At 68.3% G+C, this 108,777-nt stretch carries 110 protein-coding genes and 1 tRNA gene (1 of these 111 only partly in view); 54 read left to right on the forward strand and 57 right to left on the reverse strand.

What is annotated here, in order from left to right:
* Both H531_RS0105220 and H531_RS0105225 read right to left on the reverse strand, forming a co-directional pair.
* Positions 1–427: heat shock protein transcriptional repressor HspR (locus H531_RS0105220; RefSeq protein ID WP_022798306.1), on the reverse strand; the 427-nt coding region annotated here is incomplete at its 3' end.
* A gap of 42 nt (positions 428–469) precedes the next feature.
* A complete protein-coding gene (locus H531_RS0105225) occupies positions 470–1,228 on the reverse strand; it encodes an IclR family transcriptional regulator (RefSeq protein WP_022798307.1) in 759 nt (252 codons plus the stop codon).
* 98 nt (positions 1,229–1,326) lie between these two features.
* Between H531_RS0105225 and aceB the strand changes: the two genes are divergently transcribed.
* The 3 genes from aceB (at position 1,327) to H531_RS0105240 (ending at position 5,388) form a co-directional block, all read left to right on the forward strand.
* Positions 1,327–2,889, forward strand: a complete 1,563-nt coding sequence (aceB, locus tag H531_RS0105230) for a malate synthase A (RefSeq protein WP_022798308.1) — start codon at positions 1,327–1,329, stop codon at positions 2,887–2,889.
* Positions 2,890–2,953: 64 nt separating this feature from the next.
* Positions 2,954–4,336 carry an FAD-linked oxidase C-terminal domain-containing protein gene (locus H531_RS0105235; RefSeq protein ID WP_022798309.1) on the forward strand — a complete coding sequence of 461 codons (1,383 nt, stop codon included), beginning with the start codon at positions 2,954–2,956 and terminating at the stop codon, positions 4,334–4,336.
* Positions 4,333–5,388, forward strand: a complete 1,056-nt coding sequence (locus H531_RS0105240) for an FAD-binding protein (RefSeq protein WP_022798310.1) — start codon at positions 4,333–4,335, stop codon at positions 5,386–5,388. The genes H531_RS0105235 and H531_RS0105240 overlap by 4 nt, the downstream gene beginning before the upstream one ends.
* On the opposite strand, the gene H531_RS0105245 is transcribed toward H531_RS0105240, so the two are convergent.
* From H531_RS0105245 to H531_RS0105255, 3 genes are read right to left on the reverse strand one after another with little or no spacing between them, the layout of a single operon-like run.
* Positions 5,333–6,040 carry a hypothetical protein gene (locus H531_RS0105245; RefSeq protein WP_022798311.1) on the reverse strand — a complete coding sequence of 236 codons (708 nt, stop codon included), beginning with the start codon at positions 6,038–6,040 and terminating at the stop codon, positions 5,333–5,335. The genes H531_RS0105240 and H531_RS0105245 overlap by 56 nt on opposite strands.
* Before the next feature lie 9 nt (positions 6,041–6,049).
* Complete coding sequence (locus tag H531_RS0105250) at positions 6,050–8,029, reverse strand: DUF505 domain-containing protein (protein ID WP_022798312.1); 1,980 nt, start codon at positions 8,027–8,029, stop codon at positions 6,050–6,052.
* A gap of 8 nt (positions 8,030–8,037) precedes the next feature.
* Positions 8,038–8,766, reverse strand: a complete 729-nt coding sequence (locus tag H531_RS0105255; protein ID WP_022798313.1) for a TIGR00703 family protein — start codon at positions 8,764–8,766, stop codon at positions 8,038–8,040.
* Positions 8,767–8,914: 148 nt separating this feature from the next.
* On the opposite strand from H531_RS0105255, the gene H531_RS0105260 reads away from it, so the two are divergent.
* Both H531_RS0105260 and H531_RS0105265 read left to right on the forward strand, forming a co-directional pair.
* Positions 8,915–10,183, forward strand: a complete 1,269-nt coding sequence (locus tag H531_RS0105260; protein WP_022798314.1) for a (Fe-S)-binding protein — start codon at positions 8,915–8,917, stop codon at positions 10,181–10,183.
* 2 nt (positions 10,184–10,185) lie between these two features.
* Entirely contained in the window at positions 10,186–11,394 is a 1,209-nt protein-coding gene (locus H531_RS0105265; RefSeq protein ID WP_022798315.1) for a glycerate kinase type-2 family protein, read from the forward strand.
* Positions 11,395–11,574: 180 nt separating this feature from the next.
* Here the strand turns inward: H531_RS0105265 and H531_RS0105270 are convergent.
* From H531_RS0105270 to truB, 8 genes are all read right to left on the reverse strand, one after another.
* Positions 11,575–11,649 (reverse strand) — tRNA-Thr (locus tag H531_RS0105270).
* Positions 11,650–11,690: 41 nt separating this feature from the next.
* A complete protein-coding gene (locus H531_RS0105275) occupies positions 11,691–12,806 on the reverse strand; it encodes an FtsX-like permease family protein (RefSeq protein ID WP_022798316.1) in 1,116 nt (371 codons plus the stop codon).
* Between the two features lie 13 nt (positions 12,807–12,819).
* Positions 12,820–13,245 carry a 3D domain-containing protein gene (locus H531_RS0105280; protein WP_022798317.1) on the reverse strand — a complete coding sequence of 142 codons (426 nt, stop codon included), beginning with the start codon at positions 13,243–13,245 and terminating at the stop codon, positions 12,820–12,822.
* A 199-nt stretch (positions 13,246–13,444) separates the two neighbouring features.
* Positions 13,445–14,239 carry a hypothetical protein gene (locus H531_RS0105285; protein WP_022798318.1) on the reverse strand — a complete coding sequence of 265 codons (795 nt, stop codon included), beginning with the start codon at positions 14,237–14,239 and terminating at the stop codon, positions 13,445–13,447.
* Between the two features lie 50 nt (positions 14,240–14,289).
* A complete protein-coding gene (locus H531_RS0105290; RefSeq protein ID WP_022798319.1) occupies positions 14,290–15,855 on the reverse strand; it encodes a DAK2 domain-containing protein in 1,566 nt (521 codons plus the stop codon).
* Positions 15,848–16,189: an Asp23/Gls24 family envelope stress response protein gene (locus H531_RS0105295; protein WP_022798320.1), complete on the reverse strand. Its 342-nt coding sequence runs from the start codon at positions 16,187–16,189 to the stop codon at positions 15,848–15,850. Before H531_RS0105295 ends, H531_RS0105290 begins: the two co-directional genes overlap by 8 nt.
* A 1-nt stretch (position 16,190) precedes the next feature.
* Positions 16,191–17,300: an alanine dehydrogenase gene (ald, locus tag H531_RS0105300; RefSeq protein WP_022798321.1), complete on the reverse strand. Its 1,110-nt coding sequence runs from the start codon at positions 17,298–17,300 to the stop codon at positions 16,191–16,193.
* 1 nt (position 17,301) lies between these two features.
* Positions 17,302–18,240: a tRNA pseudouridine(55) synthase TruB gene (gene truB / locus H531_RS0105305; protein WP_022798322.1), complete on the reverse strand. Its 939-nt coding sequence runs from the start codon at positions 18,238–18,240 to the stop codon at positions 17,302–17,304.
* Positions 18,241–18,278: 38 nt separating this feature from the next.
* Here truB and H531_RS12825 point away from each other — a divergent pair, with 38 nt between their 5' ends.
* The 3 genes from H531_RS12825 to H531_RS0105320 are packed head-to-tail and all read left to right on the forward strand — an operon-like array spanning position 18,279 to position 20,340.
* Positions 18,279–18,713, forward strand: a complete 435-nt coding sequence (locus H531_RS12825; RefSeq protein WP_022798323.1) for an SDR family NAD(P)-dependent oxidoreductase — start codon at positions 18,279–18,281, stop codon at positions 18,711–18,713.
* 8 nt (positions 18,714–18,721) lie between these two features.
* Positions 18,722–19,519, forward strand: a complete 798-nt coding sequence (locus H531_RS0105315) for an enoyl-CoA hydratase/isomerase family protein (RefSeq protein ID WP_022798324.1) — start codon at positions 18,722–18,724, stop codon at positions 19,517–19,519.
* A complete protein-coding gene (locus tag H531_RS0105320) occupies positions 19,516–20,340 on the forward strand; it encodes a pseudouridine synthase (protein ID WP_022798325.1) in 825 nt (274 codons plus the stop codon). Before H531_RS0105315 ends, H531_RS0105320 begins: the two co-directional genes overlap by 4 nt.
* 1,117 nt (positions 20,341–21,457) lie before the next feature.
* Here the strand turns inward: H531_RS0105320 and H531_RS0105330 are convergent.
* From H531_RS0105330 to H531_RS0105345, 4 genes are all read right to left on the reverse strand, one after another.
* Positions 21,458–21,700: a hypothetical protein gene (locus H531_RS0105330; RefSeq protein WP_022798327.1), complete on the reverse strand. Its 243-nt coding sequence runs from the start codon at positions 21,698–21,700 to the stop codon at positions 21,458–21,460.
* Positions 21,701–21,708: 8 nt separating this feature from the next.
* Entirely contained in the window at positions 21,709–22,521 is an 813-nt protein-coding gene (locus H531_RS0105335) for a hypothetical protein (RefSeq protein WP_211210531.1), read from the reverse strand.
* Between the two features lie 439 nt (positions 22,522–22,960).
* Positions 22,961–24,283: a S8 family serine peptidase gene (locus H531_RS0105340; protein WP_022798329.1), complete on the reverse strand. Its 1,323-nt coding sequence runs from the start codon at positions 24,281–24,283 to the stop codon at positions 22,961–22,963.
* A 105-nt stretch (positions 24,284–24,388) separates the two neighbouring features.
* Positions 24,389–26,074 carry a tetratricopeptide repeat protein gene (locus tag H531_RS0105345; protein WP_022798330.1) on the reverse strand — a complete coding sequence of 562 codons (1,686 nt, stop codon included), beginning with the start codon at positions 26,072–26,074 and terminating at the stop codon, positions 24,389–24,391.
* Positions 26,075–26,126: 52 nt separating this feature from the next.
* Here H531_RS0105345 and hpt point away from each other — a divergent pair, with 52 nt between their 5' ends.
* The 5 genes from hpt (at position 26,127) to H531_RS15310 (ending at position 29,704) form a co-directional block, all read left to right on the forward strand.
* Positions 26,127–26,672 carry a hypoxanthine phosphoribosyltransferase gene (gene hpt, locus H531_RS0105350; protein WP_022798331.1) on the forward strand — a complete coding sequence of 182 codons (546 nt, stop codon included), beginning with the start codon at positions 26,127–26,129 and terminating at the stop codon, positions 26,670–26,672.
* Entirely contained in the window at positions 26,673–27,338 is a 666-nt protein-coding gene (locus tag H531_RS0105355; RefSeq protein WP_022798332.1) for a queuosine precursor transporter, read from the forward strand.
* Entirely contained in the window at positions 27,335–28,222 is an 888-nt protein-coding gene (locus H531_RS0105360; protein ID WP_022798333.1) for an aldo/keto reductase, read from the forward strand. The genes H531_RS0105355 and H531_RS0105360 overlap by 4 nt, the downstream gene beginning before the upstream one ends.
* A 12-nt stretch (positions 28,223–28,234) precedes the next feature.
* Positions 28,235–29,461: an adenylosuccinate synthase gene (locus tag H531_RS0105365; protein WP_022798334.1), complete on the forward strand. Its 1,227-nt coding sequence runs from the start codon at positions 28,235–28,237 to the stop codon at positions 29,459–29,461.
* A gap of 120 nt (positions 29,462–29,581) precedes the next feature.
* Positions 29,582–29,704 carry a hypothetical protein gene (locus H531_RS15310; RefSeq protein ID WP_022798335.1) on the forward strand — a complete coding sequence of 41 codons (123 nt, stop codon included), beginning with the start codon at positions 29,582–29,584 and terminating at the stop codon, positions 29,702–29,704.
* Between the two features lie 333 nt (positions 29,705–30,037).
* On the opposite strand, the gene trpD is transcribed toward H531_RS15310, so the two are convergent.
* The 7 genes from trpD to H531_RS0105405 all read right to left on the reverse strand — a co-directional run bounded on the left by trpD (position 30,038) and on the right by H531_RS0105405 (position 37,228).
* The gene (gene trpD, locus H531_RS0105375; RefSeq protein ID WP_022798336.1) at positions 30,038–31,027 is read right to left on the reverse strand and encodes an anthranilate phosphoribosyltransferase; all 990 of its coding nucleotides are present in this window, start codon (positions 31,025–31,027) and stop codon (positions 30,038–30,040) included.
* Entirely contained in the window at positions 31,015–31,596 is a 582-nt protein-coding gene (locus tag H531_RS0105380) for an anthranilate synthase component II (protein ID WP_022798337.1), read from the reverse strand. Before H531_RS0105380 ends, trpD begins: the two co-directional genes overlap by 13 nt.
* 16 nt (positions 31,597–31,612) lie before the next feature.
* Positions 31,613–33,001, reverse strand: a complete 1,389-nt coding sequence (trpE, locus tag H531_RS0105385) for an anthranilate synthase component I (protein WP_028490664.1) — start codon at positions 32,999–33,001, stop codon at positions 31,613–31,615.
* Between the two features lie 149 nt (positions 33,002–33,150).
* Complete coding sequence (gene pruA, locus H531_RS0105390) at positions 33,151–34,701, reverse strand: L-glutamate gamma-semialdehyde dehydrogenase (protein WP_022798339.1); 1,551 nt, start codon at positions 34,699–34,701, stop codon at positions 33,151–33,153.
* A 12-nt stretch (positions 34,702–34,713) separates the two neighbouring features.
* Positions 34,714–35,637, reverse strand: a complete 924-nt coding sequence (locus H531_RS0105395; protein ID WP_022798340.1) for a proline dehydrogenase — start codon at positions 35,635–35,637, stop codon at positions 34,714–34,716.
* Positions 35,638–35,645: 8 nt separating this feature from the next.
* Positions 35,646–36,293 (reverse strand): GntR family transcriptional regulator, encoded by a 648-nt coding sequence (locus H531_RS0105400; RefSeq protein WP_022798341.1) that lies wholly within the window; start codon positions 36,291–36,293, stop codon positions 35,646–35,648.
* A 44-nt stretch (positions 36,294–36,337) separates the two neighbouring features.
* On the reverse strand, positions 36,338–37,228 hold the full coding sequence (locus tag H531_RS0105405; RefSeq protein ID WP_022798342.1) for a DUF4032 domain-containing protein: 891 nt from the start codon (positions 37,226–37,228) through the stop codon (positions 36,338–36,340).
* Between the two features lie 108 nt (positions 37,229–37,336).
* On the opposite strand from H531_RS0105405, the gene H531_RS0105410 reads away from it, so the two are divergent.
* Genes H531_RS0105410 through H531_RS12830 form a run of 3 tightly spaced genes read left to right on the forward strand, consistent with a single transcriptional unit; the run spans position 37,337 to position 40,532 of the window.
* A complete protein-coding gene (locus H531_RS0105410) occupies positions 37,337–38,524 on the forward strand; it encodes a glycine C-acetyltransferase (protein ID WP_022798343.1) in 1,188 nt (395 codons plus the stop codon).
* Positions 38,525–39,775 carry an N-6 DNA methylase family protein gene (locus H531_RS0105415; RefSeq protein ID WP_022798344.1) on the forward strand — a complete coding sequence of 417 codons (1,251 nt, stop codon included), beginning with the start codon at positions 38,525–38,527 and terminating at the stop codon, positions 39,773–39,775.
* Positions 39,744–40,532 (forward strand): TaqI family restriction endonuclease, encoded by a 789-nt coding sequence (locus tag H531_RS12830; RefSeq protein ID WP_033399274.1) that lies wholly within the window; start codon positions 39,744–39,746, stop codon positions 40,530–40,532. The genes H531_RS0105415 and H531_RS12830 overlap by 32 nt, the downstream gene beginning before the upstream one ends.
* Here H531_RS12830 and H531_RS0105425 read toward each other — a convergent pair.
* The gene (locus tag H531_RS0105425; protein WP_022798346.1) at positions 40,519–40,905 is read right to left on the reverse strand and encodes a hypothetical protein; all 387 of its coding nucleotides are present in this window, start codon (positions 40,903–40,905) and stop codon (positions 40,519–40,521) included. The genes H531_RS12830 and H531_RS0105425 overlap by 14 nt on opposite strands.
* A 140-nt stretch (positions 40,906–41,045) precedes the next feature.
* Between H531_RS0105425 and H531_RS0105430 the strand changes: the two genes are divergently transcribed.
* From H531_RS0105430 to H531_RS0105460, 7 genes are all read left to right on the forward strand, one after another.
* Positions 41,046–42,950 (forward strand): DNA topoisomerase subunit B, encoded by a 1,905-nt coding sequence (locus tag H531_RS0105430; RefSeq protein WP_028490665.1) that lies wholly within the window; start codon positions 41,046–41,048, stop codon positions 42,948–42,950.
* 220 nt (positions 42,951–43,170) lie between these two features.
* Positions 43,171–43,584: a hypothetical protein gene (locus tag H531_RS0105435; protein WP_022798348.1), complete on the forward strand. Its 414-nt coding sequence runs from the start codon at positions 43,171–43,173 to the stop codon at positions 43,582–43,584.
* Positions 43,585–43,623: 39 nt separating this feature from the next.
* Positions 43,624–44,634, forward strand: a complete 1,011-nt coding sequence (locus tag H531_RS0105440; protein ID WP_022798349.1) for an LptF/LptG family permease — start codon at positions 43,624–43,626, stop codon at positions 44,632–44,634.
* Complete coding sequence (locus H531_RS0105445; RefSeq protein WP_022798350.1) at positions 44,631–45,674, forward strand: LptF/LptG family permease; 1,044 nt, start codon at positions 44,631–44,633, stop codon at positions 45,672–45,674. The genes H531_RS0105440 and H531_RS0105445 overlap by 4 nt, the downstream gene beginning before the upstream one ends.
* On the forward strand, positions 45,671–48,148 hold the full coding sequence (locus H531_RS0105450; protein WP_022798351.1) for a hypothetical protein: 2,478 nt from the start codon (positions 45,671–45,673) through the stop codon (positions 48,146–48,148). The genes H531_RS0105445 and H531_RS0105450 overlap by 4 nt, the downstream gene beginning before the upstream one ends.
* Complete coding sequence (locus H531_RS0105455; protein ID WP_022798352.1) at positions 48,145–49,122, forward strand: hypothetical protein; 978 nt, start codon at positions 48,145–48,147, stop codon at positions 49,120–49,122. Before H531_RS0105450 ends, H531_RS0105455 begins: the two co-directional genes overlap by 4 nt.
* A 4-nt stretch (positions 49,123–49,126) precedes the next feature.
* Positions 49,127–49,810, forward strand: coding sequence for an SDR family NAD(P)-dependent oxidoreductase (locus H531_RS0105460; RefSeq protein ID WP_022798353.1), 684 nt, complete (start codon positions 49,127–49,129; stop codon positions 49,808–49,810).
* Here the strand turns inward: H531_RS0105460 and H531_RS0105465 are convergent.
* The 10 genes from H531_RS0105465 to trmB form a co-directional block, all read right to left on the reverse strand.
* A complete protein-coding gene (locus tag H531_RS0105465; protein ID WP_028490666.1) occupies positions 49,764–50,102 on the reverse strand; it encodes a VanZ family protein in 339 nt (112 codons plus the stop codon). The two genes, H531_RS0105460 and H531_RS0105465, sit on opposite strands and share 47 nt — an antisense overlap.
* A complete protein-coding gene (gene mce, locus H531_RS0105470) occupies positions 50,102–50,494 on the reverse strand; it encodes a methylmalonyl-CoA epimerase (RefSeq protein ID WP_022798355.1) in 393 nt (130 codons plus the stop codon). The genes H531_RS0105465 and mce overlap by 1 nt, the downstream gene beginning before the upstream one ends.
* A gap of 9 nt (positions 50,495–50,503) precedes the next feature.
* Positions 50,504–50,950, reverse strand: a complete 447-nt coding sequence (locus H531_RS14750; RefSeq protein WP_022798356.1) for an FAD-binding protein — start codon at positions 50,948–50,950, stop codon at positions 50,504–50,506.
* Between the two features lie 214 nt (positions 50,951–51,164).
* On the reverse strand, positions 51,165–51,377 hold the full coding sequence (locus H531_RS14755) for an FAD-dependent oxidoreductase (protein WP_022798357.1): 213 nt from the start codon (positions 51,375–51,377) through the stop codon (positions 51,165–51,167).
* A gap of 24 nt (positions 51,378–51,401) precedes the next feature.
* Positions 51,402–52,349 (reverse strand): 4Fe-4S dicluster domain-containing protein, encoded by a 948-nt coding sequence (locus H531_RS0105485; protein ID WP_022798358.1) that lies wholly within the window; start codon positions 52,347–52,349, stop codon positions 51,402–51,404.
* Positions 52,350–52,355: 6 nt separating this feature from the next.
* Entirely contained in the window at positions 52,356–53,429 is a 1,074-nt protein-coding gene (locus H531_RS0105490; protein ID WP_022798359.1) for a bifunctional 3-deoxy-7-phosphoheptulonate synthase/chorismate mutase, read from the reverse strand.
* A 33-nt stretch (positions 53,430–53,462) separates the two neighbouring features.
* Positions 53,463–54,206: a twin-arginine translocase subunit TatC gene (gene tatC, locus H531_RS0105495; RefSeq protein ID WP_022798360.1), complete on the reverse strand. Its 744-nt coding sequence runs from the start codon at positions 54,204–54,206 to the stop codon at positions 53,463–53,465.
* Positions 54,203–54,421, reverse strand: a complete 219-nt coding sequence (locus H531_RS0105500) for a Sec-independent protein translocase subunit TatA/TatB (RefSeq protein WP_022798361.1) — start codon at positions 54,419–54,421, stop codon at positions 54,203–54,205. Before H531_RS0105500 ends, tatC begins: the two co-directional genes overlap by 4 nt.
* A gap of 44 nt (positions 54,422–54,465) precedes the next feature.
* Positions 54,466–55,827 carry a bifunctional UDP-N-acetylglucosamine diphosphorylase/glucosamine-1-phosphate N-acetyltransferase GlmU gene (glmU, locus tag H531_RS0105505; RefSeq protein ID WP_022798362.1) on the reverse strand — a complete coding sequence of 454 codons (1,362 nt, stop codon included), beginning with the start codon at positions 55,825–55,827 and terminating at the stop codon, positions 54,466–54,468.
* Between the two features lie 4 nt (positions 55,828–55,831).
* Complete coding sequence (gene trmB / locus H531_RS0105510; RefSeq protein ID WP_022798363.1) at positions 55,832–56,782, reverse strand: tRNA (guanosine(46)-N7)-methyltransferase TrmB; 951 nt, start codon at positions 56,780–56,782, stop codon at positions 55,832–55,834.
* Between the two features lie 73 nt (positions 56,783–56,855).
* On the opposite strand from trmB, the gene H531_RS12840 reads away from it, so the two are divergent.
* Positions 56,856–57,212, forward strand: coding sequence for a DUF4388 domain-containing protein (locus H531_RS12840; RefSeq protein WP_022798364.1), 357 nt, complete (start codon positions 56,856–56,858; stop codon positions 57,210–57,212).
* Between the two features lie 3 nt (positions 57,213–57,215).
* Positions 57,216–58,154 carry an HD-GYP domain-containing protein gene (locus tag H531_RS0105520; RefSeq protein ID WP_022798365.1) on the forward strand — a complete coding sequence of 313 codons (939 nt, stop codon included), beginning with the start codon at positions 57,216–57,218 and terminating at the stop codon, positions 58,152–58,154.
* Here the strand turns inward: H531_RS0105520 and H531_RS0105525 are convergent.
* Together H531_RS0105525 and H531_RS0105530 are read right to left on the reverse strand one after the other, a co-directional pair.
* Positions 58,151–59,938 carry a menaquinone biosynthesis decarboxylase gene (locus H531_RS0105525; RefSeq protein ID WP_022798366.1) on the reverse strand — a complete coding sequence of 596 codons (1,788 nt, stop codon included), beginning with the start codon at positions 59,936–59,938 and terminating at the stop codon, positions 58,151–58,153. The two genes, H531_RS0105520 and H531_RS0105525, sit on opposite strands and share 4 nt — an antisense overlap.
* Positions 59,939–59,953: 15 nt before the next feature.
* Positions 59,954–60,286: a YraN family protein gene (locus tag H531_RS0105530; RefSeq protein WP_022798367.1), complete on the reverse strand. Its 333-nt coding sequence runs from the start codon at positions 60,284–60,286 to the stop codon at positions 59,954–59,956.
* 366 nt (positions 60,287–60,652) lie between these two features.
* Between H531_RS0105530 and H531_RS12845 the strand changes: the two genes are divergently transcribed.
* Entirely contained in the window at positions 60,653–61,129 is a 477-nt protein-coding gene (locus H531_RS12845) for a copper chaperone PCu(A)C (protein WP_022798368.1), read from the forward strand.
* 187 nt (positions 61,130–61,316) lie between these two features.
* Here H531_RS12845 and H531_RS0105540 read toward each other — a convergent pair whose 3' ends face one another.
* Complete coding sequence (locus H531_RS0105540; protein WP_022798369.1) at positions 61,317–62,642, reverse strand: PASTA domain-containing protein; 1,326 nt, start codon at positions 62,640–62,642, stop codon at positions 61,317–61,319.
* 49 nt (positions 62,643–62,691) lie between these two features.
* Between H531_RS0105540 and H531_RS0105545 the strand changes: the two genes are divergently transcribed.
* On the forward strand, positions 62,692–63,234 hold the full coding sequence (locus tag H531_RS0105545; protein ID WP_022798370.1) for an FAD-dependent oxidoreductase: 543 nt from the start codon (positions 62,692–62,694) through the stop codon (positions 63,232–63,234).
* A gap of 58 nt (positions 63,235–63,292) precedes the next feature.
* On the opposite strand, the gene H531_RS0105550 is transcribed toward H531_RS0105545, so the two are convergent.
* Together H531_RS0105550 and H531_RS0105555 are read right to left on the reverse strand one after the other, a co-directional pair.
* Positions 63,293–64,063, reverse strand: a complete 771-nt coding sequence (locus tag H531_RS0105550) for an SDR family NAD(P)-dependent oxidoreductase (protein WP_022798371.1) — start codon at positions 64,061–64,063, stop codon at positions 63,293–63,295.
* Between the two features lie 4 nt (positions 64,064–64,067).
* Entirely contained in the window at positions 64,068–65,195 is a 1,128-nt protein-coding gene (locus H531_RS0105555; RefSeq protein WP_022798372.1) for a serine-tRNA(Ala) deacylase AlaX, read from the reverse strand.
* A 19-nt stretch (positions 65,196–65,214) separates the two neighbouring features.
* Here H531_RS0105555 and H531_RS12850 point away from each other — a divergent pair, with 19 nt between their 5' ends.
* Genes H531_RS12850 through H531_RS12855 form a run of 3 tightly spaced genes read left to right on the forward strand, consistent with a single transcriptional unit; the run spans position 65,215 to position 67,625 of the window.
* Positions 65,215–65,664, forward strand: coding sequence for a HEPN domain-containing protein (locus H531_RS12850; protein ID WP_245540665.1), 450 nt, complete (start codon positions 65,215–65,217; stop codon positions 65,662–65,664).
* Entirely contained in the window at positions 65,661–66,395 is a 735-nt protein-coding gene (locus H531_RS0105565; RefSeq protein ID WP_022798374.1) for a pseudouridine synthase, read from the forward strand. The genes H531_RS12850 and H531_RS0105565 overlap by 4 nt, the downstream gene beginning before the upstream one ends.
* A 48-nt stretch (positions 66,396–66,443) precedes the next feature.
* Positions 66,444–67,625, forward strand: a complete 1,182-nt coding sequence (locus tag H531_RS12855; RefSeq protein WP_022798375.1) for a VanW family protein — start codon at positions 66,444–66,446, stop codon at positions 67,623–67,625.
* Here H531_RS12855 and H531_RS13870 read toward each other — a convergent pair.
* Complete coding sequence (locus tag H531_RS13870) at positions 67,507–67,770, reverse strand: hypothetical protein (protein WP_022798376.1); 264 nt, start codon at positions 67,768–67,770, stop codon at positions 67,507–67,509. The genes H531_RS12855 and H531_RS13870 overlap by 119 nt on opposite strands.
* Positions 67,770–70,214, reverse strand: a complete 2,445-nt coding sequence (topA, locus tag H531_RS0105580) for a type I DNA topoisomerase (RefSeq protein WP_022798377.1) — start codon at positions 70,212–70,214, stop codon at positions 67,770–67,772. Before topA ends, H531_RS13870 begins: the two co-directional genes overlap by 1 nt.
* A 128-nt stretch (positions 70,215–70,342) precedes the next feature.
* Between topA and H531_RS0105585 the strand changes: the two genes are divergently transcribed.
* The 3 genes from H531_RS0105585 to H531_RS0105595 all read left to right on the forward strand — a co-directional run bounded on the left by H531_RS0105585 (position 70,343) and on the right by H531_RS0105595 (position 72,806).
* Positions 70,343–70,819, forward strand: coding sequence for a DUF456 family protein (locus H531_RS0105585; RefSeq protein ID WP_022798378.1), 477 nt, complete (start codon positions 70,343–70,345; stop codon positions 70,817–70,819).
* A gap of 76 nt (positions 70,820–70,895) precedes the next feature.
* A complete protein-coding gene (gene lgt / locus H531_RS0105590) occupies positions 70,896–71,726 on the forward strand; it encodes a prolipoprotein diacylglyceryl transferase (RefSeq protein ID WP_022798379.1) in 831 nt (276 codons plus the stop codon).
* A 9-nt stretch (positions 71,727–71,735) separates the two neighbouring features.
* A complete protein-coding gene (locus H531_RS0105595; protein WP_022798380.1) occupies positions 71,736–72,806 on the forward strand; it encodes a cystathionine beta-lyase in 1,071 nt (356 codons plus the stop codon).
* Between the two features lie 47 nt (positions 72,807–72,853).
* Here H531_RS0105595 and H531_RS0105600 read toward each other — a convergent pair whose 3' ends face one another.
* Positions 72,854–73,321: an Hsp20/alpha crystallin family protein gene (locus H531_RS0105600; protein WP_028490669.1), complete on the reverse strand. Its 468-nt coding sequence runs from the start codon at positions 73,319–73,321 to the stop codon at positions 72,854–72,856.
* A gap of 98 nt (positions 73,322–73,419) precedes the next feature.
* On the opposite strand from H531_RS0105600, the gene H531_RS0105605 reads away from it, so the two are divergent.
* From H531_RS0105605 to H531_RS0105615, 3 genes are read left to right on the forward strand one after another with little or no spacing between them, the layout of a single operon-like run.
* Positions 73,420–74,112, forward strand: a complete 693-nt coding sequence (locus tag H531_RS0105605) for a sulfurtransferase (RefSeq protein ID WP_022798382.1) — start codon at positions 73,420–73,422, stop codon at positions 74,110–74,112.
* Positions 74,109–74,726, forward strand: coding sequence for an MBL fold metallo-hydrolase (locus H531_RS0105610; RefSeq protein WP_022798383.1), 618 nt, complete (start codon positions 74,109–74,111; stop codon positions 74,724–74,726). The genes H531_RS0105605 and H531_RS0105610 overlap by 4 nt, the downstream gene beginning before the upstream one ends.
* Entirely contained in the window at positions 74,714–75,442 is a 729-nt protein-coding gene (locus H531_RS0105615; protein ID WP_028490670.1) for a zinc ribbon domain-containing protein, read from the forward strand. The genes H531_RS0105610 and H531_RS0105615 overlap by 13 nt, the downstream gene beginning before the upstream one ends.
* Here H531_RS0105615 and H531_RS0105620 read toward each other — a convergent pair.
* The gene (locus H531_RS0105620) at positions 75,439–75,870 is read right to left on the reverse strand and encodes an OsmC family protein (RefSeq protein ID WP_022798385.1); all 432 of its coding nucleotides are present in this window, start codon (positions 75,868–75,870) and stop codon (positions 75,439–75,441) included. The two genes, H531_RS0105615 and H531_RS0105620, sit on opposite strands and share 4 nt — an antisense overlap.
* A 204-nt stretch (positions 75,871–76,074) precedes the next feature.
* Between H531_RS0105620 and H531_RS12860 the strand changes: the two genes are divergently transcribed.
* Positions 76,075–77,205: an MFS transporter gene (locus H531_RS12860; protein WP_022798386.1), complete on the forward strand. Its 1,131-nt coding sequence runs from the start codon at positions 76,075–76,077 to the stop codon at positions 77,203–77,205.
* On the opposite strand, the gene H531_RS0105630 is transcribed toward H531_RS12860, so the two are convergent.
* Complete coding sequence (locus H531_RS0105630; RefSeq protein ID WP_022798387.1) at positions 77,202–78,023, reverse strand: pyruvate, water dikinase regulatory protein; 822 nt, start codon at positions 78,021–78,023, stop codon at positions 77,202–77,204. The two genes, H531_RS12860 and H531_RS0105630, sit on opposite strands and share 4 nt — an antisense overlap.
* A 136-nt stretch (positions 78,024–78,159) precedes the next feature.
* Between H531_RS0105630 and ppsA the strand changes: the two genes are divergently transcribed.
* Positions 78,160–80,523: a phosphoenolpyruvate synthase gene (ppsA, locus tag H531_RS0105635; protein WP_022798388.1), complete on the forward strand. Its 2,364-nt coding sequence runs from the start codon at positions 78,160–78,162 to the stop codon at positions 80,521–80,523.
* Between the two features lie 176 nt (positions 80,524–80,699).
* Here the strand turns inward: ppsA and H531_RS0105640 are convergent, their stop codons facing one another.
* Positions 80,700–82,022: an acetyl-CoA hydrolase/transferase family protein gene (locus H531_RS0105640; protein ID WP_022798389.1), complete on the reverse strand. Its 1,323-nt coding sequence runs from the start codon at positions 82,020–82,022 to the stop codon at positions 80,700–80,702.
* Positions 82,023–82,116: 94 nt separating this feature from the next.
* Here H531_RS0105640 and H531_RS0105645 point away from each other — a divergent pair, with 94 nt between their 5' ends.
* Positions 82,117–83,124, forward strand: coding sequence for a S1C family serine protease (locus tag H531_RS0105645; RefSeq protein WP_022798390.1), 1,008 nt, complete (start codon positions 82,117–82,119; stop codon positions 83,122–83,124).
* Here the strand turns inward: H531_RS0105645 and H531_RS0105650 are convergent.
* On the reverse strand, positions 83,101–84,084 hold the full coding sequence (locus H531_RS0105650; RefSeq protein WP_022798391.1) for a P1 family peptidase: 984 nt from the start codon (positions 84,082–84,084) through the stop codon (positions 83,101–83,103). The genes H531_RS0105645 and H531_RS0105650 overlap by 24 nt on opposite strands.
* A gap of 44 nt (positions 84,085–84,128) precedes the next feature.
* Between H531_RS0105650 and H531_RS0105655 the strand changes: the two genes are divergently transcribed.
* Genes H531_RS0105655 through H531_RS0105680 form a run of 6 tightly spaced genes read left to right on the forward strand, consistent with a single transcriptional unit; the run spans position 84,129 to position 90,032 of the window.
* Entirely contained in the window at positions 84,129–85,190 is a 1,062-nt protein-coding gene (locus H531_RS0105655) for a class II aldolase/adducin family protein (protein WP_022798392.1), read from the forward strand.
* Positions 85,187–86,284 carry a zinc-dependent alcohol dehydrogenase gene (locus H531_RS0105660; protein ID WP_022798393.1) on the forward strand — a complete coding sequence of 366 codons (1,098 nt, stop codon included), beginning with the start codon at positions 85,187–85,189 and terminating at the stop codon, positions 86,282–86,284. The genes H531_RS0105655 and H531_RS0105660 overlap by 4 nt, the downstream gene beginning before the upstream one ends.
* Positions 86,285–86,343: 59 nt before the next feature.
* A complete protein-coding gene (locus H531_RS0105665; RefSeq protein ID WP_022798394.1) occupies positions 86,344–87,378 on the forward strand; it encodes an AAA family ATPase in 1,035 nt (344 codons plus the stop codon).
* On the forward strand, positions 87,344–88,216 hold the full coding sequence (locus tag H531_RS0105670) for a DUF58 domain-containing protein (protein WP_022798395.1): 873 nt from the start codon (positions 87,344–87,346) through the stop codon (positions 88,214–88,216). Before H531_RS0105665 ends, H531_RS0105670 begins: the two co-directional genes overlap by 35 nt.
* A complete protein-coding gene (locus H531_RS0105675) occupies positions 88,183–89,103 on the forward strand; it encodes a vWA domain-containing protein (RefSeq protein WP_022798396.1) in 921 nt (306 codons plus the stop codon). The genes H531_RS0105670 and H531_RS0105675 overlap by 34 nt, the downstream gene beginning before the upstream one ends.
* Positions 89,100–90,032, forward strand: a complete 933-nt coding sequence (locus tag H531_RS0105680; RefSeq protein ID WP_033399285.1) for a vWA domain-containing protein — start codon at positions 89,100–89,102, stop codon at positions 90,030–90,032. The genes H531_RS0105675 and H531_RS0105680 overlap by 4 nt, the downstream gene beginning before the upstream one ends.
* 16 nt (positions 90,033–90,048) lie before the next feature.
* Here H531_RS0105680 and H531_RS0105685 read toward each other — a convergent pair whose 3' ends face one another.
* Complete coding sequence (locus tag H531_RS0105685; RefSeq protein WP_022798398.1) at positions 90,049–90,294, reverse strand: hypothetical protein; 246 nt, start codon at positions 90,292–90,294, stop codon at positions 90,049–90,051.
* A gap of 102 nt (positions 90,295–90,396) precedes the next feature.
* Between H531_RS0105685 and H531_RS0105690 the strand changes: the two genes are divergently transcribed.
* From H531_RS0105690 to H531_RS0105700, 3 genes are read left to right on the forward strand one after another with little or no spacing between them, the layout of a single operon-like run.
* On the forward strand, positions 90,397–90,882 hold the full coding sequence (locus H531_RS0105690) for a peroxiredoxin (RefSeq protein ID WP_022798399.1): 486 nt from the start codon (positions 90,397–90,399) through the stop codon (positions 90,880–90,882).
* A gap of 36 nt (positions 90,883–90,918) precedes the next feature.
* Positions 90,919–91,773, forward strand: a complete 855-nt coding sequence (locus H531_RS0105695; RefSeq protein ID WP_022798400.1) for a cell division protein FtsX — start codon at positions 90,919–90,921, stop codon at positions 91,771–91,773.
* Position 91,774: 1 nt separating this feature from the next.
* The gene (locus H531_RS0105700) at positions 91,775–93,007 is read left to right on the forward strand and encodes a murein hydrolase activator EnvC family protein (RefSeq protein WP_022798401.1); all 1,233 of its coding nucleotides are present in this window, start codon (positions 91,775–91,777) and stop codon (positions 93,005–93,007) included.
* A 97-nt stretch (positions 93,008–93,104) separates the two neighbouring features.
* On the opposite strand, the gene hpf is transcribed toward H531_RS0105700, so the two are convergent.
* Together hpf and H531_RS0105710 are read right to left on the reverse strand one after the other, a co-directional pair.
* Positions 93,105–93,665 (reverse strand): ribosome hibernation-promoting factor, HPF/YfiA family, encoded by a 561-nt coding sequence (gene hpf / locus H531_RS0105705; protein WP_022798402.1) that lies wholly within the window; start codon positions 93,663–93,665, stop codon positions 93,105–93,107.
* Positions 93,662–94,390 carry a cell division ATP-binding protein FtsE gene (locus H531_RS0105710; RefSeq protein WP_022798403.1) on the reverse strand — a complete coding sequence of 243 codons (729 nt, stop codon included), beginning with the start codon at positions 94,388–94,390 and terminating at the stop codon, positions 93,662–93,664. Before H531_RS0105710 ends, hpf begins: the two co-directional genes overlap by 4 nt.
* A 69-nt stretch (positions 94,391–94,459) precedes the next feature.
* Between H531_RS0105710 and H531_RS0105715 the strand changes: the two genes are divergently transcribed.
* Positions 94,460–95,779 (forward strand): S41 family peptidase, encoded by a 1,320-nt coding sequence (locus tag H531_RS0105715; protein WP_028490673.1) that lies wholly within the window; start codon positions 94,460–94,462, stop codon positions 95,777–95,779.
* Between the two features lie 54 nt (positions 95,780–95,833).
* On the opposite strand, the gene metG is transcribed toward H531_RS0105715, so the two are convergent.
* The 4 genes from metG to H531_RS0105735 form a co-directional block, all read right to left on the reverse strand.
* Positions 95,834–97,690, reverse strand: a complete 1,857-nt coding sequence (gene metG, locus H531_RS0105720; RefSeq protein WP_028490674.1) for a methionine--tRNA ligase — start codon at positions 97,688–97,690, stop codon at positions 95,834–95,836.
* 96 nt (positions 97,691–97,786) lie between these two features.
* Positions 97,787–98,470 carry a ribose-5-phosphate isomerase RpiA gene (gene rpiA / locus H531_RS0105725; RefSeq protein WP_022798406.1) on the reverse strand — a complete coding sequence of 228 codons (684 nt, stop codon included), beginning with the start codon at positions 98,468–98,470 and terminating at the stop codon, positions 97,787–97,789.
* On the reverse strand, positions 98,470–98,934 hold the full coding sequence (gene bcp / locus H531_RS0105730; RefSeq protein WP_022798407.1) for a thioredoxin-dependent thiol peroxidase: 465 nt from the start codon (positions 98,932–98,934) through the stop codon (positions 98,470–98,472). Before bcp ends, rpiA begins: the two co-directional genes overlap by 1 nt.
* A 35-nt stretch (positions 98,935–98,969) precedes the next feature.
* Positions 98,970–99,455: an adenosine diphosphatase gene (locus tag H531_RS0105735; RefSeq protein ID WP_022798408.1), complete on the reverse strand. Its 486-nt coding sequence runs from the start codon at positions 99,453–99,455 to the stop codon at positions 98,970–98,972.
* Between the two features lie 22 nt (positions 99,456–99,477).
* On the opposite strand from H531_RS0105735, the gene chrA reads away from it, so the two are divergent.
* Positions 99,478–100,617: a chromate efflux transporter gene (gene chrA, locus H531_RS0105740; protein WP_022798409.1), complete on the forward strand. Its 1,140-nt coding sequence runs from the start codon at positions 99,478–99,480 to the stop codon at positions 100,615–100,617.
* A 4-nt stretch (positions 100,618–100,621) separates the two neighbouring features.
* Positions 100,622–101,764 carry a cyclic dehypoxanthinyl futalosine synthase gene (gene mqnC / locus H531_RS0105745; RefSeq protein ID WP_028490676.1) on the forward strand — a complete coding sequence of 381 codons (1,143 nt, stop codon included), beginning with the start codon at positions 100,622–100,624 and terminating at the stop codon, positions 101,762–101,764.
* An 11-nt stretch (positions 101,765–101,775) separates the two neighbouring features.
* Here the strand turns inward: mqnC and trpA are convergent, their stop codons facing one another.
* Positions 101,776–102,558, reverse strand: coding sequence for a tryptophan synthase subunit alpha (gene trpA / locus H531_RS0105750; RefSeq protein WP_022798411.1), 783 nt, complete (start codon positions 102,556–102,558; stop codon positions 101,776–101,778).
* The gene (gene trpB, locus H531_RS0105755; RefSeq protein ID WP_028490677.1) at positions 102,555–103,772 is read right to left on the reverse strand and encodes a tryptophan synthase subunit beta; all 1,218 of its coding nucleotides are present in this window, start codon (positions 103,770–103,772) and stop codon (positions 102,555–102,557) included. Before trpB ends, trpA begins: the two co-directional genes overlap by 4 nt.
* A 182-nt stretch (positions 103,773–103,954) precedes the next feature.
* Between trpB and thyX the strand changes: the two genes are divergently transcribed.
* A complete protein-coding gene (thyX, locus tag H531_RS0105760; RefSeq protein WP_022798413.1) occupies positions 103,955–104,755 on the forward strand; it encodes an FAD-dependent thymidylate synthase in 801 nt (266 codons plus the stop codon).
* A gap of 45 nt (positions 104,756–104,800) precedes the next feature.
* Here thyX and ligA read toward each other — a convergent pair whose 3' ends face one another.
* Positions 104,801–106,810 carry an NAD-dependent DNA ligase LigA gene (gene ligA, locus H531_RS0105765; protein ID WP_022798414.1) on the reverse strand — a complete coding sequence of 670 codons (2,010 nt, stop codon included), beginning with the start codon at positions 106,808–106,810 and terminating at the stop codon, positions 104,801–104,803.
* 60 nt (positions 106,811–106,870) lie between these two features.
* Here ligA and H531_RS0105770 point away from each other — a divergent pair, with 60 nt between their 5' ends.
* Both H531_RS0105770 and H531_RS0105775 read left to right on the forward strand, forming a co-directional pair.
* The gene (locus tag H531_RS0105770) at positions 106,871–107,995 is read left to right on the forward strand and encodes a BMP family lipoprotein (protein ID WP_028490678.1); all 1,125 of its coding nucleotides are present in this window, start codon (positions 106,871–106,873) and stop codon (positions 107,993–107,995) included.
* A gap of 56 nt (positions 107,996–108,051) precedes the next feature.
* Positions 108,052–108,777, forward strand: the 5' portion of a protein-coding gene (locus tag H531_RS0105775; protein WP_028490679.1) for an ABC transporter ATP-binding protein. 765 nt of this gene lie beyond the right edge of the window; the window shows 726 of its 1,491 coding nt (coding positions 1–726); it begins with the start codon at positions 108,052–108,054; its stop codon lies off the right edge, out of view.

The following is a 108,777-nucleotide window of genomic DNA, read 5'->3' on the forward strand; positions in this document are numbered from 1 at the left end:
TCTGCGGGTGCATCTCCACCAGCTCCGCCGCCACGCTGATCACGTAGACGGGGCGGTCCTTGGGGGAAGGTTTGGCGGTCCCTCCGGGGGGAGGCAGGGCCTTGCGCTCCTCCAGCTCCTGCAGGCGGTCCCCGATCTCGGCCTTGAGGCGTTGCACCTCGGCCTCAAAGCGGGCCTGGAGGGCCTCGAGCTCGGTCCTCAACCGCATGATCTCCTCCACCCCCGCCAGGTTCACCCCCAGCTCCTGCGTCAACCGCCGAATCTCCCGCAACCTTTCAATGTCCCGCTCGGAGTAAAGCCGCGTCTTCCCCGAAGACCGCTTCGGCTTGATCAGCCCCTTCCGCTCGTACAACCGAAGCGTCTGCGGGTGCATCTCCACCAGCTCCGCCGCCACGCTGATCACGTACACCGGACGGTCCTTGTCCATGGCCCCTTAGCCCCTCCTGCTAAGCCCTTCTAACCCTCTTCATTATAAGGGCCCCCTGAAACCCAGGCGCAAGGAAGCTCTTTTGGCCGCTTCCACCACCTCTTTGGCCAGGCGGTGGGCCTCTTCTTGGGAAAGGCGGCGGCTGGGGGCGGAGAGGGAGAGGGCCGCCACTACCCGCCCTTCTGGGCCGAACACGGGAGCGGCCACGCACCGCACCCCCAGTTCCCGCTCCTCGTTGTCCAGGGCATAGCCCTGCACCCGCACCTCCTCTAGGGCCTCTAGGAGGCGGTCCCACTGGGTGAGGGTGTAGGGGGTATAAGGCTCCAGGACCAGTCCCTCCGGGATCCCGCCAAAGGCCAGGAGGACCTTCCCCACGCCGGTGGCGTGGAGAGGGGCCCGGGTCCCGGGGGCGGTAAAGAGGCGCACCAGCTGCCTCCCCTCCACCTGGTCCAGGTAGAGGGCCTCAAGACCCGAGCGCACCGCCAGGTTCACGCTCTCCCCGAAACGCTCCACCAAGGCCTCCATCTCCGGCCTGGCGGCCTGAAGCAGGTTCTTGCGAGGATACGCCTGGCCCACCGCAAAGCCCCGGGGGCCCACCCGATAGACCCCCCCCTCCTCTTCGGCGAAGCCTAGGCGAACCAGGGTTTGGAGGAGGCGGTAAAGGGTGCTCTTGGCCAAGCCCGTCCGCTCGGCCAGCTGGGAAAGCCCCCCCTCCCCCAGCTCCGCCAAGGCCTCGAGGACCCCAAGGCCCCGCTCCAGGGTTCGTACCTCCGAAGCCCCCTTCGCCCTAGGCCGCGGCATGGGCCCCAGGATACCGGGGGAGCCCGAGTTTTTCAATCCACGAAAAAACATTCCGTCCATTGACAAACCCGCGCCCCCTCCCTTAGGCTCAGGCCACCATGAAGGGCGTGGAAATCCTCAAGGACCATCCCCTCCTGAAGGAGGTGCTCACGGAAGAGGCCCTTAGGTTTGTGGTTGCCCTGCACCGGGAGTTCAACCCAGTGCGCAAGGCCCTCCTGGCCCGCCGCCAGGAGCTTTGGGCCCGGTACCAGGCCGGGGAGCGCCCAGGCTTCCTGGAGGAAACCACCTTCGTGCGCGGCGGGAACTGGAAGGTGGCCGAGGCGCCCGAGGACCTCCAGGACCGCCGCGTGGAGATCACCGGCCCCGTGGACCGGAAGATGATCGTAAACGCCCTGAACTCCGGGGCCAAGGTCTTCATGGCGGACTTTGAGGACGCCCTCTCCCCCACCTGGGATAACGTCATCCGGGGGCAGAAGAACCTCATGGACGCCGTGCGCCGCCAGATTGACTTTGTCTCCCCCGAGGGCAAGGCGTACCGGCTCAAGGAGAAGACCGCCACCCTGGTGGTGCGCCCGCGGGGCTGGCACCTCCCGGAAAAACATGTCCGGGTGGACGGGGAACCCATCTCCGCAAGCCTCTTTGACTTCGGCCTCTACTTCTTCCACAACGCCCACGAGCTCTTAAGGCGGGGAAGCGGTCCCTACTTCTACCTGCCCAAGCTGGAAAGCCACCTCGAGGCCCGCTTGTGGAACGAGGTCTTCCGCTTCGCCCAAGACGCCCTAGGCCTTCCCCGGGGAACGATCCGGGCCACGGTGCTCATTGAGACCATCCTGGCGGCCTTTGAGATGGAGGAGATCCTCTTTGAGCTCAAAGAGCACGCCGCCGGCCTCAACGCCGGGCGCTGGGACTACATCTTCAGCTGCATCAAGAAGTTCGCCACCCAGGCCCCCATCTTTCCCGACCGGGCCCAGGTGACCATGACCGTGCCCTTCATGAAGGCTTACACCGAGCTCCTGGTGAAAAGCTGCCACCTCCACGAGGCCCACGCCATCGGGGGCATGGCCGCCTTCATCCCGAGCCGCAAGGACCCTGAAGTGAACGAGCGGGCCTTCCAGCAGGTCCGGGCCGACAAGGAACGGGAGGCCTCCCAAGGGTTTGACGGCACCTGGGTGGCCCACCCCGACCTGGTGCCGGTGGCCATGGAGGTCTTTGACCGCCACCTGGGGGATAGGCCCCACCAAAAGCACATCAAGCGGGAGGACGTCCAGGTAAGGGCGGAGGACCTCCTGAACTTTGCGGTGCCCGGGGGGAAGGTAACGGAGGCCGGGCTTAGGAACAACGTCTCCGTGGCCCTCCAGTACCTGAACCAGTGGCTTTTGGGGAACGGGGCTGCGGCCATCTTCAACCTCATGGAGGACGCCGCCACCGCCGAGATCAGCCGGGCCCAGCTCTGGCAGTGGGTCCACCGTGAGGCCAGGCTGGAGGACGGCCGCACCGTCACCCCCGAGCTCTACCAAAAGATCAAGGAGGAGGAGCTCGCCAAGCTGGGGGGGCGGGGCAAGGAGCGCTACCGGGAGGCGGAGGAGATCCTGGACAAGCTGGTCCTCTCCCAGGAGTTCATTGAGTTTTTGACCCTGGTGGCCTACGAGTACATTGACTAGGCCCAAAGCGCGGCGGGGGCCTCTTCCGCCTTTTGCCCTAAAGTGGAAGGAAAGGAGGCCGAGCGTGGGGTTTCTGGAGGAACTCAAGGCCCTGCTACCCGGGAGGGTCCTCACCGGGGAAGCGGAGCTTGCCCCTTACGAGTCCGATGCCCTCACCGCCTACCGCAAGCGCCCTCTTGCCGTCGTATTGCCCGAGACCAAGGAGGAGGTGGTGGGGGTGGTCCGCCTATGCCACCGCTACGGGGTCCCCTTCGTGGCCCGGGGAAGCGGCACCAGCCTCTCGGGGGGCTCCCTTCCGGTGGAGGACGGCATCGTCATCGCCCTCAACCGGCTCAACCGCATCCTGCGCCTGGACCCCAGGGCCCGCATCGCCGTGGTGGAGCCGGGGGTGGTAAACCTCGAGGTTTCCCGCCAGGCCGCTCCCCACGGCCTTTACTACGCCCCGGACCCCTCCAGCCAGCCCGTGTCCACCATCGGGGGGAACGTGGCCTTCAACTCCGGCGGGGCCCATTGCCTCAAGTACGGGATGACGGCCAACCACGTGCTGGGCCTCGAGGTGGTCACCCCCGCGGGGGAGGTGGTGCGCCTGGGCGGGGAAAGCCTAGAAGGGGTGGGGCCGGACCTCTTCGGATTCTTTGTGGGCACCGAGGGGCTTTTGGGCATCGCCCTAGAGATCACCCTAAGGCTCCTTCCCCGACCCGAGGCGTACCACACGGTCCTCGCCGCCTACGAGAGCTTGGAGAAGGCGGGGGAGGCGGTGAGCCGGGTGATCCGCACAGGCCTCCTCCCTGGGGCCATGGAGATCATGGACCGCTTGGCCATAGAAGCGGCCGAGGCGGCGGTGAAGGCAGGCTACCCCAAGGCGGAAGGCCTCCTCATCGTGGAGCTGGAGGGCGAACGGGAGGAGGTGGAGGAGGAGGCCCATCACCTCCACCGCGTGATCCGGGAAAGCGGGGCCCTCGAGGTCCGGGTGGCCGCCAGCGAGGCCGAGCGCCAGGCCATCTGGAAGGGGAGGAAGGCCGCCTTTAGCGCCGTGGGCAGGTTATCCCCGGACTACATCGTCCAAGACGGGGTGGTGCCCCGAAGCCGGCTGGGGGAGGCCCTCAAGGAGATCCAAAGGCTCTCCCAGGCCTACGGCCTCCGGGTGGCCAACGTCTTCCACGCCGGAGACGGAAACCTCCACCCCTTGGTCCTCTACGACGGGAAGAAACCGGGGGAGCTTTCCCGGGCAGAGGCCCTGGCCGGAGAAATCCTCAGGCTCTGTATCCGCCTTGGGGGCTCCATCACCGGGGAGCACGGGGTAGGGGTGGAGAAGAAGGCCTACCTCCGGGAGATGTTTTCGGAGGCGGATGTGGAGGCCATGGAGCGGGTGAAGGCCTCCCTAGACCCCAAGGGCCTCGCCAACAGGGGAAAGGTCTTTGACCCCCAGATGGAGGCGGCCCCATGACCCTGAGGCCGGAAAACCTGGAGGAGGTACGGGAGGCGGTGCTCACCCACCCCTACCTTAGGGTGCGGGGCGGGGGGACCAAACCCGCCCTCTCGGCGCCGAGGGAGGGAGAGGTCCTCCTGGACCTTTCGGGGCTCAAGGGCCTCTTGGCCTACGAGCCCGAGGAGTTCGTCTTCACCGCGTTAGCCGGCACGCCCGTCTCCGAGATAGAGGAAACCCTCCGGGCCCACGGCCAGTACCTGCCCTTTGACCCGCCCCTGGCGAAGGCTGGGGCCACCTTGGGGGGCACGGTGGCCGCTGGCCTTTCCGGGCCCATGCGCTGGCGATACGGGGGCCTAAGGGACTTCCTCCTGGGGGTGCGTTTCGTGGACGGGGAGGGCAACCTCCTACGGGGCGGGGGTAAGGTGGTCAAGAACGCTGCCGGTTTCCCCTTTCACCGGCTTATGGTGGGCGCCCTGGGGGCCTTCGGGGTCATGGTGGAGGTCTCCTTCAAGGTGTTCCCCCTGCCCCCGGCCACCCGGACGCTACGGGTGGGGTTCTCCCGCCTCGAGGAGGCCCTAAGCGCCCTAGAACGCCTGCGCCTTCTCCCCCTGGACCTTCTGGCCCTGGACCTCATCCCCCCCAATACCTTGGAGCTTCGCCTCGGAGGCTTTCCCGAAAGCCTTAGGCGGCGGACGGAGAAACTAGCGCGCCTCCTGGAAGGGTCGGAAACGGTGCTGGAGGAGGACGAAGCCCACTGGGAAGGGGTAGGGGAACTCGCCTTTTTAGGGGAAAGTCCCATCTGGGTCAAAATCCCCTCCCAACCCGGCCTCATTCCCCGGCTGGAAGGCCTTCCCCTGGGGCCAAGGCGCTACATGGCCGGAGGAGAGCTTCTGTACGCGGGTCTGGAGGAAGGGGGCCTAAAGGCGCTCAGGGAGCTCGGGCTTCCCCACCTGGTCCTGAAAGGGGCGGGAACCCCTCTTTACCCAGAGCCGCCGGCGGCCTTCTACGGGCCCCTCAAGAAGGCGCTGGACCCTCGGGGTCGGTTTCCAGGAAGACCCAGCCCAGCGTAACCCCCTTCCAGGCGTAGACCCGCCTGGGCCAAGGGGTCAGGTGAAAGCGCCGCCAGAGGAAGGCGGCCACCTCCCTGACCCGGTAAAAGGGTAGGAGCCAGGTGCGGAAAAGGTCGTCAGCGTAGTCTCCGAGGCGCAAAGGGAACGCGCTTCCCTTAATGCGTGCGCGGAGCCTCTGGTAAAAAGGCCCCAAGGGGGTCCCGGCAAGGGACCGGCCCTCATGGGCGGCCAAGGACTCAGCGAAGCTCCGGGCGGCGGGGGCCAGGGCCTTGAGGACAGGAGGAAGGTCCAGGGTCAAGTCCAAGTCAAAGAGGTGGCCCTCGCGATCGCCCACCACCTCTTTGCGTTCCAGGTCAAAGACCAAAAGGCGGCGGCGCTCTACCCCCTCCAAGGGAAGGTCGGAAAGGGCGAGGCCCGAAAGCTCAGGCCTGGCCTGGAAGAGGTACTCCCTGAGCCCCGAAACCAGCTCCCCTGAGCCTGCGTAGGCTCCCTCCAGTACAAACCGCCTCACCCTTTCAGCGAAGGCTTTGTCCTTGCGCACCAGGTGGGCGAAGGCCGCCAGCACCAGGGCCTCGAGAACCCACTCCCCAGGAAGCCTTCCTCCCGGGAAGCCCTCCAAGGAGGCCACGGGAGAGTAAGGGACGAGCCGCACCCAAGCCCCCTAATACGCTGCTTCCATGTACCGGGCTGCCAAGGGCGTGTTCATCTTCTCCACGGCCTCCAGAAGGAGAAGCCCCGCCGCGTTCAAGCTGTTCTGCCCCACATAGCCCAAGGCCCGGGCCAGCTCCATCGCGTTCGCAAACGTCTCCTCAGGAAGACCGGAAAGCCTCCGGGCCTCGGCCAGGTTCCGGGGCGGGATGCGCACGCGCTGCTCCTTCACGTAAAGGGTGCCCACCCGGCGCAAGGCCCTGAGCACCCGGACGAGCTGGGGCGTGACCGGGAAGCCCACCCCCTCGTGCACGGCGGAAAGGGCCTTGTCCAGGAGCACCCCAGCCTCGGTTTCCACGAGGTTGCCGTCGGGAAGGACCTCCACCAGGCGCCTGGCCTCCAGCTTGCCCAGGGCAAAGTCCACCTCTTCTTTCTCCAGCCTCCCCTCCAAGGCCCCGTAAAGCTCCGGCAAGGTCATGCCCCGCTCGGGGATGGACCGGAACACCAGATGCTCGTAGGCGGTGAGGAAGGGAAGGCGCTCCACCCTCTCCGCCAGGTCGGCGTACAGGTAGCCCCGGCGGCTGGGCTCGGCGCTCCCCAAGAGCCCCTCCTCTTGGGCAGCCCGGAACCAGGCGAGGTTTGGGGCGGCGAAGCGCTTCCTGGTCGTGGTGATGGCCTTAACCGCCTGGGCGCTTACCCGGGCTGCCCCGTCCTCCAGGACCTTCACCCCGTAGGGGGTGAGCTCAAAAACCTCTCTGCCCTCCTCGTCTTCCCGGCTACGGATAAGCTGAAATCCTTCTAGACTATGAAGGCGTGCCCGCAAGTCAAAGTTGTCGTCAAACCAGCGGACCAGGTCCTTAGCCTCCTGGAAGCGGCGGGCCACCTCCTGGTACTTTTTGGGCATCTCGTCCAGCCTACGTCCGTACCGCTCCAAAAGAGCCCTGTACTCCTTCACCTTCCGATCCACCATCTCCCGGCGGAGGTTTTCAAAGGTGGGCTGCTCCTCGGGATTGGCCCGGGCCTTCTCCCAAAGGGCCTGGATCGCCCCCAAAACGGCGGTCTCCTCCTCGTCCACGTCTAAGGCCAAGGCCGGTCCCTCCGGGCGGTCCCGGAAGAGCCGGAGCGCTTCCAAAGCCCACTCCCCGGCCGGAAGGAGCTCTCCCTCCGGGCCCAAATACCCCAGAACCTGGAGAGTAGCGAGGGCGGCCTCGGTGGTCCGGCCGCTGTCCACATGCTCGGCCAGGGCCAGAAGAAGGTCTGCCGTGAGCACATCCCCTTCCCCGAACCCTCCCAGGGCCAGGGCCCGCTTCACCGCCTGGCCCAAGGCGGTGAAGGTGAAGACCTCCGTCTGGGGCACGGAGTAGGCGATGAGGCGCATGGCCTCAAGGAGGTTTTTCTCGTGCTCTTTAGCGGAAAGCCGTGCAGCCTCTGCAGGGCCCAGGGGAAGCTTGCGGATCAGCTCGGCTAGGGCGGCGTCCACCTCGAGGCCGGGTTCCAAAGCCCGGTAGATCGCCAGAGCCCGCCTCCCCTGCTCCGTAAGGGCCACGTACTCCTTCTTCCGCTCCCGGTCCCACACCCGGGCGGCCAGGCCCCGGGCCATGAGGGGCTCCACCCCCTCGGGTCCCACCTGTCCCGCCCGGTCGGCGGCCTCCAGCATGGCCACGATCTCCGAGCCCAGAAAGCGAAACTCCTCGGCCCAGGCCTCGGGGGGCCGGAGGCCCCAGGCTTCCCGCACCACCCAAGTCCCCGCCCCTTCCTCCTCAGCGTAGGGCCTGGGGCCCATGGCGTAAAGCTCCCGCAGGAGGTAGGCCAGCTCCCGGCCCCAGTAGGTGGGTACCAGGCGCACCGGAGAGGCAAAGCGCAAAAGCCCCATAAGCTCCAGCTCTCTGGCGGTGGGCTCGTCCACTTCCTCCAGGGGGGTAAAGGGCAGCGCCTGTTCCTCGTCCTTGAGGAGCCGTTCTAAGGCCTCAGCATGCTTCTTCTTGATGACCATAGGTCCTCCTAACCCAAAGCAGCCAACAGCTTGTCCACGTTCTCGGCAAGCTCCACATCCAAGAGGCGAAGGGTGGGTAGAAGCCAGGCAGCGATATAGCGATCCTCGCCGTCCTTATTGACCCCAAAGTAGGCCAGGGTGAAGCGGCCCACGCCGCCATGCTTTTTGATGAGGTCGCTGGCCTCCCGCAGGGCCCGCCGCATCTTGGGGGGGAGGGCCTCAAAGGGGTAGGCCTTCCCCCCTTCCCCGCTCTTTTGCAGGAGCTCGGTGGTGATCCCAGAGGAGACGAAGGCCTCCAGAAGCTTCCCGTAACCCCGCTTCTTGAAAAACGCCAGCAGGAGCTCGGCAGCGGGAAGGGTGAAGAGGACTGTCTCCTGCCCCACCCCTGTGCGGTGAAGAGCCCGGATCACGCCCCGGCGGTCCTCGAGGGTCACCTCAATGAAGAGCTTTTCCTGAGGGCCCAGTTCTTTTACCAGCTCACGCACCTCAAAAAGCTCACCCCGCTCCTCAAAGGTATCTCCAGGCTCGTAGCCCTTTTCTGTAGGCGTGGTGAAAAGGGTTTCCCTCCCGCCCCTTAGGCCCCGCACGAGATCAAATCCCCACGAACGCAAAGCCCGCAGGGGTACCTCCATCTCCTGAGGGATCTCCCCCCACCGCTCGCGCACAAAGGTGTTCAGGGCCACCTGGTGCTTGGCCAAGAGCTCCTCTGCGGTCAACTTACTGGCTCGCTTTTTCATCCTCGCCTCCTGAAGCCTTTAAGCCCCATACGCTTTTACTATACGTTCATTATAGCCTATTTGTCAATATTACACGCAGATAAACTGAGCATAACTTTTAAGGATTGGGGGCCTAGACCTGAGACCCCCCTACCCCTAAACTGCGGGCATGCAACACCGCATCCCGGTGGATCGGCTGGGCCCCGAAGGCCAGGTCATGGCCCACGCAGTGGAAGCCTGCGTCCACTGCGGCTTCTGCCTTCCCACCTGCCCCACTTACGTCGTCCTACAGGAGGAAATGGACTCCCCACGGGGTCGGATCTTTCTCATGAAGGAGGTCCTGGAGGGAAATCTGCCCCTGGAGGAAGCCCTCCCCTATCTGGACCGGTGCCTGGCCTGCCAGGCCTGCGTTACCGCCTGCCCAAGCGGGGTCCCCTACGGCGAGCTCATCGCCGCCTTCCGGCTCTGGAGCGAACCCCAAAGGCACCGCTTTCCCTTGGAGGCCACCTACCGCTTGGCCCTCCTCCGCACCCTCCCCTACCCGGAGCGCTTCCGGCCCCTGGCAAAGCTCGGCGTGCGCCTGAAACCCCTCCTGAAGCCCCTCCCTTTGCCCAAACCCCTCAAGGCCCCCCTCGCCCTCCTCCCGGACCGCCTCCCCGAGGAAGCCCCCTACGGGGAGGTCTACCCCGCCAAGGGAGAGAGGCGGGCGCGGGTGGGGCTCCTTTTAGGGTGCGCCCAGAGGGTCTTGAGACCCTCCATCAATCAGACTACCCTAAAAGTTCTACAGGAAAACGGGATAGAGGTCCTGGTCCTCAAGGAGCAGTCCTGTTGTGGGGCCTTAAACCTCCACGCTGGGGATAAGGAGGGGGCAAGGGCCCTCGCCCGGAGAAATCTAAAGGCTTTCCGGGAAGTAGACTTCGTGGTCACCAACGCCGCCGGGTGCGGCTCGGGGATGAAGGAGTACCCCCTCCTCTTCCTGGGGGAGACCGAGGAGGCGGAGGCCAAGGCCCTTGCGGCTAAGGTACGGGACCTTACCGTCCTCCTGGACGAGCTGGGCTTCCTCCCGCCCCCACCCCCTCCCCGGCCCCTCAAGGTGGCCTACCACGACGCCTGCCACCTGGCCCACGCCCAAGGGGTGCGGGAGGCCCCGAGGAAGCTTTTAAGAGCGGCGGGCCTCGAGGTCCTGGAGCCTAAGGAGTGGGAGCTCTGCTGTGGGAGCGCGGGCACCTACAACCTCTTCCAGTCGGGAATCGCCGAGGCCTTAGGCCGGAGGAAGGCGGAGAACCTGAAGGCCACGGGGGCAGACCTGGTGGCCACGGGCAACATCGGCTGCCTCACCCAGATCCAGGCCTACCTGGACCTCCCCGTCCTGCACACCGCCGAGCTCCTGGCCCTCCTCTACGAGGGAAAGAACCCCCTGGATTGGGGTACGCGCTGAGCATGGAAGCCCTCCTCAAGGAAGCCTTCCTCGAGGCCCTGAGGGCTACGGATCCCTACCGCCTCACCGCAAAGGCCCTTCCCCCCTGGCGGCCAGACCTGGTCCTGGCGGTGGGTAAGGCCGCCTCGGCCATGCTCCAGGCCGCATTGGACCGCTACGGGGAGGTGGCCTACCACCTCACCCTGCCCAAGGGCCAAAAGGCCCAGGGCCTGAGGGCCCGCTTCGCCAGCCATCCCGTCCCCGACGAGGAAAGCGTGCGGGCCGCCGAGGAGGTGCTTGCCCTCTTGCAAGGGCTTTCCCCCAAGGCCCGGGTGCTCGCCCTCCTCTCGGGCGGAGGAAGCGCCCTCTGGTGCGCCCCCCTGGGGATCTCCCTGGAGGAAAAGCGAGCCCTCACCGAGGCTCTCTTAAGGAGCGGGGCCAGCATCCACGAGGTCAACGCGGTGCGCAAGCACCTCTCCCGCATCAAGGGGGGAAGGGCCCTCCTGGCCACCGCCGCCCGGGTCCGGGTCCTGCTCCTTTCGGACGTTCCCGGGGACGACCCTTCGGTCATCGCCTCCGGGCCCTTCCACCCCGACCCCACCCCCTCCGCCGAGGCCCTGGCCGTCTTGGACCGGTACGGGCTTGACTTCCCGGGAGTCCGGAAGGTGTTGGAGGCAGGAATCCCCGAGACGCTCAAGCCCCAGGACCCCGCCCTAAGGCGCCTTTCCTGGCGGCTCATAGGGGCCAACCTGCACCTTCTCAAGGCAGCCCAGGGCTTCCTCAGGCGGGAAGGCCACCGGGCCGTGGTCCTTTCCGACCGCCTTGGGGGCGAAGCCCAGGCGCTGGCCCGCTTTCACGCCGAGCTTGTGGAAACCATCCGCACCCGAAACCTCCCTTTTGCCAGGCCCCTTTTCCTCCTATCGGGCGGGGAGGCCCAGGTGCGGGTGCGTGGACGGGGGCAAGGCGGGCGCAACCTAGAGTTCCTCCTGGCCCTCTACGCCCACCTGAAGGCCCCCCTCTACGCCCTCGCTGCCGACTCCGATGGGCTAGACGGGACGAGCGGGGTCGCAGGCGCCCTCCTCACCCCGGAGGTCTGGGAAAGGGGGCTTGACCCCAGGCCCTACTTGGAGGAAAACGATAGCCTCGCCTTCTTCCAAGAGGTGGGAACCCTCCTCGTGACAGGCCCCACGGGGACCAACCTCAATGACTTCCGCCTCCTTTTCGTAGGCTAACGCCGGGAGCTGGCGCCGGTCCTCGAGGCCCTCCCCCAAGCCTCCATGCCCTCAGCGAATTCCAGGAGCGGCCTGGGCGGGGTCAGGCCCGAGCTTTGGTGAGCCACCGCGTTCAGGCTCAAGCTGTCAAAAGCAACCCCCCGCCTCACTTCCAAGGCGGGGAGTTTTGCGTCCTGGAGCTGGAGCCGGTGGCCGGATTTGAACCGGCGGCCTACCGCTTACGAGGCGGTTGCTCTACCGCTGAGCTACACCGGCCCGCCCTCCAAAAGTCTAGGGCAGGACGCCCCGGTGCGCAACTACCGGAGGACCACCCCTGGGCGCACCCCCAAGGCCCGGGAAAGGGGCAGGAGGGCCGAGGCCAGGGTGGCCAAAAGGCTGGCCGCGCTCACCTGCAGAAAGTCGGCCAGGCGCATCTCCACCGGAAGGCGGGTGAGGAAGTAAAGCTCCCCCGGCAGGCTCACGGGCCTCAGGGCCAGGTAGAGGCAGAGGAGGTAGCCCAGGAGGTTCCCCAAAACCACCCCGCCCAGGCCCAGGATGGCCCCTTCCAGGGCGAAGACCAAGCCCACGGTGAGCCTCGAGGCCCCCATGGCCCTAAGGAGGGCGATCTCGGGAGTCTTCTCCACCACCTTCAGGACGAGGAGGTTCGCCACCCCCAAGGCGGCCACGACCACGATCAAGAAGATGAGCACGCCCAACACCCGCTTCTGGAGGGCCAGCTGCTCCAGGAGGGTGCGCTGGGTGTCCTGCCACGCCTGGGGGAAAAAGCGCCTATCTGCGAGGGCCTGGCCCACCTCCTTGGCCCGCCAGGGGTCCTTTAGGCGCACCTGGTATCCCTGGACCTGGGTGCCGGAAAGGGCCTCCACCGTCTGGAGGTCCACAAAGGCATAGCCCGAGTCCAGGAGGAAATTCCCCGTGCGAAACGACCCCAAAACCCTGAGCCTTACCCGCTTCTGGGTGGCGGACAGGGCGAACAGGGCCTCGCCGGGATAGACCCCCAGGGTCTGCACCAGGGCCGAGCCCAGGTAGATGCCCCCGGGCTCCAGCTTCAGGCTCAGTTCGGGGTACAAGGCCTCTCCTCCCTCCCCGAGGCCCACCAGGGTGGCGAAGTCCACCCCAGGCCCCCGCGACCCCTCCGCGGGACGCACCAGAAGAGCCTTGGTGGCGGCAAAGGGGGCGCTGGCCTCCACCTCGGGGTGGGGGGGCAAGGGAGGAAGCTCCTCGCCGAGGCGAAAGAGGACCAGGTGGGGGTAGGCCTTGAGGGTGGCCTTGACCAGGCCGCTGGTAAAGCCGTTGGTGAGGGAAAGGGCGGCCAGGAGCACCGCCACCCCCACCCCGATCCCCAGAAGGGCCAAGGCGGTCTGCAGGGGCCGCCGCTTAAGGTGGGCAAGGGCGAGGAAGAGGGCAAAGCGCACGCCCTAAAGATACTCAGCGCCTCGGGTACTCCACCACTTCCAGCTCCACGTACCGGCGGCCAAAGCGTAAGGCGGTGGCCCGGTCGGGAAGCCAGATGTCCACCTTCTCCCGCATCCTGGGGTGCATGAGGTCGGCCACCACGAAGACCCTCCCCTCAAACAGGTAGTTGAACTGCCCCCTGCCCCGGCCCTGAACAGAACCCAGGTCCCGCAGGCGTACCTTGGTGCCGTAAGGGAGGAGCGGAAGGAGGTCGGGGCTCACCGCCACAACCCCCAGGCGGGTGCGCGCCCCCGTGGCGGTGACAAAGGGCGTCCGGTCCGTCTCCCCCACGCTGGAGGTGTAGGCCGTGGCCTGGAGGACCATCTTCTTTGGGTTGACCTGCGCAAAGGCCCCGGCAACGGCCAGGGCGAGGAGAAGCAAAGGGAGAAAACCCCGCATAGCGTTCCTGAGTATGGCGAGGAACCCAGGAAGAACCTGAGAACCATGAGGCTCCCTCCTCATCCGGGGAGGCGCCTAAAAAACTGTATTAATTCCAAGAACTTAATAGTCCCCGTGGATAGGGAGCTTTCCCAGGGGGTTTGGATGAGAAAAATGCCAACAGCCTTTAGCTAGCTCTAATCTGGCTCAAACCAGAGGTCTAGGGGCAGGGGGTTCCGGAGATCTCCAGGGTGTAGCGGCCGCTATTCTCCTCGTCAAACCCGGCCCGGGCGAGACCCCGGTCGCGCACCACAAGGAGGGTGGCCGGGCTGACCTTGGCGCAGTTCACCACGGGGTCCAAGGTGAGGGGATTGGGGTCTTCGGGGGAAAGGTAGAGGAGGGCCACTAGGTCCAAGGGGCCCGAGTAGGTGAGGCGCAGGTACCCCGCGGCCGAGGCCACGTCGTAGCGGTCAAACTCCCCCACGAACTCTATGGCTCCCTGCTTGCTGCCCGAGGTGAAGGCTTCCCCAAGCCCTGAGGGGTTAGGGACGAAGGGGTCCGCGTAGAGGGTTACCTGGTCCTCGCCCAAGGCGTAGTTCTCCACCCGCAGGTAGAAGACCTGCCCCGCCTGCCCCCGGAAGTTGAGGCGGACCCCAGGGTCGGTGGTGACCTGGGGCCTAAGGGCCAGGGGGGTAAGCTCCGGGCGGGCCCCGAACCAGCGGCGCGCCACGCTCACCCCCTGCACCACGCCCCGGTCGTCCAGGAGGACCAGGCGGAGCCGGGCCCTGAGGCCGAGCCCTGCGGAAACGGCCGAGACCCGCACGGCCCCGTCCGCGGGAAGGGCGATCCGGTACAGGGCCACGCCGGGGCGGAGCTCGCCCCCAGGCCCTTCCTGGGCCGGGGGCAGGGCGGCCACCTGGGACCTACCCAGTTGCAGGTTCCCGCTCACCGGAGGGGTTCCCTGGAGGTTGCAGGCTGCCAGGAGGAGGGCAAGGAGCCAGCCTTTGCGCCACATGTTCCCATCTTACCCCCGGCAGGAAGGCGCGGGCTTAGCCTTTCCTTTACCTATTCCAGCACGCCCAGATAGGCCGAGAGCTCGGGGCCTCCCGGCAGGATCTCCGCCGCAAGCTCGGGGAACTGGGCCACCACGGCCTCGGCCTTCTCCCGGGAGGTGGTGGGGCCCAGGAAGAGGGTGAGGACCTCCTTGCCCTCCCGGGCCAGGCGGATCAGGCCCTTAAGCACCTCCTCCGGGGTCTCCCCCACCAGGAAAAGCCTCCCGTCCAAAAGGCCGATGGGCTTGTCCTTGAGCACCTTGAGGCCATCCACCTCGGCGTCGCGGCTTGCCCACGTGACCTCCAGGGTCGCCGCCCCCCCAAGGGCCTCCTCCATCTCGGGAAGGAGGGCCTCGAGGTCGGCCTCGGGGCTATACCGCACCGCCGCCGCCAGCCCCTGGCCCAGGGTCCGGGTCTTGAGGACGTGCACCTCCTTCCCCAACTCCCGGGCCAGGCTTGCCGCCTCCTCTGCGGCCAGGAAGACGTTGGGGTTGTTGGGCAGGAGGATCACCTGGGGGTGGGGAAGGCTTCGGATGGCCGCGAGGAGCTCCTCCACGCTAGGGTTCTGCGTCTGCCCTCCAGCCACCACCCGGGCGCCTAGGCTCCGGAAGATCCGGGCCACCCCGGACCCTGAGGCCACGGCCACGAGGCCCAAGGGGGGCGGGGCTTCCTCCAGGAGTCCCGATCTGGCCAGGATCTCCGTGTGCTGCGCCGCCATGTCCTCCACCTTGGTCCGCACCATCCGGCCAAAACGGGCCACGGCGGCAAGGAGGCCGTCGGGGTCAGCGGTGTGGATGTGCCCCTTCACGTAGCCTTCCGCGCCCACCAGAAGGAGGGAATCCCCAAAGGAGGCGACCACCTCCCGGATCCGCTCCACCGGCACCTCCACCCCCTCCATGAGGAACTCGGTGCAGTAGCCGAACTCCTCGGTAGCGAAGGCGGTCTGGGCGTACCGCTCCACCCGGGGAGGCTCGGGGAGGGGAAGCCCCAGGGCATACCCCCGAAGGCCTTCCAGGAAGCGCACGTACCCCGCCCCTCCCGCGTCCACCACTCCGGCCTGTCGGAGCACGGGGAGCAGGTCCGGGGTCTTCTCCAAGGCCTCCTGCGCCGCCCGGAGGGCGTTTTCCAAGACGGCCTCGAGGGCCTCCCCCTGAGCCCCCTCCCCCGCCGCCTTGGCCACGGTGAGGATCGTCCCTTCCACCGGGCGCATGACCGCCCGGTACCCGGTCTCGGCACCCCGGCGGAGGGCCTCGGCCAGGGCCTGGGCGTCCAGGCTGGACCGCCTACGGATCGCCTCGGCGAAGCCCTTGAGGATCTGGGAGAGGATGACCCCGCTGTTCCCCCGGGCCCCGAGGAGGCTCCCGTAGGCGATGGCCCGGGCCACCTCCGCCATCTGGGCGGTGTCGGTGAGGTCCAGCTCCCGCCTGGCGGACTGGAGGGTGAGGTGCATGTTGGTGCCCGTGTCCCCGTCGGGCACAGGGTAGACGTTGAGGGCGTTCAGCTCCTCCACGTAGACCGCAAACCAGTCTGTGGCGTAGCGAAACGCCTCCGCCAAGGCCTCGGGCCCCCAGCTAGCCACGCCCCACCCCCACCACGTGGACCCGAACCTGGGAAAGCTCCGTGCCCGCAAGCCTCCGGGCGGCGAAGGCCACCCGCTCCGCCAGGGACTCCACCACCGTGGGAATGCGGACACCCACGGCCACCACCACATAGAAGTCCGCCTGGTACTTCCCCGGCGCCTGGGGGTCGGGGCGGACCAGGACCCCTTCCCCCGCCTCCTGCCGTCCCAGGATGCGCACCACCTGGTCCTTGAGCCCGGCGGGGGCCATGCCCACCACCCCCGGCACCTCGTGGGCGGCCAGGGCAAGAAGGGCCGCCAGGGCGTTTTCGGTCACCGTCACGCGGCCTTGCACCCTACCTCCTTAGGGCCTCCTCGGGAGGCGTGTAGGAAAGGCCGAAGGCCTCGGCTACCCCGGGGTGGGTGAGGTGGCCCCGGTGGGTGTTGAGCCCCTTCAGGAGGGCCTCGTCCTCCAGGAGGGCGTCCAGCCCCTTCTCCGCAAGCTTCAGCACGTAAGGCAGGGTCTGGTTGGTGAGGGCAAAGGTGGAGGTGCGGGGCACGGCTCCCGGCATGTTGGCCACCCCGTAGTGGACCACCCCGTCCACCACATAGGTGGGCTCGGCGTGGGTGGTAGGCCGGATGGTCTCCACGCACCCCCCCTGGTCCACGGCCACGTCCACGATCACCGCCCCCTCCTTCATGAGGGGCAGCATGTCCCGCGTCACCAGCTTGGGGGCCTTGGCCCCGGGCACGAGAACCGCCCCGATGAGGAGGTCCGCGTGCTGGATGCTCTTCTTGATGTTGGCCTCGGTGGCGGTGAGGGTCACCACCCGCCCGCCGAAGATGTCGTCCAGGTACTGGAGGCGCCTGTGGTTCACGTCCAGGATGGTGACCTGGGCGCCCATCCCCAGGGCGATCTTGGCGGCGTTGGTGCCCACGGTGCCGCCTCCCAGGATGACCACGCTGGCCGGGGCCACCCCGGGCACCCCCCCGAGGAGCACCCCCCGGCCTCCTTTGGGCTTCTCCAGGAACTGAGCCCCCACCTGGGGCGCCATGCGTCCCGCCACCTCGCTCATGGGGATGAGGAGGGGCAGGGAGCCGTCTGGAAGCTGGACCGTCTCGTAGGCGATCCCCGTGGCGCCGCTATGGAGCAGGGCCTCGGTGAGGGTCCGGTCCGCGGCCAGGTGCAGGTAGGTGAAGAGGATGAGGCCTTCCCGCAGGAAGCCGTACTCCGCGGGCAGGGGCTCCTTCACCTTCACCACCATCTCGGCCCCCCAGGCCTCCTCCCGGGAAACGAGCCGGGCCCCCGCCCGCTCGTACTCCGCGTCGGTCAGGCCCGAACCTAGCCCGGCTCCCCGCTCCACCAAGACGGTGTGGCCCCTCCGGACCAGGCTTTCTGCGCCCCCAGGGGTGAGGGCCACGCGGTTCTCCAGGGTCTTGATCTCCTTGGGCACGCCGATCACCATGCTAGGCCTCCTTCACCAACACCCTCTTGATCTTGAGCTTGAACCCATCGCCCTCGGCGATGGCCAGAAGCCGCCTGCGGGAGTCTACCAGGGTCACGTACCCCAGGGCGGGGATGGGGAGGGGAATCCCCTCCAGAACCCGCCTGGCCTCGGTGTGGGAAAGCTCCACCACGGGGAAGGGCAGGGCGTCCAGCTCGGGGATGGCCTTGTCCGGCGCGAGCTCGCTAAGGCGCACCGCCCGCTCCAGACCCACCTTGCCGATGCGGGTGCGCACCAGCCCGGAGAGGAAGGCCTTGGTCCCGAGGGCCTTGCCCAGGTCCCGGGCAAAGGCCCGGACGTAGGTACCAGGGCCCACCACCAGGCGGATTACCGCGGTAGGATAGGCCCCCAGAGGGCGGGGAAGCTCCACCCTCCTCCCCCCCTTTTCCACGAGCCGCCAGCCCTTGGGGGAGGGAGCGATGGAGTAGGGGACGGGCTCGGGGTCCCAGGCGAGGAGCTCCACCTCGAGGTACCGCACCGGCCTCGGCCCGAGCTCCAGGGGCTTTCCCTCCCGGGCGGCCTCGTAGGCCCGCTTCCCGCCCACCTTGATGGCGGAGTAGAGGGGAGGGACCTGCTCTTTGAGCTCCAGGAAGCTGGGGAGAAGGCTTTCCAGGTCCTTGCGGTCAAAGCGCACCGGGGCCTCCTCGCTGATGGGGCCCTCGGCGTCCAACGTGGGCGTGGTGGCCCCAAAGGAGACCCAGGCGAGGTACTCCTTGTCCTCCCCGGAAAGGAAGGGGACGAGCTTGGTGGACTCGTCGGCCACGAGAAGGAGAAGCCCCGTGGCCAGGGGGTCCAGCGTTCCCGTGTGCCCTACCCGGCGGGTGTTAAGGCGCCTCCGGGCCTCCTCCACCGCATCGTGGGAGGTGAGGTGGAGGGGCTTGTCCACCGCGTAGAGGGCCATGCCTAGGGGATTGTACCACCCGGTGTAGCATGGGGCCTATGGGAGCCCGGAAGGACCGAACAGCCCTAGTCACCGGCGGCGGCTCGGGAATCGGCAAGGCCGTGGTCCTGGCCCTGGCCCGGGAAGGAGCCCGGGTGGCCGTGGCCGACCTCGAGGTGGGCAGTTCCGGCGAGGCCGTGTACTCGGGCACCAAGGGGGCGGTCATCGCCTTCACCAAGGCCCTGGCCCGGGAGGTGGCCCGCCACGGGATCCGGGTGAACGCCGTGGCCCCGGGCCCCACGGACACCCCCCTCCTTCACCGGCTCCGCCAAGGCCACGAGGGGCTTTTTGAGGCCATGGTGCGGGCCACCCCCATGCGGCGCCTGGCCCAGCCCGAGGAGGTGGCGGAGGCCGTGGTCTTCCTGGCCTCGCCCCGGGCGGGCTTCATCACGGGGCAGGTTCTGAGCGTGAGCGGCGGGCTGACCATGTGCTAGGAGGTGCCGTGAACCTGACCACCCTTAGCGAACGCTACCCCGTCCTGGGCTTTTCCTGGCCCCGGCCCGGGGTGTTGCAGATCACCTTGAGGGGCGAGAAGCGGAACGCCATGGGCCCCGAGCTCCACCGGGCCCTCGCCCGGGTGTGGCGGGACCTCGAGGGGGTGGAGGGAACCCGGGCGGTGCTCCTTTGGGGGGAGGGCGGGGATTTCTCCGCCGGGGGTTCCTTCGCCCTCATAGAGGAGATGCGCGCCTCCCCCGAGGCCCTCATGCGGGTCTACCAGGAGGCCCGGGAGCTGGTCCTGGGGCCCTTGGACTTCCCCAGGCCCGTGGTGGCGGCGGTGGAGGGCGTGGCGGTGGGGGCAGGGCTTGCCCTGGCCCTCGCCGCCGACATCGCGGTGGTGGGCAAGGGGGCCAGGCTTCTTGACGGGCACCTGCGCCTGGGCGTGGCCGCAGGGGACCACGCCGTCCTCCTCTGGCCGCTTTTGGTGGGGATGGCCAAGGCCAAGTACCACCTCTTCCTGAACGAACCCCTAACGGGGGAGGAGGCGGAAAGGCTTGGCCTCGTGGCCTTGGCCGTGGAGGACGGAAAGGTTTACGAGAAAGCCCTCGAGGTGGCGGAAAGGCTCGCCCTGGGCCCCAAGGAGGCCCTCGCCCACACCAAACGGGCCCTCCACCACTGGTACCGCGCCTTCCTGCCCCACTTTGAGCTCTCCCTGGCCCTGGAGTTCTTGGGGTTTTCGGGCAGGGAGCTGGAGGAGGGCCTCAGGGCGCTCAAGGAGAAGCGCCCCCCCAATTTCCCATGAGGGAGCGCCTTCGCCTCCAGGCCTTCCTGGCCCGGGCAGGGGTGGCCAGCCGGCGCAAGGCCGAGGACCTGATCCGGAAGGGCCGGGTGCGGGTTAACGGCGCCTTGGCGGTCTTGGGCCAGCGGGTGGGCCTCGAGGATGTGGTGGAGGTGGATGGGCGGCGGGTGGTCCTGCCCGAGCCGGTGGTTTTGGCCCTTTATAAGCCCCGGGGCTACACCACCACCCGCAGGGACCCCCACGCCGAGCGCACGGTCTTTGCGCTCCTTCCCCCCATTCCCGGCCTCCACCCGGTGGGCCGCCTGGACCGGGACTCGGAGGGGCTTCTCCTCTTCACCAACGACGGCGACCTGACCCTCCGCCTCACCCACCCCCGCTACGGGGTGAGGAAGGTCTACCGGGTCTGGACAAAGGAAGGGACCCTAGCCGAGGCGGTGTGCCGGAGGCTGGAAAGGGGGGTGGTCCTGGAGGACGGCCCAGCCCGGGCCCTCTCCTGCAAGCCCGCCCCCGGGGGCGCTCTCCTCACCCTACGGGAGGGCCGCAAGCGCGAGGTGCGGCGGATGCTCCAGGCGGTGGGGTTTTCCGTGGTCCGCCTCCTTCGCCTCCGGGTGGGGCCCATCGGCCTCCGGGGCCTTCGTCCTGGGCAGTACCGCAGGCTTTCCCCCGAGGAGGTGAGGGCCCTCTGGGCCGCAGCGGGCCTACCAAGGGAAACTGGCCTGGAGGAGGGCGGCCTCGAGGTGCACGGGCCACATCCGGTCCAGGAAGAGGGTGTGCCCGGGGAAGGTCTCCTGGGGGATGGGCTGGGCGGCGAGGAGGGCGCTTAGGGGCTGGTCCCCGGCGAAGGCGGTGGCCCGAAGCTGGACGCTGCTTCCCGCCGTGGGCACCACCCCGGCGAAGCCCGAAGCCTGCTGCACGTCCACGTAGTAGCTCGTGGCGCTGCCCAGAGCCCCTGCGCTCAGGAAGTGCCGCCAGTAGCGCACCCCCGGCTCGGCCAGGAAGAGGGCGTAGCCCAGGAAGCTGAGGCTGGGGCTAAACCCTCCCGAGGCGATGTTGCTGAAGGTGGGCAGGGTGCTTGGGGTGTGGCTCTGGGTGAGGGAGAGGGTTAAGGAAGGCACGGAAAGGCTGAGGGAAGACCCAGAGGCTACCCCGGGGTCGGTGGCGTCCTTGCGCAGGATGCTGCAACCGGAGCCGTTGCAGGCCGAGAACTGGAAGAGGTCTCCACCGAAGAGGGAACCTGGCCGGGCCACGGTTTTAGGGCCTCCAGCCCAGGTCGCCAGGCCCACCGGGACGAAGGTGGAGAGGACAAGGCCGGCGTAGGAGGAGAAGCCCGCCGGGGTGGTGAGGTTGAGAATATCCGTGGAGTTCAGGGGGCTTACGGAAACGGAAACCGCGGTGGGGAGGTTGACGAGGCCCGTGCGGCCGAAGTAGGGCGTGCTCCCGCTAACCCCGAAGACCGCCACCTCCCGCCCGTTCCCCGTGGGCGCGGTGAGCCCGGCAAAGCTCCCTCCTGTGAAGCTCACCGTCCCCCGGGCTGAGAAAGCGGTCCCTGAACTGAGAGCCGAGGAAACGGTCCCACCTACCGCTGCCGTGGGGCTAGCGTAGGCCACAGGGCAGCGCACCAGCAGGTTGGTTCCCACTTCGCTTCGCATCAGGTCCAGGCTCACGTAGAAATCGGTACCGCTTACGCTGGGGCAGCGGAAGGCCACCTGGAAGCGGGCCCCAGAGGGGATGGGGAGGCTCCAGCTGGACTGGCCTGTGGGTAGGGACAGCCAGGGAAGGCCTCCGCTGGAGGGCGGGGGACCCAGCCGCCAGGCCGCGGCCAGGGGCTGGAGCGGCTCACCAATGCCGTCCACCAGGGTCACGTTCAGGGTCTGGATGCCGCCGCCCCCGCACGCCGCGAGGAGGGCGAGAAGGGGCAAAAAAAGCCAAAGGCGCTTCACGTTATCCTCTGACCGAGGTGGGCCCGGAGAAGCCGGGCCAGGCCACCAAAGGCCCGGGCTTGGGGGTGCCGGTGTTGAAGAGGGGGTTCGTCACCAGGTCCTGCACCGCCGTGGCCCCGGGGGCCTCGTTCAGGGGCCAGTGGGCCACGGGGCAGATGGGCGAGGTGCAGACCAGATTGGGGCCGCTGCAGGAAGCCAGGAAAAGGGCCCGTGCCGAAATGAGCCAAAGGGGGTAGCGGACCATAGGGCACCTCACTTCTTCTCAATACCCTGCAGGAGCAGGGGGCCTACCTGAAGGTGGAGCACCGGGGGGCCACTCAGCCGGTCTTCAATGCCCAGATAAATCCCGGAGGGCATGCCAGGGAACCAGCAACCATCGCACCAACTGACCTCAGCGATGCGGAAGCGGATTTCCTCCCGCGTATTGAGGTCCCTGGCCACCAGCGTGTATTTCGGATCCTCCCAGATCAGCTTCAAGGAGAGGGCTCTGCCTTTTTCCCTTTCGGTGAGCCGCTCGCCATCCGTACTACGCAGGTAAGCCAGAGCCAGCTCCTCTCCGAGGATCTCCTCAATAGAACGGGCGTTTTGCAGTTTGGGGTTACGGTATGGGGCAATGGCCAGAACCACATGCTCCCGCATGAGCAAAGCCGGGGGCCACTCCACATCAAAGGGCTTGGTCAAGCCGTTGTAAAGGGTGCGAAAGGGGTCCTCGATGGGGGAGGCGTTGAGGGTTCTCTCCAGGGGGTGCCCGGGAAGGTCTATGGGGAAGGTACCGCTAACGTGAATGCGGTCTATGGGCATGCAACCGTCAAAGACATAGTAGTTCCCCCACTTTTTCCAGCTCACCAGGGGCCTTACCAAACAGGGATCTGCTATCGTCGGGGTGCCACCGGTTAGCCGCTCCACCTCTAGGGGGCTTCGGCTGGAAAGCCGCCGACCGTTTTCCATTTGCCCGTACCACTCGATCTCGTAGCCATTGGTCCCCTGGCGCAAGATCCCCAGGTAGGCCTGGGGGCGTGGTGGGTACGACTTGTGCTTGATGGTCAAGAAGACCGGGCGGTTCACCATGCCCTCCAGGGAGGCGTCCGCCGGCCAGGGGAGACGGCTCAGGATGGTGAACCCTTCCCGGTCCCGGATGATGGTGAGGGGTCGGGGCGAAACCGCTTGCGGACGAAGCCCTTGGGTCGACGCAGGCATCAAGTCTTCAAAGGAGGAAAGGGCTTCGTCCACCAGTGCCCCGCCCTCGGCCTGCAAGGCCGCCTCGCCCTGCTGTACACCCTCCATTGAGCCCATTTGCAGGGAGTTGCTCCCGCACCCTGCAAAGAGGGCGGCCAGTAGACCTAAAAGCCACGCGTATTTTTTCATTGGTGTGCCTCCTTTCGGTTTCCCTTGGGAAACCTGCCGCCAGGGTAGCCGGGAGGGCCTGAACCGGCCCTGAACCAAGGCTGAACCGCACCCGGCAAGAAAAGGGGGCCCTGGAAGGGCCCCCGGGCCGGCTTGGCCCCTAGGGCTTAACGGAAAGGTCCACCCTTCCCTTGCCCACCTCCTGGGGCGCGAAGGGAAGGGGCTTGGCGTATTGCTCCAGGCTCTGTTGCACCTGGGTGGGGGTGAGGTTCGGCTGGGCCGAAAGCCAAAGGGCCATGGCCCCGGCCACCAGAGGGGTCGCGAAGGAGGTGCCGGTGCAGCTTCCCGTGCCCCCTCCGGGGGCGGTGCAGGGCAGGTTGGTCCCGGGGGCCGAGAGGTCCACGTAGGCCCCCCGAGTGCTGTAGGGAGCAGGGGCGAAGGTATGGCCCTGGGGATCGTAATCCAAAGCCCCCACCGCCACCAGCCCCGGCAGGTCCAAGGCGGCGAGGTAGTGGGCTGGGCTCCCTTGGGTCCCCTGGTTCCCCGCGGCGGCGGCCACCGGGATGCCCTGGGCCAGCGCGGCCTGAAGGGCGATCTTGAGGGCTTCCACCGGGGTGTCGCCCCCCAGGCTCAGGTTGAGCACGGTGGGGCCCTGGCGGGTTTGCAGGACCCAGCACACCCCCCGCACCACCCGGCTGGCCCGGCAAACGCCGTTTTGGTCACAGACCCGCACCGGGACGATCTGGGCCTGGGGGGCCACCTCCTTCACCAGGCCCGCCGCTCCGGTGCCGTGCCCGCCCGGGAAGGCGTCCTGGGGCGTGGTGTCCTCCTCCACGAAGTCGTAGCCGGGAAGCTGGGGAACGGCCCCATCCACCCCGGTGTCCAGGACGGCCACCCGCACCCCCCGCCCCTCTACCCCTCGGGCGTGGGCCAGGGGAGCACCCACCGCCTCCCCCACCCAGCCCCCCAGGCTCCAGAGGCTTTCGGGGTCCGCCTTGTAGCTGGGGTCCTGGGCCTCCAGCTCCTCCAGGGCCTGGCCCAAGGCCTCACCCCCATACCCCAGCTCGGCCAGGGTAAAGCCACAGGCCGCAAGGTCGCTTTGGCGTTCCAGGGTGAAGCCGGCAGGAAGCCTTGGAGTCTGGCCCAGGGGGAGGCGGAGGAGGATGCGCCGGGGGTCCACCTGGCCCAGGACCCCTAGGACCGCCCGGATCTCCCCCCTCGAGGTCCGAACCCTCACCTCCTGGGGCCCTCCCGGGACCGAGGGCACCAGGAAGCGAAGGCGGGGGCCTCCGGCCTCCAGGACCTGGGCCTCCACCCCGGCCACCCAAACGGCGGCCCCCTCGGCCGAGGCCCCCCGAAGCCCCAGGGTCACCGCCTCCCCGGGACGGGCGCGGGCGGGGGAAAGGGAGGCCGTGGGCGGGGCAGGAAGACAACCCCAGGCCATAAGGACCAGAAGGAGCCCGAAGCGCCAGAGCCGTTTCATCCCCCTACCCCCTCCACCCAGAGGCTCAACCCCTCCACATCCCAAAGGCTCAGCGGCATGGGGCAAGCCTAGCCCCTCCCCCCTGAACCAACCCTGAACCCGCCCCTAAAGCCTCTCCAACCGGTCCCGGTAGCGGCGGGCCAAGCTTTCCTGGCCGCTTTCCTCCAGCACCCGCACCGCTTCCTCCAAAAAGGCCCGCTCCCCGGTGAGCTCCGCCCGGTTGGCCAGCACCGCCGCCAGGAGGACCAGGTCCCGCGCCTCCCGGGCCAGTTTGAGGGCCTCCTCATAGGCCTTCTGGGCCTCCTGGGGACGGCCCGTCCGGTGGTAGAGGGCCCCCAGGTTGTTCCAAGCCCGCCCCATGGCCTCCAGGTTCCCCGCCAAACGGGCCAGTTCCAAGGAGTCCCGGTAAAGGCCCTCGGCCTCCTCTACCCGTCCGGCCCGCTCCCGCACCACCCCCAGGTTGAGCCGCACCCGGGCCTCGAGGAGGGGCCGTCCCTCCACCAGGGCGAGGAGCTCAAAGAAGGCCTCCTCCCCCTTCCCCAGCTCGGCCAAGGCCACCGCCCGGTTGTTCAGGGCGCTCAGGTGGCGGGCCTCCTCCCCCGCCAGGAGGAAGCGAACCGCCGCCCGGCTAAAGGCCTCGGCCGCCTCCCGGAAGGCCCCCTCTCCCAGGAGGAGAAGACCCTCCAGGTTATAGGCCTCCCCCTGGGCGTGGGGTCCCCCCGCCTCTGCCTTGGGGAGCTCGTTTTTCGCCTCCCCTACCCGGCCCATGCGGTAGAGGGCTATCCCGCGTAGGGCGCTCCGCTCAGGGGTGTCGGCCAGCTCCTCCAAAAGCTCCAGCGCCTCCCTGAACCGGCCCAGCCGGATAAGGGTCCGGGAGCGCAGGAGCAGGACCTCCGGGTCGGGGGCCAGGGAGGCCAGGGCCTCGAGGGCCTCGAGGGGCCGGTCCTCCAAGTCCTGGCGGACCCGGTCCAGGAGGGCCCGCCGCCCCCGCTCCACGTCCTCGGGGCGCCAGAGGGGCAGGGCCAGCCGGTAGAGGGGGGCGGCCTGGGCCAGGGGGAGGTGGCGGGCCAGCTCCAGGGCCGTCTGGCGGGCCTCCAGGTTGAGGGGCGGCCGGAAGGTGGCCTCCCCCCGCCCGTCCAAAAACCCCCGTTGCCAAAGGGCCTCCAGGGCCTCCGGCGCCGGCTTGAAGACGGCGGCCGCCTGGGGCAGGCCCACCAGGGCGATGGCGTGGAAGAGACGGCGGCAGGCCTGGTCCAGGGGGGGATCCTCGTCCCCATCCCCTTCGGAAGCCGCCTCCTTTACCCCAGGAAGGGCCAGGGCCAGCGCCTCCAGGCGGTGGGCCTCCTCGGGTTCCCCCAGGGCCTTAAGCCGCCGGGCCCGGCGCCGGTGCCCCTCCCATAGGGAAAGGGCCAGGCGCTCCCGGGTGGTCCAAACCCACTCCTCCAGTTCCTCGGGCAGGCCGTCATCCGCCCCCTCCAAAAACCGCCCCCGGTAGAGGTCCCGGGCCCGCTCCAGGGCCTCCTCCTTGAGGGCCTGGAGGAGGAGGCGGGCATCCACCTCCCCCTGGGCCTCCACCACCTCTTCCCCCTCCACCTGCACCCCCAGGCGGCGCAGGGCGGAGAGGGCCACAGAGAGGCTGTTGTAGGCGTCCTGGGCTCGAGGCCAGAAGAGCTCCGAGAGGAAGCGGCGCGAGGCTGGCCCCTCCAGGAGCAGGTAGGCCAGGAGGAGGAGGGGCCTTCGCTTGGCGAAGGGAGCTCCCTCCAGGAAAAGTCCGCCCAGGGTGCGGAGCATGGCCCTTAGGGCCTAGCCTACCACCGCCTTTCCCCCCCGCCAAGGCCTTAAGATGGGACCGATGTTGGGCCCAGGCAACGGACCCGTCCAGATCCCCGAAGAGGCCATCCGCCGCCGGGTGGCCGAGCTGGGGGCGGCCATCGCCCAGGACTACCAGGGGAGAACCCCCCATCTGATCTGCGTCCTGAACGGGGCTTTCATCTTCATGGCCGACCTCGTCCGGGCCATCCCCCTCCCCCTCACCCTGGACTTCATCGCCATAAGCTCCTACGGCAACGCCTTCAAGTCCAGCGGCGAGGTGGAGCTCCTTAAGGACCTCCGCCTTCCCATCCACGGCCGGGATGTGATCGTGGTGGAGGACATCGTGGACACCGGCCTCACCCTCGCCTACCTCCTGGACTACCTCGAGGCCAGGAAGCCCGCCTCCGTCCGGGTGGCCGCCCTCCTCTCCAAGCCGCAAAGGCGGCAGGTGGAGGTCCCCATCCACTACTTGGGCTTTGAGATTGAGGACGCCTACGTCTACGGCTACGGCCTGGACCGGGCCCAGTTTGACCGCAACCTCCCCTTCATCACCTCCGTGCGGCCGGAGGAGGAGTAGATGCGGTACCTGGACCTCATCACCGTCCTCTTCGCCACGGTGCTTTTGGTCTCCAACGTGGCCTCCACCAAGCTGGTGGTCCTCGGACCCTTCACCTTTGATGGGGGCACCCTCCTCTTTCCCCTGGCCTACATCTTCGGGGACGTCCTCACCGAGGTCTACGGCTACCGGCAAAGCCGCAGGGTGATCTGGGCGGGTTTCTTCGCCCTCCTCCTCGCCACCCTCACCTTCCAGGCCGTGGCCGCCCTTCCCCCCCCGAAGGACGGAGCGAGCCAGCGCTTCGCCGAGGCCTTTGGCCTCCTCCTCGGCCTCACCCCCAGGATCGTCTTGGGCAGCCTCCTCGCCTACTTCCTGGGGGAGTTCGCCAACGCCTACGTCCTGGCTCGCCTCAAGGTGAGGACGGAGGGGCGGCACTTCTGGTTCCGGGCCCTGGCCTCCACCCTGGTGGGGCAGGGCCTGGACACGGGGACCTTCCTCCTGGTGGCCTTCCTGGGGGTCCTCCCCTTGGACCTTTTGACCTCGGTCTTCCTCTCCAACTACGCCTTCAAGGTGGGGGTGGAGGCCCTGATGCTCCCCGTGACCTACCTGGTGGTGGGCTTCCTCAAGCGGCGCGAAGGCCTGGACCCCTTTGACCGGGGGATCTCCTTCAACCCCTTCCGGCTATGAACCCCCTTTTGGCCCACACCCTGGGGGTCGGCACCTGGGCCTGGGGGGACCGCCTCTTCTGGGGCTACGGCCGGGGGTACGGGGTGGAGGACCTGAGGCGGGCCTACCGGGCGAGCCTCGAGGCTGGACTCCGCCTCTTTGACACCGCCGAGTTCTACGGCTTCGGCCTCTCGGAAAGGCTCCTCGGCCGGTTCCTCGCCGAGGGCGGGGAAAGGCCCTACCTGGTGAGCAAGTTCTTCCCCTACCCCTGGCGCCTCTCCCGCCGGGACCTCCTCCGGGCCCTGAAGGGGAGCCTCGGCCGCCTCGGGGTGGAGGCTTTGGACCTCTACCTCCTCCACTGGCCCTGGCCTCCCGTACCCCTTAGGGTCTGGGCCGAGGCCTTGGCCGAAGCCTACGAGCGGGGACTGGCCCGGGGAGTAGGGTTCTGCAACCTGAACGAGGCCCAGCTGGAAGCGGCCAAGGCGGTTCTGGACCGGCACCGGGTGCCCCTTCTTGCCCTCCAGGTGGAGTACAGCCTCCTAAGGCGGAAGGCCGAGGCCCTCCTCCCCGCCCTGAGGCGGGAAGGGATCGCCCTCATGGCCTACAGCCCCCTGGCCATGGGCTGGCTCACGGGCAAGCTGGACCCAAGGAATCCCCCCCGGGACTACCGGGGGCGCAAGTACCGGCAGGACCTGGCCCGCCTGCCCCGCCTCCTCGGCGAGCTAAGGGCCCTGGCCGGGGCCAAGGGGGTACCCGTGGGGGCAGTGGCCCTCCGCTACCTTGTGGAAAAGGGGGCCCTGCCCATCCCCGGGGCCAAGAACGAAGCCCAGGCGCGCATGAACGCCGAGGCCCTGGCCTTCCGCCTGAGCCCGGAGGAGGTGGCCCGCCTCGAGGCGGCATCGTAAGCTGAGGGAGGCATGCCGGGAGTCGCCATCATCGGGGCGCAGTGGGGGGACGAGGGCAAGGGCAAGGTGGTGGACGCCCTGGCCCCCGAGGCGGACTACGTGGTCCGCTACCAGGGGGGGGCCAACGCCGGCCACACCGTGGTGGCCGAGGGACGGGTCTTCAAGCTGAACCTCCTGCCCTCGGGGGTCATCCACCCCCACGCGGTGAACGTCCTGGCGGACGGGATGGTCATAGACCCCTTCCGCTTCCAGGAGGAGCTTCAGGCCCTAAGGCAGGAGGGTTTCCAGCCCAAGGTCCTGGTCTCCGAAAGGGCCCACCTGGTCCTTCCCCACCACAAGCACGTGGAGAGCCGCCACAACTTCGTGGGCACCACGGGCCGGGGCATCGGCCCTGCCTACTCCGACCGGGCACGAAGGGTGGGGATCCGGGCCGGGGACCTCCTGGACGAGGAGGTGCTGCGGGAGAGGGTGCGCCGCCTCTTCCTGGAGAAGCCCAACTCCACGAAGGAGGCGGGCTGGGACACGGAAGCGAAGGCCCTGGAGGACCTGAGGCGGATGCGGGAGATCCTAAGCCCCTACGTGGCGGACACCGGGGCCCTCCTTCGTGAGGCCTGGAAGAAGGGGAAGCGCCTCCTCTTTGAGGGGGCCCAGGCCACCCTTCTGGACCTCAACTACGGTACCTACCCCTACGTGACCAGCTCCCACCCCACCGTGGGGGGGATCCTGGTGGGCACGGGGCTTCCCCACAAGGCCATCACCAAGGTCTACGGGGTGGCCAAGGCCTACGCCACGAGGGTGGGGGAAGGCCCCTTTCCCACGGAGATCCACGGGGAGCTCGCCCACCACCTCCGGGAAAAGGGGGGGGAGTACGGCACCACCACGGGAAGACCCCGCAGGGTAGGGTGGCTGGACCTGGTGGCCCTAAAGTACGCCTGCGAGGTGAACGGCTTTGACGGCCTCATCCTCACCAAGCTGGACGTGCTCTCGGGGCTTCCTAAGGTGAAGGTGGCCGTGGACTACCTGGACGGCGCCCGTCCCGGGGAGGCCCGCCCCGAGGCGGTGCGCTACGTGGAGCTCCCGGGCTGGGGGGAGCTCGCCGGGGTGAGAAGCCGGGAGGACCTTCCCCCAAGCCTCCTGCGCTATCTGGAGCTCGTGGAGGAGCATACCGGCGTACCGGTAGTCCTCTTCTCCACAAGCCCCAGGCGGGAGGACACCTTCGGGGCGGTGAGCTGGGTGTAATCCCACCCCATGCGGGCCCAGGTAAAGGGGGCCGCCGAGGCTAGGCAGGGCGTAAGAACGGGTGTGGGCGCCAAAAGCGCGCCCCCCTGCGCCAGGCCACCTTTGAGGAGTCCCTGAGCCTTGGAGGCCGCCTCCTCCGGAGGCCATGAGTTTGTGGAGGGGCTGGTCTTCGCCCTGGCGGGAGGAGACCTCCACAACCGCCTGGTGGCCCGCCTGTTCCTAAAGCTTCTTCCCAAAGCCTAGGAAAAGGGTGCCCAAGGCATGCTCCTCAAGGTGGGAGAGGCCGCCTGCTATCCCGATCTTTTCGTCACCTGCGAGGAACGCCCCACTGCAAGGAGACCGCTGGCTTGGTGGTGGGGGTCTTCTCCCCGGGCACGGAGGCCATAGACCGCGGGGAAAAGCTCCTGCGCTACCGGGAGCTTCCCGGCCTTCAGGCCTACGTGCTCGGCCAGGCGGTTAGAGATCTACCGCCGCCTGCCCGAAGGAAGCTGGCGCTACGGGGTGGTGGAGAAGGACCAGGTGGAGCTCCCCTGCGTGGGAGCGGTCCTGGACCTGGACGCGGACTCCCCTTGGAACCTAGGCCCTGAGGAAGGCCACGTAGCGCTCCAGGAGGAGGTAGGCCTCTCCGGAGGCCAGGACCTCCCGGGCCAGGGCCACCCCCTCCTTCAGGGAGGGCGTCTTCCCCGCGGCGTAAAACCCCGCCCCCGCGGAGAGGGCCACGGCGTGGGCCAGGGGGCCTTCCTCCTCCCCTTTGAGGAGGCGGCGGGCGAGCTCGGCGTTCTCCGCCGGGGAACCGCCCTTTAGGGCCTCGAGGGGGGCCCGCCCAAGCCCCACTTCCTCCGGGAGGAGGGCGTAGGGGCCCTTCCCCACCTCCACCACCCGGTTCTCCCCCAGGACGAGCTCGTCCGCCCCCTCCCCGTGGACCACAAGCCCCCGGGCCCCCAGGCGCTCCAGGGCCTCGGCCATGGGGGAAAGCCACCCCGGGCTAAAGACCCCGAGGACGTAGCGGTCCGCCCCCGCGGGGTTCGTAAGGGGACCGAGGAGGTTGAAGACGGTACGGATGCCGAGCTCCGCCCGCACCGGGGCCACGTGGCGCATGGCGGGGTGGAAGACCCGGGCGAAGAGGAAGCCGAAGCCCAGGGCCTCGATGGCCTCCCCCACCCTTTCGGGAGGGGCCTCGAGGTCCACCCCCAAAGCCTCTAGGAGGTCGGCCGAGCCCGCGCGGGAGCTCGCGGCCCGGTTCCCGTGCTTGGCCACCGCCACCCCCCCCGCCGCCGCCACCAGGGCCCCTAAGGTGGAGAGGTTCAAGAGGCCCTTCCCGTCCCCCCCGGTGCCCACGATGTCCAGAAGGGGACGGCGGCCCACCTTTAGGGGCCTCGCCGCCTCCCGCATGGCCCTGGCCATGGCGGCGATCTCGTGAGGCTTCTCCCCCCTCAGGGCCAAGGCCGTGAGGAGGCCCGCCGCCTTGACCGGGGAGACCTCCCCCCGCATCAGGGCCTCCATGAGGCCAAAGGCCTCCTCCTCCGTCAGCACCTCCCCCAACAGGGCCTTCCTCAACGCGTCCATGGGTCCTCCAGGAAGTTCTTCAGGATCCGCTTGCCCGCCTCCGTGAGGTGGCTTTCCGGGTGGAACTGCACCCCATGCAGCGGGTAGAGGCGGTGCCTCAGGCCCATCACCGTCCGCCTGCCCGCTTCCTCCACCCAGGCGTTCACCAGGAGTTCCTCCGGCAGGGCCTCCACCACCAGGGAGTGGTACCGGGTGGCAGGAAAGGGGCTCTCAAGCCCCCGGAAGACCCCGGTGCCGTCGTGGTGGATGGCGCTCACCTTCCCGTGCATGACGAGGGGAGCGGGGACCACCTTCCCCCCGAAGGCCGCCCCGATGGCCTGGTGCCCCAGGCACACCCCGAGGATGGGGTAGCGGGGGGCGTAGCGCTGGATGAGGGGGACGGAAAGGCCGGCCTCCTTCGGGGTGCAGGGCCCCGGGCTGATGACGATGCGCTCCGGATCCAAGGCCTCCACCTCCTCCAGCAGGAAGCGGTCGTTCCGCCACACGATGGGACTCGCCCCGAGCTCCCCCAGGTACTGCACCAGGTTGTAGGTGAAGCTGTCGTAGTTGTCGATTACGAGAACCCTCACGTCGCCCTCCTGGGGGTCACAGCCCCGCCTCCGCCATCTCCACCGCCTTGAGGAGGGCCCTCGCCTTGTTCAGGCACTCCTCGTACTCCCTCTCGGGCACGGAGTCCGCCACGATCCCCGCCCCCGCCTGGACGTGCATCTGCCCCTGAGCGATGACAAAGGTGCGCAGGGTGAGGGCCATGTCCATGGCCCCATCGTAGGCCAGGTAGCCGAAGGCCCCCCCGTAGGGACCTCGGCGGTGGGGCTCCAGCTCCTCAATGATCTCCATGGCCCGGATCTTCGGGGCCCCAGACACGGTGCCCATGGGGAGGACGCTGGCCAGGGCGTCCAAGGGCGTCTTCCCCTCGGCCAGGACCCCCTCCACCGTGGAGACCAGGTGCATCACGTGGGAGTAGCGCTCCACGTGCATGGGCTCCAGGACCCGTACTGTTCCGTAGGCGGCCACCCGGCCGATATCGTTGCGGGAGAGGTCCAAAAGCATCACGTGTTCCGCCCGCTCCTTCTCGTCTTTTAGAAGCTCTTCCGCAAGCCTCCTATCCTCCTCCTCGTCCCCCCCCCGGGGCCTCGTGCCGGCGATGGGCCGGGTGACCACCCTCCTCCCGTCCGAGCGCAGGAGGCTTTCCGGGCTGGCCGACACCAGGACCACCTCCCCGAGGTCCAGGTACCCCATGTAGGGGCTCGGGTTCACGCTCCTTAGGGCCCGGTAGAGGGCGAAGGGATGGACGGTGAGGGGGGAGGAAAGCCTCAAGGAGAGCACCACCTGGAAGATGTCCCCGGCCCGGATGTAGCCAAGGGCCTTCTCCACCGCCCCCAGGTAGTCCTCGCGGGTCATGTCCGGCTGGAAGCGCGCCCTACCCCCGGGCCTTTCCCCCGGCACCCCGGGGAGGGGGCCTTTGAGCCTCCTTTCCGCCCAGGCAAGGCGCCCCTCGGCCTCCTCCGCATCCCTGCCCGGGGCCACCAGGTGGAGGAGGTTCTGCAGGTGGTCAAAGACCGCCACCACCTCCGGCTCCACGAAGAGGAGGTCAGGAAGGCGAAGGTCGTCGGGCTTCAGGGAGGGGAGGCGCTCGTAGTAGCGCACGAGGTCGTAGGCGGCGTACCCCACCACCCCCCCGAAGAAGGGGGGCAGGTCCTTGGGCCGCTCCAGGGGGGCAAAGACCGCCTCATACAGGGTGCGCAGGGGGTCCTGGGTGGCCACCCGTTCCCCGTTCACCGTGAACACCCCGTCCTTGAGGAAAAACGTCCGCTTGGCCCCCACCCCCACGATGGAAAAACGCCCCTGCCGCCCCCGCTCCACGGACTCCAGGAGGAAGCTCACCGGGGCCTTCTCGGCGAGCTTGAGGTAGGCCGTGACCGGCGTTTCCAAGTCTGCGAGCAGGGTCCTGCGAAAAGGTCGGATCATGCCCATCCCCCCAAGCGAATCCCCCGGGGTAGGCCCCGGGGGAAAGACCGCCTCCCTCCCGGGGCCTAGCCGGGCCACCAGCGAAGGAGGGTCAGGGTCATGCCCCCAGGATAGCCCAAAAGGCTCCCGGGGTCTAGGGGCTTGCCGGGGCGGCCCTAGAAGCGCTCGGCCACGCTCTTCATCTGCAGGAAGTGGAGGAGGTAGTCGGGGCCGCCCGCCTTGGTGTCCGTGCCCGAGAGGTTGAAGCCGCCAAAGGGCTGGACCCCCACGAGGGCCCCGGTGATCTTGCGGTTGAGGTAGAGGTTACCCACGTGGAACTCGCGCCTCGCCCTCTCCAGGTGCTCCCGTTTCCTGGAGTAGACCCCCCCCGTAAGGCCGTAGACGGTGCCGTTGGCCACCTCCAGGGCCTCGCCGAAATCCTTCACCCGGATCACGGAGAGCACTGGCCCAAAGATCTCCTCCTGGGCGATGCGGGCCTCCGGGGGCACCTCGGCGAAAAGGGTGGGGGCGATGAAGTAGCCCTCGCCTTCCAGCCGCCTTCCCCCGAGGACAAGCCTCCCCTCCCCCTTCCCCACCTCAATGTAGGAGAGGACCTTCTCCTCCTGGGCCTTGGAGGCCACAGGACCGAGATCGGGGTTCTCCTCCGCAGGGCCCACCACGAGCCTCTCCGCCCTCCTCAGGACCCGCTCCAGGACAGGCTCGTAGGCCTTCTCCGTGAGGATGAGGCGGCTTGCCGCCGAGCACTTCTGACCCTGGAAGCCGTAGGCGGAAACCAGGATACCCTCGGTGGCGGCCTCCAGGTCGGCGGTCTCGTCTACGATGATGGCGTCCTTGCCGCCGAGCTCCAGGAAGACCCGCTTGATCCACCTCTGTCCCGGGGCCAGCCGGCTCACGGCCTCCTGGATCCAGAGGCCCACCTCGAGGCTCCCCGTGAAGTTGACGAACCGGGTCCTGGGGTGCTCCACCAGGTAGGCCCCCACCTCCTTCCCCTCCCCGGGGAGGAGGTTCACCACCCCCGGGGGGAAGCCCGCCTCGTGGAGGATCTCAAAGACCTTGGCGGCGATGACCACCGTGTCCTCGGCCGGCTTGGCCACCACGGTGTTCCCCACCACCACCGGCCCGGCCATCATCCCGGTGAAGATGGCAATGGGAAAGTTCCAAGGAGCGATGACCACCCCGGCCCCCAACGGGATATAAAAGCTCTCGTTGTCCTCGCCGGGGTAGGGCACCACCTCCACGGAGGGGTACTTGTACTTCAGGGCCTGGCGGGCGTAGTACTCCAGGAAGTCTATGGCCTCGGCCACCTCGGCGCTGGCCTCCACCCAGCTCTTGCCGATCTCGTAGACCAAGGTGGCCTCGAGCTCCCGCCGCCTCCTTTTCATGAGGGCCGCGGCCTTGAGGAGGAGGCGGCTTCGGTCCTCCTGGGGCCAGTCCTTCCAGGTCTTGAAGGCCTTCCAGGCGGCCTCGAGGGCGGCCTCTGCCTCCGCCTTGCCCGCCTTGGCCACCGTCCCCACCACCTGGCTCGGGGCCGAGGGGTTGCGGGAGGCGATTTGGTCCTTTGTGTCCACCCACTCCCCCCCGAGGTAGAGGGGGTAGTGGCGGCCGAACTCGCTTCGGACCCGCTTTAAGGCCTCCCGCATCTCCCGCCTGGCCTCCTCCGTGGCGAAGGTCTCCACCGGCTGGTTGCGAAAAGGTTCCACCGTCATGCTCGCCTCCTCTTAGCCTCCCAAGAGGCTCCTCAGCACCAGGAAAAGGTTCTCGGGTCGCTCGGCGATGCGCCTTGTGAGGTAGGGGTACCAGTCCCGGCCGTAGGGCACGTAGGCCCGCACCGTGTACCCCTCCCGGGCGAGGCTTTTCTGGGCCTCGGGGCGCACCCCGTAAAGCAGCTGGAACTCAAAGCCCTCCCTGGGGATGCCCATGGCCTCCGTGTAGCGCTTTACCTCGGCGATGAGCCTGGGGTCGTGGGTGGCGAAGGCCACGTAGAGCCCCTCCCTAAGGGCGAGCTTCCCCAGGTGCAGGTACTCGGCGTCAATGAGGCGCTTGTCCTGGAAGGCCACCTCCTTGGGCTCCCGGTAGGCCCCCTTCACCAGGCGCAGGTTGGGGCGGTAGGGGAGCAGGTCCAGAAGGTCCTTCTCCGTGCGGTAGAGGTAGCTTTGCAGGACGATCCCCACCTGGGAAAACCCTTCCTCCCGGAGGGCCTTGTAGATGCGCAAGGTGGCCTCTACCCTGGGGGAGTCCTCCATGTCCAGCCGCACGAAGACCCCCCGGGGCTCCGCCTCCTTGAGGATCTCCCGGAGCAAGGAGAGGGCGAGGTCCTCGGAGAGGTCCAGGCCGAGCTGGGTGAGCTTCAAGGAGAGGTACTTGGGCCAGGGCTTCGCCCCCAAGGCCCAGACGAGCTCAAGAAGCCCCCGCTGGAAAGCCCGGGCCTCCTCCTCGGTTCGCACCATCTCGCCCAAAAGGTCCAAGATGGCGTGGACGCCCTCCCGCTCCAGGGCCTCCGCCGCCTTCAGGGCCTCTTCCAGGGTCTCCCCTGCCACATAGCGGCGCACCAGGCCCCGCGCCCGCCTTCGGATAAACCCCTCCACCCCAGGGTTGCCCGCCACCCCCAAAACGAAGGAACGATAGGCCATGTCTAGGGTCATCCCGCCTCCTAAAGCCTCTGCAACACCAGCCTCTTAAAGCGCTCTATGTGGGCCTCCACCGCCCGCCGCGCCCCTTCCGGGTCCTTGCGGGAGAGGGCCTCGAGGATGGCCCGGTGCTCGGCCCGGGTCCGCTCCTCCTGGGAGAGGGTGGGAAGGGCGCTCCGGGCCAGGGCCAGGGTGGCGAGGAGGTCCTCGTAGAGGCGATAAAGCGTCCGGTTCCCGGAAAGCCGCACCAAAGCGCGGTGGAACTCCAGGTCCCGGCGCATCTGCTCGGGGTAGTCCTCCTTGGGGACCTCGTCAATGGCCCGAAGAAGCCCTGAAAGCTCCTCAAGCTCCCAGGGCGTGGCCCTAAGGGCCGCCTCCCGGACCGCCTCCCCTTCCAGGAGGGCCCGCACCCTGTAGACCTCCTCCACCTCCTCCGGGGTGAAGGCCTTGACCCTCGCCCCCCTACCCGGCACAAGCTCCACCAAGCCCTCCTCGGCGAGGCGCATCAGGGCCTCCCGCACGGGGGTGCGGGAAACCCCCAGGTCCTGGGCCAAAAGGGGCTCGGAGAGCCTTTCCCCAGGAGCGAAGCGCCCGGAGAGGAGGAGGTCCTTGAGGTGGCGGTAGACCGCCTCGCGCACCTGGTTAGGGCGGCGGAAGCCCAGGGTCTGCATCCTGTATACAGGATAAGCCACCCGGCCGCCTGGGGCAAGCCCCATCACCGAGCCCCCAAAAGCCGCTTCAGCCCCCCGCCCAGCCGCTTCCAAAGGGGGCCAAACCGGGCCTCGTAGCTCCTCGCCGCCTCCTCGGGGGAGGGGTCCACCCCGAGCTCCTGGGCCAGGAAGTAGCGGTGGTCCATGACCCAGAGGTAGAGGTCGGCCTCGGTGCGGCCCGGGAAGTCCCGAAGGAGCCCTAGGCGGCGGATGGCCTCCACCGTGGGCTTGTAGAGGTTCTCGTACCAGTCCACCACCGCCTCCTCCCAGGAGATCTCCCGGTTCTCCTCGAGCCCCTTGAAGTAGCGCCGTGTGGCGATGTGGTCCAGGAGGAGGTCGTACCGGCCCAGGGTGGTGAAGCGGATCTCCTCCGCCTCGGGAACGAGCTCCCTAAGCCTCGTCTTCTCCAGGAAGTGGGCGTACTCGGCCTTGAGGATGAGGTCCTTCAGCGTGTCCGAGGCCTCCACGGGCACCGGGACCTCGAGGGCGATGACGTAGGCGTCGATGAACTTCTGCCCTGTGGCCTTGGCCAGGGCCACCCGGTGGTTCCCGTCCTTGACGAAATAGGCCTCCCCCACCTGGTAAACCTCTATGGGGGGAAGCTCCACCCCCTCCAGCTGCAGGGCCCGGAGGCGCTTCCAGCGCTCCAGGGTGTGGGGGGTCTTGGGGAGGAAGCGGTGGTCAAAGTCCTCGTAGCGGTCCACCGAGCCCACCACCTTGTCCACCTCAATGGTGCAAAGACCCAGGGGGTGCTCCCCTTTGGGCCTCAGGGCAAGGGCCTGGTGAAAGGGCAGGAGCAGGTTGGGCTCGCCCTTTAGGCGGTGGAGGAGCTCGTGAAGGGCGGCGCGCCGCTCCAGGCGCTCTGCCTCGGCTTGGGCCTGCAGGTCGGGCCTCATGGAACCGCTACCACCCCTTCCTTAGGGTAGCCCGCGCCGGTCAGAAGATTGTGAGAGGGTGGACAAGCGCCCCTGGACAACCGGGCGCCCAAGGGGTTAGATAGGGCCATGGGTTTGGACCTTCGGACCCGCGTGCAAGGGGAGCTAGACAGGCTTAAGCGGGAAGGGCTCTATATCCGCCCCAGGGTCCTCGAGGCCCCCCAGGAGCCCGTGACCCGGGTGGAGGGGCGGGAGGTGGTGAACCTGGCCTCCAACAACTACCTGGGCTTCGCCAACCACCCCTACCTCAAGGAGCGGGCCCGCCAGTACCTGGAGCGCTGGGGAGCAGGCAGCGGGGCGGTGCGCACCATCGCCGGCACCTTCCCCTACCACCTGGAGCTGGAGGAGGCCCTCGCCCGCTTCAAGGGGACGGAGAGCGCCCTTGTGCTCCAGTCGGGCTTCACCGCCAACCAGGGGGTGCTGGGGGCCCTCCTCCAGGAGGGGGACCTGGTCTTCTCCGACGAGCTCAACCACGCCAGCATCATCGACGGCCTCCGCCTCACCAAGGCCACCCGGCTGGTCTATCGCCACGCCGACGTGGAGCACCTGGAGGAGCTTCTCAAGGCCCACGACACCGAGGGCCTCAAGCTCATCGTCACCGACGGGGTCTTCTCCATGGACGGGGACATCGCCCCCCTGGACCGGATCGTCCCCCTGGCCAGGCGGTACGGGGCGGTGGTCTACGTGGACGACGCCCACGGAAGCGGGGTCTTAGGGGAGATGGGGAAGGGGACGGTCCACCACTTCGGCTTCCACCAGGACCCCGACGTGGTCCAGGTGGCCACCCTCTCCAAGGCCTGGGCGGGGATCGGGGGGTATGCCGCGGGGGCGCGGGAGCTCAAGGAGCTCCTCATCAACAAGGCGAGGCCCTTCCTCTTCTCCACGAGCCACCCGCCGGCGGTGGTGGGGGGGCTTCTCGGGGCCTTAGAGCTCATTCAAAAGGAACCCGAGCGGGTGGAAAGGCTTTGGCAGAACACCCGCTACTTCAAGAGGGAGCTCGCCCGCCTAGGCTACGACACCCTGGGGAGCGAAACCCCCATCACCCCGGTCCTCTTCGGCGAGGCGCCTTTGGCCTTTGAAGCGAGCCGCCTCCTCTTGGAGGAGGGAGTCTTCGCCGTGGGCATCGGCTTCCCCACCGTGCCCCGGGGCAAGGCGAGGATCCGCAACATCGTCACCGCCGCCCACACGAAGGAGATGCTGGACAGGGCCCTCGAGGCCTACGAGAAGGTGGGGCGTAAGCTCGGTATAATCCACTAAATGCTCTTCCCTCCTTCCCTCCCTCCCACGCCCTCCGGGCGGAGCCTGGGCCGGGTGGAAACGCCCCCTGAGGTGGTGCGCTTCATGGTGGGGCTAGCCGAGGCCCCCAAGGGAGGGAGGGTGCTGGAACCCGCCTGTGCGGACGGGCCCTTCCTCCGGGCCTTCCGAGAAACCCACGGAACGGATTACCGCTTCTTCGGGGTGGAGATAGACCCCTCTGCCCTGGACCTCCCGCCGTGGGCAGAAGGGGTGGTGGCGGACTTCCTCCTCTGGGAACCGGGGGAGGCCTTTGACCTGATCCTGGGGAACCCGCCCTACGGTATCGTCGGAGAAGCCAGCAAGTACCCCATCCACGTCCTCAAAGAGGTCAAGGGTCTCTACAAGAAGGCCCTTTCCACCTGGAGGGGGAAATACAACCTGTATGGGGCTTTCATAGAGAAGTCCGTCCGGCTTCTCAGACCAGGTGGGCTTCTCGTCTTCGTGGTCCCGACTACGTGGCTCGTCTTGGACGATTTTTCCCTACTTCGAGCGTTTTTGGCCCAGGAAGGAAGGGTGGAGGTGTACTACTTGGGCGAGGTCTTTCCCAAGAGAAAAGTGAGCGCCGTGGTTCTCCTGTTTCGGAGGGGAGGAAGGGGCCTTGCCCTCTGGGACACGAGGCGGGAGGGGAGGGAGTTCGTTCCCTCGCTTTGGGAGCAGTACCCCGACTGGCGAGGGGAGATGGTTCGCTTCGAAACCGAGGAAACCCGACAGCTGGAAGCCTACGGAACACCCCTCGGTAAGCTCTTCCACATACGCTTCGCCGCGAGGAGCCCAGAGTTCAGAAGGCACCCTGCCGTTCAAAGGGAACCGGGGCCAGGCCTGGTGCCCGTCCTCACGGGAAAGAACCTGAGACCGGGTTGGATAGACTATGAGAAAAACCACTCTGGTCTTTGGATGCCTAAGGAAAGGGCCAAGGAGCTCAGGGACTTCTATGCCACGCCTCACCTGGTGGTAGCCCACACCAAGGGGACTAGGGTGGTAGCTGCTTGGGACGAAAGGGCCTACCCCTGGCGGGAGGAGTTCCACCTCCTGCCCAAGGAGGGCGTGAGGCTAGACCCCTTGTCCCTGGTGAAATGGTTAAACTCCGAAGAAATGCAGGAGCACGTCAGGACCCTTTATCGGGACTTTGTTCCCCACCTGACGATGAGGATGCTAGAAAGGCTTCCTGTGAGGAGGGAATATGGCTTCCACACAAGCCCAGAAAGCGCTTGAGGCCTTTGAGCATTTTCTCAGGCATTTGGACCTCTATACCTATCAAGAGAAATACCGCCCCATTAAAACGGTAGAGCAAGACCTGCCCAAGGAACTCAACCCGCTTCCGGACCTGTACGAGCATTATTGGAAACCCGGCGGGGAGGCCTTTCACTTTCCCAGTTTCGAAGATTTTTTCAATCTCTGGTGGGAAAAGCGCCTGAGGCCCCTGGACGAATTCATACGCAAGTACTTTTGGGGGTGCTCTTACGAGTTTGTCCGCCTCGGTTTCGAAGCCAGGCTCTATCGGACGGCCGTTTCTATTTGGACTCAATTCCATTTTTGCTACCGCTGGAACGCCTCTTGTGAACTTCCTTTGGTAGCCTCACCAGAGCTGGATGCTCAAGGGATAGACGCGCTGATCCAAACAAGCGGGCCCCCAACGGGTATCCAAATCAAAAAGGAAACTTACCGTTCCGAGGCCCGGGGAGAAAACCGCTTTTTAAGAAGGCAGAGCAACTTTTTGCTTCTAGAAGTTCCCTACACGCTGCAAACCCCAGAGGAACTCAACCGGAAGGCTGAGCGCGCAAAAACAAGAAAAGAAACCCCCCTCCTATGGGCCAAAGTTGCGCACCACTTAGAACGCCTGGACAACGGCTTCGTCATTTTCCGGGAAAGCTACGTGAAGGGCATAGAAGCCTTCCTCAAAAGTGCCTCTACCTTATCCGGGCTTATCCCTTGGGAGAGGATAGCCCGGGAAGCCCTCACCGCCCCGTGAAGTAGACCCGGAGGACGAGCCCCAAGGAGAAGAGAAGCCCCAAGGCCACGTAGACCTCGGGGCGCCTGGGCGGGTCCTTGAGGCCCCGGTAGAACCACGCCCCCGGCTCCAAGCCTCCCAAGTAGTGGAGCCCGGCGGCGAGGAGAAGGCCGTAGAGGAGGTGGAGGCCGTCCTTGGGCCTGAGGCCCTGGAGGAAGAGGAGAAAGCCCAAAAGGACCTGGAGGATGGCCACCCAGGCCACCCCCCGGAGGAGGGCGTAGAACCGGGAGGGCAGGGGACGGAAGAAGCCCCCCATGCCCACAAGGGCCAAGGCGGGGACCGCGATCAGGAGGGCAAGCCCGAGGAGGGCGTGAAGGGAAGCCAGGGCGGTCATGAGGGCAGGATACCGGGGAAAGGCCCGGGCGGGAAGTGGAGTTTCTCTGCTATGCCTCCAACTCATCGCCCGCCTCGAGGCGATGGAAGACCTCTTCCCTATGGCAAAAACGGCCCAGACGTTTATGGTATACTGGGGGAGTGAGCTACGACGCTTCCGCCATTAAGGTGCTCAAAGGTCTGGAAGGGGTGCGCCACCGCCCGGCCATGTACATCGGCGGGACAGGGGTGGAGGGCTACCACCACCTTTTTAAGGAGATTCTGGACAACGCCGTGGACGAGGCCCTGGCGGGCTACGCCACGGAGATCACCACCACCCTGAACCCGGACGGCTCCCTCACCGTGGAGGACAACGGCCGCGGCATCCCCGTGGACCTGATGCCCGAGGAGGGGAAGCCCGCGGTGGAGGTCATCTACACCACCCTGCACTCGGGGGGCAAGTTTGAAAGCGGAGCCTACAAGGTCTCCGGGGGGCTCCACGGGGTGGGGGCGAGCGTGGTCAACGCCCTCTCCGAGTGGACCCTCGTAGAGGTCTTCCGCGAGGGGAAGCACTACCGCATCGCCTTCAGCCGAGGTGAGGTGACGGAACCCCTCCGGGTGGTAGGCCAAGCCCCCCGGGGCAAGACGGGCACCCGGGTCACCTTCAAGCCCGACCCGGAGATCTTCGGAAACCTTGCCTTTGACCCCAGCAAGCTCCGGGCCCGCCTAAAGGAGGTGAGCTTCCTGGTGGCGGGGCTTAGGCTCGTCTTCAGGGACCTCCTCCACGGCAAGGAGGAGGTCTTCCAGGACCGGGGGGGTGTGGCCTCCTTCGCCAAGGCCCTGGCCGCCGAGGAGGAGCTCCTTTACGAGAAGCCCTTTCTCCTCCGCGGCCAGGAGGGGGAGGTGGAGGTGGAGGTGGGCCTCATCCACACCAAGGGCTACAACACGGAGATCCTCACCTACGCCAACATGATCCCCACCCGGGACGGGGGGACCCACCTCACCGCCTTCAAGGCCGCCTACAGCCGGGCCCTGAACCAGTACGCGAAAAAGGCGGGGCTCCACAAGGAGAAGGGCCCTCAGCCCACAGGGGATGACCTTCTGGAGGGGGTTTACGCCGTGGTCTCCGTGAAGCTCCCAAAGCCCCAGTTTGAGGGGCAGACCAAGGGGAAGCTCTTAAACCCCGAGGCAGGGACCGCGGTGAGCCAGGTGGTCTACGAGAAGCTCCTGGAGCTTTTGGAGGAGAACCCCCGCATCGCCAGGACCGTGTACGAGAAGGCCCTCCGGGCAGCCCAGGCCCGGGAGGCGGCGAGGAAGGCCCGGGAGCTCGTCCGCCGGCAAAACCCCCTGGAGTCCGACGACCTTCCGGGAAAGCTCGCCGACTGCCAGACGGAAAACCCCGAAGAGGCAGAGCTTTTCATCGTGGAGGGGGACTCGGCAGGGGGGAGCGCCAAGCAGGGCCGGGACCGCCGCTTCCAGGCCATCCTCCCCCTCAGGGGCAAGATCCTCAACGTGGAGAAGGCGGGGCTTTCCAAGGCCCTGAAAAACGCCGAGGTGCGGGCCATGGTGGCGGCCATCGGGGCGGGGATCGCGGGGGACGGGGAGGCCCACTTTGACCTCGAGGGCCTCCGCTACCACAAGATCATCATCATGACCGACGCCGACGTGGACGGGAGCCACATCCGCACCCTGCTCCTCACCTTCTTCTACCGCTACATGCGCCCCCTGATTGAGAAGGGGTACGTGTACATCGCCCAGCCCCCCCTTTACCGGCTCCAGGTGGGGAAGCGGGTGGAGTACCTTTACTCGGAGGAGGAGCTCCAGGCGCGGCTGAAGGAGCTGGAGGGCAAGGGCTACGAGGTCCAGCGCTTCAAGGGCCTCGGGGAGATGAACCCCGAGCAACTTTGGGAGACCACCATGAACCCCGAGAAGCGGGTCCTCAAGCGGGTGGAGCTCCAGGACGCCCTCGAGGCCAGCGAACTCTTTGAGAAGCTCATGGGCCAGGAGGTGGCCCCCAGGCGGGAGTTCATAGAGGAGCACGCCCGCTACGCGGAAATTGACATCTGAGCTCCGCGCCCCAAAAAAACCCGCCGCCCGCAGGCGGCTTCCCTTGGTCTGACTCCTTCAGTATACCACGGGTTTCCGGTATGTAAAGTGGTATGCAACAAAACCCGTCCCCAAAAGGGGTTTGGCGGGGGTTAAAAAGGCTAAAGGGATTCAATCCAAATTAGCTGCCAAGGGCGCGAGGGCCTTCTTGGGGTACGCTGAAGGGACAAGGAGGTGCCCCATGGCCCGGTACCTGGTGGTGGCCCACCGGACGGCCAAAAGCCCCGAGCTGGCGGCGAAGCTGAGGGAGATCCTGCAGCAAGACCCCGAGGCCGAGTTCGTCCTGCTGGTGCCCGCCATCCCCCCGCCCGGCTGGGTCTACGAGGAGAACGAGGTGCAAAGGCGGGCCCAGGAGGAGGCCGAGGCCGCCAGGCAGGCCCTCGAGGCCCAGGGCATCCCCATCGCTGAGACCAAGGCCGGGGACGTCTCCCCCCTCTTGGCCCTCGAGGAGGAGCTCCTGGCCCATACCGGGACCTACCGGGCCATCGTTTTGGCCACCCTCCCCCCGGGGCTTTCCCGCTGGCTCAGGCTGGACGTGCACACCCAGGCCGAGCGCTTCGGCCTACCTGTGATCCACGTGATCGCCCACCCCTAGCCTCCCCCGCTTCTCATCTTCGCCCCGTATACTGCCCCCGTGCTGGGGCGGTACGTGCTCCGGGAGGTCCTCCTGCCCTACGCGGTGGGGGTCTTCCTCTTCGTTGCCCTTCTCACCTTTGACCTGCTCTCTAGCCTCTCCGGCGTCCTCCTGAGCCGGGGAGCGGGGGTAGAGGCCATCGCCACCCTGGTCCTCTATCGGCTCCCCTGGACCCTGAGCCTGGCCCTACCCCTGGGCCTTGTGTTCGCCATCCTGGTAGGGCTCTCCCGCCTCATCCGCCACTCCGAGCTCAAGGCAGCCTACGCCGCCGGGGTGCCGCCCCTCTCCCTCCTCAAGCCCCTCCTCCTCCTTGCCCTCGTGGTGAGCCTCCTGGACCTCTTCAACCTAGCGGAGCTGAGGCCCAAGGCCCTCGAGGCCTACGACCGAACCCTGGCCCGCCTCCTCTACGGAGAGACGGGCCCAAGCGGGGTGCTGAGGCAGCAGGTCTACGCCCTGGAGGGCCTCGGGGTCTACTACGCCGAGGAGGTGCGCCCCGAGGTGGGGCAGAACCGCCTCTTCGGGCTTCGGGTGGTGGACGAAAAGGGGAGGATTTACAGCGCAAAGGAGGGGGTGTGGGACCGGGAAGGCTGGCAGTTTCTGGGGTACGTGCTGGAGGAAGGGAGGCTCCGGCCCTTCCAGGGCATCCTCCCCTTTCCCGCCCTCTTCCGCCCCAAGGAGAGCCTGGGCTCCCGGGACCCGTACGACTCCACCCCCTTGGGGGAGCTGTGGACCCGGAGCCAGGTGGAGCCCGGGGCCCGCTTCGCCCTCCACCGCCGCCTGGCGGACGCCCTGGGGGGCCTCTTCCTGGGCCTGGCCGCCGCCGCGCTGGGCCTCTCCCTACGGGAAGCGGCCTGGGCCTTCCTGGCCGTGGTCCTCCTCATCTTTGGTTACTACGTCCTCTGGACCCTTGTGGCCCAGCTCGCCCGCTACGATGTGAGCCCCCTCTTGGCCCACCTGCCCAACGCCCTCTACGGCCTGTTGGGCCTCGCCCTGGCCTGGAGGCTAAGGTGAAGACCCTGGACCGCTACCTCCTCCGGGAGGCTCTCGGCCTCTTCGCCGGAGGGCTTCTCGCCATCGTCCTCCTCTTCCTGGCGGGGGCGGTCTACGAGGTCCTGGCCCCCTTGGTGGCCAAGGGAGCCGACGCCTACACCCTCCTCCGCTACCTCCTCTACCGCACGCCCGAGGCCCTGGTGCGGGGGGCTCCCGTGGCCTACCTCTTCGCCCTCCTCCTCCTCCTCTCCCGGATGGCTGAGGACGCGGAGCTGAAAGCCCTCCTCGCCCTGGGGATTCGGCGGGAGCGGGTCCTCCTCCCCTTCCTCCTCCTGGGCGGGGGGATCGCTCTCTTCGGCTTCCTGCTGGGAGAGGGCCTCGTGCCTAGGGCCTTGGCCGCAGGACAGGACCTGCTAAGGCGGCAGGTGCTGGAGAGGCCCCGCGCCCTCCTCTCCCCGGGGACCACCTTCCAAGACGCTAAGGGGCGGGTGGTCTACGTGGGGGAGGTGACGGGGGACCGGATTGGGAAGCTTCGGGTCCTCTCCCGGGAGGAGGTCCTCCTGGCGGAGCGGGGCAGGTTCCAGGAGGGGGTGCTGCGGGTGGAGGAGGGCCTGCGGGTCACCTACGAGGGCGACCGGCCCCGGACCCTGACCCGCTTCCAGAGGGGCGAGCTGGTGTTGAAGGACCTGACCTTTGAGCCCTGGCAGAACCCGGCGAACCGCATGGGCTTGGGAGCCCTCAGGCAGGAGGTAGCGAGGCTTAAGTCCCTGGGGGCCAAGGCGGGCCTCGAGGCCACCACCTACTACCGCCGCTTCGCCGAGCCGGCCTCGGCCCTGGTCTTCGCCCTCTTCGCCACGGGCCTCGCCTTCTACCTCCTCGGGGGAAGCCGGAGCCTGGGGCTCGTGGGGGTGGCGGTGCTCACCTTTTTCTACTACGCCACCTGGAGCGTAGGGCGGATCATGGGGGAGCAGAACGCCCTAACCCCCCTCCTCGCCGCCTGGGGACCCAACCTGCTTTACGGGCTTTTGGGCCTTCTCCTCCTCTTGGGAGGGCGGAGGTGAGGTGGCTTCTCGCCCTCCTCTTCTGCCTCCTTCCCGCCCTGGCCCAGGAGCGGGTGCTCAAGGTGCTGGAGGCGGAGAAGCTGGAGCTTCGGGAGGAAGGGGGCGAGGAGGTGTTCGTGCTTTCGGGAAGCCCCGTGCGCCTTACGCGGGAAGGGGAGGCTTTGGAGGCGGAGAGGGTGGTCTACCTCCGCGGGAGAAAGCTCCTTCTCCTCTCCGGAAAGGTGCGCTATCGGGACAAGGAGGGGCGCCTCATCCAGGCGGAGGAGCTTCAGGTGGACCTCTCGGACGAGGGCTTTGACGCCCTGGAGGTGCGGATAGAGGCCAAGGACCTCCTCCTCACCGGACCCCTCTGCCAACGGGTGGCGGGGGCCATCCTCCTCAAGGAGGGGTACGCCACCCCCTGCTTCGGGTGCGGCCAGGAGGTGCCCGACTACGCCTTCCGGGCCAGGGAGATCGTCCTTTACCCCGGGGACCGGGTGGTGGCGAGGGGGGTGGTCCTCCTCCTCCAGGAGAAACCCGTCCTGGAGCTCCCCGTCCTGCTCCTCTTCCTCTCCGAGCGGCGGCCCCTTTTGGAGGCTGGGCAGGACGCGGGGGGCCTCTACCTGAAGGCGGCCCTCCCCTATGTGGCCGAGTTCGGCCTCGGGTACGCCCTCCTCGGCTACTACCAAGGCCGGGGCTACGGCTTCGGCGTTGACCACTTTGGCGTGGGCGAGGCCAAGGAGCGCTACTTTTTCCTGCACACCCCCCCGGATACCTTCCAGTACCGGGGGGAGTATGGCTTAAAGCGGGCGGAGTTTGCGGTTTCGGCCCTGGTGGAGCGGGACGACACCCGGGAGAGGCTCACCCGCTTCCGCCTCGAGGCCCTCTCCCCGGGGGCCCCGAGGCCCGAGGACTGGCGCTACGCCCTGAGGCTGGAGGGCTTCCTGGACCATGACCCCGCCACCCCCCCGCCCCGCACCCTCCAGCGCCTCCCCGAGCTGGAGGTCCAAAGCCCCACCCTGAGGGAAGGCCCCTTCAGCCTCCAGGGAAGCCTCCAGGTGGGCCGCTACCTGGCGGAGACCAACCCCCTAAACCGCTCCGCCCGGGCCCTAGGGCCCTACGCCGAGGCGGGCCGGGCCCTCCTCGCCCACAGCGAGGGCCTCGCCCTCTCCCCCTGGCCCGGGGCCAGCCTCCAGGGGGAGAACCGCTTCCGGGGCTTTTACTACACCACGCAAAACCCCACGGGGGAGCACGAGCGCCAGGTGGACTGGACCACCCGGCTGGCCTTTCGCCAAGCCCTTGGGGGGGTGAGCCTGGAGGCGGGCTACCTGAGGAGCGTCCAAGAGGGGGAAAGCCCCTTCCGCTTTGAGGCCCTCCCCAGCCGCAGGACCCACCAGGCCACCTTGGGCCTGGGCTTCCAGGAAAGGCCCCTCGCCCTCTCCCTCAAGGGGGGCCGGGACCTGGAGGGCGGAAAGTACCTACCCCTCGAGGGGGAGGCCCGGCTCCAGGACCAGGGGTACGCCTTCAGGGTCTACCACAAGCGCGACCTGGAGGGAGGGGGCCCCTTGGAAACCCAGGCCGAGGTAGGCCTCACCCCCTATCCCCTTGCCCTGAAGGCCAGCCTCCGCTACGACCACCCCAAGGCCCTCTTTGACCCCCTCCTCCTCCAGGGGAGTTACGCCCTCCCCGCGGGAGGCCTCAACCTCGCCCACCGCCAGGGCCTGAACGGGGAGGGGGCGCTGGACACGAACCTCAGCCTGGCCTTCCGGGAAGGCCAGGACGCCTACACCCTTCAGGCCCGCCGGGACTGGCCCAAGGGCCTCTCCCAGCTCTCCGCCCAGGCCATCCTGGGACCGAGGAGCCTCTCCTTCCAGGCGAGCCTTGACCCCCAGGGCCTCGCCTACCAGGCAGGCCTCCGCTTCGGGACCCCTCCAGAGCCCCTCTGGGACCTTTCCCTCACCGGGCGTTACCAGGAGGGGTTCCGGGGGACAAACCTGCGCCTTGCCCTCAGCCAGGCCCTCCCCGAGGTGGGCTTCCGCCTGAGCGCCAACCTGCACCTGCCGGAGGTGGAGGACCGGGAAACCTACCTCAAGGACCTCACCTTCTCCGGTGGCGCCGAGCTCTGGGGGCCCACCCCGCCGGACGAGAACGGCGAGAACGCCCTTCCTGGCCTCGCCTTCTCGGGAAGCCTCACCTACACCCGCAAGCCCTCAAGCCCTGAAGGCTACGCCCTCGCCCTCAGGAACTTCGGCCCCACCCTTACCTTCCTAGGGCGGGAGAACACCCGCCTCCACCTCTCCGCCCTCCTCACCCAAAACCTCCCCGGGGAACCCCTCAAGCCCCGGTTTATCCTGGTGCTGGACCGCTGCTGCTGGGCCCTACGGGTCACCTTGGACGCGGGAAAGGGAAGCTTCGGCCTGGCCTTCCTCTACGGGGGCCAGGCGGCGGGCCTTCTCCTCTCCGAGGAGGGGGTGAAGCTGGGAGGTGCGCCGTGAAAAAGCTCTGGCCCTTGGTTCTGCTCCTTGCCGCCTGCACGGGGAGCCAGGAGCCCTCCCTCCCCGCCCTGGTGGCCGCGGGGAGCGGGGAGAAGGTGGGCTTCTTCCGGGCGAGGGACCTGCAGCAAGGGGGCGCGGCCTCCCCCGTGGCCACCTGGTCCGCCCCGGGCCTCCAGGACCTGGCCTACGCGGGCGCCTTCCAGAGGCTCTACCTCCTCTTTGCCGACCGCCTCGAGGCCTACCCCACCTCCGGCTTCACCGAGACCTCCGTCCCAAAGAACCTCCTCGTAGTCCAGGCCTTGCCTGCGGACTGCACCGGGGGCTACCTGCGCCTGGGGCAGAACCGGCTCCTGGTCCACTGCCCCAGGGCGCAGAAGGCCTTCCTCCTAGGGCTTCCCGATCCCGGACCCCCCCAGGAGGCAGACCTCACGGGCCTGGACCCCGCGTTGCGCCTTGCCCTCCTGCCCCAGGGGGGCCTGGACCTTCTGGCCTACCTGACCCCGGCGGTCCTGGGCTTTCGCCCGGCCCAGGACCCGGGCGCCACCCCCAGGCTGGAGAAGCCCCTGGACCCGCCCCTCCAGACCCCCTTGGACCTGAGGGCAGACGGCCAGGGACGGCTTCTGGGCCTCGGAACCACCCCCACCGAGGTCCGCTTCTACGCCCTCCAGGGGGAGGGGGTCTCAAGCCGCAAGGTCCTCGGGGACTTTCCGGGGGAGGCCCGCCTGGCCCTGGACCCGGCGGTGGGCCTGGGGGTCTATGGCCAAGGCTTCCAGGTGCTGGAGCCCCGGGACTCGGGGCCCCAGGAGGTCTTCACCACCTTCGCCGCGGGCCTGGTGGGCCAGGACGGGTACCTCTACCTGGCCGCGGGCACCCTGCTTTCCGTGTACGACCTCGTCCCCTCCCCGCCCCAGAGGGTGGCCACCTCCTCCCTGGACTTCGCTCCCAAAGCCTTGGCCTTCCTCCCCGTACAATGAGGCCATGCTGGAAGGAAAGGCCTTTCTCATCACCGGGGCCGGGGGGGCCCTGGCGCGGGCCCTCATCCCCGCCTTCCACCGGGCGGGGGCCCGGCTCTTCCTCTCCGACCCCCGCCCGGAGCGCATGGCGGAAAGGGCCGAGGCCGTGGGGGCCAGGACCTTCGTGGCCGACCTCACCAAGCCGGAGGAGGCCCTGGCCCTGGCCCGCTTCGTGGAGCAGGAGGCCCCCCTCCACGGGGTGGTGCACACCGTGGGCGGGTTCGCCGCCGGGCGCTTTTTGGACTCGGACCCGGGGCTTTACGACTGGATGCTGGACCTGAACCTCCGCACCACCTACAACCTCCTCAAGGCCGTCCTCCCCTACCTCGAGGGGCGGGGGGAGGGGTTCTTTGCCGCCTTCGCCGCCGGACCCGCCTGGACGGGCATAGGCCCCGGAAGGGCGCTCTACACCATGGCCAAGACCGCCTTGGCGAGCCTGCTCAAGTCCCTTCAGGGCGAGGTGGAGGGGGTGCGCTTCCTCCTGGTCTACCCCATGGGCCCCCTGGACACCGAGGCCAACCGCAAGGCCATGCCTGAGGCCGACTTCTCCCGCTGGATCGCCCCCGAGCTGGTGGCGGCGATGGTGGTCCAGGCGGCCGGGGCTAGGGGCGGTCGCCTTCTGGAGCTTCCCATCTACCCGCCCCTCTAGCCCCAAAGTAGGCCCCGAGGAAGTCGGCGAGGAGATCCAGGCCGAAGGCCTCCCGCCCGGGGACGAAGCTTTGGTGCCCCTCGTCCACCACGCCGTAGAGGGCGGAAAGCAGAAAGGCCGGGGCAAAGCGGGAAAGGCCCCGCCGCCAAAGGGCTCCCAAAAGGGCGTAGGCCAGGAAGTGGGCGAGCTTGTCCCAGGGGTGGGGAAGCCCGCCCCCAGGGGTAGGCCGGTCGGAGAGCCACCATAGGGCGCCCATCCAGGAGAGGGCCAGGAAGAGGAAGAAGGGGCGCACTAGGCCTCCACGAGCTCCCAAAGCACCCCCAGGCCGAAGGAGGGGTGGACGAAGGCCACCCGGTGCCCCCCAAAACCCGGGCGGGGGACCTCGTCTATGAGCCCCGCCCCTTCCGCTTTAAGCCGGGCAAGGGCCTCCTCTATGCGGGGGGTGGCGAAGGCCAGGTGGTGGAGCCCGGGGCCCCGCCTGGCGAGGAACCGCCCCACGGGGGTGTCGGGGCTTAAGGGGGCGAGGAGCTCCAGGAGGGCCTCCCCTTCCCCGCTAAGGAGGGCCACCCGCACCCCCTGGGAGGCCACCTCCCCCTCGGCCAGGAGGCGGTAGCCTAGGAGAAGGTACCGGGCCTTGGCCTCCTCCAGGTCCTCCACGGCGATGCCCACGTGGTGCAGCCGCATGGGGCTATTCTAGCCCCTCCAGCACCCCCTGGGCCGCCCGAGAGGCACCCCCCTAGGAAGGTGCCCTCGAGGGCCTTGTAGCCGTGCATCCCCCCGCCGCCAAACCCTGCCGCCTCTCCGCCCCGCCAAGGGCTCGCCCGAGGGCTTAAGGGCCCGGCCCAAGAGGTCGGTTTGGATCCCTCCCAGGGTCTTCCGGGTCAGGGTCCAAAGCCGCACCGCCACCAGGGGCCCCCCCTTGGGGTCCAGGAGGGGGCCGGGCGGGGCCACCCGGATGAGCCGGTCCCCCAGGTAGCGCCGGAAGCCCCAAAGGGCCAGGACCTGGGCGTCCTTGGCGAAGGGGTTGAGGAACTCCAGGTCCCTCGCCCGGACCTCCCGCTCCAGCCGCACCGGGTCCAGGACCCCGGGCGCCAGGGCCTCCATCCTCCGCATGAGCTCGGAGAGGCTCTCCGCCACCACTAAGTCCTTCCCCCGCTCCAGGAAAGCCCGTACCGGAGCCGCGGGTCCAAGAAGGCGGGTAGGTGGCGCAGGGTCTCCAGGGCGTCAAACCCGGGGAAGAGGGGCGGGGGAAGCCTTCTCCCCGTGGCGTCCGGAGGGTCCAGGGAGGATGCGGATCCCGTGGGCCGTCCAGATGGGGGTGTCGGCGAACCGGCGACCCCAGAGGTCCTCTTGGTCAAAGCCCGCCGCGCCGAACCAATCCTGCCGGGCGAGCTCCAGGGAGTCCCGGAGAGTCCACCAGGAAAAGCCCGCCGAAGGACCAGAAGGCCTGCCCCCCCAGATGGGGCTCCTGCTCCAGGAGGATGACCCTCCTTCCCCGCCCCGCCACTTCCGTGGCCACCACCAGGCCAGCGAGGCCGCCCCCTACCACGACGGCGTCCGCGTCCATAGGTTGGGGAAGAGTATACCGGGTTCAGAGGTCGTACCAGGGGGGCCGGCCCCGGAAGAGCTCCAGCTCCTTCCCCACCTCCTCCTTCTTGGCCTCCTCGAGGCGGATCACCTGGGGCGGGCAGCTCGCCACGCAGGCCCCGCAGCCCGTGCAGGCCTCCACCCTGAGGTAGAGGGCGTACTCCTCCCCCTCCCTTACCCGCTGGACCGCCTCCGTGGGGCAAACGTTGGTGCAGACCGGGCAGAGGGTGCACCCCTCCTCCACCCGGATGCGGGGCCAGCGCACCTCCGAAGCCCGGTCCGCCGCGAGGCGCCGCAGGCGGAGCTCCGGGGGCAGGGGCCTTTCCCCCTCGGCCTCGAGGCCGGGCAGGGGAAGCTCGGGGAGGAGGTCGGCGGCGGTGCGCTTGGCGCTCCCCAGGAGGGCCTGGAAGAGCTCCCGCCGCGCCACGGGTTCGCCCGGAAGCGCCCCTTCCACCACCTCCACCTCCACGGGATGGTAGCGCCTCGCCTCCTCGGCCATCCGCGCCAGGTGCTCGGGAACGGAAGCCCCCCCGATCTTGCAGCCCGCGCAGTCCCCCCGGGCAAGGACCACCTTCCCGAACCGGCTTCCCGCCTCGGCGAGGAGCCCGGGGGTGAGCCGCCCCAGGCAGAGGACCTCCTCCCCCTTTCCCTCGGCCCGGGAGCACCTAAGCTTCCCCTTCCCCCGGATCAGGGCCTCCTGGATGGCCCCCAGGGGGTACTCCAGGGCGAGGCCGGGGCAGACCCCCGTGCAGAGGCCGCACCCCGTACACAAAACCTCGTCCAGCTCCACCCGCCACCCCTCCAGCCGCACCGCCCCCCTGGGGCAGGCCTGGTGGCACCGGTCGCACCCCCCCACGCTGTTCTTGTAGAGGAGGCAGCGGCTTTCCGTGTAGCGGGGCCGCGGGTCCGTGGCCTTGAGGAAGGCGCTCAGGAGGTTGTCCAGCAAGCCCATGGCGGCCTAGGGTCTGGCGGCCCCGAGGAGGTCGCGGAGGGCCTCGAGGAAGCGCTCAAACTGGGCGAAGTCCATCTGCTGCTGGTTGTCGGAGAGGGCCACCTTGGGGTTGGGGTGGACCTCCACGTGGACCCCGTCCGCCCCCACGGCCAGGGCGGCCCGGGCCAAAGGCGCCAGGAGGTCCGTGCGCCCGGCAGCGTGGGTCACGTCCACCACCACGGGGAGATGGGTCTCCTGCTTGGCCAGGGCCACGGCAGAGAGGTCCAGGGTGTTCCTCGTCCAGCGCTCAAAGGTGCGGATTCCCCTCTCCGCCAGGATCACCTGCTCGTTCCCCTGGGCGAGGATGTACTCGGCGGCGTAGAACCACTCCTCCATGGTGGCGGCAAGCCCCCGCTTGAGGAGGACGGGCCTCCCCGCCCTTCCCACCTCCTTGAGGAGGGCAAAGTTCTGCATGTTCCGGGCCCCGATCTGGAGGATGTGGGCGTACTCCGCCACCACCTCCACGTCGCGGGTGTCCATCACCTCGGTGACGAAGACCATCCCGAAGGCGTCCGCCGCCTTGCGGCCGAGCCTAAGCCCCTCCACCCCGAGGCCCTGGAAGCCGTAGGGGCTCGTCCTGGGCTTGAAGGCCCCGCCCCTCAGGACCCGCACCCCCTTTCCGGCAAGGAAGCGGGCCGTCTCCAGGATCTGCGCCTCGCTCTCAATGGAGCAGGGCCCGGCGATGAGGAGGGGCTTCTCCCCAAAGACCACGTCCCCCACCCGGACCCGGGTGGGCTCGGGCTTGTGCTTCCTGGAGTAGAGGAAGCGCTTCTGGTCCTGGCGCTCCTCGAGGTCCAGGCTCGCCTGGAAGATTTCCTTGAAGAGCTTCCTTATGGTCTCGTTGGGAAAGGGTCCCGGGTTTTCCCGGGTGAGGTAACCGAGCATCTCCTCCTCCCGCTTGGGGTCGTAGTGGGGGAGGCCCAGCTCCGTCTGGATGCGGCCGATTTCTTGCACCAGTCGGCCCCGCTCGGAAAGGAGCCTGAGGAGCTCCCGGTTGACCCGGTCCACCTCCTTACGCAGGGCGAGAATCCGCTCGTCCATGGGCTATTTTAGGCCTTAAGGCCCCCCGGGCTGTCAAGCGGCCTCCTCCTTGGGCCGCTGCCTCTCCGCCAGCCGGGCCACCAGGACGGAGATCCAGTAGAGGAGGAGGAGGGGCAGGGCCACCACCCCCAGGGAGAAGACGTCCACCGTGGGGGTGATGACCGCGGCCAGGGTGAGGAGAAGGACCACCGCAACCCGCCAGTTGCGGGCGAGGAAGGCCGAGGAAAGGATCCCCAGGCGGGCCAGGAGGTAGCTCACCACCGGCATCTCAAAGACCACCCCCATGACCCCCATCATCATCAGGACCTGGCCCATGTAGCGGCCGATGGAGATCTGGGGGGTGACCACATCCCCCAGGAAGCCGAGAAGAAAGGGGATGGCGAAGGGCAAAAAACCGTAGTAGGCAAACAGCGCCCCCAGAGCGAAGCTGAACCCCGCCCCCAGGAGGAAGGGCACGGCGAGGCGCTTCTCGTGCTCGTAGAGGCCGGGGGCAATGAAGGCCCAGACCTGGTACACGATGAAGGGAAGGGCAAGCACGAGGCCCCCAAAAGCGGCCACCTTCAAGGAGACCAAAAAGGGCTCGGTGATGTCCAAGACGATGAGGTTCACCTGGATGCCGTTCTGCTTGGCCGCCAGGTCCAGGGGGTGCTTGAGCCAGTCCAGGAGCTGGACCCGAAAGGTCCACGCCACTCCCGTCCCCACCGCCCAGGAGAGGAGGGCCCAGATCAGGCGGGCGCGGAGCTCCTCCAGGTGTTCAACGAGGGGGGCTTCCTTCAAGCCTTGGGCTCCTCCTTAGCCGAGGGGGCGGTGATGGGCTTTTCCTCTTTTACCTCCACGCTCTTCTCCAGCTCCTCCCGGATCTCTTGGGCCCCTCGCTTGAACTCGCGGATGCTCTGGCCCAGGGAGCGCCCCAGCTCGGGGAGCTTCTTGGGCCCGAAGATGAGGAGGGCGACCAGGAGGATGACCAGGATCTCGGGCATGCCCAGGTTCATAGCCTGAGTGTACCACCGGCGGGGTGAAGGATGGGTGAAAGGGCCTACTCCTCCGAAAGCTTCTTCAGGGCGTAGCCCTCGAGGTTCCTCTGCCGCCCCCGGGCCACGGCCAGGGCGCCCTCGGGCACGTCCTGGGTGATGACGCTCCCCGCCCCCACAAGGGCCTTATCCCCCACCCGCACGGGGGCCACGAGGACGCTGTTGGAGCCGATGAAGGCCCTTTTGCCGATCAGGGTCTTGTGCTTGCGCCGCCCGTCGTAGTTGGCGGTGATGACCCCGGCCCCCACGTTCGTCCCCTCCCCCACCTCGGCGTCGCCCAGGTAGGCCAGGTGCCCGGCCTTCACCCCACGGTGGAGGAGGCTCTGCTTGACCTCCACGAAATTCCCCACGTGGACCTCCTCCCTAAGGACCGCCCCAGGCCTGAGCCTGGCGAAGGGCCCTGCGGAAGCCCCGGGATAGAGGTGGGCCCCCTGGGCCACGGTGTGGGAGAGGACCCGGGCTCCGGGCTCTAACACGGTGTCCTCCAGGAGGCTGTACGCCCCCACCTCGCACCCTTCGCCGATCCGCGTCCTCCCTCTGAGGACCACCCCGGGCCACAGGGTGACATCCGGGGCGAGCTCCACGGAAGGCTCGAGGTAAATGGTCTCGGGGAGGATCATCCGCACCCCCTTCCGCATCCACTCCGCGCGGAGCCTCCTGAGGAGTACCTCCTCCACCCGGGCGAGTTCCTCGCGGGTGTTCACGCCTAGCGCCTCCTCCGCCAGCCCCCGCACCGCCACCACCCGCTTCCCCTTCGCGCGGTAGATGGCGATGAGGTCGGGGAGGTAGTACTCCCGGGCGGCGTTTTCGTTCCGCACCTCCTTGAGGGCCTGGAAAAGGAAGCCGTCAAAGGCGTAGGCCCCGGCGTTTACCTCCCGGATTGCCCGGACCTCAGGGGAGGCGTCCTTCTCCTCCACGTTCCCCACCACCTCCTCCCCTTCCCGGAGGAGGCGGCCGTAGCCTGTGGGGTCTTCTAGCTCCACGGCGAGGAGGGCCATCCCCGCCCCCTTCTCAAGGCGGTCTAGGAGCGCCTTCAGCGTCTCGGGACGGAGGAGAGGGGTGTCCCCCTGGGTCACGAGGAAAGGGCCGGGGAAGCCCATTAGGAGGGGCTCTGCCTGCAAAAGGGCGTGGGCCGTGCCGAGCTGCACCTCCTGCTCCGCGAAGACCACGGGGTAGTCCTTCAGGGCCTCCTTCACCCTCTCCGCCCCGTGGCCCACCACCACCACAAGGCGCTCTGGCCGTAGGGCCAGGGCAGCCTCCACCGCATAGGCCACAAGGGGCTTACCGAGAAGGGGATGGAGCACCTTGGGCAGGCGGGACCGCATCCTCGTCCCCTGCCCTGCGGCCAGGATCACGTGGGCGTGCATAGGGCTATCTTAGCCCCTCCCCGGTGTGGTCCTGCACCACCTTTAGCCCCAAGGGCTCCAGCAGGCGCACCAGGGCCGCCACCGCCTGTCTGACCCCGTCGGTGATGAGGGGGCTCCCGAAGCGGCTCACCCCCGCGTAGAGGCCGCGTTCGCTTTCTCGCACTTCCAGAAGCAGCTCCTGGACGAGGTCTTCCTCCTCCACGCGGGTGAGGACGTAGGCGCCCTCCTCTCCCCGGGCCACCTCCAAGAAGACCGCCATCCCCTTCCGCAAGGGCACCGGGGTTTTTCTGAAGGGCAGGGACTCGGGAAGGTTTCCTTCCAGAAGGGCATGGGCCACGGGATACCTCCGGATGGGGGGCCAGGGGCTCGGGTCTTCGGCCACCTTGGTAAAGACCGCATGGAAGAAGCCCCGCCCCGCCGCCTCCCACTTTAGGGCGTACTTGGTCCGCAGGTGGGTTTCGGGAGGAGGCCGCACCTCTACGCGGTAAAGCCCGGTACGCTCCGCCTCCTCCAGGGCGAAGCGGAAATACTCCTCGTGGTCCGTGGTGAGGAGGAGGGCCCCGCCCTCCCCAAGCCGGGTGGAGAGCCTGCGGAAGAAGCTCTCCTGGAGGAGGCGCCTCCCCCGGTGGCGTTTCTTGGGCCAAGGGTCAGGAAAGTTGACGATGACCTGGAGGAGGCTTCGTTCCGGCACCAGGTTCCTGAGGGCGAAGGGACCCTGGCCATGGTAGAGGCGAACGTTTTCCACCCCCTCGCGGCGCAGGCGCCTAAGGGCTCGGACCACGCTTCCCGCCGAGACCTCGGCCCCGAGGAGAAGCCAGCCGGGGTGGGCCTTGGCGAGCTCGGCGGCGAAGCGCCCGTCCCCGAAGCCGATCTCCAGGACCAGAGGGCCTGCCCGGCCGAAGAGGTCCTCCAGGCGGGGGGGCCAGGAGGGGAGGAGGGCGGGGCGCACCAGCACGGCGGGGCATTCTAGCAGAGGTTCACGGGGTTTTCACATCCCCCCTCTACCCTGGGTTCTAGGAGGCTGGGAGATGCCCCTTTACGGAAACCTCAAGGATTTGCCCCTGGACGAGCTCCTCCAGGCCCTGCGGTACAGGGAGGGGGCCCTGGAAATCTGGAACGTGAAGGGCCTTCCCGCCACCACCCTCTTCCTCAAGCCCGGGCATATCCGCTCCCTGGACCAAAAGGGCAAGCCCCTACCACCCTCGAGGGCCAAGGAAACCCTTCTCGCCCTCTTAGCAGCCCGGGAAGGGAACTTTGAGTTCCTCCCCGGGGTCAGACCCCGCCACGGGTTCCGCCTCAACTGGCCCCTGGAACGGGCGCTCCTCTCTTTGGCCACCCTTACGGACGAACGCGGGCGCGCCACGTTCCCCTCCGCAGGGAGGTAGGGCGTGTACGTCCTTCTGGTGGACGACGACCCCGCACAGCGCTTCCTCCTGAGGCGGGCCCTGGCCTCCTTGGGGGTGGAGGTGCGCGAGGCCAGGAACGGCCAGGAGGCCCTGGACCTCCTCGAGGAGGGGCTCCCCCAGGTGGTGCTCACCGACCTGCACATGCCCTTCATGGACGGCCTGGAGCTCACCCGGCGGGTCAAGGCCCTGGACCCCCTCCTTCCGGTGATCCTTCTCACCGCCGACGGGGAGCGGGAGGCCCGCCTCAAGGGGATAGAGGCAGGCGCGGACGACTTCCTCAATCGGCCCGTGGACCTGGCCGAGCTCCGCCTCAGGGTGCAGGGGCACCTGGAGAGGCGGCGGCTCCAGGAGAAGCTCGAGGACCTGGAGCGGGCCCTGCTCGCCCTGGTGCGGGCGGTGGAGGCCAAGGACCCCTACACCGCGGGGCACGGGGAGCGGGTGGCCCGGTACGCCCTCCATGCGGCCGAGGAGCTTGGGGTCCAGGGCCAGGCCCTGGAGGACCTCAGGATGGGGGCTCTCCTCCACGATGTGGGCAAGATCGCCATTCCCGACTCCATCCTCCGGGGGGAACACCCCCTTTCCGAGGAGGCGTGGCGGCTCATCCGGGAGCACCCCGTAAGGGGGGACGAGATCCTGAAGCCCCTCAAGGCCCATCCCCGCCTCCGCCCCTACGTGCGCTGGCACCACGAAAGGCTGGACGGCTCGGGCTACCCGGACGGCCTTACGGAGGTTCCCCTTTTGGTCCAGGTCTTGAGCGCCGCAGACATCTACGACGCCCTCACCAGCAGGCGCACCTACCGCAAGGCCCTGCGCCCGGAGGAGGCTCTCGAGGCCCTGGCCAGGGAAGCTTGGGAGGGGAGGCTCTCTCGGGAAGCGGTTCAGGTCCTAGGGAGCGCCCTTCTTCGCCACGGGGCCCTCTAGAGGCCGTACTCCTCCCACCTCGCCTCCACCAGGGCCTTCACCCTAGGGTCCATGCGGATCCGCTCGGGCCAGACCCTATGGAACCCCTCCTCGGGAAGCTTCCTCGTGCCGTCCAGGACCAGAACCGGCCCCTCCACCCCCGGCATGACCCGGGCGTCCCGCTCGGGGTCTATGTTGTTGAGCACGTACCAGAGGAGTTCCTCAGGAGTCAGGGCGGTGTCTTGGTCGGCGAGGAGGAGGAGCCGGATCCCGGCGCTCTGGGGGGCCTCTAGAAGCCTCTTCGCCACCTCCCAGGCCTGGTGGGGGCGGCGCTTCTCCAGCACCGCCCCCCAAAGGCCCGGCCACTGCCTCTGGGCCACCACCTCAGGGTCCTGGGGGAGCTCGGGGTGGGCCCTGGGGGCGAAGGCCACCTCCCCCCCTTCCTCGGGGAGCTTTCTCGTGCCGTCAATGACGAGCTTCCCCCCGAAGGCGAAGGCCCGAGAGCTATGGTCCAGGACGTCCACGGGGCCCCGGAGGAGGAGGGTGTCCCGCCCCGGGAGGGCGTGGCGAAGGGCCTCCAGGAGGGCGGGAAAGCCCGGCTTTAAGGGCACGTCCTCGTCCACGGCCACGATGACCTTGGCAAACATCATCTGCCCGAGGCCCAGCATCCCGTAGGCCACCTTGTAGGCCTGCCCCGGGTACTCCTTGCGCAAGGCCACGTTCACCCAGTTGTGGGCCACCCCCTCGGGGGGTAGGTGGTAGTCCACCACCTCGGGGAGGACGAGGCGGAGGGCGGGGAGAAAGAGCCTTTCGCTGGCCTCAATGAGGTAGGCGTCCTCCATGGGGGGGACCCCCACGAGGGTGGCCGGGTAAAGGGCCCCTCGGCGGTGGGTGAGGGCGGTGACGTGGAAGCGGGGGTAGAAGTCCACGGGGGTGTAGAAGCCCGTGTGGTCGCCAAAAGGCCCCTCCTCCACCAGGGGCTCCTCGGGGTCAATGTAGCCCTCGAGGACGAACTCCGCCTCGGCAGGCACGGGAAGGTCCACCGTGACGCCCCGGGCGAGCTCTATAGGGGCTCCCCGGAGGAAGCCTGCCAGGTGGAACTCGCTCACCCCCGGCAAAGGGGGCAGGGGGGCCGTGGCGGCGTAGGTGAGGACCGGGTCCCCCCCCAAGGCCACGGCCACCTCCAGCCTCCTGCCCAGCTTTTTGGCCTTCTCCAGGTGGCGGCGGCCCACCTTGTGGAGCTGCCAGTGCATGGCGGTGCTCCTTTGGTCCAGGACCTGCATGCGGTACATGCCGAGGTTGAGGTCCCCGGTCTCCGGGTCCTTGGTGATGACCAGGGGCAGGGTGAGGAAGGGCCCCCCGTCCAGGGGCCAGCTCTTGAGGACGGGAAGGCGCCCTAGGTCCACCGCCTCTCCCTGCCACACCACCTCCTGCACCGGGGCCCGCCTCACGCGCCTGGGGAAGAAGCCCCGGAGGAGGGGGAGCTTGGGGAGAAGCCCCATGAGGGCGGAAAGCCCTCCCCGGCCGGGGCTTAGGGCGAGGAGGGCCTCCACCTTTCTCGCCAGGGCGTCCAGGTCCTCCACGCCCAGGGCAAAGGCCGTGCGCTCCCTCGTGCCGAAGAGGCCGATGGCTACAGGAAAGTCCTTCCCCAAAACCCGCTCAAAGAGGAGGGCAGGACCCCCCCTTTTCACCATGCGGTCTGCGATCTCGGCGATCTCCAGCTCGGCGCTCACGGGCACCCTTACCCGCCTGAGCTCCCCTCGCCGTTCCAGGGCCTCGAGGTAAGCCCGAAGGTTCCGAAACACCCCTAAGCTTACCCGCTAGAGCTCCAGGGCCATGTGCTCCAGGCGGAAGTCCTCCGGGGTGCCCTGGACCAAAACGGCCTCGAGGCGCACCGGCAGGTCGTCCCGCCCCAGGAGGAAGCGGGCGCTTTGGAGGAGCCTCCTCACCTTCCCGGGGGTGAGGGCCTCGAGGGGCGTACCGAAGCGGCTGGAGGCCCTCTGCTTCACCTCCACCACCACGTAGACCCCGTCCTTCTCCAGAAAGAGGTCCACCTCGCCGAAAGGGGTACGGCGGTTTTTCCCAAGGAGGCGGTAGCCCTGGCCCAGAAGGTAGCGCAGGGCTGCCGCCTCGGCCCACCGACCCCGGGACATCCGTACCTTCCCCTCCTCCGTAGCATAAGGCGGGTATGCGCCTTGGGGTGGTGGTCTTCCTCCTCCTCCTGGGCCCCTTGCGGCTGGAGGCCTACTACGGCCCCTTCCTCCACCCCCACGCGAAGCATCCCGCCTCCCCGGAAGGCCACTGCTCCCTCTGCCTGCCCCTGACCCTGCCCACGGGGCACCCGCCCCTGGAACGGCCCCGGCGGGCCCCCTCCCGGCCCGCCCGGAACCGGCCCCGCCCGGGAAGGCCAGGCCTTCAGGCCCTCCGGGCCCGCGCCCCGCCCGCTTCCGGGGCGCAGGCAGGCGGCTTCGGCTTCTTAGGCTTCTTAGGCTTCGGAACACTCCTCAAGGAGGTCACACGTGCGGCGCATCTTTTGGATGCTTTTGACCCTGGGCGCCCTGGTTTGGGCGCAAGGCACCCCGTCGGCGCACACCCATGGCCCCTCGGAAGGCCCTCTAAAGGCCCAGGGGCTTTGGGTGCGCTACGTGGGCGGCAACACGGCCGCCCTCTTCGGCACCTTCTTCAACCCTGGTCCCGCCCCCATCCGGATCCTGGGCTTCCGCTCCCCTGTGGCGGCCAAATCCGAGCTTCACCAGACCCGCATGGACCCGAACACAGGGGTGGCCCGGATGGAACCCGTGGAGGGCTACCTCCTTGCACCCGGGGCCAGGCTGGAGCTCCGGCCCGGGGGGTACCACGGCATGCTCATGGGCCTAAAAAGGCCCCTCAAACTGGGGGAAGTGATCCAGGTGGAGGTTCTCCTGGAAGGAGGCAAGGTCCTCCCCCTCCAGGTACCGGTCCGACTGGACCCCCCGAACCCTGATGGGGGCTCCTAGGACGCGATCCCGGTCAGTTTCTTTGTTCTGATCCGCCCCCCGAAGGCACCGTTAGGGGCTTGAGGGGGGCGGCCCCTTTTGGGTCCCCCATGAAGGATGCCCACAGGCTTTTAGTTCCTGCACTCCTAGGCTCCAAAAACCTCACGAGGACTTTCTACCGGAGCCCGCATGGGGTGGTATGGGGAAGTCATGGGGTCCACTCCTGGAAAAGGGCCCCGTCCAGGTAGAGGCGGAAGCGGGCCTCCCCCTGGACCTGGTAAGCGCCCTCCAACCGCAGGCCCTCCCGCCCCTCGCCCTCGTACACCACCTGCTCCCCCCGCTCGTCCAAGAGCACCAGGCGCACCTGATGCCCCGCAGCCTCCGGCGGAAGGTTCAGGGAGAGGTTCACGGTGCGCTCCGGGGGCGGGGGGAAGGCGGGGGGCAGGAGCACCTCCCCCCGCACCGCCACCCTCAGGCGCACCCCACCCCCTGGGGGCACGGGGGTGCCCGGGGCGGGGTCCTGCGCCAGAACCGTGCCTGGAGGGGCCCCGGAGGGCACCTCCTCCACCCGGGCCTGGAGCCCGGCGGCGTTCAGGAGGAAGAGGGCCTCTTCCCGGGAAAGGCCCGTGAACTGGGGCAAGGGCACCGCGGGCCCTCCCCCTTGCCCCAGGGAGAGGAGGAGGCGCACCCCCCCTCCCGGCGGCATGGGGGTGCCCGGCGGCGGGTCGGTGCCCAGGACCACCCCCAAAGCCCCGGGGCCCTCCACCTGGGCCTTGCCCTCCACGCGGAAACCGAGCTCCAGAAGCCTGGCCTCCGCCGCCGCCTCCTCGAGGCCCTGGAGGTTGGGCAGGGGGTTGAGCCGGGCCTGGTTGAGGACGAGGCGGACGGTGCGGCCCTCCCTGAGCCGGGTGCCGGGAGGCGGCTCCTGGGCCAGGACCACCTCCTTGGGCTTGGTAGGGTCGTTCCCCTCGGCCACCTCTAGGTTCAGGCCCGTGTCCTTCAGAAGGAGGAAGGCCTCCCGGGCCGTTTTGCCCACCAGGTCAGGGACGGCGTACTCCGGTGGGTTGAAGTAGCGGTAGAGCCCCTGGGAGAAAAGCCAGAGGCCCAGGAGGGCGAGGAGGAGGCCAGGGGCGACCCCCAGGAGGAAGCCAGGGCGGCCAACCCGGGCCCCAGGAGAGCCCTGGAGGGGCCAGGGGGAGAGGTAGGCCACCCCGTCCTCGGCCATGGCCAGGTGCTCCCCCCCGAAGCCCAGGGGGGCTAGGGCCGCCAGGGCCTCCTTGGGCGGGGGCCTGCGGGCCAGGGGCCTCTCCGGGAAGAAGACGTAGTGGCGCCCGGGCTTGGCGGAGATCTGGGCCTCCACGAGCCCCAGCTCCTGCAGGCGGCGGACCGCGGCCCGGTAGCGGTAGAAGCGCTCCTTCTCCTCCGGGGTCCTCACCTCAAAGAAGAAGACCCACCCCCCCTCCACCCGGTAGAGGGTCACCCCCTCCTGCGCCTTCAGGGTCTCCAGCACCGGGTAGCGGTCATCCAGGAGCATGCGCCGCCGATTATACCCTGTCCCCGGGGGCCCTTATACTCAGGGTGGTATGTGGGATGTCCTCGTGGTGGGCGGGGGCCCTTCGGGGCTTGCCGCCGCCCTCTTCCTGGCCCGGGCGGGCCTGCGGGTCCTGGTCTTGGACGGGGGCCGCTCCCAGGTCCTGCAGGTGAGCCGGGTGCCCAACTACCCAGGACTGTTGGACGAACCCTCCGGGGAAGCCCTTCTGGAGCGCCTACGGGAGCACGCCCGGCGCTACGGGGCGGAGGTCCGCCCCGGGGTGGTGAAGGGGGTGCGGGACATGGGCGGGGTCTTTGAAGTGGAGACGGAAAGGGGGGTGGAGGAGGCGGAAAGGCTCCTCCTCTGCACCCACAAGGACCCCACCCTTCCCTCCCTCCTGGGCCTCGCGCGGCGGGGCACCTTCATAGACACCGATGAGGGGGGGCGCACCAGCTACCCCCGGGTCTACGCCGCCGGGGTGGCCCGAGGGAAGGTGCCGGGCCACGCCATCGTGAGCGCGGGGGACGGGGCCTACGTGGCCGTGCACCTCGTCTCCGACCTTCGGGGCGAGCCCTACAAGGACCACGCCCAGTAGCTTCCCGCCCAAGGTTTGACGGGGGCCCCCATGCGAGTTTGCGCCCGCATGGGTGGCCCTACACGGGCCGCCCCGCCATCATGAAGCTCGCCGTTATCCCCCCGTCTACGGGGAGGACGGCCCCGGTGATGAAGCTGGCCTTGTCCGAGGCCAGGAAGACCACCGCTTCCGCCACCTCCTCCGGCCGTCCCAGGCGCCTTAGGGCGTGGAGGTCTTCCCAGTCCTGGCGGGTCTTTTCGGGGTCCTCGGAAAGCAAAATGGCCTCCAAGACCGCCTCGGTGGCGATGGCCCCCGGGGCCACGGCGTTCACCCGGATCCCCAAGGGGGCGAGGTCCAGGGCCAGGGACCGGGTGAGGTTCACAAGACCCCCCTTGGAGGCGTTATAGGCAGCGTTCTCCTGCTCGGCGAAGAGCCCCTGGACGCTGGCCACGTTCACGATGGCCCCTCCCCCCACCCGCTGCATCCTCCGGGCGGCGAGGGCGGAGAGGTGCATGGGGGCGGTGAGGTTCACCTCCAGCACCCTCCGCCACTCGGGAAGGGGCACGGTGAGGGCGGAGCCGGGGAAGGAGGTGGCGGCGTTGTTCACCAGGACGTCCACCCGTCCCAGGGCCCGGGACGCCTCCTCCACAAACCGCTCCCGGTCCCTTTCCTCGGCCAGGTCCGCCTGGACGAAGAACCCGCCGACGGCCTCCGCCACCTCGAGGCCTTCGGGCCTCACGTCGCAGAGGGCCACCATGGCCCCCTCCCGGGCGAAGGCCAAGGCGATGGCCCGGCCGATGCCCCGGGCCGCCCCGGTCACCAACACCCCCTTGCCCTCCAAAAGCCCCATACCCCTAGCTTACGAGCCCCGGGTCCAGGGCTTGGGGCACCCGCTCCTTGGGCAGGGCCCCCTGGACCACCTCCCTGCCCCCGCCCCTCGCCCCTAGGGCCTTGAGGCGCTCCAGGACGGCCTCCTTCCCCGGGCCCAAAAGGGCGAAGCGGCCCTCCGGGGAGAGGAGGAGGAAGGTCCGATCCCCCCAGCCCAGGAGCCTTTTCGCCAGGTCCCCGAGGACGGCTTCGGGCACCAAAAGGACCCCCGCCTCGAGGGCCTTGGGCAGAAGGGCCTCCACCAGGGCCTCCTTGAGGGCCTGGCTTTCCCCCTTTAGGGCATAAAGCGCCTCCTTCAGCTTCCTTACCGGCTTTTCCACCTCCAAGGGGCTCGTGGAGAAGGCGAGGGCCAGGCGGGAGAGGAGGGCGTGCTTGGCGTGGTAGTCCTCCAGGGCCTCCCACCCCGCGGCGAAGTACACCCGGGTTCCCCCCTTGTACCGCTCCCACCGGAGCACCTTGATGGGCCCGGCCTGGGCGCTGGTCTTAAGGTGCGTCCCCCCGCAGGCCGCCAGGTCAAAGTCCCCGATCCTGACCAGGCGCACCCTCCCCTGCACCCTGGGGGGGCGCCTTAGGGGGTAATGGGCCAGCTCCTCCTCGGAGACGAAGAAGGCCTCCACCGGGTAGTCGGCGTAGACGGCGAAGTTGGCGAGGGCCTCGGCCTTGTGGATCCCTTCCTCCTCCGCCTCCTCCTCGAGGTCCACCGTGCACACCGGCGAGTCCAGGCTCACGGCTACGGTGTGGTAGCCCCCGGCCCGGAGGAGGGCCTGGGAGAGGAGGTGCTGGGCGGTGTGGCGCTGCATGTGGCGGAAGCGCCTCGCCCAGTCAATCTCCCCCTCCACCTCGGCCCCCTCGGGGATAGGAGCGGAAAGCCGGTGAACCACATCCCCGAAGGCCTTCTCCTCCTCGTAGGCCCCGAGGACCCGGACCTCCCCGAAGGGTCCCCGGAGGACGCCCTGGTCTGCGGGCTGGCCCCCAGACTCGGGGTAGAAAAGGGTCTCGGAAAGCACGGCGTAGTGCCCCTTTCCATCGCTCCAGGCCCGCACCACCCGGGCCTGGAAGCGGGTGGCGTAGCTGTCCAGCTGGTAGAGCCTCATGCCCCTTAGGATAAGGAGGATGGCGCCCTTGGACCGGGAGGAGTTCGCCCAGGCGCGCCCTACCCTCGCCTCCGGGGAACGGGACCTGGAAGAGGGGGATTACGACTGGGCGAGCTTCAAGGCGGAGTACGCCCTCAAAGCCCTCCTCCGCGGTCTGGGAAGGTCCGCCTTCGGCCACGCCCTCTTACGCCTCATCCAGGCCCTCCGGGAAGAGGAAGTGGAGGAGGCGGCCAAGGGGCTGGACCTGCGCTGCATCCCCTACCCGGAAGGAAGCCCCCACGAATACTGCACAGAAGAGCGAGCCCAGGAAGCTCTGGAGGCAGCCAGGGTGTCCCTCGCCTGGGTAGAGGAGGCGTGGCGTGGCCTCGAGGGGAGGCTGGAGGCCTGGGCGTACGCCAGGCGGGTGCGGGAAGTCTTGGGGGAGGCCCAGGTCTTCCTCTATGGCTCTGTGGCCCGGGGGGACTTATGAAAGGGGAAAGGCTGGACAGGCTCCTCGCCCGCCTGGGCCTGGGAAGCCGCAAGGAGGTGGCGAGGCTGGTGCGCGCGGGGCGGGTCCTGGTGACGGGGGAGGCCGTGCGGGACCCGGGCTTCCACGTGCCGGAGGAGGCCGAGGTCCGGTTGGACGGAAAGCCTCTCCTCCTCCGCCGCCACCACCACGTCCTCCTGCATAAGCCTGGCGGGTACGTGACGAGCCGCGCGGAGGGCCCATCCGTTTACGCCCTCCTCCAAGGCTTCCCCACGCGGGACCTTTCCCCGGTGGGCCGCCTGGACAAGGACGCGGAGGGCCTCCTCCTCTTCACCACGGATGGGGAACTCCTCCACCGCCTCACCCACCCCCGGCACAAGGTGAAGAAGCGTTACCTGGTGCATCTGGAAAAGCCCGTGAACCCGGAGGACCAAAGGGCCTTCCGGGAAGGCATCCTCCTGGAGGGCAGAAAAACCCTTCCCGCCGAGCTCATCCCCCTCAAGGACCCCACCTGGGCCGAGGTAGTCCTCCTGGAGGGACGCTTCCACCAGGTGAAGCGGATGTTCCTCGCTCGGGGAAACCGGGTGGTTTACCTCAAGCGCCTGGCCCTGGGCCCTCTCGCCCTGGGGGACCTGCCCAGGGGCGAGGCCCGGCCCCTGACCCCCGGGGAGGAGGCGGCCCTCTACCAGGCGGTAGGCCTCTCGCCGGAGTCGGCCTCGAGGGGGCTAACTTGAGGCCTTGGCTCCATCCTGCTCCCGGGAGACGTGGTACCCTCAGGACCGGTGAGGCTCCTTTGGGTCCTGGTCCTCCTCGGCGCCCTGGCCTGGGGTGCTCCCGAGCCCTTGGAAGCCCTTTTGGTGCTTCAGGAAGAGGCCATAGAGGAGGGCAAGCTCCTCACCTACACGGGGGTGCAGCGCTACCCCGTGGCCTCCGAGGGGGAGCTTAAGGCCCTCCTGAAGCGGCTTACCCGGGACCCCCGTCCACCCCGCTTCGTCTTGGAGGGAGGAAGGTGGAGGGGAGTGGAGAGGAAGGGCCTGGCCTTTGAGGAGAAGGAGGCCCTGGCCGCCTACCGCGAGGCCCTGGCCGCGGGAAGGCGGAGCTTCCGCCTTCCCGCCCGCTACCTCCCGCCCACCCCGAGCCTCGAGGACCTCTACGCCCTGGGGGTGCGGGCGCACCTGGCTACGGGGGAAACTGACTTCCGGGGCTCCAGCCGGGAGCGCGTCCACAACCTCCTCCTGGCCTCCAAGAGGCTGGACGGCCTCCTCATCCCTCCCGGCCTCTTCTCCTTCAACCAGGCCCTGGGCCCCGTGACCGAGGAAGAGGGCTACGCGGAGGCCTTCGTCATCCTGGGGGACCAGACGGAGAAGGGCGTGGGAGGCGGGGTCTGCCAGGTATCCACCACCCTTTTTCGGGCCTTTTTCCTCGCCGGCCTCCCCATCATGGAGCGCCACCCCCACAGCTACCAGGTGGCCTATTACAAGCCTCCCGGGCTGGACGCCGCCGTCTTCCAGCCCTACAAGGACCTCAAGGTCCTAAACGATACCCCAGGGCACCTTCTCATCCAGCGCTCCGTGGTGGGTACCAGGCTCCGCTTCCACCTCTTCGGCACCAAGGACCGGGAGGTGCACTGGGAAGGGCCTTTCGTGTCGGAGCGCACCCCTCCGCTACCGCCCAGGGAGATCCAGGACCCCAGCCTGCCCCCAGGCGCCCGAAGGCAGGTGGACTTCGCCGCCGAGGGAGCCCGGGTGGAGGTGCGGCGCCTGGTGCGGTACGCGGACGGCAAGGTGCGCCAAGACCGGGTGATCAGCCGCTACCGCCCCTGGGGGGCGGTCTACCGGGTGGGGCCTAGACCGGAAGCTCCAGGAGCACCGCCCCGGCCACCGGCAGGAGGCGGTGCGGCTCCCGCACCACCGCCCCCTCCCCCCGCCTCAGGTGGAGGTAGCGCCCTTCCGGCAGGTCAATGACCAGCTCGCCCTCGAGGAGAAGGTAGAAAGCCCCTTCCCGAGGTCCTTCTGGAGCCGTGAGGGCGTAGGCCCGCAAGGGTACCCCCGGCACCTCCACCACCCCTTCCCGGGCCAAGCGTAGGAGGTGGAGCTTGTAGCTTTCCATCAGGCCTTGACCCCCTCCTTTCTTGCCCGGCCCTTCCGCATGCGGAGCTTGAAGAGGGCCCGCTTGGCGAGCCTAGCCTCTTTCTCCCCGAGCCCCTCGCCCCGGGCCAAGGCCTCCACCGCCTCCCGCTCTTCCCTGGGGAGCTCGGGGAGGTAGGGCCTGAGCTCGGCCCAATCCCCGGGGGGCTTGGGAGTCCCTTGGGCCTTCCCCTTGGCGGGGGTTGCGGGGCGCACCTTGGCGAGCCGGGGATCGTGGTCGGGACAGGCCGGGTTGAGGCAGGCGCCCTCGCCCTTCTTCACCAGGGGCCAGCCGCAGGTGGGGCAGGGCTTGTCCAGAAGGGGATAGAAGGAGAGGAAGTCGCAGGTGCGCTCCTCGCACTTGTAGTAGGGCCTGCCCCGCCTGTCCCGCTTTTCCAGGATGCGCCCCCCGCACTTGGGGCAGGTGCGGTCCGTGGGGCGGCCGTCATCCCGGGTGTAGTCGCACCCAGGGTAGCCCGAACAGGCGATAAAGCTTCCGTATCGGCCCTCCTTGCGGAGGAGCGGTTTTCCGCACTTGGGGCAGTCCTCCCCGATGGGCTCCGCCTCCCGTCTTTCCAGGGGCTCGGTGTAGGTGCACTCGGGGTAGCCCGTGCAACCCAAAAACTGCCCGTAGCGGCTCACCTTGAGCTCCAGAGGACGGCCGCATCTGGGACAGGCCTTCTTGGGCACCTGGGCGAGTTCGGCCAGGAAGGGCTCGTAGAACTCCAGGACCACCTGGGGCCAGGGGGCCCGGCCCTCTTCCACCTGGTCCAGGCGGTCTTCCATCCGGGCGGTGAACTCGTAGGCCACCACCTGGGGAAACCGCTCCTTGAGGTAGCGGGTCACCTCCCGGCCCAAGGGGGTGGGAAGGAGGGTGCGCCCCCGCCGTTCCACATAGCCCCGCTTCTCCAGGGTCTCGAGGGTGGGGGCGTAGGTGGAGGGGCGCCCGATCCCGAGCTCCTCCATGGCCTTCACCAAGGAGGCGTCGGTGTAGCGGGGTGGAGGCTCGGTAAAGTGCTGCTCGGGGATAGCCCGAAGGAGCTTTGCCGGAGCCCCTTCGGGCACGGCGGGCACCGGGGGTTCCTCGCCCTCCTCTTCCCGTCCCCAGGCCTTGAGGTAGCCCTCAAAGCGGAGCACCGAGCCCGAGGCGCGGAAGAGGTAGCGCTGCCCGCCGCTTTCCAGGAAGACCGAGGTCTGCTCGTAGAGGGCGTCCCGCATCTGGCTCGCCAGGAAGCGGCGCCAGATGAGGTCATAGAGGCGGTACTCCTCCTCGGTGAGGTGCCTCCTCAGGCTCTCCGGGGTGCGCCTGGGGTCGGTGGGGCGGATGGCCTCGTGGGCGTCCTGCACCCCCTCCTTGCGGTTCCTGTAGGCCCGTGGGGCTTCCGGAAGGTACTCCACCCCGAAGGCCTCCCGGATCACCTCCCTGGCGGCCTGCAGGGCCTCGGGGGAAACCCTGACCGAGTCGGTGCGCATGTAGGTGATGAGGCCCACGGTGCCCTCCGGCAGGTCCACTCCCTCGTAAAGGCGCTGGGCGATGCGCATGGTGCGGCTCGCCGTGTAGCCCAGGCGGCTGCTGGCCGCCTGCTGCAGGGTGGAGGTGGTAAAGGGGGGCGGCGGCGCCTTGCGGCGCTCCCGGGTCTCCACCTGGGCCACGCGGTAGGGCATCTCCCCCACGGCCTTCGCCAGGGCCTGGGCCTCGGCCTCGGTCCTTACGTGAAGCTTGCCTTCCTTTTCCCCTTGGCCCGTCCAGAGGCGCTTCCCGTCCACCTCCAGGAGGAGGGCGGGGAGGGTCTTCCCCTCCACGGAAAACTCCCCGGTCAGAGTCCAGTACTCCTCCTTCCGGAAGGCCTCAATCTCCTCCTCCCGCTCCACCACGAGCCGTAGGGCCACGCTCTGCACCCGGCCTGCGGAAAGGGCCCGCTTGCGGAACTCCACGGAGAGGAGGGGGGAAAGGTTGTACCCCACGAGCCGGTCCAAGACCCGCCGGGCCTGCTGAGCGTCCACCAGGTTCTGGTCTATGGGCCTGGGAGCCTCCACCGCCTGGCGCACCACCTTGGGGGTGATCTCGTGAAACTCCACCCGGATGGGTTCCTTCGGGTCCCGGCCCAAAAGCCTTGCCACGTGCCAGCCGATGGCCTCCCCCTCCCGGTCGGGGTCGGTGGCGATGAGGAGCCGCTTGCCACGGGCGGCCCGCTTGAGCTCTTCCACCACGGCCTTTTTCTCGCGGATGACCTCGTAGGTGGGGGTGAAGCCCCGCTCCACGTCCACCCCGAGGGTCCGCTCCGGCAGGTCGGCCACGTGTCCCTTGCTGGCCCGGACCTCGTAGGAAGGCCCCAGCATCTTCTGAATGCTCCTGGCCTTGGCCGGGGATTCCACCACCACCAAGGTGGCGGGGTCATCGCCTTGGCGCTTTTTCGTACCGGGCATCGCCCCCTATTTAGGGGGGTGGGAGCGGCCTTGTCAAGCCTGGCCACCCCACCCCGGTCTTTGGCCCCATCGCCAGGTCCTCGCTCCTCCCTTTCCCTTCTCATGGGGTCTTCCTCTAGGCTCTTTCCGTGGAGGTCTTCGCCGATTGGCTCTTCGTGGTCCTGTGGGCGCTCGGGGTGGCCCTTACCTTCGTCCCCCTGGTGCCCGCCACCCTGGTCATCCTGCTTGGCGCCTTCCTGCACGAGCTTCTCCTAGGCTTCCGGGAGCTTTCCCTCGGGAGCTGGCTCCTCCTTGGGGCCTTGGCCCTTCTTGCCCTCCTCTTGGACAACCTGGCCGCCCTGGTGGGGGCCAGGCGCTACGGGGCAAGCCGGGCAGGGCTCTGGGGGGCCTTCCTCGGAGGGATCTTGGGCCTTTCCCTGGGGGTGGTGGGGGTACTGCTCCTCCCCTTCCTCCTGGCATGGCTCTTTGAATACCTCTCGGGAAGGAGGGCAGAGGAGGCCCTGAGGGCCGCCTGGGGAACCCTGGTGGGCCTTCTGGGAGGGGTGGTGGCCAAGGTACTGGTCCACCTGGCCATGGGGCTCGTGGTGGTGCGGGCCATCTTCTAGGGGCTGGTATGCTCTTGACCATGGAGCGGGTCCTGGCCCCCCGCGGGGCGTCCGGAGGTGAGGCATGAACCCCACCATGATCCAGATCGGTCCCCTGCGCATCCAGTGGTACGGCTTTCTCCTCACCCTCGCCATCTTCCTCGGCTTTGAGCTGGCCAAAAGGCGCCTCAAGGCCTGGGGGCTGGACACGGAAAGGTTTGAGACCGTGGCTTTCTGGGCGGTGGTCTTCGGGGTGGTCGGGGCAAGGCTCGGCTACGTCCTCACCTCTCCCGGCTACTTCCTGCAAAATCCCGTAGAAGTGCTCTATATATGGCACGGGGGTCTGTCCTTCCACGGAGCTGTCCTGGGCGGCGCCCTCACCTTTTACTACTTCCACAGGAAACGGGGCTACCCCCTATGGCCCTACCTGGACGCCGCCACCCCGGGGGTGGCCCTCGGCATCATCGCCGGGAGGATCGGCAACCTCATGAACGGCTCGGATACCGCAGGCCGCCTGACCTCCTTGCCCATCGGCTTCACCTGGCCGGAGTGGGCCCGGGGCTTTCCCGGCGTCTGCCCGGGCATTGACGACATCTCCCAGGTCTACCGCTGCACCGAGCTCCTGCGGGGGCCGGTGCACCTTAGCCAGGTCTACGGGGCCCTGGTGGGGCTCCTCCTCCTCCCCCTCTCCCTCTACTGGCTCAAGCGAAGGCCCTTCTACGGCTACGCCTTCTGGCAGTTTCTCCTCTGGTATAGTGTGCTCCGCTCGGTCCTGGAGGAGCCCTTCCGCCTGAACCCCCTTTGGCTTCCGGTGTACCATAACCCCGAGCTCGGCATCGGCCTCTTCACCGCCACCCAGGTGGTGAGCCTGCCTTTGGTGCTGCTATCCCTCTACATGCTTCGGCGCCTGGGCCGGGAAGGGGGGTAAGATACCCTCATGGTGCTTCCTCCCCGCAAGGACTCCCTGAAGTGGGGCACCTATTCCGAGGACGTGTTGCCCCTTTGGGTGGCGGACATGGACTTCCCCGTGGCCGAGCCCATCCAAAGGGCCATCAAGGAGCGGGCGGAAGGGTTTTTGGGCTACCCGCCCCGGGAGGGGGATCGGGAGCTCAAGGCCCTCCTGCTGGAGAGGACCGGCCTCGAGGGGGAGGTGGCCTTCCTGCCCGGGGTCGTGGTGGGGCTTTACGCGGCCGTGGCCGCCTTCACCGCCCCGGGGCAGGGGGTGCTGACCCAGGTGCCCATCTATCCCCCCTTCCTCGCTGCCATCCGCGAGCAGAAGCGGACCGTTTTGGCCAACCCCTTGAAGGAAACGGAAACCGGCTACCGCTTGGACCTTTCCGGTCTGGAGCGGCTCGCCTTCGCCACCCGGCTCCTCCTCTTCTGCCACCCCCAGAACCCCACGGGCCGGGTCTTCACCGAGGAGGAGCTTCTGGCCCTCGCCCAGATCGCGCGCAAACACGACCTCATCGTGGTCTCCGACGAGCTCCACGCCCCCCTGACCTACGAGCGGCCCCACCTGCCCCTGGCCCGCTTCCTCCCCGAGCGCACCCTCACCCTCCTGGGCCCGGGCAAGGCCTACAACCTCGCGGGCCTGCCCCTGGGAGCGGCCGTGGGGCCCGCTCCCCTCCTGGAAGCCCTCAAGCGCCATCTCCCCCACACCTTCCCCAACGTTCTGGCCCTGGCCGCCTGGAAGGCCGCCCTCCAGGAGGGGGAGGCCTGGCTAAAGGGGGTGCGCGCCCAGCTCAAGGCCAACCGGGACCGGGTGGCGGCCTGGGCCCGGGAGGTGGGCCTCACCCACTTCCCCCCGGAGGGCACCTACCTGGCCTGGCTCAAGACCCCCTTCCCCCAGGCGGCAGCCCGCCTGCTCCGGGAGGCCCGGGTGGCCCTGAACCCTGGGGAAAGCTTTGGGGAAGGGTATGACCGGTATGTGCGCCTTAACTTCGCCACCTACCCCGAGGTGCTGGAAGAAGCGCTCAGGAGGCTCACAAAGGCCCTCAAAGGGGCCTGAGTGGACGTGAACCCCCCGGGGGCTCCCGGGGGGTTGCGCTTCCCGCCTTACCGGACCACCTCAATGGGGATCCGCTTGGCCCGGGCCTCGGCCACCTTGGGCATGGTGAGCCGGAGGATCCCGTGGCGGAACTCGGCCTTGGCCTCCTCCGCCTTCACCTCCACCGGCAGGGAGAAGGTGCGCACGAAGGAGCCGTGGGGGATCTCCTGGAGGTAGTAGCGGCGCACCTGGGCCTCCTCCACCGGCTTCACCTGGCCCCGGACCGTGAGCTTGTTGCCCTCGAGGCTCACCTCCAGGTCCTCCGGAGCCAGGCCAGGCACGGCCATCTCCAGGATCAGGGCCTCATCGGTCTCGTAGAGATCGGCCGGGGCCACGAAGGTGGGGGTAAGGGGCCGGCCGAAGTCGCCCAGGACCTCCTCAAAGAGCCGGTTGGCCTCCTCCAGGAGGGAGAGCGGACCCCAGGTCCGGAAGGGCGTGATCTCCGTAGGCCGCGCATCCCTACGCACCAGGGCCATACCAATCACCTCCATCCGCACTTATATCATATGCGCCCATATCTGTCAAGTACCCTTAGGTCATGCAGCTTACCCCTGAGTCGCCTATAATCGGGTTCATGGAGCTTCCCAAAGACGCGGTCCTGGTGGACACCCGGCCCCGCCCCGCCTACGAGGCAGGCCACCTGCCCGGGGCCCGCCACCTGGACCTCTCCGCCCCCAGGCTCCGCCTAAGGGAAGAGGGGGAGCTGAAGGCCCTCGAGGCCGGCCTCACCGAGCTTTTTCAGAGCCTGGGCCTGAGGAGCCCCGTGGTCCTCTACGATGAGGGGCTCACCAGCCGCCTCTGCCGCACCGCCTTCTTCTTGGGCCTCGGAGGGCTCGAGGTGGAGCTCTGGACCGAGGGCTGGGAGCCTCACGCCACGGACAAGGAGGAGCCCAAGCCGGAGCGGACCGGCACCGTGGCCCGCCTGAGGCGGGACTGGCTCCTCACCGCCGACGAGGCCGCCCGCCACCCCCTCCTCCTGGATGTGCGCAGCCCCGAGGAGCACCAGGGCCTGGTCCACCCGCCCTGCTGCCCCCGGGGCGGACGCATCCCGGGAAGCCGGAGCGCCCCCTTAGAGCTCTTCCTGGAACCCGGAAAGGTCCTGGAGCGGCTGGGCCTGAGCCCGGGGCAGGAGGTGGGGGTCTACTGCCACTCCGGGGCCCGGAGCGCCGTGGCCTTCTTCGTCCTCCGGAGCCTTGGGGTCAGGGCCCGGAACTACCTGGGGTCTATGCACGAGTGGCTGCAGGAAGGTCTGCCCACGGAGCCATGAAGGCCTTCGCCCTTACCGTAGGTCCCCTGCAGGAGAACGCCTACCTGGTGGAAACCCCGGGAGGGGCCGTCTTCATAGACCCGGGGGACGAGGCGGAAAGGCTCCTTGCCCTGGCGGAGAAGGCCAGCTTAGCGCCCAAGGCCATCCTCCTCACCCACGCGCACTTTGACCACCTAGGGGCCGTGGCCCCCCTGGTGGAGGCCCTGGACCTCCCGGTCTACCTCCACCCCCTGGACCTGCCCCTGTACCTGCGGGCCCCCGAGGCCGCAGCCCGCTTTGGCCTGGCCGTCCCCCCACCCCCCGTCCCCATCCAGCCGCTGGAGGAAGGTCTGGAGGTCTTCGGCTTCACTGTCTGGCACCTCCCTGGCCACAGCCCGGGGCACGTGGCCTTCCTGAGGGAGGGGGAGGTCTTTTCGGGAGACCTCCTCTTCCGGGGGAGCATCGGCCGCTACGACCTGCCCGGGGCCGACCCCAAGGCTCTCTTCCGCTCCCTGAAGCGGCTTCTCACCCTTCCCCCAAAGACCCGAATCCGCCCCGGGCACGGCCCCGAGACCACCCTGGCCCTGGAGGCCCGGACCAACCCCTTCCTCGCCGGGTTAGAATGGGAGGCGTGAACGGGGCGGAGGCACTGAGGGCACTCTACGCGCTTCAGGAGAAGGACCTGGAGATAGACCGATTGCGAAAAGAAGCGGAGAGCCTCCCCGAGGAGCTCCTCTCCGTGCAAGCCCGGGTGGAGGCCTTGGAGGCGGAACTCGCTGAGCTTTTGGAGCGGCAGGCGGAGCTGCGCAAGAGCTACACCCGGCACAGCCTGGACATAGAGGACCTCACCGCCAAGGAAAAGCAGGCGGAGGCGGAACAGCGCCAGGCGCAGAGCGCCCGCGAACAGACCCAGTACGAAAACCGCATCCAGCAGATCAAGGACCGCATCCGGGAGCTTTTGGAGCTCTCCACTCCCATCATGGAGGCCATGGAGGAGGTGGAGGCCGAGATCGCCCGGGTGGAGGAGGCCCTTTCCGGCCTCCGGCCGCGCTTGGAGGAGCTCCTCCAAGAGAACGCCAGGCGGGTGGAGGCCCTCGAGGGGGAGATCCTGAAGCTCAAGGAGGAGCGGGAGGCCATGGCCCAGGGCATCCCCGCCCCGGTGCTCCGCGAGTACGAGGCCATCCGCCGGGCCAAGAGGGGAACGGGGGTGGTGCGCATGCTCCCCCAGGGCCAGGTCTTCCGCTGCGAGGGGTGCAACGTGGTCCTCCCCACCCACGTGGCCCAGAAGGTGGTCCAGGGGCAGCTCACCCGCTGCCCCTCTTGCGGCCGCCTCCTCTGGAAGGGAACCTAGCCCACCAGGCGGGCCTGGAGGGCAATCTCCTTGACCCCCGCCAGGGCCCTAGACACCGGGCACCCCTCCTTGGCCGCCTGGGCGATCTCTTGGAACTTCTCAGGGCTGATCCCCGGCACCTCTGCCTCGGTGACCAGCTCAATGCGGGTGAGGGTGGGCCTCCCTTCCACCATCTCCAGGTGCACCCGGGCCTCGGTGGCCACCCGCTTCGGGGTGTATCCCTCCCGCTCCAGAGCCGCCGAGAGGGCCATGGAGAAGCACCCCGCGTGGGCGGCGGCGATGAGCTCCTCGGGGTTGGTCCCCTCCCCCTCCTCAAACCGGGAGGGGAAGGAGTAGGGCCCCGCGAAGGCCTGGCTATGAAGCTTCATAGTCCCCTTACCTGAGCGCAACCCGCCCTCCCAAACCGCTTCGGCTTTACGGACCGGCATACGCACCTCCAGGGCCAAGATACCCCAGGTGGGGCCCCCTCAGCCCCGCCCCGGGTCACAAACCCGTCCCGGTTCCGCCAGGCGAAAGCACCCCAAAGGGAAGCGCTTGACAGGGCTTAACCGGGCATGCCATGCTTCTGCCCAGCGCCTTGGCCTGCGCCGTACCCTTCCCCACCTCCGGGCGGCCAACCTGGGCCTAGGAGGATGAAGCTCTTCTGGTTTCTTGCCCTCATCAACCTCCTCGTGGGGGGGATGGTGGGGATGGAAAGGACCGTGGTGCCCCTCCTGGCCCAGCAGGTTTTCGGCCTGGAAAAGGGCCTAGCCCTAGGTGGGTTCGTCCTCTCCTTTGGGCTCACCAAGGCCTTCTTCAACCTCTTCGCCGGGGCGCTGGCCGACCGCATCGGACGCAAAGGGGTGCTGCTTTTGGGCTGGGCCCTGGGGGTGCCGGTGCCCCTCCTCCTCATCCTTGCCCCCTCCTGGGACCTGGTGGTGGCCGCCAACCTCCTCCTGGGGGTGAACCAGGCCCTGGCCTGGAGCATGACCGTGAACATGATGGTGGACCTGGTTCCCCCGCACCGCCGCGGGGTGGCCGCCGGGGTCAACGAGTTCGCCGGCTACCTCGGGGTCAGCCTTCTGGCCTTGCTCACGGGGGTGGTGGCCGAGGCTAAAGGCCTTTGCCCCGCGCCCTTTTACCTCGGCCTGGGGGTTGCCCTTCTCGGCCTTGCCCTTTCCCTTGGGGTGCGGGAAACCCACCGGCCCCTCGCTCCCCCAAAGCTCCGCCTCGTCCGCGGCATCGGCGTGGCCAGCCTCCTAGGAATGGCCACCAACTTCAAGGACGGGCTGGCCTGGCTTAGCCTGCCCCTCCTCCTCTCCGGCCGGGGGCTGGGCCCAGCGGAGATCGGCCTGGTGGCCGGGCTCTACCCCCTGGTCTGGGCCGGAGGACAGCTCCTCTTCGGGCCCCTTTCCGACCGTCAGGGCCGCGCCCCCCTCATCACGGGAGGGATGGCGGTCCAGGGGCTCGGGCTCGTCCTCCTCGCCCTCCCCCTGGGCCTAGGGGGGGCGCTTTTCGCCGCCTTTCTCCTGGGCCTCGGGACCAGCATGGCCTACCCTACCCTGATCGCCTGGGTGGCCGACCGTACGCCCCAAGCGGAGCGGGCCACGGCCCTCGGCCTCTACCGCTTCTTCCGGGACGGGGGCTATGTCCTGGGCGCCCTCCTGGCCGGGGTAGGCTCTGGGGAGCTGTCCTGGGCGATGGGCGGAGCGGGTGCGGGCCTTCTCCTCCTGGCCTGGGCGACCCGGGGCGGGGCGCTTTGGGAGCGGCCAAAGGCTCCTTAGCCGAGCCCCCGGGGCAGCCCCAGGCGTTGTAGGATAGCGGTGGCGATCTCCTCTACCGAGGCATGGGTGGTGTCCAGGTAAGGAATCCCGTGGGCCTTAAACAAGGCCTCGGCGCGGGCTACCTCGTAACGGCACTGCTCTAAGGAGGCGTACCGGCTTCCCGGCTTGCGGGCGGTGCGGATCTGGTGGAGGCGGAAGGGGTCTATGGTGAGGCCGAAGAGCTTGGCGCGGAAGGGTTGGATGGGCTTAGGGAGTTCGGAGCGGAGGAAATCGTCTTCGGCCAAGGGGTAGTTGGCGGCCCGGACCTGGTAGTGAAGGGCGAGGAAGAGGGAGGTCGGGGTCTTCCCTACCCGGGAAACCCCCACCAGGATAGCCTCGGCCTCGGGGTAGCGCTCCACCCCCAGGCCGTCGTCCGCCGCCAGGGCGAACTCCACCGCCTCCATCCGCCTCAGGTAGGCGGACAGGTCCCCCACGCTGTGCACCCGGCCCACCCGGGGCTTGGGCTCCACGCCGAGCTCGGCCTCGAGGGCCTTGAGGTAGGGCCTAAAGAGGTCAAAGACCAAAGCAGGGGTGGCCTCGAGGAGGGCGAAAAGGCGGGCCTCGGTCAGGGTGCTGAAGACGATGGGGCGTGCCCCCTGGGCCCGGTAGGCCTCCAGGATCTCCAGGACCACAGCCTGGACCTTGGCCTCGTTGTCGCAGAAGGGGCGGAGCCGATAGGCAAACGCCACCTCCTCAAAGTGGGCGAGGAGGCTCCGGGCCACCTCGCTGGCGGTGATCCCAGTATGATCGGAAACGATGAACACAGCGCGCTGGGGCATGGCCCTAAGCTTACCGGTATCCGGGGCCGAGAACCGGTGTATGGGCACGGTTACACGGAAAGGTGGGGTAGGATGCGCCTACACCGGGGCCGTCCCACACCCCCCAGGGTTAGCTTAGCTAGGAGAGGGGGCAGGCATGGAGCTGATCCGCTGGTTTGAGACCCTGAGCATGGCCGATGTGGAAGAGGTGGGCGGGAAAAACGCCTCCTTGGGGGAGATGATCCGCAATCTAAGCGCCCTGGGGATCAAGGTCCCCGAGGGGTTCGCCACCACCGCCTGGGCCTTCCGCCTTTACCTCCGGCACAACCGGCTGGAAGAGGAGATCCAAAGGCGCCTCAAGGACTTGGACGTAAGCGACGTGGTGGCCCTGGCGAGGACCGGGGCCGAGATCCGCAGGCGGGTGGAGGAAGGAGAAATGCCCCCCGAACTGGAGGCTGCCCTCCGCGAGGCCTACGGGAAGCTGGAGGCCCGCTTTGGCCCTGGGGTTTTGGTGGCGGTTCGGTCCTCGGCCACAGCGGAGGACCTTCCCGAAGCCTCCTTCGCCGGACAGCAGGAAACCTTCCTCGGGGTGAAGGGGGCAGAAAACGTCCTCCGCTACGTGAAAAAGGTCTTCGCCTCCCTATACACCGACCGGGCCATCGCCTACCGGGCCCACCACGGCTTTGCCCACGAGGAGGTGGCCCTTTCCGCCGGGATCCAGCGCATGGTGCGGAGCGACCTGGCGGCCAGCGGGGTCCTCTTTACCCTGGACACGGAATCGGGCTTCCGGGAGGTGATCTTCCTCACCGCGAGCTACGGCCTAGGGGAGATGGTGGTCCAAGGGGCGGTCAACCCGGACGAGTTTTATGTGTACAAGCCCGCCCTAAAGGCGGGCAAGGCCGCCATCCTGAGCCGCCACCTGGGGAGCAAGGCGCAAAAGATGGTCCTAGAGGCAGGGGAAGGCACGACCCGGGTGGTCGCCGTGCCGGAGGAGGATCGGCGGCGCTTCTGCCTGGCCGACGAGGAGGTGGAGGCCCTGGCCCGCCAAGCCCTCCTAGTGGAGGAGCATTACGGCCGACCCATGGACATTGAGTGGGCCAAGGACGGGCTTACCGGGGAACTCTATTTGGTGCAGGCCAGGCCGGAAACGGTGCAAAGCCGTGCGGGGCGGGTCATGGAGCGCTTCACCCTGCGGGAGAAAGGGGAGGTCCTGGTGGTGGGCCGGAGCGTGGGGAACCGGATCGCCACGGGTAGGGCCCGGATCGTCCTAAGCCCCAAGGAAATGCACAAGGTGGAACCCGGGGATGTGCTGGTTACGGACGCTACCGATCCCGACTGGGAGCCCATCATGAAGCGGGCTGCGGCCATCGTCACCAACCGGGGTGGGCGCACTTCCCATGCGGCCATCGTCTCCCGGGAGCTCGGCATCCCCGCGGTGGTGGGGGCCGAAGGGGCTACCCAGAGGATCCCGGACGGGGAAACGGTCACGGTTTCCTGCGCCGAAGGGGATGTGGGCAAGGTGTACCGGGGGGCTTTGCGCTACGAGGTGCAGCGGATAGAACTGGACCGGATGCCCAAGCTCCCGGTGAGGATCATGATGAACGTGGCCAGCCCTGAAAGGGCCTTCGCCTTCGCCCAGCTCCCCCACAGCGGGGTGGGGCTTGCCCGCGTGGAGTTCATCATCGGCAACACCATCGGGATCCACCCCAAGGCCATCCTGGACTACCCCAACCTCCCCCCTCCCCTGCCGGAGGAGATCGCCAAGCGCACCGCGGGCTACCCTGACCCCCGCACCTTCTACGTGAGAAAGCTCGCGGAGGGCCTCGGCACCATCGCCGCCGCCTTCGCCCCCCACCCCGTGATCGTCCGCCTTTCCGACTTCAAGTCCAACGAGTACGCCCACCTCCTGGGCGGGGAGCTGTACGAGCCCAAGGAGGAAAACCCCATGTTAGGCTTCCGGGGCGCTTCCCGCTACCGCTCGGCCTTCTTCGCCCAGGCCTTCGCCCTGGAGTGCGAGGCCATCCGTTACGTGCGGGAGGCCATGGGCCTCACCAACGTGGAGGTCATGATCCCCTTTGTGCGCACCGTGGGGGAGCTTAAAGCGGTGCTGGAGGTCATGCGGACCCACGGCCTGCAGCGGGGCATGGAGGGCCTTCGGGTGATCATGATGTGCGAGGTGCCCTCCAACGCCATCCTCGCCGAGGAGTTCCTGGAGCACGTGGACGGATTTTCCATTGGTTCCAATGACCTTACCCAGCTCACCCTGGCCTTGGACCGGGACTCGGGGCTGGTAGCGGACCTCTTCAGCGAGCAAGACCCCGCGGTGCGGTTTCTCATCCAACGGGCCATCCAGGCGGCCAAGAGGATGGGGAAGTACATCGGCATCTGCGGCCAAGGCCCCTCGGACGACCCCGAGTTCGCCCTCTGGCTGGTGAAGGAGGGCATAGACAGCCTCTCCCTGAACCCCGACGCGGTCCTCGAGACCTGGCTCTTCCTGGCCGAACGCCTCGAGGCTCCCTAGGAGGAAAACGCCGCGGCGCAAGCCGGAGGGTCATACCGCCCATGCGGGCTTGGGCCCGCATGGGGGCGCCGGCAGAAAGTCCCCGCGAGGTTTTTAAGGACCTGCAAAAGGGCCTGCCTACAGCCCAGTTTGGCCATCCCATGTTGCGAAACCCACGTGCGGACACTTGGGCATCCTCACAAAAGCCCCCGCTCCCGGGCCGCCCGCCTCAGGGCCTCCCGGTGTTCCGGATGGGCCACGGCGATCAGGGCCTTGGCCCTTTCCCTAAGGGAGCGGCCGAAGAGCTCCGCCACCCCCCACTCCGTGACCACGTAGTGCACGTCGGCCCGGGTGGTGACCACCCCCGCCCCCGGCTTGAGGAGGGGGACGATGCGGGAAAGCCCCCGGGAGGTGACCGAGGGCAGGGCGATGATGGGCTTTCCCCCAGGGCTTGCGGCGGCTCCGCGGATGAAGTCCGCCTGGCCCCCGAAGCCGGAGTAGATGTAGGTGCCGAGGGAGTCGGCGCACACCTGGCCGGTGAGGTCCACCTCCAGGGCCGAGTTCACCGCGGTCATCCGGGCGTTTTTGGCGATGACCTGAGGGTCGTTCACGTAGTCCGCCGGGTGGAGCTCAAACAGGGGGTTGTCGTCCACGAAGCGGTAAAGCCGCTCGGAGCCCAGGACGAAGGTGCCCACCACCTTGCCCCGATGCAGCGTCTTGCGCGCCCCCGTGATCACCCCGAGCTCCAAAAGTTCCAGAAGGCCGTCGGAAATCATCTCCGTGTGCACCCCGAGGTCCTTGTGCCCCTTGAGCTGGGCCAAAACGGCGTTGGGAATGCCCCCGATGCCGAGCTGCAGCGTGGCCCCGTCCTCCACCAGCCCCGCCACATGGGCCCCGATCCGGGCCTCGAGGTCGCTGTAGCCTCCCCTCTCCAGGGTGGGCAGGGGGTAGTCCACCTCCGCCAGGAGGGAGAAGCGGGAGACGTGGACGAAGGTGTCCCCCAGGGTCCTGGGCATCCGGGGGTGGACCAGGCCCAGGGTGAAGGGACTGGCCTCGAGGGCGGCCCGGCTGGCGATGACCTCCACCCCCAGGGAGAGGAAGCCGTACTCGTCGGGAGGGCTCACCACCACCACCGCGGCGTCCAGGGGAAGGAGGCCCCGCTGGAAGAGCCAGGGCACCTGGTGGAGGTGTACGGGAACGTAATCCGCCCGCCCCTGGTTCACCGCCTCCCGGTCCGCAGGGCCCACGAAGAGGCTTTTGCGGCGTAAGCGGCCGGGGGGCAGCCCCTGGAAGGGATCCTCCCCCAGCTGGAGCACGTGGACCAGCTCCACCCCTTCCAAGTCCTCCCGGGCGGCGAGGGCCCTAAGGAAGGGGATGGGGGTGGCCGCGTTTCCGGAGACGTAGATCCGCCAGCCCGAACGGATGCGGGAGACGGCCTCCTCGAGGGGCACCCGCTTTTTTAAATAGGCCCTTTCCACCTCGGATCGCGTCAGGGCCTTGCCGGTCCGGGTGCGTCCCATGGCCCCAGCTTAAGGCCCCTAGGGGGGACAGATGCCCTAAGCCCCCGTAACCCAGGCCACCCTAATCCCCCGGGGCCGGAGAGGAGAATGGGGCATGGCTAGGCTCAGGCCTCTTCTCTGGCTGGGGCCCCTTGGGCTTGCCCTCTGGTTCTTCTTTACCCACCCCCCGGACGTCCTCTGGGCGGAAAGGGCCCAGGCCCCCTCAGAGCGCCTGCAGGAGGTCTACACCCGCCTCCACCCCGCGGTGGTCCAGGTACAGGACCGGGAGGGCGGAAGGGGAACGGGCTTCTTCTACGCTCCCCGCCTCCTCCTCACCGCCTACCACGTGGTGGCCGAGGGAGGGCCTTTTGCCCTCCGGCTGGCGAACGGAAAACAGGCAGAGGCCAGGGTCATGGGCTTCCATGAGCCCTTTGACCTAGCGGTTCTGGAGGCGGTGGGCGAGGCCGCCCCCCTCACCCTCCCCCTGGAGCTCTCCCGCCCCCCCAGGGTGGGCGAGGCCCTCCTGCACATGGGCAACGGCCGCGGCCAGTTCATCGCCCCCCGCTACGGCCGGGTGACCCGGCTCGGGGTAAGCCCCTCCCCCTTCCTGCCCCAGGGCCTAGTGGAAACCTCCCTGCCCCTGGCCCCAGGGGACTCGGGGGGGCCGGTGTTGGACGCCGAGGGCCGGGTTCTGGGCATAGCGGTGGCCATCGGGCAGACGGAGGAGGGCTTCCGGAGCTACTTCACCCCCCTTTTCGGCAGGAAGGAACTTCTGGCAGGCCTGGAAAGGGGGGAGCGGAGCTATTGGCCGTACCTGGGCCTCCGGGGCCCCCGGGCCCTCACCCCCGAGCTTGCCCGGGAGCTCAGCCTCCCCCCTGGAGGCGTGCTGGTGGGGGAGGTGGTGCCGGGGGGAGCTGCCCACCGGGCGGGCCTTAAGGGCCTGGAGTCGGGCGGGGTACCGGACGTGATCCTCGAGGTGAATGGCGTCCCTGTGAACAGCTTTGAAGACCTCCTCCGTGAAGTACGCAGGCACCAGGTGGGGGACCGGGTCCTGCTTTCCGTGCGGCGGGGCACAGAGATCCTCCGGGTAGAGGTCCTCCTAAGCCCCTTCCCTGGACGCTAAGCTGGGGTAGGTGGGAAAGCCCAGACCCTCCGCCAACAGCACCCCCCGGGCGATGGCCCGGGCGAGGGCGTCGGCGGCGTAGGCTCCGAGGCGGAGGAGGAGGGGAAGCGCCACCCCCCTTCCCTCCCCCAGGGCCAGGGCGAAGACCAGGTCCCCGTCCAGGGGGGTGTGGGCGGGGCGGAGGGCCCGGGCGAGGCCGTCTTGGGCCATGATGGCGAGCCTTTTGGCCTGGGCTTTGGAGAGGGGAGCGTCCGTGGCCACTATGGCGAGGGTGGTGTGCTGGCCTAGGAGGAAGGGGTAGCGGTAGTCCTCCTCCTGCCCCCGGTAACGGGAGAGGTCCGGGAGGAGGGCCCTTTCCTCAGGGGCGAGGAGCCCCTCGGCGTAAAGCCTCCCCGAGAGGGGGTCAAAGGGGCGGCCGAGGCTGTTCACCGCCGCCAGGGCCATGACCCTAAAGCCCTCCTCCAGGAGGTAGCCTGCAAGGCCCACTCCCCCCTTCACCCCGCCCGCCATGGCCCCCGTCCCCGCCCCCACGCTCCCCTCGGCCACCTCCTTCCCCGCGGCGAGGGAGGCCCGATACCCCGCCTCCGCCCCCGGGGGCCTGAAGGCCTTCCCCCGCCCCAGGTCGTAAAGCACCGCCGCAGGCACGATGGGCACCACACCTCCCGGGGTAGGGAAGCCCTTCCTCCTTTCCCACAGGTAGCGCACCACCCCCTCGGCGGCGGCGAGGCCGAAGGCGCTCCCTCCGGTGAGGAGGACGGCCTGGACGCTTTCCACGGTGTTCTCGGGAGCGAGGAGGTCGGTCTCCCGGGTGCCCGGGGCCGCCCCCCGCACGTCCACCGCCGCCACCGCCCCCTCCTCCACCAGGAGGACGGTGCACCCGGTAAGGGCCTCCCGGTCCGTGAAGTGCCCTACCCGAAGCCCGGGGAGGAGGGCCTTTTCCCCCCAAAGCGCTTCCGCCATGAGGCCAGTATGGGGTAGCCTAGTGCCCGGGACAAGGAGGCGCCATGTGGGAATACCTGATCCACGGGGAACCAACGCCCGCCCTTAAGCCCTTTCTGGAAGGGGTGGGGAGGGCCCTCGAGGCCCGGGGCTTCCGCCATAGCCCCGAGGCCGAGGCCCCGAACCTCGTCCTGAACGCCATCACCCCGGAAAACCCCCGGCCCTACCGCCGCAAGGCCCAGGCCACCTTCGTGGCCTCGGTCCTGGAGCTCAAGGACTTCCCCGAAGATCCCCTGAGGGAGCTTTACCCCTATCTGGTCCGGGCGCTCTCCAACGTCCTCCTGGCCTATGTGCCGGGGAAGGGCGTGAAGTTCCTCACCCTGGAGCTCGGCCACTACGGGGAGCCCGAGGGGGAGGGGTTTTACGAGCGGGTGGCGGAGCGCCTTAGGCCCATCGCTTGCAGCCGCTTGGTCATAAACAACCTCTTTGAGCCGGACCTCGAGCCCGAGCTCTGGCAGGGGGACGCGCTCACGGAGAGCATGTCCCGGGCAGGGAAAAAGCTGAAAGCGTGGGACCTCCTCCCCGCCCCCTTCCCCATAGAGGAGATCCTCTCCCCCGAGGACCTGAGGCACGTGAAACGGCTCTACGGTATCGGCGGGCTCTCCTATGGGAACCTCTCCGTGCGCAAGGACGAAAGGCGCTTCTGGATGTCGGCGAGCGGCGTGGACAAAGCGAACCTCAAGGAGATCGGCCGGGACATCCTCATGGTGAAGGGCTATGACCCCAAGAGGAACGCCATCCTCCTCTCCGTCCCCCCCCACGTGGAGCCGAGGCGGGTGAGCGTGGACGCCATAGAGCACTGGATGATCTACCGGGAACACCCCGGGGTGGGGGCCATCCTCCACGTGCACGCCTGGATGGAGGGGGTGCCCGCCACCCCCTTCAACTACCCCTGCGGCACCTACGAGCTGGCCCAGGCGGTGGCGGAGAAGGTGCGGGAGGCCCCTGACCCCACCCGGGCGGTGGTGGGCCTCAAGAACCACGGCCTTACCATCACCGGGAAAAGCCTGGACGAGATCCTGGAAAGGATTGAGGGGAAGCTCATCCGCACCGTGCCCATGACATGAGGGCCCTCGTCTATACCCCTTCCCTCCCCCGCTTCTTCGGGGCGAGGCTTCTGGGCAAACGCTTCCCTAAAGGGCTTCTGCCCCTCGCCCTTAAGGAGGTGCCCCTTTCCGAACGGGAGGGGTTCGTGCGGGTGAGGGTGAGGCTAAGCGGCGTCTGCGGCTCGGACCTCGCCCTCCTCTACGGGAAAAGCCCCCCTTCCCTAAGCCCCTTCTTCTCCTTCCCCGCCGTCTTGGGCCACGAGATCCTGGGGGAGGTGGGGGGAAGCCTGGTGGCAGTGAACCCCCTCCTCGCTTGCCATGACCGGGGGCTTCCCCCCTGCCCCATGTGCCAAAGGGGGGAGGAGGGGCTCTGCCAAAACCTGGCGGAAGGCCCTTTGGCCCCAGGGATCCTGGGCTACAACCGGGACCTCCCGGGGGGGTGGGGGGAGTGGACCCTGGCCCGGCCCGAGAGGCTCTACCCCATCCCCCAGGGCGTCCCCGAGGAAAGGGCCGTCTTCGCCGAGCCTTTGGCGGTGGTCCTTAGGGGCTTAGGGAAGCTCAGGCCCTGGCCGGAGGAGGTGCTGGTCCTGGGCATGGGCACCCTCGGCCTCCTCGCGGTCAGGCTCCTAAGGGCCCTGGGCTACACGGGGAGGCTTTTCGCCGTGGCCAAGTACGCCCACCAGGCGGAAAGGGCGAAGGCCTTCGGAGCGGATCAGGTCTTCCCCTCGGCCAAGGAGGCCCTCCTGGAGCGGGCCAAGCGCTACCGCTACCTCCTCTTTGAGGGGCATAGGGGCGGGTACGAGGCCGTGGTGGAGGCCTCGGGAAGCGGCAAGGGCTTCCGGGAGGCCCTCGCCCTCGCCCGGGAGGGGGGCAGGGTGCTCCTTTTGGGCGCCCCGGGCCTGGAGTGGGCGGACCTCTCCCCCTTCTGGTTCAAGGAGGTGGCCCTCGTGGGGAGCTACACCTACACCCGGGAGGAGTTCGGCCAGGCCGTGGCCCTCCTCAAGGAGCTTGAGGGCCTCGAGGCCCTCGTGGGAGGCGTCTTCCCCCTGGAGGCCTGGCGGGAAGCCCTCGCCGCCCGGGGCAAGGCCCTCTTCCGCCCGGGAAATGTGGCCTAGGCCCCAAGGGAAAGCCCCCTTCCGGGCTAGACTACAGGGCATAGCCCAGCGGGGACCCCATGCGGGAAGGCAGCCAGGAAAACCCCTTTGAAAAGGCCCAGGAGAGGCTGCAGGCGCTCCTCAAGGAGGTCAAGCGGGTCATCGTGGGCCAGGACCTCCTCCTGGAGAGGATGCTGGTGGCCCTCCTGGCCCGGGGCCACCTCCTCGTGGAGGGGGTGCCGGGCCTGGCCAAGACCCTGGCGGTGAAGACCCTGGGCGAGGCCCTAGGGGGAAGCTTCCGGCGGGTCCAGTTCACCCCCGACCTGGTGCCCGCCGACCTCCTGGGCACGCGGGTCTACAATCCCAAGGAGGGGGAGTTCAGGACGGAGCTCGGCCCCATCTTCGCCCACCTCCTCCTGGCCGACGAGATCAACCGGGCCCCGGCCAAGGTCCAGTCCGCCCTCCTCGAGGCCATGCAGGAGCGGCAGGTGACCCTGGGCCGGGAGACCTACCCCCTGCCCCAGCCCTTCCTCGTCCTCGCCACCCAGAACCCCATAGAGAGCGAGGGTACCTACCCCCTCCCCGAGGCCCAGCTGGACCGCTTCCTCCTCAAGGTGGTGGTGGACTACCCCGCCTTCCACGAGGAGCTGGAGATCGTGCGCCGCATGACCACGGGAGAGGAGATCCGGGCGGAAAGCGTCCTCTCCCTTGAGGACCTCCTCGCCCTCTCCCGCCTCGCCGACCGGGTCTACGTCCACCCCAAGGTGGCGGAGTACGCGGTGGCCCTGGTCCGGGCCACCCGGCGCCCCGAGGGGCGGCTTAAGGAGCTGCGGGGCCTTCTGCTCTTCGGGGGAAGCCCCCGGGCCTCCCTGGCCCTGGTCCAGGGGGCCAAGGCCCTGGCCCTGCTCCGCGGACGGGGCTACGCCCTTCCGGAAGACGTCCGGGACCTCTTCAAGGACGCCCTGCGCCACCGCCTCGTCCTCTCCTACCAGGCCCTGGCGGAAGGGGTGGGGCCCGAGGCCCTCCTGGACCGGATCCTCGAGGCCTTCCCGCCCCCCTTCGTGCCCCTGAGGGACCCCTATGGAGACGCCCGAGGCCCTGCTGCGGAGGCTTGAGCTCAAGGTGGTCCGGCCCCTGGACGGCCTCCTCTTCGGGGACTACCGGGGGGTTTTCTACGGGAAGAGCCTGGAGCTGGCCGAGGTCAGCCCCTACGCCCCCGGGGACGAGGCAGAGCGCATAGACTGGCCCGCCACCGCCCGCACCGGGGAGCTCCACGTCCGTCGCTTCCGGGAGGAGAGGGAGCTCACCCTGTGGCTCCTCCTGGACGGGAGCCCTTCCATGCGCTTTGGCTCGCGAAGGCGGACCAAGTACGCCTTGGCCTCAGAGCTGGCCCTGGCCTTCGCCTACATCGCCTTAAGGCACGGGAACCGGGTAGGGGGGGTGGTCTCGGGGCGCCTCCTGCCCCCCAGGGGAGGGCGGCCCGTGGCCCTGGCCCTGGCTCGGGCGGCCCTCGAGGGGCTGCCGGACCCCACCCCTTTGGGGGAACGGCTGGACCTCCTCTCCCGCGTGGCCCGGCGGCGGAGCCTGGTCTTCGTCCTTTCGGATTTCCTGGATCCCTTTTACTCAGCCCTGGTCCGCCTCGCGGCCCGGCACGACGTGGTGGCGGTTCTGGTGGAGGACCCCTGGGAGCGGGCCCTGCCCGAAGCCGGCCTCCTGAGCTTCTTGGACCCGGAGACCGGAGGGCGGGTGGAGGTGAACACCCTGGACCCGAGGGTGCGGGAGGCCTACCGGGCCAGGGCGGAGGCCCTCCGGCAGGCCCGCTTCCGGGAGATCGGGAGGGCCGGGGCCGACCTCCTTCTGGCCTCCACGGAGATGGAACCGGTCCCCCTCCTCCTGGGCTTGGTGGAAAGGAGGCGGAGGTGGCCCTTCAAAGCCCGGAAGGTCTCCTCCTAGGCCTCTTCCTCCTAGGCCTCGGCGGGGCCTTGGTCTGGCTCGCCGAGCGGGCGGGAAGGCGGCGCCTCCTCCGGGCCCTGGACCCCGCCTTCGCCCCCCGGCCCAGGCCCCTTCCCCTCCCCTACCTCCTGGCCCCCCTCCTCCTCCTTCTGGCGGCGGGAAGGCCGGAGGCCCCCCTGCCCTGGCGGGAGAACCTTACCCAAGTGGTCCTGGTGGTGGACACCAGCCACTCCATGGCCGCCGACGACGAGGCCCCGAGCCGCCTGGAGAGGGCCAAGGCTCTGGCCAAGGGTTTCCTCAGGGGCCTGGACCCCTCGGTGCGGGTAGGGCTCGTGAGCTTCGGACCCCAGGCGGTCCTGGTCCTCTCCCCCACCCGGGACCGCCACGCCCTCCTCGAGGCCCTCCAGGGCCTCAAGCCCGGGGGCACCTCCCCCTTAGGCCCCGGCCTCCTCCAGGCGAAGCGCCTCCTGAGGCCCGAGGGCCCGGAGTGGGACCTTCCCCAGGAGAAACCCCCCGCCGCCGTCCTCCTCCTTTCCGACGGGGCCGCGAACGCCGGGCAAGACCCCCTGGAGGCGGCGGCGGAGCTCGGCCGGGCGGGGCTTCCCGTCTTCGTGCGCCCCCTGGGGGACCCTCGGGGCGCGGTGAGCCGGATCGGGGAGGGGCTCTACTTCGTGCCCGCCGATCCCTCCCGCCTCCTCCGCCTGGCCCAGGTCACGGGGGGCGCCGTCCTCCAGGAGGACTTCCGCCCCCTGTACCAGGCCCTTAAGCCCCGCTACGCGTGGCGGCAAAGCCCCAAAGACCTTTCTCAAAGCCTCGTGGTGGGGGGCTTCCTCCTCCTCGCCTTCGGGGCCTACCTCACCCTCGCCCGGGAAGGGAGGTGGCCGTGAGCCTGCAAGCCCCCGAGGCCTTGAGCCTGCTCCTCCTCCTTGGCCTCCTCCTCCTCGGCCTCTACCGGAGAAGTCCCCGGGCCGTCCTCCCGCACCCCCTTCTGCCCCTCCTCCGGGAGGCGGCCCGGGAGGCCAAGGGGCCCCTGCCCTGGCTCCCCCCGGCCCTCTTCGCCCTCGGCCTCCTCCTCCTGGCCCTGGCCGCCACAAAGCCCCTCCTCCTCCTCCCGGGCCGGGTCAGCGAGAACGCGGTCATCCTGGCGGTGGACGTGAGCCGGAGCATGATGGCCACCGACCTCAAGCCCAACCGCCTCGAGGCCGCCAAGGGGGCCGCCCGCGCCTTCCTGCGAGCGGCCCCGAGGGAACTTCGGGTGGGCCTGGTGGCCTTCAGCGGCTTCGCCCAGACCGTCCACCCCCCCACCACCGACCGCAGGCGCCTCTTGGAGAGCCTGGAAAGCCTGGAGTTCGGCCGCTCCACCGCCATTGGGGAAGGGATCCTGGAGGCCCTGAGGAACCTCCGGGAGGCCGGGGGCAAGGGGGAGGTCCTCCTCCTCACCGACGGCCGCAACCGCACCGGGATAGACCCCCTCGAGGCCGCGGGGGAGGCCCAGAGGATGGGGGTTCGGGTCCACACCGTGGGGGTAGGGGTCCCGGGCTGGACCCCGGGGCCCGAAGACCCCGCCCTGGGCTTCGGCCCCTTCCCTGGGGCCTACGAGGTGGACGAGGAGCTGCTCTGGGCCATCGCCGAGCTCACGGGAGGGAAGCGGTTTCTGGTGCGCTCCGAGGAGGAGCTCGCCCGCGTCTACTTGGACCTGGCCAAGGAGGTGCGCCTGGAGGTCCGCCCCCAGGAGGCCACGGGGCTCCTGGGGACCTTGGGCGGCGCTTTGGCCCTTCTGGGGGTCGCCCTGAGGCGCTACCTTAGTCCCCTTTAAGCCCCGGCCGGGGCCCCTAGGAGCCCCCGAAGGGGTTGGGCACGGGCTCCACCGGGAAGAGCTCCCGGGGCTCCCCACCGGGCACAGGAAGCAGGCGGAAAAACTGGCCGTCCCGGAAGAGGTAGACCTGGGGCTCACAGGCCCCCTCCCCCGGTGGGGGAAGCTGGACGGGACTGCCGCCCGGCCCTGGCCCCCGCGCCATCCAGGCGGCTCCCGCCCCCAAAAGCCCTCCCAGGGCAAGGCCCAGAAGGAAGGACCGCATGCACCCACCTTAACCCCGCCCTGCCGGGAGGGAAAAGGGCGCCGGACACCCTTTGTCCCCCAGGCCACCTTCCTCGGGCGGGCCTTCCCCTAGGCTGGCCCCATGCGCGCCACGGCCTTCCTCCTCTGCCTGGGCTTCCTCCGGGCCGCCGCCCTCTCCCCCGGGGACAAGGCCCCCCTCCTCGAGGCCCAGGACAGCTACGGCCGCCCCGTGGACCTAAGGGGAAGCTACGTGGTCCTCTGGTTCTACCCCAAGGCCAAAAGCCCCGGGTGCACCGCCCAGGCCAAGCGGTATTCGGAGCTTTACCCCGAGTTCCAGAGGCTCGGGGCCAGGGTCTACGGGGTGAGCCACGACCCCGCCGCCGAACAGTGCGACTTCGTGGAGAAGCTTTCCCTAAGGGGCAGCATGATCCCCGACCCCGACGGGCGCCTTGCCCGGGCCTACGGGGTGCCGAGCCTCTTCGGCTTCTACCGCCGGGACACCGTCCTCCTCAACCCCGAAGGGCGGGTGGAGCGGATCTGGCGGAACGTGAACCCCTTCAAGGACGCGGACACCGTGCTGGCCTACCTTAAGGAAAGGAACCGCTAAAGCCGCTTCTCACGGAGGGGGCTTAAGATATAGGGCGTGTACGCCACCCGCGAGGCCCTAAGGCAGATCCTCCGCCACCCCACCGCCAGCCTCGCCACCTTCTTTACCGCCTTGGTCTCCTTCTCCCTCCTTTACTTCCTGGGCCTTCTCCTGTGGAATCTGGAAAAGGTGGTCCAAAGCCTAGAAAGGGAGCTGGAGGTGGCCGCCTTCCTCCAAAAGGGGGCCAACGTGGAGGCCCTCCTCACGGAGATCCAGGCCTGGCCCGAGGTGAGGGAGGTACGCCTCCAGACCAAGGAGGAGGCCCTGGCCCAGCTGGTCCTGGACTACCCCTACCTGGCCGAGGCCAAGGACCTGGTGGAAAACCCCCTCCCCGACACCCTGCGCCTCCGCCTCGAGGCCCCGGGGGCCGTGCGCGCCGTGGCGGAGCGCCTGAAGCGCCTTCCCGGCGTGGAGGGGGTGGAGTACGGGGGCGAGCTCACGGAGCGACTGGTGCAGGTGCTCTCGGGCAGCCGGCTGGCCATGGTCCTCCTGGTGGGCCTCCTCCTGCTCAACACCTTCTTCAGCGTCATGGGCTCCATCCGCCTTTCCGTGGAAAGCCGCAAGGAGGCCCTCTCCATCATGCTCCTGGTGGGGGCCACGCGGCGCTTCATCCAGGCCCCCTTTGTGCTGGAAGGCACCCTCCTCACCCTTAGCGCCGGCCTCCTGGCGGTGCTTGCGGGAGGGGGGCTGTACCTGGCCCTGAGCCAGGCCCTTCAGGCCCTCCTCCCCTTCCTGCCCGTGCTGGGCCCTAGGGACCTGCTCCAGACCGGACTCCTGGTCCTGTGGCTCGCCGTCCTGCTCGGGGCGAGCGGGGCCTACCTGGCCAGCCGGGCCTACCTCAAGGAGGGTTAGGGTGCGGTTCTGGATCGGGCTCTGGGTGCTCCTCTCCCTCCTGGCCCTGGGCCAGGACCTGGCCACCCAGGAAAGGCGGGTGCGAAGCCTGGAAGCGGAGGCGGCCCGGGCCCAGAGGCTGGAGCGGGAGGCCCAGGCCCGCATCCAGAGGCTGAACCAGGAACTCTCCCGCCTTTCCCAGAGGGTGCGGAACCTCCTTGGGGAAAAGGCCCGCCTCGAGGGGGAGATCGCCCGCTTGGAAGGGGAGCGGGCCGCCCTGCGCCAGGAGATCGCTCGGCTGAGAAGGGCCGTCCAGGAGACGGAGGCCCGCATCGCCGAGCTGGAGCGGGATCTGGCCGCCCTCAAGGAGCGCCTCCAGGCCCTCATGCAAAGCCTCCATCGCGAGCGGGCCGGGCGCTACCTTCCCCTTCTTCGCGCCCAGTCCTTCGCCGACCTGGCGGTCCGGGCGCGCTGGGTGGGGTATATCTCCCGGCAGGACGCCGAGCTGGTGCGCCGCTTCCAGGCCACCCTGAAGGCCCTGAACGAGGAGCGGGAGCGCCTGCGCCTCCTCCTCGCCGACCTTTCGGAAAAGGAAAAGGCCTTGGCGGCCACCCAGGCCAGGCTGGAGGAGGAGCGGAGGTACCTCCTCTCCACCCTGGACGCCCTAAGGCGGGAGGCGGAGGGCAAGAAGGCCCTCTTGCGGGACGCCCTTTCCGAGCGCGAGCGCCTGCAACGCGCCCTGTCCCAGATCCAGGCCCGGGTGCTCTCCGAAAGGCGGAGGCTTTTGGAGCTCCAAAGGCAAGAGGAGGAAAGGCGGCGCCGGGAGGCGGCCCAGAGACCCCCCCCTCAGGTGGTGGTGCCTCCTCCGCCGCTTCCGGCCACCGTGGGCCGCCTGGCCTTTCCCGTGCCCGGGGGAAGGGTGCTGGTGCCCTATGGCCAGGAGGGACCCTTCCAGGTGATCCAGGGACCCGCCCCGGGAAGCCCCGTGCAGGCGGCGGCGGAGGGGTACGTGGCGGGCATCCTCTACCTGCCCAACCTGGGCTACACCGTGATGGTGGTCCACACGGAAACCCTTTCCACCGTCTACACCAACCTGCAGGAGCCCCTCGTGGCCGAGGGGCAGCGGGTGAGCCGGGGCCAGCTTTTGGGCTACACGGGGGGCGGCCTTCTCATCCGCCCCGAGGAGTTGGAGTTCCGCGTGGCCGTGCGGGTGGGCGAGGAAACCCGCTTCGTGGACCCCTCGGCCTACTACTAAATGCCCCGCTCTGGCTTTCGCCCGAGCGGGGGCCCCAGAAAGCTTCCCCGCAACCCTACCCTGGGCATTCCCTGTTGCGGAACCAAGGTGCGGGCGCCTAGGCGGGCTCTATGAGCCCGTAGTTCCCGTCCTTGCGGCGGTAAAGCACGTTGATCTCGTCGGTCTTGGCGTTCCTGAAGACGAAGAAGTCGTGGCCCAGGGCCTCCATCTGGAAGGCGGCCTCCTCCGGGTCCATGGGCTTCATCTCAAAGCGCTTGACCCGGACGATCCTCGGGCCTTCCTCCTCCTCGGGCTTGCGCAGGGCCTCCATATCCCGCACCTCGGGGGGCGGGGGGCCCTGGTAGGAGTGGCGCTTGCCCACAAAGCGGCGCTCCTTGTAGCGCTTGAGCTGGGTCTCCAGGCGGTCCACCATGCGGTCAATGGCGGCGTAGAGGTCCTGGTCCTCCTCCTCCACCCTCAGAAGCCCCCCGGGGAGGTCCACCTGCACCTCGGCCTTGGCCTTTTTCTCCACATGGGGGCTACCCGCCAAGGAGAGGACCACCTTGGCCATGAGCTCGCCGTCCTGGTAACGGTCCAGGCGGGCGAGCTTGCGCTCCACGTACTCCCGGATGGCGTCGGTGATCTCCAGGTTGCGGCCGATGAGCTTGTAGAGGTTCATGTTCCCTCCCTTCCGCCCCGGTCAGGGCCTTCCCTTGCCCTTATGCTACCACCCTCCCCGAAGGCTTCGTCCCGCACCACCTGGCCCGCCTTCAGGACCACGACCCGGGAGGGGTAGGCCTCGAGGAGCTCCCGGCTGTGGGTGGCCACCACCACCGTGGCCCCCCGCCGGTGGGCGGCCTTGAGGATCTCCAAGACCTGGAGGGCGTTCTCCGAGTCCAGGTTGCCCGTGGGCTCGTCGGCGAGGATCACCGGGGGGTCCAGGAGGAAGGCCCGGGCCAGGGCCACCCGCTGGGCCTCCCCCACGGAGAGCTCCTCGGGAAAGGCCCGCTTCTTGTGGAAAAGCCCCACCCGGCGAAGGGCCAAGGCGATGCGCTCGGGCCACTCCCTGGCGGGCACCCCCTGCACCCTGAGGACAAAGGCCAGGTTCTCCTCCACGGTCAGGTCGGAGAGGAGGCGGTGGTCCTGGAAGACCATGCCGATGCGGCGGCGGTGAAGGGCGATCCCGTCCCCCCTCAAGGCCTTCAGGTTCTGCCCCGCGAAGTACACCGCCCCATGGGTGGGGGTAAGCCTCCGGAGGATGAGGGAGAGGAGGGTGGACTTCCCAGCCCCCGAGTGCCCCACCACGTAGACGAACTCCCCCTTCTTCACCTCCAGGCTCACGTTGTAAAGGGCTTTGGTCCGGGTCCTGGGGTACTCTAGGCTCACCCGGTGGAAGGCGATCATGCCCCCACTATAAAGCGGCCACGGTTTTCTCACGGAAAAGCGCTATAGTAAAGCTCAGTGAGGGAGAAGATGAAACGACGCGCTTGGCTCATCGCGGGGTTAGGGCTCTTGGCCGCCTTGGTGTACGCCCAGCTCCCCCGCCCTCAGGCCGAGACCCTTCTGCAAAACCCCAACGGTCAGGCCCTCCTGGAGGTCTACCAGAGGATCCAGCAGGACTACCTGGAGCCCCTGCCCAAGGAGAGGCTGAACGCCCTCCTAGAGGGGGCCATCGGGGGCATGGTGGCCGCCTTGAAGGACCCCTTCACCAGCTACTCCCCGCCCCAGCGGGCAAGCCTTCGGCAGGAGGACCTTAGGGGCGAGTTCTTTGGCATCGGGGCTACCCTCACCCCCAGCAACCCCGACGGCACCGGGGCCAAGGTGGAGGGGGTGATCAAGGGGCTGCCGGCCCAAAGGGCGGGGATCCGCGCCGGGGACGTGATCCTCGAGGTGGACGGAGAGGACGTGACCAAGCTTCCCCTCCAGGAGGTGGTGGCCCGGATCCGGGGCCGGGAGGGGACCAAGGTCACCCTCAAGATCCAGCGGGAAGGGGTGCCCGCGCCCCTGGTCTTTGAGCTCGTACGGGAAAAGGTGGAGATCCTCTCCGTCTCCACGGGGAGGATCGGGGACGTGGGCTACGTGGCCCTGGAAACCTTCGCCAACTTCAAGGTGGAGGACCAGCTCAAGCGGGCCATTGAGGGCCTGAAGGCCCAGGGCATCAAGAAGCTCATCTTTGACCTAAGGGACAACGGGGGCGGCCTCCTGGACCAGGGGTGCGCGGTGGCGAGCGCCTTCCTCAGGGAAGGGCCCATCGTCTACACCCGCACCAAGAACCTCACCCGGGTCTGGTGCGAGGCCTCCGGAAGACCCCTCTGGGAGGGGCCCATGGTGGTCCTGGTCAACGGGAACACGGCCTCGGCGAGCGAGATCGTGGCGGGGGCCCTTCAGGACTACGGCCGGGCCAAGGTCATCGGGGAGAAGACCTTCGGCAAGGGCGTGGGCCAGACCCCCTACACCCTGGCCAACGGGGGCGAGCTCACCCTGGTGACCTTTGAGTGGCTCACGCCCAAGAAGCGGGCCATCAACAAGGAGGGTCTGAAGCCCGACATTGAGGTCAAGGACACCCGCTTCCCCACCCCCTTCTCCTTCCAAGGAGCGGGGGCTCCGCCCGGAGCCGAGGTGACGGTGACCCTGAACGGGAAGACCGTGAAGGTCAAGGCGGACGCCGAGGGCAAGTTCACCTACGCCGAGCCCCAGCGGCAAAGGCCCCTCCCTGAGGAGCGGGGCCAGGCCGTGCTGGATCCAGGGAACGACGCCATTCTCAAGCGGGCCCTGGAGGAGCTGAACCGTTAGACTACCCGGGGCTCATGCCCTTGGCTTTTGCTTCAGGGCCCCCATGGGGTGGTGTCATTTCACCACTGCCCCCGGGGGAACCTCCCCCTCCACGGTCACCAGGGCGAGGGCGTCCCCCTCCTGGGCCGCCAGGATCATGCCCTGGCTCTCAATGCCCCGGAGCTTCGCGGGCTTCAGGTTCGCCACCAAGACCACCTTCTTCCCAATAAGCTCCTCGGGGCGGTACCACTTGGCGATCCCCGAGACCACGGTGCGCTCCTCGGTGCCCAAAGAAAGTCTGAGGACGAGGAGCCGGTCGGCGTTCGGGTGCCTCTCCGCCGCCACCACCTCGGCCACCCGGAGCTCTACCTTGGCGAAGTCCTCTATGCCGATGACCCCCTTAACCTCCTCCTTGGGAAAGGCCTTCCTCTCCTCCTTGGGGAAGAGGACGGGGGCCTCCTCAGGAATGGGTCCGGGTTCGGCCAGGCCCCAGCGCTCGGCTTCCTCGAGGCGCACCTCCTCCTTCAGGCCCAGGGCCCGCCTAAGCTCCTCCATCTTGCCCGGCATGGCGGGGGTGAGGAGGATGGAGGCGATCCTCAGGCCCTCCACCACCCGGTAGAGCACGGCCCGGGTCGCCCCGGGGTCCTCCCGGTGGAGCTCCCAAGGCTTCTTCTCGTTGATGTAGCGGTTCAGGGTCTTCACGTAGGCCATAGCCTCCTCCAGGGCCAGGTGGGGCTTCAGCTCCCGCACCAGGGGGCGGAGGCGCCCGGGAAGCCTCGTGCCCTCCTCCAACCCCTCTCCCGCCACGGGCTCAGGGATCCGCCCCCCGGCAAAGCGGAAGAGCATGGCCCGGGTCCTCTGCACCAGGTTCCCCAAATCGTCGGCCAGGTCGGCCTCGTACCGGGTCCTTAGGGCCTCCTCGCTCACCGGGGTGTCCTGGCCGTAGGGGATCTCCCGCAGGAGGTAGTAGCGAAGGGCGTCCCGGCCGTAGCGCTCCAGGAGGGCGAAGGGGTCCACCACGTTCCCCAGGGTCTTGGACATCTTCCGCCCGTCCGGCCCCAGGAGGAACCCCCCCACGTTCAGGTGGCGGTACATGGGGATCCCCGCCGCCTTCAGCATGGTGGGCCAGAAGACGGCGTGGGGCTTCAGGATGTCCTTGCCGATGAGGTGCCAGGCGTGGGGCCAGAAGACCCGGAACCCTTCCCCCTCGGGGTAGCCCAAGGCGGAGACGTAGTTGAGGAGAGCGTCAAACCACACATAGGTGACGTGGCTCTCGTCCCAGGGGAGGGGGATCCCCCAGGGAACTCGGGAGCGGGGCCTGGAGATGGAAAGGTCCCCGATGGGCTCGGAGAGCATGGCCAGGACCTCGTTCCTATATCCTTCAGGCCGGATGAGGTCAGGGTGGTCCTGGAGGTAATGGAGAAGCCACTCCCGGTACTTTTCCATGCGGAAAAAGTAGTTCCCCTCCTTCCGCCTCTCCACGGGCCTCCCGTGGATGGGGCAAAGCCCCTCGGAAAGCTCCTTCTCCGTGTAGAAGCGCTCGCAGGAGACGCAGTAGAGGCCTTCGTACTCCCCGTAGTAGATGTCCCCCGCCCCGTAGACCTTCCCCAGCACCTCCTGGACCACCCGCTTATGCCGCTCCTCGGTGGTGCGGATGAAGTCGTCGTAAGCAATGCCGAGCAGGTCCCAGGCCCTCTTGAAGCGCCCGGAGACCCGGTCCACGAAGGCCTTGGGGTCCTCCCCGGCGGCCTGGGCCGCCCGGTAAACCGTCTCCCCGTGCTCGTCGGTCCCGGTGAGGAAGAAGGTGCGGTAGCCGTCCAGGCGGTGGAAGCGGGCCAGGAAGTCGGCCACCACCGTGGTGTAGGCATGGCCCAGGTGGGGCTCGGCGTTGACGTAGTAGATGGGGGTAGTCACATAAAAGACCTTTTCCATGCGCCCTCCTAAAAAAAACCGGGGCACGCGCCCCGGGCGGGGAGAGGCTTCCCCGCCCTAGCCCAGGGGCATGCCCTTCACGGCCTCCATTCTACCTCAAGGGAGGAGCTCTTCCACCCCAAGGGGTCCGGCCACCAGGGCCCGGGTGGCTAGGCCCACGAAAAGCCCCGTCTCCACCACCCCGGGGATCTCCAAAAGCGCCCGGTGGAGGCCCAGGGGATCCCCGATGGGGCCGAAGCGGCAGTCGGCGATGAGGTGGCCGCTGTCGGTGAAATAGAGCTCTTCCCCGGCCATGCGGAGCTCGGGCTCGCCGCCCAAGACGGCGATGGCCTTGAGGGTGGCCCGGTGGCCGAAGGGGACCAGCTCCACGGGCACGGGCCCGCGGCCCAGGACCGGCACCTTTTTGGTGTGGTCGGCCACCACGAGGAACTCCTTGGCCGAGGCCTCCACGATCTTCTCCCAAAGCAGAGCCCCCCCCATCCCCTTGATGAGGGCGAGCCCGGGGGCGATCTCGTCGGCCCCATCAATGGCCAGGTCCACCCCTTCGGGGGGAAGGTCTACGAGGGGAATGCCCTCCTTCAGGGCAAGCTCCCGGGTGGCCTCGGAGGTGGGCACCCCCACCACCCCCCTAAGCTCCCCCTCCTTTAGGCGCCTGGCGAGCTCCAAAACGGCGTACCGGGCGGTGGAACCCGTACCCAGGCCCACCACCATCCCGTCTTGGACGTAGGCCACCGCGGCGTGGGCCGCCTCCTTCTTGTAGCTCTCCAAGGGGCGCTCCATCACCCCCCTCGCAGCGCCTCGAGGGCCTCGGCCACCTCGAGGGCGTGCCCCTCGGGGGCCACCTTCCGCCAGACCTTGGCCACCCGGCCCTCGGGGTCAATGAGGAAGGTCTGGCGCAACACCCCCTCGTACTCCTTGCCGTAAAGGGTCTTCTTCCCCCAGGCCCCGTAGGCCTGGATGACCTTCCGCTCGGGGTCGGCGAGGAGGGGGAAGTTCAGGCCGTACTTCTCGGCGAAGCGCCTATGGCTTTCCACGTCGTCCGCCGAAACCCCAAGGACCACCGCCCCCAAGGCCTTTAGGCTTCCCATGTGGTCCCGGAAGCCGCAGGCCTCCTTGGTGCAGCCGGGGGTGTCGTCCTTGGGGTAGAAGTAGAGGACCACCCACCGCCCCCGGTAGTCGGAGAGGCGGTGGACCTTTCCCTCCTGGTCGGGGAGGGCGAAGTCCGGGGCCAGCGTGCCTTCCATGTGCGGGATTATACCCCGCCTCCTCCCGGGGGGATCTACAGCTTGTAACCGAAGCGCCGAAGCAGGTCCTTGCGCCAAGCCACCTCGGCCTCGTCCTCCACCCCTAGGGGCTTGAAGCCGTCCATGACCCCGAGGATGGCCCGTCCCTCCCCCTCCTCGGCCACCACCACCTTCAGGGGGTTGGCGGTGGCGGCGAAGATCCGCACCACCTCGGGGCAGGCCTTGACGGCGTGGAGGACGTTGATGGGGTAGAAGCCCTCCCCCAAAACGATGAGGAAGGCGTGGCCCGAGGCCAGGTTCAGGAGGTTTTTCACGGCAAGCTCCACCAGGGCCTCATCGGTCCCCGAGCGGCGAATGAGGCGCTTGCCGCTGGCCTCGGAGAAGGCGAGGCCGAACCGGAGGCCGGGGACAGCCGTGACCAGCGCCTCGTGGAGGTCCTCCACCGTCTTGATGAAGTGGGCCTGGCCCAGGATGACGTTCAGGTTATCCGGCTTCTCAATAGGGATGACCTTGAGCTCCATGCCCCAATTTTATACTTCTCCCGTGCGGGTCCTGGAGGTCTTTCTCGCCTTTTTGGGGCTGGGCCTCACCTCCTTCGGCGGCCCCCTAGCCCACCTCGGGTACTTCCACCAAGCCCTGGTTCGGCGCCGGGGTTGGCTGTCCGAGGTGGCCTACGCCCAGCTCGTGGCCCTAGCCCAGGCCCTGCCCGGACCTACCAGCTCCCAGGTGGGCATGGCCCTTGGCCTCTTTCGGGCGGGACCCTTGGGCGCCTTGGCCGCCTGGTTGGGCTTTACCCTACCCTCGGCCCTCCTCCTCTACCTGGTAGGGGTAGGCCTCGAGGCCTTCTCCCCGCCCCCAGGCCTCTCCCAGGGGCTTAAGGTCCTAGCCCTGGCGGTGGTGGCCCAGGCCCTGGGACAGATGGCCCAGGGCCTCGCCCCCGATCGGCCCCGGCTGGCCATCGCCTTTCTGACCGCGGTCCTCCTCACCCTATGGCCCCAGGGGCAACTGCCCGCCCTCCTCATGGCCGGGGTCCTCGGCCTCTTCCTGCCCCTGGCACCCCCACCCCCCCCTTCCCTCCAGGCCCTCTCCTCGAGGGCGGGGGCTTTGGCCTTCCTGGTCTTCTTGGGGCTTGGGCTCCTCCTCCGCGCCCTCGCCCCCCTGGACCCCCTTTGGGCCTTCCTAGAGGCCCTTTACACCAGCGGAGCCCTGGTCTTCGGCGGAGGGCACGTGGTCTTGCCCCTGTTGAAAGAGCCCCTCGTGCCCGAATTCTTGGATGCCGGCACCTTCTTGGCGGGCTACGGAGCCGCCCAGGCGGTGCCGGGACCCCTCTTCAGCCTCGCCGCCTTTCTGGGAGCCAAAGCCCACCTTGGCCTACCTTCTCCCCTGGCCGCCCTCTTGGCCCTCCTCGCCCTCTTCCTGCCCGGGGCCCTTCTCCTTTTCGCTGCCCTCCCCTTCTGGGCCCACCTCGGGCAAATCCCGGCCCTCCGGCGGGCCCTCATGGGGGTGAACGCAGGGGTGGTGGGCCTCCTCCTCGCCGCCCTCTACGATCCCCTTTTCCTCGAGGCGGTGCGGGGGAAGGGGGACTTCGCCTTGGCCCTGGGGCTCTTCGGCCTTCTCCGGCTTGGCCTCCCCCCCTGGGCCTTGGCCCTCCTCGGGGCCACACTCGGGGCCCTCTTCCTCTGATAGCATGGGGGGCATGGATCTCCTGGAAAAGGCCGTCTCCGGGGAGCGGCTTTCCGAGGCCGAGGTGCTCGCCCTCTTTGACCTCCCCCTGCCCGAGCTGGCCGCCGCCGCCCACGAGGTCCGGCTCCAGAAGACCGACCCCGAGGTGGTCACCTTCCTCATAGACCGAAACATCAACTACACCAACGTCTGCACCGTGGCCTGTAGCTTCTGCGCCTTCTACCGCACCAGGCGGCAGCAGGACGCCTACACCCTCTCCTTTGAAGAAATGGCCAAGAAGGTGGAGGAGCTCTACCAGGTTGGGGGAAAGCGGATCCTTATGCAAGGCGGGGTCAACCCCGACCTGCCCCTGGAGTGGTACCTGGAGCTCCTCCGCTACCTCAAAGGGCGCTTTCCCGACCTGCGCATTGACGCCTTCAGCCCTGAGGAGATCCTGGGCCTAGAGCGGCTTACCGGCTTGAGGGCCGAGGTCCTTTTGGAACGCCTCAAAGAGGCGGGTTTGGATGGCCTTCCCGGAGCGGGGGCCGAGATCCTGGTGGACGAGGTGCGCCTCAAGGCTGCCCCCGCCAGGATCCGCACCGCGGATTGGTACCGGATCATGGACGCGGCCCAGGCCCTGGGCCTTTACACCCTGGCCACCATGGTGATCGGTTTTGGGGAGGGCAAAAGGGAGCGGGCCGCCCACCTCCTCGGCCTGAGGGCCCAGCAGGAGAAGGCCTTGGAGCGTTACCAAAATGGCTTTGCCGCCTTTGCCCTTTGGACGCTTCAGGTGGAGCACACCCGCCTCAAGGGGAAGGCCCCGGGGGCCACGGCCCACGAGTACCTCAAGACCCTGGCCATCGCCCGGCTTGCCTTGGACAACATCGCCCACTTCCAGGCCTCCTGGCCCACCCTGGGGTTCAAGGTGGCCCAGGCGGCCCTCTACTACGGGGCCGATGACTTCGGGAGCACCATGCTGGAGGAGAACGTGGTCTCGGCGGCGGGGGGCCACGGCCGCACCCACGCCACGGTGCGCCAGATCGTGCGCCACATCGTGGACGCGGGGTTCAGGCCCGCCGAAAGGGACCCCCTCTACCGCATCCTCCGCTATCCGGACCCCGAGGCCTTTTTGCGGGAACCTGAGCCCATAGAGCTGCCCCTGGCCTAGGCCAAAGACCCTCAGGAGGCGGCCTCCTTCAGGTAGAGGCCCTGCCGGATCTCCTCCAGGAGGGGAAGGAGGGGCTCGCCCGCCTCGAGGGCCCGCACCAAGGCGCTCCCCACCACCACCCCGTCCGCCACCGCCGCCTGCTCCGCCGTGGCCCGGCCCGAAACCCCGAAGCCCACGGCCACGGGGAGGGGGGTCTGGGCCCTAATGCGGCGCACCAGGTCCTTCACCTCCTCAGGCAACCGCTCCCTCGCCCCCGTGACCCCGGTGACGGAAACGGCGTAGACGAAGCCGGTGGCGTACCGGGCTACGGTGGTGATGCGGGCCTCGGTGGAGGTGGGGGCGAGGAGGAAGACCGTCTCCAGCCCAATCTCCTGGGCCAGGCGCACGAGGCCCGGGTCTTCGTCGGGGGGCAGGTCGGGGAGGATCACCCCCGTGGCCCCCGCCTGCTTAAATAGGCTGAAGAACCGCTCCGGCCCCCAGGCCAGGACCGGGTTCAGGTAGGTCATGAGGAAAAGGGGCTTAGGGGTGAGGGAGCGCACCTCCCGGAAAAGCTCCAAGACCCCCTGGACGCTCATCCCCTTCCTCAGGGCCATCTCGCTTGCCCGCTGGATCACGGGGCCATCCCCTAGGGGGTCGGAGTAAGGGAGGCCGATCTCCAGGAGGTCGGCGTAGGGCAAGACCGCCCGCACCGCCTCCAAAAACCCCTCCCGGCTCGGGAAGCCCGCCGTGAGGTAGGGGATGAGGGCGGCCCGGCCCTCGGCCCGGGCCTGGGCAAAGGCCTCCTTGGTGGTCACAGCTCCCCTCCCAAAAGGCGCATGGCCTCGGTCACGTCCTTGTCCCCGCGCCCCGAGAGGCCAATGACCACGATCTCGTCCTTCCCCATCTCCGGCACCACCTTGGCGGCGTGGGCGATGGCGTGGGCCGACTCCAGGGCGGGGAGGATGCCCTCGAGGCGGGCGAGGAGCTTAAACCCCTCCAGCGCCTCCTCGTCGGTGACGGCAGCGTACTCGGCGATCCCCGCGTCCGCGTAGTAGCTGTGCTCCGGCCCCACCCCCGGATAGTCCAGGCCCGCCGAGACGGAGTGGGCCGGGGTGATCTGGCCGTCGTGGTCGTAGAGAAGGTACATGTAGCTCCCGTGCAAGACCCCTCGCCGGCCTGCACCAATGCTGGCCGCGTGCCTTCCCGTGGAAAGCCCCTCCCCGGCGGCCTCCACCCCAATGAGCCGGGGGCGCTCCTCCTCGGGCAGGTAGGCGAAGGGGGCAAAGAGGCCAATGGCGTTAGACCCCCCGCCCACGCAGGCGATCAGGGCGTCGGGGTAGCGGCCGAACCGCTTTAGGCTCTCCCGCTTCACCTCCTCGCCGATCACGCTCTGGAAGTCCCGCACCATCATGGGGTACGGGTGGGGGCCCACCACCGAACCCAGGATGTAGAAGGTGGTGCGCACGTGGGTGATCCAGTCGCGGATGGCCTCGTTGGTGGCGTCCTTAAGGGTGCGGCTCCCGGAGGCCACGGGCCGGACCTCGGCCCCTAGGAGCTTCATGCGGAAGACGTTCAGGGCCTGCCGCCTCACGTCCTCCTCCCCCATGTAGACCACGCACTCCAGGCCGAAGAGGGCCGCCACCGTGGCCACGCTCACCCCGTGCTGCCCCGCCCCCGTCTCGGCGATGACGCGCCTTTTGCCCATGCGCCGGGCCAGAAGGGCCTGGCCCAGGGTGTTGTTGATCTTGTGGGCCCCGGTATGGAGGAGATCCTCCCGCTTAAGGTACACCTGGGCCCCGCCCCAGTGCTCGGAGAGCCTTCGGGCGTGGTAAAGGGGGGTGGGGCGGCCAGCGAAGTGGCTTAGGTAGTAGTGGAGTTCGGCCAAAAACTCGGGGTCCCGCTTGGCCTCCAGGTAGGCGGCCTCGAGCTCCTCCAGGGCCGGGATCAGGGTCTCCGGCACGTACCGCCCCCCGTAGGGCCCAAAGCGGCCTCGCTGATCCGGTAGGGGAAAATCCGGCAACGTAAGCATGCTCCTCTCCAAAAAGAGGCGCCAGGCGCCCCAAAAGCCTTCCTATCCTAAAGCCCCAAGCCCCGAAGGGCCAAGCCTAGGCTCGGTAGCGGCCGTGGCGCCTCTTGAAGGCAAAAGGGGTCCTGGCCCGCATGCCCTAAGGGTAGCGGGGAAAGGGCCAAGAGGCAAGTAGACTTAGGGTCATGGAGCTCATTCCCGTTCTGGACAAGGGTTTCGTGCGCCTGGTGGACCAGATGGGGGACGACCGGGCCATCGTCCAGGCGGCCCGGGTCTCCTACGGGGAGGGCACGAAGACGGTGCGGGAGGACCGGGCCCTCATTGACTACCTCATGCGTCACCGCCACACGAGCCCCTTTGAGATGGTGGAGTTCAAGTTCCACGTCAAGGCCCCCCTCTTCGTGGCGAGGCAGTGGTTCCGCCACCGCACGGCGAGCCTCAACGAGGTCTCGGGGCGCTACTCCGTCCTGAAGGAGGAGTTCTACGAGCCCGAGGCCTTTAGGAGGCAGGCGAAAAGAAACAAGCAGGGCTCGGAAGGGGTCCTGGAGGACGCGGTTAAAGCGGAGGCCCTGGCCCTGGTGAAGGAGGCGGAAAAGGGGGCCTACGCCGCCTACCAGGCCCTTCTGCAAAAGGGGGTGGCCCGGGAGATGGCGAGGATGGTCCTCCCCCTTTCCCTCTACACCGAGTTCTACTGGAAGCAGGACCTGCACAACCTTTTCCACTTCTTGAAGCTACGGCTCGCCCCCGAGGCCCAATGGGAGATCCAGGAGTACGCCAGGGCCATCGCCGCTTTGGTGAAGGAACGGGTCCCCATGGCCTGGGCTGCCTTTGAGGAGCACGTTCTCCACGGGGCCTCCCTCTCCAAAAGCGAGCTTTTGGCCCTAAGGGCCCTCCTCACCCCAGAGGTCTACGAAAAGGCCCTAAGGGCCCTCGGCCTCCCCGAGAGCCGGGTGCGGGAGGCTTTGGAGAAGGTCTTCGGCCTATAAGCGGGGACTTTCTACCGGGGCCCCGCATGGGGTGGTATAAGGGCCTCAGGCGGGGAGGCCCGCCTTCTCCCCGATGAGCCGGAAGAGCTCCTCCTCCGTGAGGGTGGGCACCCCGAGGGCCCTCGCCTTCTCCAGTTTGCTCCCCGGGTTCTCCCCCACCACCAGGTAGCTCGTCTTCCGGCTCACGGAGTCCGTCACCTTGGCCCCGAGGCGGCGTAGGAGGGCCTTCACCTCCTCCCGGGGGCGGGAAAGCTCCCCGGTGATGACGAAGGTGAGGCCCTTCAAGGCCTCTCCCCCCTTTTCCTTGGCCTCCATCTCCACCCCGGCCTCCTTGAGCCTCCGCACCAGGTCGCGGAAGGCGGGGTCCTTCAGGGTTTCCAGGATGGCCCTCGCGGTGACTTCCCCCACCTCCTCCACCTCCAAAAGCTCCTCCAGGCCCGCCTCGAGGAGGCGGTCCATGGTCTGGAACTTGGCGGCCAGGTTCCGGGCCAGGACCTCCCCCACCCCAGGAAGGCCCAGGGCGTAAAGGAGTCGCTCCAGGCCCCGGTGCTTGCTCTCCTCAATCTGGCGAAGGAGGTTTTGGGCGCTCTTCTCCCCCATCCTTTCCAGGCCCACGAGGTCCTCCCTCTTGAGGCGGTAGAGGTCGGCCACATCCCGGACCAAGCCCTTTTCCAAGAGCCTCTCAATGAGCTTCTCCCCCAAGCCTTGGATGTCCATGGCCTTGCGGGAGGCATAGTGGCGGAGGGCCTCAAAGCGCTTGGCGGGACAGAGGGGATTGGGGCAACGGTGCACCTTCCCCTCCTTGAGGAGGCGGTGGCCGCACTCCGGGCAGCGCTCGGGCCAGCGGATGGGCTTTTCCTGCCCGGTGCGGCGCTCCTTCAGAACCCGGAGCACCTCGGGGATCACCCCGCCCGCCTTGTGGACCAGGACCCAGTCCCCAATGCGAACGTCCAGCTCCTCAATGTAGCTCTCGTTGTGGAGGGTGACCCGGGAGACCTCGCTCCCCTCCAGGAAAACGGGCTCCAGGATGCCCACCGGGGTTACCCTCCCGGTCCGCCCCACCTGGAAGACCACCTGGAGGAGCCGCGTCTCCTTCTCCTCGGCGGGGAACTTGTAGGCGAGGGCGAAGCGGGGGGAGCGGGCGGTGTAGCCGAGCTCCCGCCAGAGGGCAAGCTCGTCCAGCTTGACCACCACCCCGTCCGCCTCAAAGGGAAGCTCCCGCCGCTTGGTCAACCACTTCCGGTAGATCCCCTCCACCTCCTCCACCCCCACCGCCTGCTCATAGCCGTGCTCCACGGGGAACCCCTTTTCCTTAAGCCAGAGGAGGAGCTCGTACTGCGTCCTGAGGCCGGTCTCCTCCAGGCCCAAGCCCAGGGCGTAGAAGGTGGCGCGCAGGCCCCGCCTGGCGGTGATGCGGGGGTCCTTCTGCCGCAAGGACCCCGCCGCCGCGTTCCTGGGGTTCTTGAAGATCTTCTCCCCCCGTTCCTCCAGCTCCTCGTTGAGCCGGAGGAAGGCCTCTATGGGCATGTACACCTCCCCCCGGACCTCGAGGCGGTCCGGCACCCCCTGAAGCCTCCGGGGGAGGGTGGGGAGGGTGAGCAGGTTCTGGGTCACCTCCTCCCCCACCTCCCCGTCCCCCCGGGTGGCCCCCCAAACGAGGATGCCCCCCTCGTAGTAGAGGTTCACGGAGAGCCCGTCCACCTTGTGCTCCACGGTGTAGGCGAAGGGGCCCTTCCGCCCTAGGGCCCTTTCTATCCGCTCCTCAAAGGCCCGGACCTCCTCGAGGGAGAAGGCGTTGTCCAGGGAGTACATGCGCGTGGGGTGGCGGACGGGACGGAAGGTGGCCTCCAGGGGCCTGGCCCCGACCTGAAGCGTGGGGGAGTCGGGGCTTTTGAGCTCGGGAAGGCGCTCCTCAAGCTCCTTAAGCTCCCTCAAGAGCCGGTCGTACTCGGCGTCGGAGATCTCGGGGTCGGCCAGCACGTAGTAGCGGTAGTTGTGGTACCGGATCAGGTCTCTAAGCTCGTTCACCCGCCTGCGGGCTTCCTCGAGGGTCATGCCTTGAGTTTAGCGGCACCGGGTATAATAGACCCCGGCGAAGAGCCTTTGGAGGTGAGCATGAAACGTGCTTTGGTGCTTATCGCAACGCTAGCCCTGGGTCTGGGCCTGGCCCAGGTGCGGGTGGGGATCGCCTTTGACGCGGGAGGCAAGTTTGACCGCTCCTTCAACCAGTCCGCCTGGGAAGGGGCGCAGAAGGCGGCCAAGGACTTCGGGGTCAAGCTCTTTGACTTTGAGCCCGCCGACCCCTCCCAGGTGGGGCAGGGCATCCGCACCTTCGCCGAGGAGGGGTTTGACCTGGTGATCGGGGTGGGCTTCGCCAACGAGCCCGCCATCACCGCCACGGCCAAGGAGTTCCCCAAGGTGAACTTCGCCGTCATTGACGCCGTACCCGGGGAGGGGAAGCTCCCCAATGCCGTGGGCCTGGTCTTCCGCGAGCACGAGGGGAGCTTCCTGGTGGGGTACATCGCCGGCAAGATGACCCGCACCGGCGTGGTGGGCTTCATCGGGGGCATGGACATCCCCCTCATTCACAAGTTTGAGGCGGGCTTCCGCGCCGGGGCGGAGTACGCCTTCAAGGAGGACAGGATCCAGGGCAAGGTCCTGGTGGGCTATGTGGGCAACACCCCCGCCGCCTGGAACGACCCGGCCAAGGCCAAGGAGATCGCCGCCAGTCAGGTGCGCCAGGGAGCGGACATCATCTACGCCGCAGCGGGCGGCTCGGGCCTGGGGCTCATTGACTACGTGGAGCAGGCCAAGTGCCTCAAGGAGGGCGGCAACATCCGGTTCGTGCGCAAGGCCGACCCCTACGCCAAGGTGCCCAAATACGCCGACTACACCAAGGCTTGCGGCACCGACGGCACCAAGGCCACCCCCCTCTTCTTCATCGGGGTGGACGCCAACCAGAACTACCTGGGGGACACCGACAACAACCCCGCCACCCTGAACCACGGCCTCACCTCCATGATGAAGCGGGTGGACGTGGCCACCTACGAGGTCATCAAGAGCGTGGTGCAGAAGGCCTTCAAGGGCGGGGTCAGGGAGTTCGGCCTCGCCAACAACGGCGTGGGCTACGCCCTGGACGCGTACAACAAGGCCCTGATCCCCGCCAGCGTGGTGACCAAGCTGGAGGTCCTGAAGCAGCAGATCATCAAGGGCCAGATCAAGGTGCCGGAGAGCCGCTAGGCCTTGGATCCCGGCGGGCCGGGGGCCAGCCCCCGGCCTTTTTGTATACTCCGGCCGTGGCGAAGGCCCTGGTCCTCAAAGGCATCACCAAGCGCTTCCCTCTGGTCCTGGCCAACGACCATATCAGCCTGGACCTGGACTGGGGGGAGGTTTTGGCGTTGGTGGGCGAGAACGGAGCGGGCAAGTCCACCCTCATGAAGATCGTCTACGGCCTCCAGCCACCGGACGAGGGGGAGATGTGGGTGGACGGGAAGCCCTACCGGCCCAAAACCCCCTTGGACGCCATAAGGGCAGGGATCGGTATGGTCCACCAGCACTTCATGCTGGTGGAGCCCTTTACGGTGCTGGAGAACCTGGTGCTGGGGCTGGAGCCGGGAACCCCCTTCCGCCTGGACCTGGAAAGCGCGCGAAAGAGGGCCCAAAGCCTCATGGAAGCCCTGGGCTTTGAAGTCCCCTTGGACGCGCGCGTGGAGGACCTCCCCGTGGGCCTCCAACAGCGGGTGGAGATCCTCAAGGCCCTCTACCGGGAGGCCAGGATCCTCATCCTGGACGAGCCTACCGCCGTCCTCACCCCGAGGGAGGCAGAGGAGCTTTTCCGCTTCCTCAGGGCCTACGTGGCCCGAGGGAATGCCGCCATCTTCATCAGCCACAAGCTGAAGGAGGTTCTGGAGGTCTCGGACCGGGTCACCGTGATCCGGGACGGGAAGGTGGTGGGCACGGTCAGGACCCGGGAAACCTCCCTGGAGGCCATGGCCCGGATGATGGTGGGCCGGGAGGTGGTG

This window comes from Thermus islandicus DSM 21543 (assembly GCF_000421625.1).
Taxonomy (GTDB): Bacteria; Deinococcota; Deinococci; order Deinococcales; family Thermaceae; genus Thermus; species Thermus islandicus.

What these genes read in the sequence shown, in the direction of transcription:
- H531_RS0105540 (WP_022798369.1), bottom strand. Translation starts at nt 62,642, where the DNA reads ATGCTCCTGGATGACCGCTACCCGGTGCTGGAGACCCTGAAGGCGCAG.
- H531_RS0105665 (WP_022798394.1), top strand. Translation starts at nt 86,344, where the DNA reads ATGCGGGAAGGCAGCCAGGAAAACCCCTTTGAAAAGGCCCAGGAGAGG.
- ald (WP_022798321.1), bottom strand. Translation starts at nt 17,300, where the DNA reads ATGGTGATCGGCGTGCCCAAGGAGATCAAGACCCTGGAGAACCGCGTG.
- H531_RS0105600 (WP_028490669.1), bottom strand. Translation starts at nt 73,321, where the DNA reads ATGGCCCTGGTGCGTAGGGATGCGCGGCCTACGGAGATCACGCCCTTC.
- H531_RS0105435 (WP_022798348.1), top strand. Translation starts at nt 43,171, where the DNA reads ATGGCCCGGTACCTGGTGGTGGCCCACCGGACGGCCAAAAGCCCCGAG.
- H531_RS0105400 (WP_022798341.1), bottom strand. Translation starts at nt 36,293, where the DNA reads ATGCAGACCCTGGGCTTCCGCCGCCCTAACCAGGTGCGCGAGGCGGTC.
- topA (WP_022798377.1), bottom strand. Translation starts at nt 70,214, where the DNA reads ATGCCCGGTACGAAAAAGCGCCAAGGCGATGACCCCGCCACCTTGGTG.
- H531_RS0105345 (WP_022798330.1), bottom strand. Translation starts at nt 26,074, where the DNA reads ATGCTCCGCACCCTGGGCGGACTTTTCCTGGAGGGAGCTCCCTTCGCC.
- H531_RS0105770 (WP_028490678.1), top strand. Translation starts at nt 106,871, where the DNA reads ATGAAACGTGCTTTGGTGCTTATCGCAACGCTAGCCCTGGGTCTGGGC.
- H531_RS0105255 (WP_022798313.1), bottom strand. Translation starts at nt 8,766, where the DNA reads ATGAAAAAGCGAGCCAGTAAGTTGACCGCAGAGGAGCTCTTGGCCAAG.
- H531_RS0105645 (WP_022798390.1), top strand. Translation starts at nt 82,117, where the DNA reads ATGGCTAGGCTCAGGCCTCTTCTCTGGCTGGGGCCCCTTGGGCTTGCC.
- H531_RS12825 (WP_022798323.1), top strand. Translation starts at nt 18,279, where the DNA reads ATGGGAGCCCGGAAGGACCGAACAGCCCTAGTCACCGGCGGCGGCTCG.
- H531_RS0105655 (WP_022798392.1), top strand. Translation starts at nt 84,129, where the DNA reads ATGTGGGAATACCTGATCCACGGGGAACCAACGCCCGCCCTTAAGCCC.
- H531_RS0105460 (WP_022798353.1), top strand. Translation starts at nt 49,127, where the DNA reads ATGCTGGAAGGAAAGGCCTTTCTCATCACCGGGGCCGGGGGGGCCCTG.
- lgt (WP_022798379.1), top strand. Translation starts at nt 70,896, where the DNA reads ATGATCCAGATCGGTCCCCTGCGCATCCAGTGGTACGGCTTTCTCCTC.
- ligA (WP_022798414.1), bottom strand. Translation starts at nt 106,810, where the DNA reads ATGACCCTCGAGGAAGCCCGCAGGCGGGTGAACGAGCTTAGAGACCTG.
- mce (WP_022798355.1), bottom strand. Translation starts at nt 50,494, where the DNA reads ATGCGGCTGCACCACGTGGGCATCGCCGTGGAGGACCTGGAGGAGGCC.
- trpB (WP_028490677.1), bottom strand. Translation starts at nt 103,772, where the DNA reads ATGCTTACGTTGCCGGATTTTCCCCTACCGGATCAGCGAGGCCGCTTT.
- H531_RS0105735 (WP_022798408.1), bottom strand. Translation starts at nt 99,455, where the DNA reads ATGGAGCTCAAGGTCATCCCTATTGAGAAGCCGGATAACCTGAACGTC.
- H531_RS0105685 (WP_022798398.1), bottom strand. Translation starts at nt 90,294, where the DNA reads ATGCGGTCCTTCCTTCTGGGCCTTGCCCTGGGAGGGCTTTTGGGGGCG.
- H531_RS0105500 (WP_022798361.1), bottom strand. Translation starts at nt 54,421, where the DNA reads ATGAACCTGGGCATGCCCGAGATCCTGGTCATCCTCCTGGTCGCCCTC.
- H531_RS0105395 (WP_022798340.1), bottom strand. Translation starts at nt 35,637, where the DNA reads ATGACCCTAGACATGGCCTATCGTTCCTTCGTTTTGGGGGTGGCGGGC.
- H531_RS0105330 (WP_022798327.1), bottom strand. Translation starts at nt 21,700, where the DNA reads ATGGTCCGCTACCCCCTTTGGCTCATTTCGGCACGGGCCCTTTTCCTG.
- H531_RS0105650 (WP_022798391.1), bottom strand. Translation starts at nt 84,084, where the DNA reads ATGGCGGAAGCGCTTTGGGGGGAAAAGGCCCTCCTCCCCGGGCTTCGG.
- H531_RS0105485 (WP_022798358.1), bottom strand. Translation starts at nt 52,349, where the DNA reads ATGGGCTTGCTGGACAACCTCCTGAGCGCCTTCCTCAAGGCCACGGAC.
- H531_RS0105365 (WP_022798334.1), top strand. Translation starts at nt 28,235, where the DNA reads ATGCCGGGAGTCGCCATCATCGGGGCGCAGTGGGGGGACGAGGGCAAG.
- H531_RS0105285 (WP_022798318.1), bottom strand. Translation starts at nt 14,239, where the DNA reads ATGTGGCGCAAAGGCTGGCTCCTTGCCCTCCTCCTGGCAGCCTGCAAC.
- H531_RS0105405 (WP_022798342.1), bottom strand. Translation starts at nt 37,228, where the DNA reads ATGAGGCCCGACCTGCAGGCCCAAGCCGAGGCAGAGCGCCTGGAGCGG.
- H531_RS0105340 (WP_022798329.1), bottom strand. Translation starts at nt 24,283, where the DNA reads ATGAAACGGCTCTGGCGCTTCGGGCTCCTTCTGGTCCTTATGGCCTGG.
- trpD (WP_022798336.1), bottom strand. Translation starts at nt 31,027, where the DNA reads ATGGACGCGTTGAGGAAGGCCCTGTTGGGGGAGGTGCTGACGGAGGAG.
- H531_RS0105610 (WP_022798383.1), top strand. Translation starts at nt 74,109, where the DNA reads ATGAAGGCCTTCGCCCTTACCGTAGGTCCCCTGCAGGAGAACGCCTAC.
- H531_RS0105710 (WP_022798403.1), bottom strand. Translation starts at nt 94,390, where the DNA reads ATGATCGCCTTCCACCGGGTGAGCCTAGAGTACCCCAGGACCCGGACC.
- H531_RS0105530 (WP_022798367.1), bottom strand. Translation starts at nt 60,286, where the DNA reads ATGTCCCGGGGTCGGTGGGCCGAGGCGGCAGCCCTGCGCTACCTTCTG.
- H531_RS0105320 (WP_022798325.1), top strand. Translation starts at nt 19,516, where the DNA reads ATGAGGGAGCGCCTTCGCCTCCAGGCCTTCCTGGCCCGGGCAGGGGTG.
- mqnC (WP_028490676.1), top strand. Translation starts at nt 100,622, where the DNA reads ATGGGGGGCATGGATCTCCTGGAAAAGGCCGTCTCCGGGGAGCGGCTT.
- H531_RS0105260 (WP_022798314.1), top strand. Translation starts at nt 8,915, where the DNA reads ATGCAACACCGCATCCCGGTGGATCGGCTGGGCCCCGAAGGCCAGGTC.
- H531_RS14755 (WP_022798357.1), bottom strand. Translation starts at nt 51,377, where the DNA reads ATGGACGCGGACGCCGTCGTGGTAGGGGGCGGCCTCGCTGGCCTGGTG.
- H531_RS0105240 (WP_022798310.1), top strand. Translation starts at nt 4,333, where the DNA reads ATGACCCTGAGGCCGGAAAACCTGGAGGAGGTACGGGAGGCGGTGCTC.
- H531_RS0105715 (WP_028490673.1), top strand. Translation starts at nt 94,460, where the DNA reads ATGAAACGACGCGCTTGGCTCATCGCGGGGTTAGGGCTCTTGGCCGCC.
- H531_RS0105545 (WP_022798370.1), top strand. Translation starts at nt 62,692, where the DNA reads ATGTGGGATGTCCTCGTGGTGGGCGGGGGCCCTTCGGGGCTTGCCGCC.
- trpE (WP_028490664.1), bottom strand. Translation starts at nt 33,001, where the DNA reads ATGGGCATGATCCGACCTTTTCGCAGGACCCTGCTCGCAGACTTGGAA.
- H531_RS0105355 (WP_022798332.1), top strand. Translation starts at nt 26,673, where the DNA reads ATGCGGTACCTGGACCTCATCACCGTCCTCTTCGCCACGGTGCTTTTG.
- H531_RS12860 (WP_022798386.1), top strand. Translation starts at nt 76,075, where the DNA reads ATGAAGCTCTTCTGGTTTCTTGCCCTCATCAACCTCCTCGTGGGGGGG.
- H531_RS0105615 (WP_028490670.1), top strand. Translation starts at nt 74,714, where the DNA reads ATGGGAGGCGTGAACGGGGCGGAGGCACTGAGGGCACTCTACGCGCTT.
- H531_RS0105620 (WP_022798385.1), bottom strand. Translation starts at nt 75,870, where the DNA reads ATGCCGGTCCGTAAAGCCGAAGCGGTTTGGGAGGGCGGGTTGCGCTCA.
- bcp (WP_022798407.1), bottom strand. Translation starts at nt 98,934, where the DNA reads ATGGAAGGCACGCTGGCCCCGGACTTCGCCCTCCCCGACCAGGAGGGA.
- aceB (WP_022798308.1), top strand. Translation starts at nt 1,327, where the DNA reads ATGAAGGGCGTGGAAATCCTCAAGGACCATCCCCTCCTGAAGGAGGTG.
- H531_RS0105265 (WP_022798315.1), top strand. Translation starts at nt 10,186, where the DNA reads ATGGAAGCCCTCCTCAAGGAAGCCTTCCTCGAGGCCCTGAGGGCTACG.
- H531_RS12840 (WP_022798364.1), top strand. Translation starts at nt 56,856, where the DNA reads ATGCCCCTTTACGGAAACCTCAAGGATTTGCCCCTGGACGAGCTCCTC.
- hpt (WP_022798331.1), top strand. Translation starts at nt 26,127, where the DNA reads ATGGGACCGATGTTGGGCCCAGGCAACGGACCCGTCCAGATCCCCGAA.
- H531_RS0105565 (WP_022798374.1), top strand. Translation starts at nt 65,661, where the DNA reads ATGAAAGGGGAAAGGCTGGACAGGCTCCTCGCCCGCCTGGGCCTGGGA.
- rpiA (WP_022798406.1), bottom strand. Translation starts at nt 98,470, where the DNA reads ATGGAGCGCCCCTTGGAGAGCTACAAGAAGGAGGCGGCCCACGCCGCG.
- H531_RS12850 (WP_245540665.1), top strand. Translation starts at nt 65,215, where the DNA reads ATGGCGCCCTTGGACCGGGAGGAGTTCGCCCAGGCGCGCCCTACCCTC.
- H531_RS0105640 (WP_022798389.1), bottom strand. Translation starts at nt 82,022, where the DNA reads ATGGGACGCACCCGGACCGGCAAGGCCCTGACGCGATCCGAGGTGGAA.
- H531_RS13870 (WP_022798376.1), bottom strand. Translation starts at nt 67,770, where the DNA reads ATGGAAAGCTACAAGCTCCACCTCCTACGCTTGGCCCGGGAAGGGGTG.
- H531_RS0105280 (WP_022798317.1), bottom strand. Translation starts at nt 13,245, where the DNA reads ATGCGGGGTTTTCTCCCTTTGCTTCTCCTCGCCCTGGCCGTTGCCGGG.
- hpf (WP_022798402.1), bottom strand. Translation starts at nt 93,665, where the DNA reads ATGAACCTCTACAAGCTCATCGGCCGCAACCTGGAGATCACCGACGCC.
- H531_RS0105660 (WP_022798393.1), top strand. Translation starts at nt 85,187, where the DNA reads ATGAGGGCCCTCGTCTATACCCCTTCCCTCCCCCGCTTCTTCGGGGCG.
- truB (WP_022798322.1), bottom strand. Translation starts at nt 18,240, where the DNA reads ATGGCCCTCTACGCGGTGGACAAGCCCCTCCACCTCACCTCCCACGAT.
- H531_RS0105630 (WP_022798387.1), bottom strand. Translation starts at nt 78,023, where the DNA reads ATGCCCCAGCGCGCTGTGTTCATCGTTTCCGATCATACTGGGATCACC.
- ppsA (WP_022798388.1), top strand. Translation starts at nt 78,160, where the DNA reads ATGGAGCTGATCCGCTGGTTTGAGACCCTGAGCATGGCCGATGTGGAA.
- glmU (WP_022798362.1), bottom strand. Translation starts at nt 55,827, where the DNA reads ATGCACGCCCACGTGATCCTGGCCGCAGGGCAGGGGACGAGGATGCGG.
- H531_RS0105490 (WP_022798359.1), bottom strand. Translation starts at nt 53,429, where the DNA reads ATGGACGAGCGGATTCTCGCCCTGCGTAAGGAGGTGGACCGGGTCAAC.
- H531_RS0105410 (WP_022798343.1), top strand. Translation starts at nt 37,337, where the DNA reads ATGGGTTTGGACCTTCGGACCCGCGTGCAAGGGGAGCTAGACAGGCTT.
- pruA (WP_022798339.1), bottom strand. Translation starts at nt 34,701, where the DNA reads ATGACGGTGGAACCTTTTCGCAACCAGCCGGTGGAGACCTTCGCCACG.
- H531_RS0105250 (WP_022798312.1), bottom strand. Translation starts at nt 8,029, where the DNA reads ATGGTCATCAAGAAGAAGCATGCTGAGGCCTTAGAACGGCTCCTCAAG.
- H531_RS0105670 (WP_022798395.1), top strand. Translation starts at nt 87,344, where the DNA reads ATGGAGACGCCCGAGGCCCTGCTGCGGAGGCTTGAGCTCAAGGTGGTC.
- H531_RS0105550 (WP_022798371.1), bottom strand. Translation starts at nt 64,063, where the DNA reads ATGGGGCTTTTGGAGGGCAAGGGGGTGTTGGTGACCGGGGCGGCCCGG.
- H531_RS0105360 (WP_022798333.1), top strand. Translation starts at nt 27,335, where the DNA reads ATGAACCCCCTTTTGGCCCACACCCTGGGGGTCGGCACCTGGGCCTGG.
- H531_RS0105415 (WP_022798344.1), top strand. Translation starts at nt 38,525, where the DNA reads ATGCTCTTCCCTCCTTCCCTCCCTCCCACGCCCTCCGGGCGGAGCCTG.
- H531_RS0105690 (WP_022798399.1), top strand. Translation starts at nt 90,397, where the DNA reads ATGCGCGCCACGGCCTTCCTCCTCTGCCTGGGCTTCCTCCGGGCCGCC.
- H531_RS0105555 (WP_022798372.1), bottom strand. Translation starts at nt 65,195, where the DNA reads ATGAGGCTCTACCAGCTGGACAGCTACGCCACCCGCTTCCAGGCCCGG.
- H531_RS0105605 (WP_022798382.1), top strand. Translation starts at nt 73,420, where the DNA reads ATGGAGCTTCCCAAAGACGCGGTCCTGGTGGACACCCGGCCCCGCCCC.
- H531_RS0105425 (WP_022798346.1), bottom strand. Translation starts at nt 40,905, where the DNA reads ATGACCGCCCTGGCTTCCCTTCACGCCCTCCTCGGGCTTGCCCTCCTG.
- H531_RS0105225 (WP_022798307.1), bottom strand. Translation starts at nt 1,228, where the DNA reads ATGCCGCGGCCTAGGGCGAAGGGGGCTTCGGAGGTACGAACCCTGGAG.
- thyX (WP_022798413.1), top strand. Translation starts at nt 103,955, where the DNA reads ATGGAGCTCATTCCCGTTCTGGACAAGGGTTTCGTGCGCCTGGTGGAC.
- metG (WP_028490674.1), bottom strand. Translation starts at nt 97,690, where the DNA reads ATGGAAAAGGTCTTTTATGTGACTACCCCCATCTACTACGTCAACGCC.
- H531_RS12830 (WP_033399274.1), top strand. Translation starts at nt 39,744, where the DNA reads ATGGCTTCCACACAAGCCCAGAAAGCGCTTGAGGCCTTTGAGCATTTT.
- H531_RS0105595 (WP_022798380.1), top strand. Translation starts at nt 71,736, where the DNA reads ATGGTGCTTCCTCCCCGCAAGGACTCCCTGAAGTGGGGCACCTATTCC.